The 115,343-nt window shown below is 52.9% G+C and carries 86 protein-coding genes, 3 tRNA genes and 1 pseudogene (2 of these 90 only partly in view); 76 read left to right on the top strand and 14 right to left on the bottom strand.

Annotated features, from left to right (window positions below):
- Nucleotides 1–459, bottom strand: the 5' end (the start) of a protein-coding gene (locus HP435_RS15775) for a UbiD family decarboxylase (RefSeq protein ID WP_173599502.1). 1,305 nt of this gene lie to the left of the window's left edge; only the first 459 of its 1,764 coding nucleotides appear in the window; it begins with the start codon at nt 457–459; its stop codon lies beyond the left edge, outside the window.
- A 135-nt stretch (nt 460–594) separates the two neighbouring features.
- Here HP435_RS15775 and HP435_RS15770 point away from each other — a divergent pair, with 135 nt between their 5' ends.
- The 15 genes from HP435_RS15770 (at nt 595) to HP435_RS15705 (ending at nt 13,286) form a co-directional block, all read left to right on the top strand.
- Nucleotides 595–2,184: an ATP-binding protein gene (locus tag HP435_RS15770; protein ID WP_217365764.1), complete on the top strand. Its 1,590-nt coding sequence runs from the start codon at nt 595–597 to the stop codon at nt 2,182–2,184.
- Entirely contained in the window at nt 2,181–2,882 is a 702-nt protein-coding gene (locus HP435_RS15765) for a response regulator (RefSeq protein ID WP_122965419.1), read from the top strand. The genes HP435_RS15770 and HP435_RS15765 overlap by 4 nt, the downstream gene beginning before the upstream one ends.
- A 136-nt stretch (nt 2,883–3,018) precedes the next feature.
- Nucleotides 3,019–4,056, top strand: coding sequence for a Bug family tripartite tricarboxylate transporter substrate binding protein (locus HP435_RS15760; protein WP_173596577.1), 1,038 nt, complete (start codon nt 3,019–3,021; stop codon nt 4,054–4,056).
- Nucleotides 4,057–4,089: 33 nt separating this feature from the next.
- Nucleotides 4,090–4,554, top strand: a complete 465-nt coding sequence (locus HP435_RS15755; RefSeq protein WP_173599503.1) for a tripartite tricarboxylate transporter TctB family protein — start codon at nt 4,090–4,092, stop codon at nt 4,552–4,554.
- 13 nt (nt 4,555–4,567) lie between these two features.
- Nucleotides 4,568–6,094 (top strand): tripartite tricarboxylate transporter permease, encoded by a 1,527-nt coding sequence (locus HP435_RS15750; RefSeq protein WP_122965422.1) that lies wholly within the window; start codon nt 4,568–4,570, stop codon nt 6,092–6,094.
- 123 nt (nt 6,095–6,217) lie between these two features.
- A complete protein-coding gene (locus HP435_RS15745) occupies nt 6,218–6,808 on the top strand; it encodes a GNAT family N-acetyltransferase (RefSeq protein WP_173596580.1) in 591 nt (196 codons plus the stop codon).
- 93 nt (nt 6,809–6,901) lie between these two features.
- A complete protein-coding gene (locus tag HP435_RS15740; protein ID WP_173596581.1) occupies nt 6,902–7,318 on the top strand; it encodes a DUF3054 domain-containing protein in 417 nt (138 codons plus the stop codon).
- Between the two features lie 55 nt (nt 7,319–7,373).
- On the top strand, nt 7,374–7,505 hold the full coding sequence (locus tag HP435_RS29090) for a hypothetical protein (RefSeq protein ID WP_255679059.1): 132 nt from the start codon (nt 7,374–7,376) through the stop codon (nt 7,503–7,505).
- 164 nt (nt 7,506–7,669) lie between these two features.
- Nucleotides 7,670–8,026 carry a hypothetical protein gene (locus tag HP435_RS15735; RefSeq protein ID WP_173596582.1) on the top strand — a complete coding sequence of 119 codons (357 nt, stop codon included), beginning with the start codon at nt 7,670–7,672 and terminating at the stop codon, nt 8,024–8,026.
- Entirely contained in the window at nt 8,016–8,645 is a 630-nt protein-coding gene (locus tag HP435_RS15730; protein WP_173596583.1) for a thiamine phosphate synthase, read from the top strand. Before HP435_RS15735 ends, HP435_RS15730 begins: the two co-directional genes overlap by 11 nt.
- A complete protein-coding gene (gene thiE / locus HP435_RS15725) occupies nt 8,642–9,304 on the top strand; it encodes a thiamine phosphate synthase (RefSeq protein WP_122965426.1) in 663 nt (220 codons plus the stop codon). The genes HP435_RS15730 and thiE overlap by 4 nt, the downstream gene beginning before the upstream one ends.
- 89 nt (nt 9,305–9,393) lie before the next feature.
- A complete protein-coding gene (locus HP435_RS15720) occupies nt 9,394–10,302 on the top strand; it encodes a hypothetical protein (protein WP_122965427.1) in 909 nt (302 codons plus the stop codon).
- Nucleotides 10,303–10,382: 80 nt separating this feature from the next.
- On the top strand, nt 10,383–10,673 hold the full coding sequence (locus HP435_RS15715; protein WP_122965428.1) for an antibiotic biosynthesis monooxygenase family protein: 291 nt from the start codon (nt 10,383–10,385) through the stop codon (nt 10,671–10,673).
- Between the two features lie 492 nt (nt 10,674–11,165).
- Nucleotides 11,166–12,527, top strand: coding sequence for a two-component system sensor histidine kinase NtrB (locus HP435_RS15710; RefSeq protein WP_229049692.1), 1,362 nt, complete (start codon nt 11,166–11,168; stop codon nt 12,525–12,527).
- 258 nt (nt 12,528–12,785) lie between these two features.
- Complete coding sequence (locus HP435_RS15705) at nt 12,786–13,286, top strand: hypothetical protein (protein WP_217365766.1); 501 nt, start codon at nt 12,786–12,788, stop codon at nt 13,284–13,286.
- Nucleotides 13,287–13,295: 9 nt separating this feature from the next.
- On the opposite strand, the gene HP435_RS15700 is transcribed toward HP435_RS15705, so the two are convergent.
- Nucleotides 13,296–13,973, bottom strand: coding sequence for a response regulator (locus tag HP435_RS15700; protein ID WP_122965431.1), 678 nt, complete (start codon nt 13,971–13,973; stop codon nt 13,296–13,298).
- A complete protein-coding gene (locus HP435_RS15695; protein ID WP_122965432.1) occupies nt 13,970–15,172 on the bottom strand; it encodes a sensor histidine kinase in 1,203 nt (400 codons plus the stop codon). The genes HP435_RS15700 and HP435_RS15695 overlap by 4 nt, the downstream gene beginning before the upstream one ends.
- Before the next feature lie 210 nt (nt 15,173–15,382).
- Between HP435_RS15695 and HP435_RS15690 the strand changes: the two genes are divergently transcribed.
- From HP435_RS15690 to HP435_RS15605, 19 genes are all read left to right on the top strand, one after another.
- Nucleotides 15,383–15,769, top strand: coding sequence for a MarR family winged helix-turn-helix transcriptional regulator (locus tag HP435_RS15690; protein WP_063230942.1), 387 nt, complete (start codon nt 15,383–15,385; stop codon nt 15,767–15,769).
- Nucleotides 15,770–15,845: 76 nt separating this feature from the next.
- Complete coding sequence (locus HP435_RS15685) at nt 15,846–18,980, top strand: efflux RND transporter permease subunit (RefSeq protein ID WP_173596586.1); 3,135 nt, start codon at nt 15,846–15,848, stop codon at nt 18,978–18,980.
- Between the two features lie 30 nt (nt 18,981–19,010).
- Entirely contained in the window at nt 19,011–20,243 is a 1,233-nt protein-coding gene (locus HP435_RS15680; protein WP_122965434.1) for an efflux RND transporter periplasmic adaptor subunit, read from the top strand.
- A gap of 278 nt (nt 20,244–20,521) precedes the next feature.
- Nucleotides 20,522–21,232 (top strand): cytochrome c biogenesis CcdA family protein, encoded by a 711-nt coding sequence (locus HP435_RS15675; protein WP_122965435.1) that lies wholly within the window; start codon nt 20,522–20,524, stop codon nt 21,230–21,232.
- 24 nt (nt 21,233–21,256) lie between these two features.
- A complete protein-coding gene (locus HP435_RS15670; protein WP_122965436.1) occupies nt 21,257–21,790 on the top strand; it encodes a TlpA family protein disulfide reductase in 534 nt (177 codons plus the stop codon).
- Between the two features lie 171 nt (nt 21,791–21,961).
- On the top strand, nt 21,962–22,165 hold the full coding sequence (locus HP435_RS15665) for a hypothetical protein (RefSeq protein ID WP_173596587.1): 204 nt from the start codon (nt 21,962–21,964) through the stop codon (nt 22,163–22,165).
- Between the two features lie 159 nt (nt 22,166–22,324).
- Nucleotides 22,325–22,495: a YycC family protein gene (locus tag HP435_RS15660; RefSeq protein ID WP_122965497.1), complete on the top strand. Its 171-nt coding sequence runs from the start codon at nt 22,325–22,327 to the stop codon at nt 22,493–22,495.
- Nucleotides 22,496–22,569: 74 nt separating this feature from the next.
- Nucleotides 22,570–23,136: a thioredoxin family protein gene (locus tag HP435_RS15655; RefSeq protein WP_122965438.1), complete on the top strand. Its 567-nt coding sequence runs from the start codon at nt 22,570–22,572 to the stop codon at nt 23,134–23,136.
- Between the two features lie 68 nt (nt 23,137–23,204).
- Complete coding sequence (locus HP435_RS15650) at nt 23,205–23,516, top strand: hypothetical protein (RefSeq protein ID WP_173599505.1); 312 nt, start codon at nt 23,205–23,207, stop codon at nt 23,514–23,516.
- A gap of 105 nt (nt 23,517–23,621) precedes the next feature.
- Nucleotides 23,622–23,706: transfer RNA gene (locus HP435_RS15645), tRNA-Tyr, on the top strand.
- Between the two features lie 49 nt (nt 23,707–23,755).
- Nucleotides 23,756–23,837: transfer RNA gene (locus HP435_RS15640), tRNA-Leu, on the top strand.
- A 259-nt stretch (nt 23,838–24,096) separates the two neighbouring features.
- The gene (locus tag HP435_RS15635; protein WP_173599506.1) at nt 24,097–24,483 is read left to right on the top strand and encodes a hypothetical protein; all 387 of its coding nucleotides are present in this window, start codon (nt 24,097–24,099) and stop codon (nt 24,481–24,483) included.
- A 131-nt stretch (nt 24,484–24,614) separates the two neighbouring features.
- Nucleotides 24,615–24,688 (top strand) — tRNA-Gly (locus HP435_RS15630).
- 1,832 nt (nt 24,689–26,520) lie between these two features.
- Nucleotides 26,521–28,338 carry an APC family permease gene (locus HP435_RS15625; protein WP_173599507.1) on the top strand — a complete coding sequence of 606 codons (1,818 nt, stop codon included), beginning with the start codon at nt 26,521–26,523 and terminating at the stop codon, nt 28,336–28,338.
- A 61-nt stretch (nt 28,339–28,399) separates the two neighbouring features.
- On the top strand, nt 28,400–28,525 hold the full coding sequence (locus HP435_RS29085) for a hypothetical protein (RefSeq protein ID WP_255679058.1): 126 nt from the start codon (nt 28,400–28,402) through the stop codon (nt 28,523–28,525).
- Between the two features lie 142 nt (nt 28,526–28,667).
- Nucleotides 28,668–29,654 carry a helix-turn-helix domain-containing protein gene (locus HP435_RS15620; RefSeq protein WP_122965442.1) on the top strand — a complete coding sequence of 329 codons (987 nt, stop codon included), beginning with the start codon at nt 28,668–28,670 and terminating at the stop codon, nt 29,652–29,654.
- 253 nt (nt 29,655–29,907) lie between these two features.
- Nucleotides 29,908–30,897 (top strand): ABC transporter substrate-binding protein, encoded by a 990-nt coding sequence (locus HP435_RS15615; RefSeq protein WP_173599508.1) that lies wholly within the window; start codon nt 29,908–29,910, stop codon nt 30,895–30,897.
- A gap of 178 nt (nt 30,898–31,075) precedes the next feature.
- Nucleotides 31,076–31,540, top strand: coding sequence for a Cys-tRNA(Pro) deacylase (ybaK, locus tag HP435_RS15610; RefSeq protein ID WP_122965498.1), 465 nt, complete (start codon nt 31,076–31,078; stop codon nt 31,538–31,540).
- Between the two features lie 190 nt (nt 31,541–31,730).
- Nucleotides 31,731–33,086, top strand: coding sequence for an LLM class flavin-dependent oxidoreductase (locus HP435_RS15605; protein WP_173599509.1), 1,356 nt, complete (start codon nt 31,731–31,733; stop codon nt 33,084–33,086).
- Between the two features lie 171 nt (nt 33,087–33,257).
- On the opposite strand, the gene HP435_RS15600 is transcribed toward HP435_RS15605, so the two are convergent.
- The gene (locus tag HP435_RS15600; RefSeq protein WP_173599510.1) at nt 33,258–34,271 is read right to left on the bottom strand and encodes an LLM class flavin-dependent oxidoreductase; all 1,014 of its coding nucleotides are present in this window, start codon (nt 34,269–34,271) and stop codon (nt 33,258–33,260) included.
- Between the two features lie 377 nt (nt 34,272–34,648).
- Between HP435_RS15600 and HP435_RS15595 the strand changes: the two genes are divergently transcribed.
- The 10 genes from HP435_RS15595 (at nt 34,649) to HP435_RS15550 (ending at nt 43,286) form a co-directional block, all read left to right on the top strand.
- A complete protein-coding gene (locus HP435_RS15595) occupies nt 34,649–34,909 on the top strand; it encodes a glutaredoxin family protein (protein WP_229049691.1) in 261 nt (86 codons plus the stop codon).
- A gap of 241 nt (nt 34,910–35,150) precedes the next feature.
- Nucleotides 35,151–36,173, top strand: a complete 1,023-nt coding sequence (locus tag HP435_RS15590; protein WP_141254259.1) for a methionine ABC transporter ATP-binding protein — start codon at nt 35,151–35,153, stop codon at nt 36,171–36,173.
- Nucleotides 36,173–36,823, top strand: a complete 651-nt coding sequence (locus HP435_RS15585) for a methionine ABC transporter permease (protein WP_173599519.1) — start codon at nt 36,173–36,175, stop codon at nt 36,821–36,823. The genes HP435_RS15590 and HP435_RS15585 overlap by 1 nt, the downstream gene beginning before the upstream one ends.
- Before the next feature lie 35 nt (nt 36,824–36,858).
- Nucleotides 36,859–37,701, top strand: coding sequence for a MetQ/NlpA family ABC transporter substrate-binding protein (locus HP435_RS15580; RefSeq protein ID WP_122965448.1), 843 nt, complete (start codon nt 36,859–36,861; stop codon nt 37,699–37,701).
- Nucleotides 37,702–37,757: 56 nt separating this feature from the next.
- Complete coding sequence (locus tag HP435_RS15575; RefSeq protein WP_173599512.1) at nt 37,758–39,113, top strand: LLM class flavin-dependent oxidoreductase; 1,356 nt, start codon at nt 37,758–37,760, stop codon at nt 39,111–39,113.
- A 43-nt stretch (nt 39,114–39,156) separates the two neighbouring features.
- On the top strand, nt 39,157–40,314 hold the full coding sequence (locus tag HP435_RS15570) for a M20 peptidase aminoacylase family protein (RefSeq protein ID WP_173599513.1): 1,158 nt from the start codon (nt 39,157–39,159) through the stop codon (nt 40,312–40,314).
- 9 nt (nt 40,315–40,323) lie between these two features.
- Nucleotides 40,324–41,109 carry a methionine ABC transporter ATP-binding protein gene (locus HP435_RS15565; protein WP_122965451.1) on the top strand — a complete coding sequence of 262 codons (786 nt, stop codon included), beginning with the start codon at nt 40,324–40,326 and terminating at the stop codon, nt 41,107–41,109.
- Nucleotides 41,106–41,774 (top strand): methionine ABC transporter permease, encoded by a 669-nt coding sequence (locus HP435_RS15560; protein ID WP_122965452.1) that lies wholly within the window; start codon nt 41,106–41,108, stop codon nt 41,772–41,774. Before HP435_RS15565 ends, HP435_RS15560 begins: the two co-directional genes overlap by 4 nt.
- A 52-nt stretch (nt 41,775–41,826) precedes the next feature.
- A complete protein-coding gene (locus HP435_RS15555) occupies nt 41,827–42,717 on the top strand; it encodes a MetQ/NlpA family ABC transporter substrate-binding protein (RefSeq protein WP_122965453.1) in 891 nt (296 codons plus the stop codon).
- 29 nt (nt 42,718–42,746) lie between these two features.
- A complete protein-coding gene (locus HP435_RS15550) occupies nt 42,747–43,286 on the top strand; it encodes a GNAT family N-acetyltransferase (protein ID WP_173599514.1) in 540 nt (179 codons plus the stop codon).
- 202 nt (nt 43,287–43,488) lie between these two features.
- On the opposite strand, the gene HP435_RS15545 is transcribed toward HP435_RS15550, so the two are convergent.
- Nucleotides 43,489–44,391 (bottom strand): glutamate biosynthesis transcriptional regulator GltC, encoded by a 903-nt coding sequence (locus HP435_RS15545; protein WP_122965455.1) that lies wholly within the window; start codon nt 44,389–44,391, stop codon nt 43,489–43,491.
- Between the two features lie 122 nt (nt 44,392–44,513).
- Between HP435_RS15545 and gltB the strand changes: the two genes are divergently transcribed.
- The 4 genes from gltB to HP435_RS15525 all read left to right on the top strand — a co-directional run bounded on the left by gltB (nt 44,514) and on the right by HP435_RS15525 (nt 53,516).
- The gene (gltB, locus tag HP435_RS15540; RefSeq protein ID WP_173599515.1) at nt 44,514–49,133 is read left to right on the top strand and encodes a glutamate synthase large subunit; all 4,620 of its coding nucleotides are present in this window, start codon (nt 44,514–44,516) and stop codon (nt 49,131–49,133) included.
- A gap of 207 nt (nt 49,134–49,340) precedes the next feature.
- Nucleotides 49,341–49,769: a hypothetical protein gene (locus tag HP435_RS15535; protein ID WP_173596603.1), complete on the top strand. Its 429-nt coding sequence runs from the start codon at nt 49,341–49,343 to the stop codon at nt 49,767–49,769.
- A gap of 272 nt (nt 49,770–50,041) precedes the next feature.
- Nucleotides 50,042–52,900 carry a late control protein gene (locus HP435_RS15530; RefSeq protein WP_229049690.1) on the top strand — a complete coding sequence of 953 codons (2,859 nt, stop codon included), beginning with the start codon at nt 50,042–50,044 and terminating at the stop codon, nt 52,898–52,900.
- Nucleotides 52,901–52,916: 16 nt separating this feature from the next.
- Nucleotides 52,917–53,516 (top strand): pentapeptide repeat-containing protein, encoded by a 600-nt coding sequence (locus tag HP435_RS15525; RefSeq protein WP_173599802.1) that lies wholly within the window; start codon nt 52,917–52,919, stop codon nt 53,514–53,516.
- 374 nt (nt 53,517–53,890) lie between these two features.
- On the opposite strand, the pseudogene HP435_RS29280 reads toward HP435_RS15525, so the two are convergent.
- Nucleotides 53,891–54,195 (bottom strand): annotated as a pseudogene (locus tag HP435_RS29280) (transposase); the annotation flags it as partial.
- 237 nt (nt 54,196–54,432) lie between these two features.
- On the opposite strand from HP435_RS29280, the gene HP435_RS15515 reads away from it, so the two are divergent.
- Nucleotides 54,433–55,038, top strand: a complete 606-nt coding sequence (locus tag HP435_RS15515; RefSeq protein WP_173599803.1) for a hypothetical protein — start codon at nt 54,433–54,435, stop codon at nt 55,036–55,038.
- A gap of 127 nt (nt 55,039–55,165) precedes the next feature.
- A complete protein-coding gene (locus tag HP435_RS15510; RefSeq protein ID WP_217365802.1) occupies nt 55,166–55,450 on the top strand; it encodes a ribonuclease toxin immunity protein CdiI in 285 nt (94 codons plus the stop codon).
- A 232-nt stretch (nt 55,451–55,682) separates the two neighbouring features.
- On the opposite strand, the gene HP435_RS15505 is transcribed toward HP435_RS15510, so the two are convergent.
- The 3 genes from HP435_RS15505 to HP435_RS15495 form a co-directional block, all read right to left on the bottom strand.
- Nucleotides 55,683–57,011, bottom strand: coding sequence for a GntP family permease (locus tag HP435_RS15505; protein WP_122966402.1), 1,329 nt, complete (start codon nt 57,009–57,011; stop codon nt 55,683–55,685).
- A gap of 24 nt (nt 57,012–57,035) precedes the next feature.
- Nucleotides 57,036–58,577 carry a gluconokinase gene (gntK, locus tag HP435_RS15500; protein ID WP_173599804.1) on the bottom strand — a complete coding sequence of 514 codons (1,542 nt, stop codon included), beginning with the start codon at nt 58,575–58,577 and terminating at the stop codon, nt 57,036–57,038.
- A gap of 280 nt (nt 58,578–58,857) precedes the next feature.
- Nucleotides 58,858–59,727, bottom strand: coding sequence for a MurR/RpiR family transcriptional regulator (locus tag HP435_RS15495; protein ID WP_122966404.1), 870 nt, complete (start codon nt 59,725–59,727; stop codon nt 58,858–58,860).
- 241 nt (nt 59,728–59,968) lie between these two features.
- Here HP435_RS15495 and gnd point away from each other — a divergent pair, with 241 nt between their 5' ends.
- The 3 genes from gnd to HP435_RS15480 all read left to right on the top strand — a co-directional run bounded on the left by gnd (nt 59,969) and on the right by HP435_RS15480 (nt 64,926).
- Nucleotides 59,969–60,865 carry a phosphogluconate dehydrogenase (NAD(+)-dependent, decarboxylating) gene (gnd, locus tag HP435_RS15490; protein ID WP_173599805.1) on the top strand — a complete coding sequence of 299 codons (897 nt, stop codon included), beginning with the start codon at nt 59,969–59,971 and terminating at the stop codon, nt 60,863–60,865.
- A 200-nt stretch (nt 60,866–61,065) separates the two neighbouring features.
- Nucleotides 61,066–62,331: a class I SAM-dependent methyltransferase gene (locus HP435_RS15485; protein ID WP_173599806.1), complete on the top strand. Its 1,266-nt coding sequence runs from the start codon at nt 61,066–61,068 to the stop codon at nt 62,329–62,331.
- A 3-nt stretch (nt 62,332–62,334) separates the two neighbouring features.
- Complete coding sequence (locus HP435_RS15480) at nt 62,335–64,926, top strand: metallophosphoesterase (RefSeq protein ID WP_173599807.1); 2,592 nt, start codon at nt 62,335–62,337, stop codon at nt 64,924–64,926.
- A gap of 232 nt (nt 64,927–65,158) precedes the next feature.
- On the opposite strand, the gene HP435_RS15475 is transcribed toward HP435_RS15480, so the two are convergent.
- Both HP435_RS15475 and HP435_RS15470 read right to left on the bottom strand, forming a co-directional pair.
- Nucleotides 65,159–66,586, bottom strand: a complete 1,428-nt coding sequence (locus tag HP435_RS15475; protein WP_122966408.1) for an alanine/glycine:cation symporter family protein — start codon at nt 66,584–66,586, stop codon at nt 65,159–65,161.
- Between the two features lie 26 nt (nt 66,587–66,612).
- Nucleotides 66,613–67,557, bottom strand: a complete 945-nt coding sequence (locus tag HP435_RS15470) for a glutaminase (RefSeq protein WP_173599825.1) — start codon at nt 67,555–67,557, stop codon at nt 66,613–66,615.
- A gap of 298 nt (nt 67,558–67,855) precedes the next feature.
- On the opposite strand from HP435_RS15470, the gene HP435_RS15465 reads away from it, so the two are divergent.
- Together HP435_RS15465 and HP435_RS15460 are read left to right on the top strand one after the other, a co-directional pair.
- A complete protein-coding gene (locus HP435_RS15465) occupies nt 67,856–69,184 on the top strand; it encodes a sensor histidine kinase (protein ID WP_281868091.1) in 1,329 nt (442 codons plus the stop codon).
- Entirely contained in the window at nt 69,162–70,094 is a 933-nt protein-coding gene (locus tag HP435_RS15460) for a response regulator (RefSeq protein ID WP_122966518.1), read from the top strand. Before HP435_RS15465 ends, HP435_RS15460 begins: the two co-directional genes overlap by 23 nt.
- 135 nt (nt 70,095–70,229) lie before the next feature.
- Here the strand turns inward: HP435_RS15460 and HP435_RS15455 are convergent, their stop codons facing one another.
- Nucleotides 70,230–72,104 carry a sigma-54-dependent Fis family transcriptional regulator gene (locus HP435_RS15455; protein WP_122966411.1) on the bottom strand — a complete coding sequence of 625 codons (1,875 nt, stop codon included), beginning with the start codon at nt 72,102–72,104 and terminating at the stop codon, nt 70,230–70,232.
- Nucleotides 72,105–72,333: 229 nt separating this feature from the next.
- Here HP435_RS15455 and HP435_RS15450 point away from each other — a divergent pair, with 229 nt between their 5' ends.
- The 14 genes from HP435_RS15450 to HP435_RS15385 all read left to right on the top strand — a co-directional run bounded on the left by HP435_RS15450 (nt 72,334) and on the right by HP435_RS15385 (nt 104,176).
- Nucleotides 72,334–73,836, top strand: coding sequence for an aldehyde dehydrogenase family protein (locus HP435_RS15450; protein WP_173599808.1), 1,503 nt, complete (start codon nt 72,334–72,336; stop codon nt 73,834–73,836).
- 40 nt (nt 73,837–73,876) lie between these two features.
- A complete protein-coding gene (locus HP435_RS15445; protein ID WP_173599809.1) occupies nt 73,877–74,929 on the top strand; it encodes a zinc-dependent alcohol dehydrogenase family protein in 1,053 nt (350 codons plus the stop codon).
- 168 nt (nt 74,930–75,097) lie between these two features.
- On the top strand, nt 75,098–77,980 hold the full coding sequence (locus HP435_RS15440) for a PAS domain S-box protein (protein ID WP_173599810.1): 2,883 nt from the start codon (nt 75,098–75,100) through the stop codon (nt 77,978–77,980).
- Between the two features lie 206 nt (nt 77,981–78,186).
- Nucleotides 78,187–79,203 carry a LacI family DNA-binding transcriptional regulator gene (locus tag HP435_RS15435; RefSeq protein WP_307723381.1) on the top strand — a complete coding sequence of 339 codons (1,017 nt, stop codon included), beginning with the start codon at nt 78,187–78,189 and terminating at the stop codon, nt 79,201–79,203.
- 56 nt (nt 79,204–79,259) lie between these two features.
- On the top strand, nt 79,260–80,228 hold the full coding sequence (locus HP435_RS15430; RefSeq protein WP_122966415.1) for a sugar phosphate isomerase/epimerase family protein: 969 nt from the start codon (nt 79,260–79,262) through the stop codon (nt 80,226–80,228).
- A gap of 15 nt (nt 80,229–80,243) precedes the next feature.
- Complete coding sequence (locus HP435_RS15425) at nt 80,244–81,296, top strand: Gfo/Idh/MocA family protein (RefSeq protein WP_122966416.1); 1,053 nt, start codon at nt 80,244–80,246, stop codon at nt 81,294–81,296.
- Nucleotides 81,297–81,360: 64 nt separating this feature from the next.
- Nucleotides 81,361–82,695 (top strand): ABC transporter substrate-binding protein, encoded by a 1,335-nt coding sequence (locus HP435_RS15420; protein ID WP_173598071.1) that lies wholly within the window; start codon nt 81,361–81,363, stop codon nt 82,693–82,695.
- Nucleotides 82,696–82,839: 144 nt separating this feature from the next.
- Nucleotides 82,840–84,150, top strand: coding sequence for a carbohydrate ABC transporter permease (locus HP435_RS15415; RefSeq protein WP_122966418.1), 1,311 nt, complete (start codon nt 82,840–82,842; stop codon nt 84,148–84,150).
- Nucleotides 84,151–84,163: 13 nt separating this feature from the next.
- Nucleotides 84,164–84,991 (top strand): carbohydrate ABC transporter permease, encoded by an 828-nt coding sequence (locus HP435_RS15410; RefSeq protein WP_122966419.1) that lies wholly within the window; start codon nt 84,164–84,166, stop codon nt 84,989–84,991.
- Between the two features lie 120 nt (nt 84,992–85,111).
- Nucleotides 85,112–85,480 (top strand): acyl-CoA thioesterase, encoded by a 369-nt coding sequence (locus tag HP435_RS15405; protein WP_173599811.1) that lies wholly within the window; start codon nt 85,112–85,114, stop codon nt 85,478–85,480.
- A gap of 396 nt (nt 85,481–85,876) precedes the next feature.
- Complete coding sequence (locus HP435_RS15400) at nt 85,877–93,142, top strand: SpvB/TcaC N-terminal domain-containing protein (protein ID WP_173599812.1); 7,266 nt, start codon at nt 85,877–85,879, stop codon at nt 93,140–93,142.
- Nucleotides 93,143–93,166: 24 nt separating this feature from the next.
- Nucleotides 93,167–101,389 (top strand): Tc toxin subunit A-related protein, encoded by an 8,223-nt coding sequence (locus HP435_RS15395; RefSeq protein WP_173599813.1) that lies wholly within the window; start codon nt 93,167–93,169, stop codon nt 101,387–101,389.
- A 48-nt stretch (nt 101,390–101,437) separates the two neighbouring features.
- Complete coding sequence (locus tag HP435_RS15390; RefSeq protein ID WP_173599814.1) at nt 101,438–103,588, top strand: Hint domain-containing protein; 2,151 nt, start codon at nt 101,438–101,440, stop codon at nt 103,586–103,588.
- Between the two features lie 39 nt (nt 103,589–103,627).
- Nucleotides 103,628–104,176, top strand: a complete 549-nt coding sequence (locus HP435_RS15385) for a hypothetical protein (RefSeq protein ID WP_173599815.1) — start codon at nt 103,628–103,630, stop codon at nt 104,174–104,176.
- Nucleotides 104,177–104,307: 131 nt separating this feature from the next.
- On the opposite strand, the gene HP435_RS15380 is transcribed toward HP435_RS15385, so the two are convergent.
- Together HP435_RS15380 and HP435_RS15375 are read right to left on the bottom strand one after the other, a co-directional pair.
- On the bottom strand, nt 104,308–105,234 hold the full coding sequence (locus HP435_RS15380; RefSeq protein WP_167470382.1) for an aldo/keto reductase: 927 nt from the start codon (nt 105,232–105,234) through the stop codon (nt 104,308–104,310).
- 65 nt (nt 105,235–105,299) lie between these two features.
- On the bottom strand, nt 105,300–106,709 hold the full coding sequence (locus HP435_RS15375; protein ID WP_173599816.1) for a sigma-54 interaction domain-containing protein: 1,410 nt from the start codon (nt 106,707–106,709) through the stop codon (nt 105,300–105,302).
- 194 nt (nt 106,710–106,903) lie between these two features.
- Here HP435_RS15375 and pdhA point away from each other — a divergent pair, with 194 nt between their 5' ends.
- The 7 genes from pdhA to HP435_RS15340 form a co-directional block, all read left to right on the top strand.
- Nucleotides 106,904–107,971 (top strand): pyruvate dehydrogenase (acetyl-transferring) E1 component subunit alpha, encoded by a 1,068-nt coding sequence (gene pdhA / locus HP435_RS15370; RefSeq protein ID WP_122966427.1) that lies wholly within the window; start codon nt 106,904–106,906, stop codon nt 107,969–107,971.
- Complete coding sequence (locus HP435_RS15365; RefSeq protein WP_122966428.1) at nt 107,968–108,951, top strand: alpha-ketoacid dehydrogenase subunit beta; 984 nt, start codon at nt 107,968–107,970, stop codon at nt 108,949–108,951. The genes pdhA and HP435_RS15365 overlap by 4 nt, the downstream gene beginning before the upstream one ends.
- An 18-nt stretch (nt 108,952–108,969) precedes the next feature.
- Nucleotides 108,970–110,325, top strand: coding sequence for a dihydrolipoamide acetyltransferase family protein (locus tag HP435_RS15360; protein WP_173599817.1), 1,356 nt, complete (start codon nt 108,970–108,972; stop codon nt 110,323–110,325).
- Nucleotides 110,326–111,753 (top strand): dihydrolipoyl dehydrogenase, encoded by a 1,428-nt coding sequence (lpdA, locus tag HP435_RS15355; protein WP_173599818.1) that lies wholly within the window; start codon nt 110,326–110,328, stop codon nt 111,751–111,753.
- A 220-nt stretch (nt 111,754–111,973) separates the two neighbouring features.
- Entirely contained in the window at nt 111,974–113,389 is a 1,416-nt protein-coding gene (locus tag HP435_RS15350) for an FMN-binding glutamate synthase family protein (RefSeq protein ID WP_173599819.1), read from the top strand.
- Between the two features lie 108 nt (nt 113,390–113,497).
- Complete coding sequence (locus HP435_RS15345) at nt 113,498–113,791, top strand: hypothetical protein (protein ID WP_173599820.1); 294 nt, start codon at nt 113,498–113,500, stop codon at nt 113,789–113,791.
- Between the two features lie 170 nt (nt 113,792–113,961).
- Nucleotides 113,962–115,343 carry the 5' portion of an AAA family ATPase gene (locus tag HP435_RS15340; RefSeq protein WP_173599821.1) on the top strand. The gene runs 256 nt beyond the window's last position, so the window shows 1,382 of its 1,638 coding nt (coding positions 1–1,382); the start codon lies at nt 113,962–113,964; its stop codon lies beyond the right edge, outside the window.

Genomic DNA, 115,343 nt, shown 5'->3' with positions numbered 1-115,343 from the left:
AAGCGTGACGAATGGTCCGCCATCCAGATGCCAGCTCGTCAGCGCAGGCAGTTTGGTCATATCGACATCTGTCGTCGCGATTTGGGTCACAGGCGCTTGGGAAGCCGATACGGTTTTGGTTCCGGTGCGCATCACTTCCAGCAGCGGAGCGCGCAGATCCCACAAACCGGAGAGCTTCGGCGGCAAAAGCTTGTCCATCCCGTGCACCAGTTCGCGGACGATAGCCTCGGGCTTTGGCCCAAAAGCCATATCGACCCGCTCTACAGTCCCGAACAAGTTCGTGACCACGGGAAACGATTTTCCTTTGACATTCGTGAAAAGCAGGACAGGCCCGCCTTCTTCAATAACTCTGCGATGAATCTCGGCCAGCTCCAGATTCGGATCGACTGGTGCGTCGATCTCGACGACTTGTCCGGCGCGGCGCAATTGTTCTATGAACGAACGAAGGTTCGCGTGCATCTCTAGATACCTCCACATCCCCGTAATTCCCTTTTAACTGTACACGAACGCAGGCGATGAAGCTACCTTTTTATCGGCTTGGAATGGTAAGATGAACCAAGAGGTGAGCGATTTGTGACGACTGCCCGAAAAGCGATGTCTTTGCAAACGAGAATGATTTTGCTCGTGACTGTCGGCATTATTTTGATTATTTCGTCAGTTGGCGCCGTGTTTTCTTCGATGGTCGCTTCCTCGATTGAGGACCAAATCGGGAAGAAGGCGCTGAGCGTAGCGAAGATCGTCGCCAACGATCCCGAGTTGCGCAGAGCTTTTGACACTGCCTCCCCGTCCGCGCTGATTCAGCCGATTGCGGAAAACGTCCGGATGCAGACAGGCGCGGAATTTGTCGTCGTAGGGAACCGGGAAGGCATTCGCTATGCGCATCCGCTCCCGGATCGCATTGGCAAATCGATGGTGGGCGGCGACAATGAGCCGGGACTTGCGCATGGGCAATCGTATATTTCCAAGGCGATTGGCAGCATGGGGCCGTCCTTGCGCGGAAAAGTGCCGATTCGCGACGACGATGGCGCCGTGGTCGGGATTGTGTCTGTGGGCTTTTTGCTGGAGGATATCGAGGAAGCGATTGGCGACTACCAGTTGCAAGTGCTTTTGCTCACGCTCATCGCACTCGTCTGCGGAATTGCTTTTGCGATCTGGCTCAGCCGCTATTTGAAAAGGCTGACGTTAGGGCTGGAGCCGGAGGAGATTGCGGCGCTGTACGTGGAACGCAATGCCGTGCTCGAATCTGTCAGGGAGGGGATCGTGGCGATTGACCGGAACAATCGGATCACGATGATGAACAAGGCGGCGATCCGCATTCTGGATTTGCCGGAGGAAGACATCCACCACAAGCAAATCTGGGACGTGCTGCCGGACAGCCGCATGCCCGATGTATTGAAGACGGGCGAGCAGCAGCTTGACCGCGAAACGATTACCAGCGGCAAGGAAATCATCGTCAACCGCCTTCCGATCAAGCTTGGCGGCAAAGTCGTCGGGGTCGTCAGCAGCTTTCGGCCCAAGTCGGAAATCGACAAGCTGACATCGGAGTTGTCTCAAGTCAGACGCTATGCCGATGTGCTGCGCGCACAGACCCACGAGTTTCACAATTTGCTGTATACGATTTCCGGACTGTTGCAGCTCGGCTCCGTACAGGAGGCCATCGAACTGATCACGAGCGAGACTTCCGCGCAGGAAGAGCTGATCCTCTTTGTCGCCCGGCGAATCCCTGATCCGATGATCGGCGCTCTGTTGCTCGGCATGCACAACCGCGCGAAGGAGCTGAAAATCCAGTTTGTCATCGATCAGGACAGCGAGGTAAAAGGGCTGCCGCCGCATATCAACCGCCAGCAAGTGATCGTGCTGCTCGGCAATCTGATGCAAAACGCGCTCGAAGCCGTCAATGAAGCGGGCGTCCAGCAAAAGCGCGTGGACATTTACTTGGCAGATACGGGGGAAGAGCTGTTGTTTGAAATCGCCGATTCCGGGCCAGGTGTGTCGGATGAGCTGCGCGATGCGATTTTTGCCTACGGCTTTTCCACGAAAGCAGGGGAGGAGCGCGGGCTTGGTCTGGCAAAAGTGCGCGGCATGATCGAAGAGATGGGCGGCTATATTCTCGTGGGAAAAAGTGATTGGGGCGGGGCGCTGTTTACGGTGTCGCTGCCAAAGAGAAAGGAGGAAGGACAGTGAAGCAAAAGCTGGAAGTGCTGATCGTCGAGGACGATTTGCGCATTATCGACATTAACAAAAGATTCGTCAGCAAACTGGATGGCTTTGAAGTCATCGCTACGGCGACCAATGGCAGTGACGCCAAAGAGCTGCTCGCCTGCACGCGGCCTGACCTGGTGCTTTTGGACGTCTATTTGCCTGACATGCTGGGAACCGAGCTGGTCTGGTACATCCGCCAGCACTATCGGGATGCAGATATCATCATGATTACGGCAGCCAAAGAGATGGAGATGGTTCAGGAGGCGCTGCGTGGCGGCGTTTTTGATTACATCGTCAAGCCGCTCGTCTTTGAGCGCTTCCGGGAGCGGCTGGAGAGCTATCGCGCCCATTTGCTGCGGACGCGAGAGGCAAAAGAGGTAGACCAGGACGTCATCGACCAAATCATGACCAGACGTTCCCTCAGCCCCAAAGGGCGGGAGTCAGCCATGCCAAAAGGAATCGACCTTTTGACGCTGGAAAAAGTCATGGAGGCGATCAGGCAAACCGGAGACAAAGGCGTCTCGGCAGAAGAAATCGGCCGCGAAATCGGCACGAGCCGCACGACTGCCAGACGGTATTTGGAGCATTTGGTGCAGGAGAAGCAGGCCAGGGCTGATTTGATCTACGGAAGTGTCGGCAGGCCAGAGCGGAAGTACCGTTTTTTGCCCGAGCAGGCGTGAACAATATGAACAAAAAGTTGCTAATTTTCAAAATATAACTTATGCACGAAAACTATTCCCCCCGAATCCCGCATGATACGTTAATGGCAAGCGTGACAGCGCTTACAAAAACAACGGGCTGAAGGGGGATTTTTGTTTGAAAAAGAAAAGAAGCGTGATCATCACTTTGTCGGCGTTCATCACATTGGCTCTGGCAGCATGTGGCGGTGCAGGAAGCGGCACGTCCACGCAAGGCTCCCAGCCGACACCTGCTGCATCTGCCTATCCGGAAAAACCGATCGTGTTTGTCGCTCCCTCTGGTGCAGGAGGCGGCTGGGACAAAACAGCCCGCTCACTCGGCAAAGTGTTGAACGAGAGCAAGCTGGTGACCGAAGCGATTACGGTCGAGAACAAGCCTGGCGGCGGCGGAACCGTATTTATGGCCGAGTACGTCAGCAAGGACAAAGGCAACGCCTACAAGCTGTTCGTCAGCTCACCCCCGATCCTCATCAACCACAACAAAAAAGAGGGAAACAGTCCGTTTGGCTTCCAGGATGTGACCCCGCTGGCGCAAATGACGAAAGATTTCGGCGCCCTGGTCGTCCGGGCTGACTCGCCGCACCAGGATATGAAAAGCTTTTTGGAAGAGCTGAAAAAAGACCCTGCGAAAATGACACTGGCTGGCGGTTCAGCGCCCGGATCGATGGATCATCTCGTAAGCGTCTTGCCCGCTGCCAAGTACGGAATTGACCCGAAAATCGTCAAATACGTCTCCTACGATGGCGGCGGAGAAGCGATTGCAGCGCTCCTCGGCGGGAATGCGGACATGATTGCGACAGACGCGTCCGGCGTCGGAGAATACGTGAAGGCGGGCAAAGTACGGGTGCTCGGCGTTACTTCAACAGAGCGGATGGGCGGAGAGTTAAAAGACGTTCCCACATTGAAAGAGCAAGGAATCGACGCCGTCTTCACGATTTGGCGAGGGGTGTTCGGCCCGCCAAACATGCCAGCAGATGCCAAGGCGTACTGGGACAGCAAGCTGAAAGAACTGTCAGAGAGTGAAGCGTGGAAAAAGGAGCTGGCTGCAAACGGCTGGGAGAGCGAATACAAGGATGCCGCTGCTTTTGCCACCTTCCTGGAAGAGCAGGATGGGCAAGTAAAAGAGCTGCTGACGTCGCTCGGCATGGCGAAATAAGCAGATGGCTGCTGGGGGGAGAAGGAGGTTGTCATGAATCTGAGATTTGACCGCTACGGCAGTATCGCATTTGCCCTGATCGGCGCTTTTTTTATCACACAGAGCCAGTATATCTCCACGAGCGCGTACGGCAGCCAGGTTGGCCCGAATCTGTTCCCGCTCGGCTTGGGCCTACTGCTTGTCGTGCTCAGCCTGCGCCTGTTTTGGGAAACTTTCCAGTCGAAGTACCGTTCTGACTCCAAAGCGGAAGCGGGACTAATGTACAAGCGCTTTTTCACGATACTGGCCGCGACGTTGTTGTACGTGCTGCTTCTGGAAAGGATCGGATATGTGATCGCTACGGCTTTGTTCCTTTATGCAACATTTTTGGTCATGGGCAGCAAAAGTCAGCTGAAATCGCTTGTCGTCTCCCTGGCGTTTTCCGTCGGAGTATACGTGGTGTACGTGCAACTGTTGAAAGGGACGCTGCCGGGGCTGCCTGCCTGGTTGAGCGTCTAAGGAGGGACATATAGTGAGCGCTCTGCACTATTTGGCAGATGGATTTCTCATTGCATTCCAATGGCAAAATTTGATTTATGCGTTTATCGGGGTGCTGATCGGGACGGCTGTAGGCGTGCTGCCGGGGATTGGCCCGATGAGCGGCGTGGCTTTGCTGATGCCGGTGACGGCGTCGCTTACGGCGGGCTTGCCCCCCGAGATGGCGGCGGCGAGCGCTCTGATTTTGCTTTCAGGTGTGTACTACGGGGCGATGTACGGAGGATCGACGACATCGATTTTGCTGAACACGCCCGGTGAATCGTCTTCGGTTGTCACGACGCTGGACGGGTATCAGTTGGCAAGGCAGGGGCGAGCCGGGGCGGCCCTGTCGATTGCCGCCATCGGTTCGTTTGTAGCAGGCATCGTTGCGCTGATCGCGCTTGTGTTTTTGGCCGATCCGCTTTCTGATATGGCGTTGCAGTTCGGCCCGGCGGAGTATTTTTCGCTTATGCTGCTCGGACTGTGCGCGGTAAGCGGACTCGGAGGCAAGTCGATGACCAAGGCGCTGATGATGACCGTGCTTGGCCTTTTGCTGGCAACGATCGGGATCGACAACGTGTCGGGAGTGGCGAGGTTTACGTACGATATTCCCGATCTGTACCAAGGGCTGGAGTTTTTGACGATAGCGGTCGGATTGTTCGCGCTCGGAGAAGTGTTCAAAACGATTTTGGAAAGGGATCAATCTGCGCAGGAAATCATCAAAGTCGGGCGGATTCTGCCCAGCAAGCAGGATCTCAAGGAGAGTGCTGCTCCGATTGCTCGCGGCTCCTTGCTCGGATTTTTCATCGGCGTCCTGCCTGGTGCAGGCGCTACGCTGGCCTCGTTTTTTTCCTACATTTTGGAGAAAAAGTGGAGCAAGCACCCGGAGCGCTTCGGAAAAGGCGAGATTGCCGGAGTGGCTGCTCCCGAGTCCGCCAACAACGCCGCGTCAGGCGGAGCGATGATCCCGCTTTTGACATTAGGCATCCCGGGGTCCGGGACAACCGCGATCTTGATGGGCGCTTTGCTCATGTACAATGTGCAGCCAGGGCCGCTTTTGTTCAGCGACCACCCGCAAATCGCCTGGGGTCTGATCGCCAGCATGTTTATCGGAAATTTGATGTTGCTCGTGCTGAACATGCCGCTGGTCAAGATTTTTGCCAAAATTATCGAGACACCACCGCACTTTTTGCTCCCGATGATTATCGCCATCTCGGTGTTCGGGGTGTACGCGGTACAGATCAGCACGTTTGACCTTATCTTGCTCGTCCTGTGCGGTCTGGCTGGATATTTTCTGAACAAAAACGACTTCCCGCTCGCTCCGCTTGTGCTCGGTCTTGTACTCGGCCCGATGATCGAGAACAACATGCGCCGTGCCTTGACGACTTCCAACGGGGATTTCACGATTTTTTACACCAAACCACTCTCCGCGCTCTTTCTTGTATGTGCCCTCGCCTGGCTGGTCGTGCCGCTCGTCATGAAGCGGCGGGGAAAAACCGTTGTGATTAATGAAGAAGCGTAAAGCGCAGGGCCGATTTTCACGGATTCAACCTTGACAGGTGTTGCCTCTCCCCTTATCATAGGAAAAATTTAGCGAAGCTGTTCTGTTTGGGCAAGCAGGCAGAACAGCAGAGGAGAGACGATGATGTTGACGATCGAACCCGTTACACTCGAAGGAAAACTCGTAAGACTGGAACCGTTGCGTCCCGAGCATGCGGAGGGAATTTTCGCAGCCGGAGACTTTCCGGAAATCTGGAGCAATATGTCTGTCGAGATTCGAACGCTGGCGGACGCAGAGGCTTTTATCGCGAATGCGCTGAAAATGGAGGAAACCGGAACGGAGCTGCCTTTTGCCATCCGCAATCGCGTCGACGGCACTGTTATTGGCAGCACGAGATTTTTGGCGATTTCGGCAAAAGATCGCGGGCTGGAAATCGGCTTCACCTGGTTGACCCCCAGCGTCTGGAAAACGGGCGTCAACACGGAGTGCAAGTGGCTCTTGCTGCGGCACTGCTTCGAGCAACTGGGATGTATTCGCGTCCAACTGAAAACCGATGCGCGCAATGTCAACTCACAGCGGGCTATTGCGCGGATCGGCGGCATCCGGGAAGGCGTGCTTCGCAATCACATGATCAGACGGGACGGCTTGCTCCGCGACTCGGTGTACTTCAGCATCATCGACAGCGAATGGCCGGGAGTGAAGGAACGGCTGGAATTGTTGCTGTTTGGTGAATAAAAGGGCGTAGCGATTGTAGGCGCAGATTCTCCTGTGTACAATAGGGGTGAACATTGGAGAAAACTCCACATGCGTTTAGAAAAGAGGGTATACATGAGACTCCGCATCTTGCCGACTGGCTACGTGTTGCTTGTCGGGGATCTTGTCGCCTTTTTGCTGTTTGCTTACTATGGGAAGCTGGCTCATAATCTGCCTGTCACGATTTGGGGAATAGGCGAGACATTGGCGCCATTTTTAATCGGTTGGATCGTCGCCATGTTTGTGTTTCGCACGTATGGGGAGCGGGCCTATTCATCTTGGTGGCGGCAACTGCTCACGATGCTTTTCACGTGGACGCTCGCGGCACCGATTGGCCTTTTGATCCGCGCCTGGTGGACGGGCGTGCCGATCACCCTGATTTTTGCTGCCGTCGCGTACTTTGTGACTTTGGCGTTTCTCTTAGGCTGGCGTCTTCCTTTTGCCATCGTCCATCTCCTGTGGAAAAAGACGAGACATCAGACTGTTCACTAATAAACCGTCCCAAATTGGTTACGCTATCCTGTGATGACAGCAGGAGGTGAATCATTTGGGCAAGAACAACAACAGCAAGGACCTGGGCAAAAATCGCGGGAAAACGTTGGATCATAACGATCAAAACACGAACCTGCGCCAATCCCAGCACAACGATCGGAATGAAGGTACTGCCAAAGACCGCTGAGCATTCAGCGGTTTTTTTCATGGGCGCGAAGGCTTTTTTCGGGAAATACAGGCGCCAGCATAATGGCTAGAAACTGACAGAGTCAGCCTGGGCAAATCGTTCGACAAGCAGCAAGATGTGTTATAATAGGTCTTGTTTTTCAAGCGAGTGGAGGGGAAAACCGTATGACGGAACCGATGCATGACGTACAGCCGGTGACCTTGTCGTCACAGGCATTTTTCATTTTGTGTCGACTGTACGACGGATGCTACGACGAACTGAGCAAAAACGAACAGGTTCGCGAGCTGGTAGAGTCGATCGGAGATATGCTTTTGGCCGGAGTGGAGACGCTGGAAAAGCAAGAGATAAAGCCAAAAACGATCACCTTTCCACTGACGGTGCAGCAAGCCTTTTTTTTGAGAAGACTTATCGTGGAGCTGCTCGCTTCGGCATCTGCCGGCAATGACGCAAAGACGACGCAATGGCTTCAGGAATGCTTGACGGCTTTGTCCGGGGGCGGTGCCAAAGCGGATGCGCACTAGAAAGCAGCTTCACGTCATCACAAGCGGCAAGCAGTCGCTGGAAAGCGTCATGCGAATGGCCGAGGCTGCCTATGCGGGAGGGATGGATTTCCTGCATATTCGCGAAAAGCAGCGGACAGCCAAAGAATGCATGGACTGGGTTCGGGCGCTGGCGAATGTCGTCCCGCTCTCTGCGCTTGTCGTCAATGATCGGGTCGATGTAAGTGCCGCGTCAGGCTGTGCTGGCGCTCATCTGGCTTATCACAGTCTTGCGGTCGGCGATGCCCGGCGAGTTTTGCAACCGGAACAAAAGGTGGGGCGCTCTGTCCATTCCTACGAGGAAGCGGAACAGGCGGCGGAAGCAGGGGCAGACTATCTTTTGTATGGACATATTTATCCAAGCGCTTCCAAGCCAAACCTCGCGCCGAGAGGAACGTTCGAGCTGGCGAAAATAACCGCAGCGTGGACAATCCCGGTCATTGGGCTTGGCGGGATTACGCCAGAGCGCACAGGCGAGGTGCTTGCAGCAGGCTGCGCTGGAGTTGCTGTACTATCAGGAATTACCGATGCCACAGATGCGAAGCTGGCTGCTTTGGCCTATCGGGAGGCGTTGGATCGCTGGGAGGGGAATGCGAGATGAGAGACAGGCAAACACTTCGGGACAAAATGGGCGTTTACTTTGTCATCGGCACACAAGATTGCGGCTTTTCGCGCGAGAAAACGGTGGAGATCGTTCGCGAGGCGCTTGCGGGCGGAGTGGGCACGTTGCAGCTTCGTGACAAAGGCAGCAAGCTGACTTCCGAAGAACGCTGCGAACTCGGACGGCAGCTCCAGGAGCTGTGCCGCGAGCATCAGACGTTGTTCTTCGTCAACGACGATGTAGACTTGGCCGTTCGCTTGCAAGCAGACGGTATCCACGTCGGACAGGATGACATGCACTTGGCCGAGGTGAGAGCCATGGTCGGCGAAGCGATGTACATCGGGATATCGGCAGGCACGGTAGAGGAAGCGATTGCGGCGAAAAACGGCGGAGCGGACTGCATTGGTGTGGGAGCGATGTTTGCCACTTCTTCGAAGGCAGATGCCGGGGAGCCGATCGGGCCGGCAGGACTGCGGGAAATCCGCGAGGCTGTTGGCGCTGAGCTGCCGATTGTCGGAATCGGGGGCATCACTCTCGAAAACGCGAAGCAAGTATGCCAGGCCGGGGCAGATGGCGTTGCCGTGATCAGTGCGATCAGCAGAGCCGAATCGCCGAAGCAGGCTGCGGAAGACTTGCTGCGGATTGTACGATCGATCTAGCACGGACAAAGAGACGAATACATATGGTAGGGTAACATTACTCATTCAAGAAGGAACCCGATACTGGCGACCAGAAGGAGGTGGAACCGATGAAAAATCGGATTTACCGGATCGGATACGAATGGGTCAGCAAGAGGGAGTTGCTTGAACGACTGTACATGAACGATTGCATCCTGATTGAACATAAACGGCTCCAGCCACCACCAGACGATCAGGATGCCGATGTGCCGCCGGAAAAAGAAGTCCATGCTGTCCTGATTCGCAGTCAGCGGCGTCCGGGCGAGTGGGTCACGTTTAACGGGCTGTACGAAATTCAAACCCGCGAACCGATTCCGTGGATTGATTCTCCCCTGGAGTATCACCAGTTCGGAACGGAGTTGATTCCGGGCAACATTCGCCGGGAAAAAGCGCCCCAAGCCAGGATTCCAGCCAGAACGAAGCTGCAGATTGCCGCCGTTCGTCAGGATACGGTTTTTGTCACAGTGCCTGGCCATCCTTCCAGACGATACGAAATGTCATTGGCTCACGCGCGCTTTGCCAAAGATTTTCCGACCGAGTTGGAAATGAAGCTGCAAGTGTATGCGTTTCCACCGCGGCACGACATCTTCGTCGACTGGCTATTGAAGGAAGGGCGCAAATCAGGGATCATCTCGCGACCGAATCAGGAGAGAGTGGAAAAGTCCGCTTTTCAAGTATGGGATGACTTGCGCAAGGAGTATGGACTAAGCGTCAGCGCAGCGTTGCTCGCCATCAAGCAGGCGCTGATCGTACTGGATCGGGCAGGTGTGGAGACGGACTTTCCGTACCCGGTTCAAGAGCGATCCGATTTGTCTTTGTTTAGTGAAACCGAACGCGATGCTTTTTACTCATACCAATCCGTGCGCTGCGCCATGGCGGCAGTGGCAGCCCTTTTGACCGTCGATCCAAAAGACCCTTTGCAGGACACATTGCTGATGGACATTATGCTGGAACAACAAATCAATCGCAGGCGTGACTGAAGCGTCTGCGGTTTTTTGGTTTTTGGCAAGGACGTTGTATAATGGAAGGGTAACCCATTTAGAAAAGGACGTGGACAAGCATGTACGTATCGATGAACAGGCTGAAAGTTCCTGCTGACTACCAATCCCACCTCGAACGGGCGTTTGGCGGCGGTGGCGAACGGATGAAAGAGGTTCCCGGTTTCCTTGAATTTCTTTTCCTGGCTCCAACAGAAGGAGATGAGTATATCGTCTTCACCAAATGGACAGACGAGGAATCATTCCAAAACTGGACGCAAAGCGAAGCCTTCAAGCGGGCCCATTCTGGGACAAACCAAAACAGTCCGGTAAAATCGGACTTGCGCAACTACCATGTGAAAGCTAACTCCTAGAATGTAGGCAAAAAGAAGCATTTGTCTTTGCTGGACAAATGCTTTTTTTCGTAATGATTGAACAATAAAGGTTTTTTTACCAAACTCATGCTTGATCGTGATATGATAGAAGGAGATAGGAAAGCGGTTTCATCTGCTGTGAAAATGAGCAACCGCTCATCCAAGCAAACCCGGGTGCCAGGATGGCGGAGCGCATCGCGAGAATCTATCTGTTTTGCGTGACACTTTGCTTTACATCATGTCGGTTTTGTGTCCATAATAGAATCACTATTATACATACTTGAACGATGGCCTCAATGAAGCAAGAAGAAAAGGAGTCAGAGCGTTTTGAAAAATCGAATAAGTAAGTATCTTACTCATTTGGCCCCTGCTGCGGTGGCCAAAACGTTTTCCTTTCTTTCTGATAAACACGACCACTCTGCTTCGCTTCTGGGAGACCGCGCACAAACTGAGGCTTTGCTAGTCCAACTGCTTATTCGTTGGGCGGAAGCCGTGAAATCAAACGATTCTACGGCTTTGGAACAAGAAGTTAACGAAATGGCTTACAAGTGCTTCCTGCACGGATTGAATGTTGCCACCCTGGTACAGTGCATCCGAGTATGCCGGGACAGCATCATGGAGCAGATGAACTATGATGCTGCCACATTCGTTTCGAGCGAAGCCGAGCAGTTTGAGCTTTTGCGGGAACAATTCGCTTTTTATCAGGCGATGGATCAGCTGATCGCACAAGTGGTAAGCATCTACAATGAAGAAAAACAACGAGAAAATACCGGAACATCTGTGGAAAAGGCGCAAGGGGAACAGTTTGCCGTCCTTGCCGAGCAAGAACTGGTACAACTGGTTTTGCATTCGAGCGATATCGCTGTCTTGATGATTGACCGCAGTCTGAAAATCATTGAGGCAAACCATGCGCTGTGCCACCTGTTTGGCGTCAAACGCGAGCAAATTATTGGAAAAAACATCGATGAAGCATTTTTGCCGCATGAGAGCGAGCGCTTTGTGCAATGGGTCGTAGAGCGCGGTCAGTCGGGCCATTACATGGCAGAGTACAACTCGAAGTGGACGACAGTCAGCACCAGTCCGATTTTTTACATGGGCGAAATGTGGGGCGCTATCGCTGTGCTTCGCAACATCACGGAGAACAAACGATACGAAGAAGAGCTGAACAAGCGGGAAGCACTGGCGGCGGTCGGGCAATTGGCTGCCGGGATGGCGCACGAGATCCGCAATCCGCTCACTTCGATCAAAGGCTTTATTCAACTGTTGCGCGAGCAAGGAAATTCTGCGCGCAGCGAGTCGTATTTTTCCGTCATCTTGACGGAGATCGAGCGCATTGACGGTTTGCTGAATGACGTGCTGGTTTTGGCCCGGTACAGGGATGACAAAATTGTTTCCGAGCGCTTTCTTGTGCTGGACGAGCTTTATGGGGTCATTCGTTTACTGGAGCCAGAAGCCAATCGCAGAGGCATCAAACTGGAGCTGGATATTACACCCGGTGAATGGTACGTTTTTGGCTATCGTTCCCGGATCAAGCAGGCCATCCTGAATATCATGAAAAACGCGTTTGAAGCTTTGCTGACACAAGGCAGCGTTGTGCGCGTCACCGTGTACGCCTCGATCAGCCAAGTCGTCATCGTCGTGGAGGACAACGGACCAGGTCTTAGCCCTGCTTGTCTGGAAAATTTGTTCGTGCCGTTTTACACGACCAAACAAGAGGGAACGGGGCTCGGCTTGTCCACGACACAGCGAATCATTGCCGATCACGGGGGCGAGATTTTTGCGGAGAACTCGCCGCGATTGAATGGAGCACGTTTTGAAATTCGCCTGCCGCTATCTGTTGCAGCGAGAACATAAGCAGACACGAGCAAAAGACGGATGATTCATCCGTCTTTTTTGCATGCGCGAAAACAGGGCTGGGTCGAAGCGGCCTTTCCTTGCGTCAAAAGACGGAGAGAAATCGCTTTTTTAGTTTTCAAACTGGTCATGTAGTCCTTTGTTTTGAAAAGGTTGCAAGTCTTTCGAATCAATTTTTTGTCGAGTTGTTGTCAAACCGTGTCGTTCAGTGGAATAATTTACAAAAAGACGGAACGGAGTGAACATCAAGTGATCCGCATGCTGCTGAAAAACGAAAAGAGGTGGAGCTACTGGGAAGTATGGTATGACGAAACAGACCGTTTGTATTCGGTACATTACGGTCATGTGGGAGAAATCGGCGACCATTACGCGATTGTGGCTGAACAAATCGAGGGAAAGCCGAAGCACGTCCTGAAAGTCTGGGCGGAAGAAATGAAGGAGAAGGGCTACGTCGAGCTTGCGGAAGAAGACTTGCAAAAGCTGATCGTTTGCTTCCCGCATCTGTCGGAATCAGATGTGGAGATGCGCTATTTCATTGAACAGTTGCTGGATGAATGTCTCGGCAAAACCGGAAATGGGCATTGCGATGGAGGAGATGACAGCGAGGGCAAGCTTGCTGTTTGCTGCCGCGTGATCGATCTGGAAAAAGCCGTGGTTGCCGTCCAAGAGGCCATGGCTATCGCTCGTTTGGAAGAGGGGATGTCGCTGTGGGCTTTGCAGGACGACGGCACTCGCATCGCCCTGCATGTCTCTGTCTGAAAATTTCCGTTATTTTACAATTTTGAGCCGCAGAGCCTTGGCGACTGCCTGTGTTCGATCTTCCACACCCATTTTTTGTAAAATGCGGTGGACGTGTGTTTTTACTGTGCCTTCCGATATAAACAAGTTTTGGGCGATCTGGTCATTGCGATACCCGTAGGCGATTTGCTGGAGGACATCAAGCTCGCGGTCTGTCAACTCGTCGAGCAAAGCCGAGGGGGCAACGGTCACGTCCGCGACGCTTGGCTGAGCCTTCAATGCTTCGGCGAGCGCCTTGGCGGCTGTTACCGTATGGAAGAGAGCTTCCCCCTGGGAGGCTCTGCGGATCAGATCGAGCATCTCCTGCGAATCGGCGTCTTTGAGCATATAGCCGACGGCGCCAGCGCGGATTCCTTCCACGACGTAATTGTGATTGTCAAAAGTAGTCAAAATCAACACTTTGACGGCGGGATGCATGCGCATGATCTCTCGGGTTGCTTCGATCCCTGATTTTTTCGGCATCTGGACGTCCATCAGCACGACATCCGGCGTGATTTTCCCCACCAGCTCCACGGCTTCTTCCCCGTCCGAAGCTTCCCCGACTACCTGCATATCCGGCTGCATCTGGATCACGTACCCCAGCCCTTGGCGAATCATAGTTTGATCATCTACGAGGACCACACGAATATTTTTGGTTGAATCGGTCATGTTCGCATGCTCCCTTCTTTTTCCAAATGCTCGATTGGCAATGTGACATCGAGTCTGAATCCATGCGGTTCTTTTGCGAAGTAAGACAGGCTGCCGTTCAACTGTTTAATCCGCTCGGCGATTCCCGTCAGCCCAAATCCAGGCTGGATATGATCCTCGGGCGTAATGTTGCCATCGTCCTGAATCGAGAAAAACAGCGAATTGCCCCGTTGTTCAATCATAACCAAAATTTCCTTCGCGTTGGAGTGGCGCAATGTATTCGTAATTGCTTCCTGTAAAATTCGGTAAAACGTGATCGTCAGCTCCTGGGAGAGCGGAATGTCCAGATCGGCGGAAAGCAGCTCCATTTTGATCCCGGTATGTTTTTGGGCCTGGGACAGCAACGCGCGCAGCGGAGTCAGTCCGAGCGACGTTTTATCCATGGCGAGCGTATGCACGGAGGTGCGGATTTCGTCCAGGCTTTGTTTGGCTACACCGAGCATGTTGCGCACCGCTTCTTGCGCGTGCTCCGGGCCGTCTTGCAGCATGTATTTCAAGGCGTGCAACTGGACGATCAGCGAGGTCAGACTGTGACCCAAAGCGTCGTGAATATCCCGGGCAATCCGCGTTCTTTCTTCCAGAACGGCTACCTGCAAAGAATGCAGAGCAGCTTCTTGCAGTTGGGAGTGGGCTTCCTGCAACTCCGTATGGGCCTTTTGCAGCTCTTCCAGATGGGACTGATTGGTTTTGTACGCTTCGTTTTGAATCCGGTATCCGCGCGCACCGATATAGCAGCCGATGTACGTGAGGATAAACGGAATGATATGCGGGAATTTAAGGATGCCGTCAAAATACAAAAACAACGTGGTGCACGCGCCAAAAAAAGTCGCGTAAGCCAGCGCACGCCGTCCTTCAATGTAAAAGCCGATAAACACCGCAAGCGGTAGCATCAATCCGAAGCTTTCTCCCCCGGCAACAATGCCTTTGAGCAAAGACATGATGCCGAGCATGATCGTCACTAGCTCAAATTGGTACGGCTTCCAGTTCCTTTTTGAAATCCAGAAGACCACAATGTAACAAAAGAATAGTACAATCGTAAGTGAAAACTGTAAGGGAGTCTCGCGCATGAACGAGTCAGGCAACAAGGCAAGCACAATCAAAATGGAGAACCAGATGATCAGCAAACGTTTTTGAACTGCTTTTATACTCAGTTTCAGCAAACAGATGTCCTTCTTTCTCTGGCCGGATGATCATTTACTTTCATTCTAGCATGGGGTGTCGTCTATCTCCAGATAGACGCCGTCCACCTGGAAATCAACCTGCTGATAGACTTCACTACCCATGACGAAAGGTAGAATAAATCTTGCAAATAAAGATTTAAGATTGGCTAGGATGAGTATGGGTCATGAGGGATAGTGAGGGAGGCTTTCATGAAAGAACTGATTCAGTTGGCAAAGCTCCTGAGAGAAGCGAGCGCCTTGTTTACTTCAATCTCCAAAAAAGAACTGGACTCAAGCGAGCTGAACTGGCAGCAAGTGCTGATTTTGGAACAGATCAGCAGCGGTGCTAAGACAATGGGGGAGATTTGCAAGGCTGTCGATCTTTCGTACAGTACAACTTCAGGATTGATCAACAGGATGGAGCAGGAAAATCTGGTGCGTCGTTTTCGGGATCAAACCGACCGTCGAATTGTGTGGGTATCGTTGACGGAACGCGTGTCTGAACAACAGGAAATGAAGCTGGAAGATCCTCACGCGATCTCATCTCTTCATGCGCTGCAAGAATTGTTCTCCCAAAAGAAGGAAATAACCGGCTGATTGTCACTTTGGGCAAACGACGATGCCCAAAGGAAACGATTGGCCATGTCAAGTTTTCTAGAAGAGGTGAGTGGATTTGAATCTGTCTGAACTCTCGATTAAACGCCCGGTCACGATGATTATGCTGACCGTGGCCATGCTGATTTTCGGTTTCGTCTCCTTGCCTCGTTTGGCGATCGACCTGATGCCGGAATTGAATTTCCCGGTTGCCGTGGTCGTTACGTCCGTGGATGGGGGCTCGCCTGCCGAGGTAGAAAAACTGGTGACGAAGCCGATAGAAAATGCGCTAGGTACAGTCTCGAACCTGGACAGCATTTCATCTGTTTCCATTGAAGGGGCTTCACAGGTCATTCTCATGTTTAACTGGGGAACAGACCTCGACCAAGCTACTCTCGACATGCGGGAAAAAGTCGACCAGGTGCGAGGAGCCTTGCCAGATTCGGCAAGAGCGCCGCGCGTACTGCGCATCGACCCGAACAGTCAGCCGATCATTCAGTTCGCCGTAACAGGTGAGCAGGATGTCAACAAGCTGAAAAAAGTAGCGGAAGATATGATCCAATCGCGCCTGGAGCGCATTGACGGCGTCGCGGCTGCTTCCATCAGCGGCGGTCAAGATCGCGTCGTGGATGTGATTGTAGATCCAGCCAAGCTCTCTGCGTACGGTTTGTCTCTGGAGCAAATCCAGCAGGCACTGTCAAGCGGCAATCTGTCCGGTTCCGCTGGTTCTGTACGGGAAGGCGACAGCAAAATGAACATCCGTGTTCAGGGTGAATTTGCCAACGTCGAGCAAATTGCGCTGACGCCGATTTCTGTGGGAGGCAGCTCGATTCGTCTGAGCGACGTCGCCCAAGTAAAAGATACGTTGGAAGACATCACGCAACTGAGCTACGTAAATGGCAAGCCGAGCCTTGGCATCTCCATTACGAAGGCTTCTGGCGGCAACACGATCGAGGTTGCCGACGAGGTGAAAGCAGAGCTGGAAAAGATCAAAGCCGATCTTCCGGAACATATGGAAATCATCACGACGCTTGACACTTCGACCTACATTAAAGATTCGATCTACACGACAGCAGAACACGCGCTGCTCGGTGGACTGGTCGGTATCATCCTGCTGTTCTTCTTCTTGGGCAGCCTGCAATCCATGCTGATCGCTGTCATCGTGTTGCCTGTATCGATTGTCGCGACCTTCCTGTTGATGTACATGACTGGACAGACGATCAACCTGATCTCGCTATCCGGTTTGACGCTCGGTCTCGGCTCCTTGATTGACTTTGCGGTCGTTATGCTGGAGAACATTTTCCGCCAGCGTGAACAAGGCAAAGGCATGATGGAAGCGGCGCTCACCGGTTCCAAAGAAGTAGGTACAGCCGTTATGGCGTCTGCCTTGGCGCAAATTTGCGTATTTTTGCCGATTGCCCTGACGGAAGGGATCGCATCCGAGCTGTTTGGACCGCTGGCATTGACAGTCGTGTACTCGCATATTGCGGCACTCGTCTTCTCGATCCTTTTGGTGCCGATGCTCAGCTCGCGTATTTTGAAAAAAGTACCGAATCATGCGAATCACGAAAACTATCGGGGAATCAACCCGGTTACTTGGTTCAACATCGGCTTTGGCAAAGTGGAAAAAGGCTATCAAAAACTGTTGGCATGGGCATTGGGCCACAGAAAAACCGTTTTGTTCTCCTCGGTTATCATGATGGTCGGCTCGCTGGCTCTGACTCCGCTGATCGGCGCAGAGTTCATCCCGAGCATGGACCAGGGGCAGATTTCCGTATCGATCAAAATGCCAAACGGTACAGTTCTGGCTGAGACGGAAAAAGTCGCGAAGCAAATTGAAGACATCGTAAACAAAGTGCCGGAGAAAGACATTGTGGCAACATCAATCGGCAGCAACGGTTCGCCGATTGCGAGCACACTGTCCTCCAACCAGGCGACGATCACATTGATGCTCGTCGATGTGACTGAGCGGAAACGCTCCTCCAATGAGATTGTCATGGATTTGCAGAATCAGCTGAAAACGATTCCCGGACCGGAAATCAAGGTCAGCGCTGCACAAGGCATGTCCACAGGCTCGCCGATCCAGTTGACTGTTCGCGGTGACGATTTGGCTGTCCTGAAAGACATCAGCTCGATCGTCAAAGGCGAAGTGGAGAAAGTGCCTGGCACAAGCAACGTGACCACCAGTCTGGAAGCGTCCCGTCAAGAATTTGAAGTGAAAGTGGACGCTGAAAAAGCGAGCTTGTACGGACTGACAACTGGACAGATTCTCTCCAGTGTCCGCACAGCCTTCCAAGGTCAAACGGTCACCAAATACCGTACAGGCGACAATGAGATTGACATTAACCTGAAGCTGCCGGAAAATTATCAGGAAGATATCAACTACTTGAACAACTTGCGGATTGCTGCGCCGGGTGGAGCGCAAATCGCTTTGACATCGGTTGCGTCGATTAGCAAGGTAGACGTACCGTTGACGATTAACCGCTCGAATTTGACGCGTGAAGTGCAAATTACGAGTGATCTGGCAGGGCGCGACCTGAACTCTGTTACACAAGAAATTACGGCGAAAATGAACAAGCTGAACCTCCCGGATGGCTACAAACTGGAGTTTGGCGGACAAAGCGAGGACATGGCTGAATCGTTCGGCAGTCTCGCACTGGCTATTCTGCTCTCCGTAGTGCTTCTGTACATGGTTATGGCTGCCCAGTTCGAATCGTTCTACAGTCCGTTTATCATCATGTTCTCGGTTCCGCCGACAGTGACAGGCGTTCTGCTTGGACTGCTGGTGACAGGAACGACGATCAGCGTATCCGTGTTGATCGGTTACATTCTCCTGATCGGTCTGGTCGTGAACAACGCGATCGTGTTGATCGACTACATCAACCAGTTGCGGGCAAAAGGCTGGGAGCTGCGCGAAGCGATTCTGCATGCCGGACCAATCCGTCTGCGTCCGATTTTGATGACGACACTGACGACGATTCTCGCGATTGGACCGCTGGCGTTCTCGGGCGGTTCGGGTACAGAGACACAAGCTCCGATGGCCGTCACGGTTATTTTTGGTCTGAGTTTTGCCACCTTGATTACACTGGTTCTGGTGCCGGTCGTGACTGCGTGGTTTGACGATATGGGCAAAAAGCGTCGGGAAAGACGCGAGAAACGCAAAGCAAAGAAACTGTTGAAACAAAAGAAAACCGTTCCCGCTTTGGAATCGTAAGAAGCGTTTGTGGGATGAGGAGGGACATTCATGAAACTTAGCATAAAACCCGTCATTTTGGCCGTATTGGCGATCAGCCTCGTGGCAGGTTGTTCCAGCCCGCAAGCGGAACCAGCACAGCAAGAAACGGCGGAAGCGGCGGCAACACCTGTGCAGATTGAAACGGTGACGACAGGTTCTGTGACAACCGAGTCAGGTCTGACGGCCAAACTGGCACCGAGCGAAGAGGTGCAAATCTCCCCGAAAATGGGCGGGAAAATTACTTCTTTGCCTGTCAAACTCGGTCAGTATGTGACCAAAGGCCAAGTGTTGTTCAAACTGGATGAAAAAGAACTGCTCAACAGCGTCAAGCAGGCGGAAGCTGCCTACCAGCTGGCGCAGGCAAGCTTGAATCAGGCTGGAAGCAGCTCGGATCAAGGCTTGGTGCAGGCGAAAAACGGACTGAAGCAGGCGGAAGTTGCTTTGGCCGATGCCAAGGTGAACCAGCAGCGGATGAATCAGCTTTTCACGCAAGGTGCGATCTCAGCGCAGCAAATGGAACAAGCGAACATTCAGCTGACCAACGCGCAGATGGCCTATGACAACGCCCAGCAAAGCGTGCAGGTTGCCCAGCAAAAGTCCGGTGTGCAAGTATCCGCAGCATCTGCCAAACAGTCTGCTGTCAGCTTGCAAAACGCTCGCGAGCAACTGGCTAATGCGACTGTGACTTCTCCCATCAACGGATTTGTCTCCAGCGTAAGCGGAGCAGTCGGACAAATGACAGGCCAACAGCCAGTCGTCGTCGTGGTCAATACGAATCCGCTGTTGGTGAAAGCCAACCTGTCCGAAGCAGACATCACCAAAGTCAAAGTCGGGACAGTCGTAAAAGTAAACGTACAATCGACAGGCAAGACGCTTGATGCCAAAGTAACGGCGGTCAGCCCTGTGATGGATTCCGCACTCAAGGCGTATCCAGTGGAAATCAGCATCCCGAATCCTGCCAACGAGCTGAAATCGGACATGGTCGTCAATGTAACGTTCCCGTCCGAGGGAGCGAGCGAAGCGAAAGCGCTCGTCATTTCCCGCAAAGCAGTGTTTGATCGCGACGGCAAACAGTTCGTGTTCAAACTGGAGGGCGACATTGCGAAGCAGGTGGAGGTTGTCACCGGCAAATCTTCCAGCGACAAGATCGAAGTAACAAGCGGTCTGGCTGAAGGCGACAAGCTTGTCGTAACGGGAATCACTTTGCTTCAGGACGGCGGCAAGGTAAGCGTTCAGGAGTAAAGGCGGCTGTACAGCCAGCGCTTGTGCTTGTAATTCGAGTAAGGGAAGCGCGAGTGATTAACAAAAGAACGAAAAGAGGCGGATGGAAATCCGTCTCTTTTTTTTTGCATGGAACGACGAGGAGGAGCCGTCTGGGAAAGAAATTAGATTACATAACATATATTACGTAACCTTAAATGTCACGGATTTAAGGCAAAGTGTCGGTTCCACTTTTGAAGGGAGGAAAGATTCGCTACAATAAGGAATATAGTGGATGAAACAACCTTTCGGAGGTACATATGACTGGGAATCTTACGGTGTTTTTGGCGTTTGCAGCGGGTTTTCTCTCGTTTATTTCGCCGTGCTGTCTGCCGCTTTATCCGTCCTTTTTGTCCTACATAACAGGGGTTACCGTGGATGAAGTGAAGAAGGGAAGAGCGGTTTTTCAAAAGCAGGCGTTATTACATACGCTTTTTTTCATTATTGGTTTTTCGATCATTTTTATTGCCTTGGGGCTTTCTACCTCTTGGATCGGCAGCCTGTTCGTCAATCAAAAGGATCTCATCCGGCAGCTTGGCGGCATTTTGTTGGTCGTTATCGGGCTGATCATGCTGCAAGTGTTTAAAATGGACTGGATGATGCGCTCTTTCAAGGTCGATTTAAAATCAAGACCTTTGGGGTATACTGGGTCCATACTGGTGGGAATGACCTATGCTGCTGGATGGACGCCTTGTGTGGGACCAATCCTCTCCGGCATTATCGTGCTTGGGGTAACCGATCCGTCCCGGGCGTTGACGTACACATTGGCCTATACACTCGGCTTTGCCATTCCGTTTTTCGTCATGACATTCTTCATCAGTAAAGTGAAAGCGATCGTCAAATATTCGGATCAATTCATGAAAGTCGGCGGGGGCGTCATGATTTTGTTCGGCGTGCTCTTGTACACCGACAAATTGACGGACATTACTCGCGTGCTCATTCAATTGTTCGGAGGCTTTACCGGATTTTAGATCAGGTCATGCAGAGGTGACGAAATGAAAAAGCTGTTGCTGGTTGTGCTGATTGTTGCGGGAGTTGGAGCAGCTGTGTGGGAAAAGCCCCAGGAGTCAGCGCCAGTCGTAGCCAACGTACAAAAACCGGAAGTAGGCTTTATGGCGCCGTCCTTTACTTTGACCGGGCTGGACAACCAGACGTACAAAGTAGAGGGCAAGCGAAGCAAGCCTGTCGTTCTCAACTTTTGGGCATCTTGGTGCGGGCCGTGCCGGATGGAAGCGCCTGACCTGCAAAAAATGTACGAGAAGTACGGCGGGCAGATCGACATGTACGGGGTGAATGTCACGAGCAATGACAGCCCTGAGGCAGCGCAAGCGTTTGTGCAGTCCTACAAGCTGACTTTTCCCATCCCGATGGATGTCAGTGGCTCCGTGTCGAACCGCTATCTCGTCCAGGCATTTCCCACGACCTACCTGATTGACACAGAAGGAATCGTCCGCAAAAAGATTATCGGGATGATCGACGCAGGCACATTGGAGCTGGAACTTCGCCAGCTTTTGAACGGCAAAAAATAAAGAGTGGAAACCGAACCGCGGGCGACAATTTGCCTGCGGTTTTCTTTTGCTGGGCGCGCTTGGGAGTGCCTGCCTATTTTGCACAGGGTCATTCCGTTTTGTATGTTTGCCTAAAGAGCGGGGTTGTTCTCCTTCATAGACTAGAGCACCAGGGCAAAGGGAGGGGAGCGAATGGCCAAGGGCAAAGGCAAGAAAGTAAAGAAGAAAAACAGTCGGCAGCATCCCAATCAGTTGAATCTTAAAATCGTGACGTCCAGTACATGCCTGGCGTGCAAACAGCAATGCGAGCGTGGCTTGGCGTATTTGGAGCGCATGTCCCAGCCTGGTGCGATCGGAAACGGGGTTCCCTGTATTCTTACCAAACCAAAGGCGTAGAGCGAGGCAGAGGCGCCCGACGGTCAGGAGATAATCCCAGCAGATGGAGCGGCGGGGTTATCTCTTTGTGCTTTTCGGGCGCAAGCCTCTCTCTGGCGGCACAGGACGCCATGTATTATACTGGAGAAAGCGTATTTGGCACAGAAAGGAGCTGTTTTCATGCGTCCCTTGCAAATCTCACCGGACACCGCCGTTAAGCTTGCAGAAGCCCTGAACGTTCCCCTGGAGCGGCTGATGCATATGCCGCAACACATTCTTTTGCAAAAAATGATGGAACTGGCCAAGCAGGAACAGGAAACAAACAAGCAAGAACCTGACCCATCCGAGTAAGGCGAAGAGGACTTTTCGCAACCGCCGTGGAAAAGATACAAGAACAAGTCCATACATATACTGGAGGAGAGCAAATGGCTGCAAATGTCGCACACAAGTTTCGCACAGGGTTGAAACCGCAAGCTTTCATCGAAGGCATGACCAAAAATCAGGATACGTTCCAAAACTGGTCAGAGGCGTTTGCTTGGGCAGATGAACAGGACCAGGCCTTTTTTGCCTCGTTGCAGCATCGGGATGATCTGAGATGTTTGATTTTGGCAGCAGAATGGTGCGGAGATGTGGTCAGAAACTTGCCGGTCGTTCTCCACGCTTTAAAAGAAACAGAGATGCCTGTTGAAATTTTGGTCATGGAAGACCACCTCGACCTGATGGATGAGTTTCTCACGATGGGCGGTCGCGCCATTCCAGTCGTCATTTTCGCAGATACAGGCGGACACGTGCTGGCAAAATGGGGCCCGAGACCTAGCCACGTACAGGCAATCATGACAGCGTTCAAACAGCAAAACCCAGATCGCAACGCCCCTGACTACGAAGAAAACATCAAGGTCGCTCGCGCAGAAATGCTCAAACAGTACGGAGAAGGCACGGGCTACCAGCAAGTCATTGTCAAAGAACTGAGAGAGCTGCTCTCCTCGATTTAACAAACGCGAACAACATACAGGGCGGAGTCTCGGCTCCGCCTATTTTCATGCAGAGAGGCTGAGATTGGATGCATTATTACGGAAACGAAACGATCATGTCCCTGGAGCAAGTTTTGCGTCTGGAGCCTTCCGAAGTGCGGATTTTAGAGTGGGTGCGCACCTATGAATTTTTGGAAAATCGCTTTGGTGTAGATGAGTCTGTGCCTTATTTTTTGGAGATCAAATGCGAGGCAGACCACGTCATGATTCGCAAAAACCGCATCCTGGACTTTCCGGACTACTCCTGTGAGGAGCAACTTTGGCTTGGGGAGGTGGAGCAGGCGCTTGCTGTTTTTCAACAATGGGCACAAGATATTTTAAAGCATGTCGTAAGCCCGTAAGAAAATGAGAAAAACCTATTGACGAAACTTGCGGTCCATGATAGAGTAAATAACGTCGTCTCGGACAAGCGCAAGCGGTAAGGAAGAGGCGCACGTTATTCAGCTGGGGAGATAGTGAAGTGGCTAAACACGGCAGACTGTAAATCTGCTCCCTCCGGGTTCGGCGGTTCGAATCCGTCTCTCCCCACCATTGATTTTCTAGCAGAAATGTGCTAGTATGTAAATACAGTTTTCTACATGCCGGTGTGGCGGAATGGCAGACGCGCGCGACTCAAAATCGTGAGGGAAACCGTGGGGGTTCAAGTCCCTTCACCGGCACCATATCTGAAAGACGACTCTTGGAATGTTTATTCCGAGAGTTTTTTTGTTTGCTTGTGGCGGCGGTCAGAAATTTAAGTGCATAATGCATGGCGCAATAAACGCTCAAGAAATTGCTCCAAAACGTCACAAGAACCTCGTGAAACCACAAGAAACTATAGGAATCCCACATGAACTTCGAAAATTTCGCCAGATTATGGGGAGATTTGGTACAATAGTAATCGTTTACTTTTGAGTTGCTGGCAAGGGAAGAGAGGGCCGCATGAATAAGTGGGAGTACATTGTGGGAGCTGTTCTTGGTGGTATCTTTTTAGTCATATCGTATCTGATCGCGAGGTTTGTGTTCGGCTATCTTTCCTGGGCGGCGACGGGATTAGCTTTGGTGCTGCCACTCTATGCGTTTTATGCCTATATGACAAGGGTGGATGATCGCTCGACGGAAATATCGCGGTTTGTGAAAATTTCGTTTTCTGGTTCGCTCGTTTTTCTCGTTTCTTCATGGGCGTGCATCCAATATTTCGCCCCTTTTTTGGTCGCAGACATTGGCGATGTTGTCCTTCCTTATATTTACACTCTGCGGATGGCGGGAGCCTTTCTGGTGGTGTTTTTAATCGCAGGCGCATTGATTTCCAACCGCCCGCATTCGTGAGCGGGGCAGGGGTGGACAAAAGGATGGGGAGGCGGTATACTTATTATTGTTAAATATTTGAAGTGAGTAACTTTTCTCATTGTTGCGCTTGTTGCTGCAGGATGTGTGGCTTGATGGAGAAAAGTGAACTTGCGGGTGTAGTTCAATGGTAGAACTCTAGCTTCCCAAGCTAGTAGCGTGGGTTCGATTCCCATCACCCGCTCCATAGAGGTAGTGCGTGAAAACTTTGAGAGATCAAGTTTTTTTCTTTTTGTGTTTGTGTGGGCATTGGGATGAGGGGAAAAGGCAACATGTCTTGGGGATGGTCTGGGGGCAGATTTACTGAATGTTTTTCTTGGATCCAGTTTGTCCAAATTCAAGGCAGCTTTCAGGTTAAGAGTTTTTATAGGTGCGCATATATGTCTGTAATTTTTTTATAATTAAGTCGTTCCCGGAGCACTTTGAAATCAAAACCTGCTTTCATTAACAGAGATTTACAGAGTGGTAGCTGTGTGTTGCAAATCGTATAGGCGAAGGTGTTTAAAATCTGTTTCTTTTAAGAAAGTTCCTCCATGCAGCTATTGGGGTGGTATAGTAAAGGGCATTTCATTCTCCCGGAAGAAAATATTAGGGGATCTTTAGCGGAGAGAGTGTCCATCAACAGCGCAGGCCGCTGCAATGATGGAGTTTATCCGATACACATTGGGACACCGCATGACTTTTTGTAAACAGTAACAAGCGACTTTCATCTGCTCACTTGTCTGCTGATCATGACGGGTCTGTCCGGATGAACAGTAGCGAGGGAGACAGTGATTAGAATGCTTACGACAGCAGGAATCAGGTTGACAAGCAAGACGCTGGGGAAGATTTCGCCTGCTGGTCTAGCTGGATTAAGAAAATAGTAGAGAATCGCACAGAGGGCCTTTTCCAAAAGGGAGAGGGCTTTTTTGATGGGGGCTGCTGTTACGACTCCCTGTTCATCAAAAAACTTGTCATTTCAGAAAATAAACACTAGCAAAAAGCACCTGAATGATGCTAAGATTTTTATGCCCGTTGTTAAGCTCTAACTTATCATCCGTTGACTGATCGCCGTGTGCGACGAAAGCCGCCTGCACGGTGAAGGCTCGTTATAAAACCGACAGATAGAGAAGGCATAAGACGAGAATAGCGGACCAGCAGTAATTAGTGCAGCTAATTCAACAGCTGTCATTGACTCTTCGTTTGGAGAGGATTCTGTTCCACGGACGATTACAGTTACAGCAAACGATCAAAACGGCAATCCGATTCAGGGCTATCAGTTTACATTTGATATCACTTTGACTCAAAGCGATATCAATACTCCAGAAGCGTACGGGATGTTCATTGGCGGTTCTCCATCTGGCATGCCATTCACCGCAACCACGACAAACGTGATGTTGCCAGTCACTGACGCTAACGGTGAAATCACTTTCCAACTCGGGTTATTGACACAACCGCTTGAAGTTGGGGACAGTATTTCAGTTCAGATCAAAACAAATGATAATTCCACTGACATCGGAAGTGCTTTTCTGTACAGCAAATAATCCAGGTGAGTCCTTAACAGAACAGTAGTAGGGAGCTGCAATTGCGGCTCCTTTTTCTTTTGCCAACAAGACTGACAGCGCGTCCCGATCTGACCTGGGCTTTTGTTGCCACAAAGGGGGAGAAGGCGGGGAGAAACGAGGATGAAGAGAAAGACCTACCAAACAGATTACCGATATCCTGGCAGCCATCAGCAAGATCGAAACGGAAATCAAGCAGCTGATACCAAAAAAGAGAGGTTGCCAGGTTCGCACTGTTACATGAGGTGTGTTCTGGCGCCTGTTTTACTTGGCCTGCAGACTGGGGCGTATCACGGTGAAGAATTAGAAGGAGGAGGCGACGAGGGGCCTTCCGTTTGGGTTTGGAAAAGAATCTGGAAGCAGCGAGCGGAGGGAGCTTCCAATAGGCGACAGCAAGATAACACCAACAACAAAACAAACTAATTTTAATCGTAACAATGGGAAAACTACCAAGAAAACGCTGGATAGGGGAACACGCATGATATCGGAATGTAAGCGATTTTTACTCGGTAGACCCATGAAATCAAGCGAGCTTGCCGCAGAAAAGTTAAATAAAGTCAAAGCTTTGGCTGTTCTTTCATCTGATGCCCTGTCTTCTGTCGCTTACGGGACCGAACAGATTCTCATCGTGTTGATTACGTTGGGTGCGGCAGCAATGTGGTACTCTATCCCGATATCGATTGCGGTGATCGGTCTTTTGACCATACTCATTTTGTCTTACCGCCAAACCATCTTTGCCTACACAACAGGCGGCGGGGCATACATTGTCGCAAAGGACAATTTGGGAACCACTTCTGGCCTGGTTGCGGGCGGCTCATTGCTTGTGGACTACATTTTAACGGTTGCGGTTAGTACGTCTGCTTCCACAGACGCGATTACTTCGGCATTTCCCGTGCTGCATGACCATCGTGTGCTGATTGCCCTGTTCATGATTACCATCGTAACGGTACTAAATTTACGTGGAATAACAGAATCCGCAACGGTTTTAATGTATCCTGTCTATTTGTTTGTCGTCGCTATTCTTGCGTTAATTATTGGCGGCGGGTATCAATGGATCGCGGGAAATGTCCAAGCGCATCCCCCTGAATACGGGGCCGTTGTTCCGGGTATCACGTTATTTTTGCTTTTGAGGGCATTTAGCTCAGGCTGTTCGGCATTAACAGGAGTAGAAGCCGTGTCAAATGCCATTCCTAACTTCAAGGAGCCAGCACCGAAAAATGCCGCGGCTACACTTTTGCTGATGGGACTGATCCTTGGCGTCATGTTCATGGGCATTAGCTTGCTGGCGTATTTGTACGGGATTTCGCCAAGACGAGCGGAAACGGTGGTATCTCAAATCGCTTCGGCGGTTTTTGGACGTGGAATCATGTATTACTCGATTCAAACGGTCACTGCGCTTATTTTATTTCTGGCCGCCAATACGGCTTTTGCGGCCTTTCCGTTACTCGCCTTTATGTTAGCCAAAGACAGATTTATGCCAAATATGTTCATGGTCCGGGGAGATCGTCTTGGGTTTTCAAACGGGATCATCTTTTTGGCGATCCTTTCCGCCATTTTGGTGATTGCTTTTGAAGGAGAAACGGAAAACCTCATTCCTTTGTATGCGCTAGGGGTCTTTATCCCGTTTACTTTGTCACAGGCAGGTATGATGAAACGCTGGATTTCGAAAAAGCCGCCAGGGTGGCTGACGCCTTTTCTCATTAATACGTTGGGAATGCTAACGACGTTGACGATTTGCCTGATCTTTTTGATGACGAAACTGTCGCAAGTATGGTCGATTTTTGTATTCCTTCCTATCGTTATTTTCATCTTCCGGAAAATTAACCAGCATTATCGAGAGCTGGCAGATGAGTTGCGACTTGATATCCAAACAGAAAAACCCGATCCAAAAGGGAGCGTCATCGTGATTCCGGTGGCCGGGATTTCGCAGGTGGTTAAAAATACGATTAGTTATGCTCAGTCCCTGTCAGACGACATTGTCGCTGTCTACGTCGGGTTCAGCGATGAAGACATGAAAAAAATGGAGGAGAAGTGGGCGCTGTGGAATCCCGGAGTGCGCTTGATTATCTTGCGTTCGCATTATCGCAGTATTATTAGGCCTCTGTTTAAGTTTATTGACACGGTGGAGTGGAAAAAGGCAGAGACGGATCATGTGACTGTCATGATTCCGCAGTTTATTACGAAGCGCTGGTGGCATAATTTGTTGCATAACCAGACGAGTTTATTGATCCGAGCGTATTTGTTCGCCCGCCAAGATGTAAAAATCGCTACAGTTCCGTATCGATTAAAGAAATGAAGTACAGAGTAATTGCTGCATGCATCCGATGAAAAACCTTGAGAGATCAAGGTTTTTCTTTTTGTGTTTGTGTGGCGATGAACATGGGCAGGCAAAAATCGCGCTTGGCGATATCGTGGACAAGGGCGTTGAGCTTTTGCTGCGCGACAAATCGCAGGCAAAAATTTTGCCCGATCCCCAGGCGTAATCTCTTTTTTGTGGGCGGTTGTCTTGCGAGCACCCACCCGTTCCCATGCACTTGATCGGTAGCCAAAAACAGCTTCATCCAGTATAATAATGAGAATAATTATCATTGAACTGGATGAATTTGGGCTTGAGGTGCATGCAAAATGAGTGCGGCAAACTTCCATGACAACTTTCAGTCTTATGTAGAGCGGCTCGGCGTACAAGCGCCTCACGGAAACGAGCAGGATCCAGCCACTGTGCCCGCAAGCGACGGAGAAGGCTATATCCGCCGGGTGATCCCGCGCAACGATATCGAGCTTGTGGTCGCGAAGCACGCCTTTTATCGCGAGCAGCAGCTTTCGGTGCAAACGACAGCCCCGATGGTGGAGCTGAATTTTTGCATGCAAGGCGCTCGTGCCCTGCATATCAAGGGCAGACAGCATGAGTTTACGACCGGAACGTGCTCGCTGCAATTCATGGGGCAGTTTGAGGCGGCTTTCGAATACAGGCGGGACGATCCGTTTTACATGCTGGGCATCGGGATTCCGGTGACGACCTTCCGCGAGTTCATGGCCGACGCGGAAGGGGGGACGGACGTAGAGTTCTCGCAAGTTCTCGGGCAGTCGCCTTTTCGGATTTGGCAAGAAAAAATCTCGCCGGCGGCTACGGTTGTCGCCGAGCGCTTGATTCAGGGAGCGTTGCAGCCGCGAACGAGGAATCTGGAGCTGCAATGCGGGGCTTTGGAGCTTTTCTCGATGGCTTTTCGTTCTTTTTTGACGGAATCAAACCCGGAGGCGGACAGTCTCTCCAAAAGCGATCGGGAAAAAATCCGGCTGGCGAGAGACATTGTCGTGGAAAACATGGCAGAGCCGCCGTCGCTGCTTGCCTTGTCCCGCATGATCGGCTTGAACGATTACAAGCTGAAGGTCGGCTTCAAGGCTATGTACAACAACACAGTGTTCGGCTTTTTGCGCGAAAAACGGCTGGAGAAGGCGTGGCAGCTGCTCCAGTCGGGCGACATGAACGTCACCGAGACGGCAAGCGCTGTCGGTTACTCGAATACGAGCTACTTCGCCGAAGCGTTTCGGGAGAAGTACGGAGTGAATCCGGGAGCTTTTGTCAGACAGACAGCCGCTTGGGCGAAGCAGTAAAAAGGATAGGGATGAGCAGCCGTTCGATGCCTAACATGTGGGCGTCGGGCGGTTTTTTTCGTGCAGCGAGGCTCGTCCCGGTTTTTTTGTGAAAAGGATATCCGTACAACCAGCAAAGTAGTCCGTCTGGTGGTGGAACGGACTGGCGATGTTTAGTATCTTACCTTTTAGTGATAATGATATTCATTCACATATTATCATGTGTATTTCCTGCCAGATGAAGGATCGACACAAAAAGGAGAGAGACAAGCGCATGGCAAAAAATGCCTCATTTTGGTTCAAACTTGTGTTCCTCGCGGCTTTGCTCGTGACAGGATGCAGCAGCAACGGAAGCAGCGAGAAAGCAACGCTAGGGGAGCAAAGCAACCAGACAGCCACTACTGCGGCCGCGACCACGCAGGATAACACCGCAACCGCAGTCGCCTATCCGAAAACAATCAAGCATTTGGCTGGCGAAACGGTCATTCCGCAAAAGCCGTTGAAAATCGCCACGCCGTACATTGCCTTCGTGGATTATCTCGCGGTTTTGGACGAGTATCCGATCGCCGCACAAGGCGTGGCGACGATCCAGCGCAATTTTCCCGTCCTGAGCAAGCGGTTGGAAAACAAAGACATCGCGGATCTCGGCATGGAGGTCGATCTGGAAAAGCTGCTGGCGATGGCGCCGGACGTAATTATCGCGGCGAATGACATGACAGATCAATACGAAAGCTTGTCGCGGATCGCACCGACCGTCATCCTTCCCCAGGCTGGCGATTGGCGCGAGACGTTGGAACAAATCGCACAGGTCATCGGCAAGGAAGACAAGGCGAAGAGCGTCTTGGCGGATTTCGACCGCAAATCGGCGGAATACAAGGAGAAGCTGGCGTTTCGCAGTCAGGAGTCGGTCATGTTTGTGATGTACAATGAAAAAGATACGTTCACGACATGGAACGACGGACGGTTTGACCCGTTTTACGTCGGCCTCGGTCTGAAACGCGTGGATGGCAACCAGGCACAAGGGCAGCTTTCCATTGAAAGTCTGGCCGCTTTGAACCCGGATCATCTGTTTGTGATCAACAACTGGCAAACGCCGATCGCCGGAGGAGTCAAAGCTGCTCTGAAAGATAACAAAGTGTGGAACAGCCTGAACGCGGTGAAAAACAATCATGTGTACGAGCTGAAAGACCCGTCTTTGCCTGGCCCGATGGCGCTTGCCAAAATCCAGGGGATCGAAGACATCATGCAGGCGATGGGCCAGTAATCTTTTGACCGAATCGCGTCCGCTCTCGACGTGAACCAGCGAAAGCGCTATTGCCCAGGCAGTGGCGTTTTCGTTTTTGGCTTTTGCTTTTCGCCTATATTCGGTACACTTGTTTTAATTCAACTGGACTGGAAATGGAGTGGAACGAGCCGTGGCCAAGCAAGGAAAAACGAATGCGATGCGAATCTTGGAGAAAGAAAAGATCGAATACGCCATGCTGACCTACCAGACGGACGACGGAAAAATTGACGGAATTTCCGTGGCGCAAAAAATCGGCAGGGAAGCGGGTGTCGTCTACAAAACATTGGTTTCCCAAGGGACGAGCCGTGCTTACTACGTATTCGTCATTCCCGTGGAAGCCGAGCTGGACTTGAAAAAGGCGGCAAAAGCGGTTGGCGAGAAAAAAATCGAAATGATCCCGGTGAAGGACATTACCGCTGTAACCGGGTACGTGCGCGGCGGCTGTTCGCCCGTGGGGATGAAAAAACTGTTCACGACGATCGTCGACAGCAGCGCCGAACAGATGGGGCGGATCATCGTCAGCGGCGGACAGATCGGCATGCAGATTGAGCTGGATGTGGCTGGCTTGCTCCAAGCGACAAAAGGGCGGCTGGCTGACGTTTCCGGAGCGCCAAGTGAATAAAAGGCTTTTGTCTTGTCTGGATTTCCAAAACCTCATTGACACATCGGAATAATAGTAATAATCTAAACGGAGAAAATCTGTTACCGCCGATTGGTCAACCAAAGGCTCCTGTTCGCTACAGGGGCCTTTTTGCGTCCAAAAAAAGCGGGTAACACCAATGCCGACGGTGTAGGATTGAGGAGGAGAGACGATGGGACAAAAAAGACAGCTAAAGCTCGGAGCCATGATCCACGGGATCGGCGGCCATATGGGAGCATGGAGGCACCCGGATGTGCAGGCGGATGCGAGTGTCAGCTTCGCTTTTTACAGCCAGCAAGCGCAAAAGGCAGAGGCGGGGAAGTTTGATCTCGTCTTCGTCGCGGATGGCTTGTATATTAACGAAAAATCGCTGCCGCATTTTTTGAACCGCTTTGAGCCGATTTCGATTTTGGCGGCTTTGGCCGGGGTCACGGGAAAGATCGGATTGGTGGGCACGGTGTCGACTTCCTACAGCGAGCCGTTTACGGTAGCCCGGCAATTCGCCTCGCTCGATCTGATCAGCGGCGGCCGCGCAGGCTGGAACGTAGTCACTTCTCCCTTGGAAGGGTCAGCGAAAAATTACGGCAACAAACCGCACCCGGACCACGCCTTGCGCTACCGGATCGCCGAGGAGTACTTGACGGTGGCAAAAGGACTGTGGGATTCGTGGGAGGACGACGCCTTCGTGCGGGACAAACAAACAGGCGTCTTTTTCGATCCGGCGAAAATGCATCGCTTAGATCATCAAGGGGAGTTTTTTGCTGTGCAAGGCCCGCTCAATATCGCCAGGTCCAGTCAAGGGCAACCCGTTATTTTTCAGGCAGGCTCCTCAGAAAGCGGCAAAGAGCTGGCAGCCAAGTCTGCGGACGCCGTCTTTACCGGGCAGGAAACGCTTGAGGACGCCCGGCGTTTTTATCGGGAAGTAAAAGAGCGGGCGGCAGCCTATGGCCGAAGCGAAGACGACATCCTGATTTTCCCCGGGATCAACCCGATCATCGGCAAAACGCCAGAGGAAGCCAGGCGCAAGCATGCGGAGCTTGCCAGTCTGATCGGCATTGAGCAGGCGCTGCATTATTTGGGCCGATTTTTTGACCACCATGATTTCTCCCAATATCCGCTGGACGAACCGTTTCCAGAGCTGGGCGAGGTAGGCAGCAACAGCTTCCGTAGCACGACAGACAAAATCAAGCAAAAGGCGAGGGAAGAAAACTGGACGCTGCGCCAAACCGCGCTCTACACGGCGACACCGGAAGGCGAGTTCATCGGCACTCCCGAGCATATTGCCAATCTGATTGAGCATTGGTTTTTGCAAAAAGCGGCAGACGGATTCATTGTTCAGGCGAATGTCCCGCGTGCCTTGGACGATTTCGTCGAGCTGGTCGTCCCGATTTTGCAAGAGCGAGGCTTGTTCCGCACCGAATATGAGGCGGACACGCTGCGCGGTCATCTCGGGATTTCTGTTCCCGCCAATCGCTATGCGCTGGAACAAGGCAAAAAGCCGGATGCAGCAGACGTCCATTATTCGTAAAGCACAAAGCATCTGCCGATGGAAAAGAGCTAATCAGGACATGAGTCTGCGGGAGCATTTCATTCAGCCCCGCAGGCTTTTTTCATGGCAAAAAAAGCTCCTTCTCGCGCCAAAGGCATCAGAAGGAGCTTTTCCATCGATGGAGATAAGGCAAGGCAAGGCGTATTCCTATTACTTGACCGTTAATTCAAGAAAGGCTTCCTGCAACAGTTCGTAAGACAGCAAACGCTTCTGGAATGGCTTGATCGGGGTATGGATGATCAATTCCTCTACCTGATGCTTGGAAGCGATGGCCAACAGCTTTTCGCGCACCGACTCTTTTGTGCCGGCAATGACATTCGCTTCCTTTACTTCAATCGTGTAGTCCTCGTCGGATTGCTGCCCATACTCTTCCGCCTTTTTCAAACTCGTGACCGTGACGATTTTCCCGCTTTTCAGATGAATTTTGGCCACTTTCGTATCGGCGGCAAGCTGGGCGGCTTCTTCCTCGCTTGGCGCGACAATGACGGAAACAGCCAGGATCGCAAGCGGAGTGGCCCGTTTGCCAGGGCGAAACTGCTGTCGGTACGCGGCAAAGGCGGCTTGGCAAACCGTCTCGTCCTGGTTGATAAACAGCGCGAACACATACGGGACTCCGCGCTCTGCGGCAAGCTGTGCGCTGGCTACGCTCGTGCCCAGCAAGTAGATCCCGACTGGCTCATCCGGAATCGGCACTGCTTTCAAGCCGTACAGCGGGTGTGCCGGATGAAGCTCGTCGTGCAGGAACAGCTCAAGCTCCGCCAACTTTTCTTCGAGAGAGGAGCCGGATGCTCCCGGCTGCTGCAACGCCTTGGTCGAGAGCGGCAGTCCACCCGGCGCGCGGCCGATCCCGAGATCGATCCGCCCCGGAGCGAGAGAAGCGAGGACGTGAAAATTTTCCGCTACTTTATAAGGACTGTAATGCTGGAGCATGACGCCGCCTGAGCCGATGCGGATGCGGCTTGTTTTGGCCAACAGATGAGCGATCAGCACCTCCGGCGATGAGCCGACGACATGATCGAGGTCGTGATGCTCCGCCACCCAGAACCGATGATAGCCCCACGCTTCCGCCTTTTGCACCAGTTCAATCGTGTGCTGGAAGGCTTCTGTTGCTGTTTCTCCTTCTTGAATCGGACTTTGATCGAGAATGCTCAAAGTAAGTGCCACGGTTTCTCTCCCCTAACGATGCGATTCTAAGGTCAAGCAAACACAAAAAGCCCCTTGCAAGCAAAAATCGCGAAGGGGCTTCTGGTGGTCCAGTCAGCTTATTTCCTTAGTTGTTTACTCGGATTTTAACGATAACGTATGCCGCTGTCAATGCAATCGTGAAAAATGCCTGCAGACCGTACGTTGAATTTACGCAGAAAAAATCCGTTGACGAAACAGATTGGGGATGATAATATCCCTAGTAATCCGATAAGAATTTAAAAAGTCATCGACCAGACCACTGGAGAGGCTTCCTGCTTGGCATCATACAGCAGGAAGTCTTTTTGTTTACCGGAGACGGAGAGAAAAAGCAGCGAGAAGATAGGGAGGGAATGGAAGTGTCTGATGGACAGGAGAAAAAAGTCGTCGTGTGGGGGCGAGAAGGTTGCTCCTATTGTGAAAATGTGAAAGCTATTTTGGAAACGAACAACCAGCTGTACGAATGGATCAATGTAGCAGGAAAAGACGTGTTGCGCGACGTTTTGGAAGTCAAGTACGGCACGCGCTTGATTCCGCTGGTGGAGATTGGCGGCGAGGGGAAATATGAAGCCTTGCTCTACAACCAGCTGGATCGGCTGGAGTCACTCCTGGATCGTTAGTTCGTTAGTTGCTTCCCGGCCCGAACAACCGCACAAAAGACAAAAGGCAGCGGAAGCAACTTCCCATAACCGGATCGATAAGGCGACAGACCGCTTGCGGTCACATTCCTTTTCAGGAAAAAGTCCCGACGTGTTTCCAAAGAAAAAGTCAGCTTGGCTAGGAGGAGATTGGATGGGAATCGGAGCGGCGGTTTGGAAGGAGCAGTCGCCGGCTGGCAGCCCGAGCGAGGCGAAAGAGGGCATGATCGCTTTTCAGCAAGTAAGCAAAACGTTTGAAAGCGGCGGCAAAACCGTCGAAGCGTTGAAAGACGTCACGCTCACGGTGGAAAAAGGCGACATTTTTGGCGTCATCGGCTTTAGCGGGGCAGGAAAAAGCACCTTGCTGCGCACCGTCAATTTGCTGGAGCGTCCCACAGCTGGCTCCGTCATTGTCGACGGAAAAGACTTGAGCAAGCTTTCGGTCAAAGAGCTGAGAAGCGTCAAGAAAAACATCGGCATGATTTTTCAGCAATTCAATCTGCTGGAGACCAAAACCGTGTTTGACAATGTAGCGATGCCGCTGGTGCTCGGCGACACGCCGAAAAAACAGATTCGCGAGCGAGTCGACGAGCTGCTGTCTTTCGTCGGTTTGACGGACAAAGCGGGCAGTTACCCGAACCAGCTCTCCGGCGGCCAGAAGCAGCGTGTCGGGATCGCCCGTGCCCTTGCGACCAACCCGTCGATTTTGTTGAGCGACGAGGCGACATCCGCACTCGACCCGCAGACGACCGAATCGATCTTGCAACTGTTGCAGCGCGTGAACAAAGAGTACAACATCACGATCTTGATGATCACGCATGAGATGAACGTCATCAAGGAGATTTGCAATCGCGTGGCCGTCATGGAGCACGGGGCGGTTGTCGAGCAAGGCAGCGTCCTCGATGTTTTTGCCAATCCGCAGACGGAAGTGGCACGCAATTTTGTCAAATCAGTCGTGCGCGATGATATTCCGCCAAGCGTGCACAAGCTGCTCGCAGCCAAACGGGGCAAGTCGAAAATTATCAAGATTCACTTCATCGGCGAAAGTACGGGACAGCCGATGCTCTCCCAGGTGGCGAAACGATTCAACAGCGACGTGAATGTACTGTTTGGCAGCATTACAGAGCTTGCGGGCGTGCCTTTTGGCAATCTGATCGTGGAGCTTGCCGGCAACGAAGCGGACATAGCCCGCGCGTATCACTACATTCAGCAACAAAATGTGACGGTGAAGGAGATTGTTTCGTGATGGAAGTCAGTTCTGAGCAAGTTTTTCAGGCGCTGTATGAAACGGTCTACATGGTAAGCGTGTCACTGGTGTTTGCGACCGTGATCGGTTTGCCGCTCGGCATTTTGCTCGTCGTCACCAGAAAAGGGCACATTTTGGAAAATACGGCGATCTTCTCGGCCTTGAATCCGGTGATCAACGTGCTGCGTTCTGTGCCGTTCATTATTTTGCTGGTGGCGATTATTCCGTTCACACGTCTGGTGGTGGGAACGTCCATCGGGACGACTGCGGCGATTGTTCCGCTCGTGATCTACACGGGGCCGTACATCGCCCGCTTGGTGGAAAACTCGCTGCTGGAAATCAACCCCGGCATTATTGAAGCAGCCGAGGCGATGGGAGCGACTCCGCTGCAAATCATTTTCCGCTTCCTCATTCCCGAGACGCTCGGGTCTTTGATCCTCAGCATTACGACTGCAACGATCGGACTGATTGGTGCAACGGCGATGGCCGGAGCGGTTGGCGGCGGAGGAATTGGCGACCTGGCGATTACATACGGGTACCAACGTTTCAGCACGATCACGATTGTGGCAACGGTCATCATTTTGGTCGTGCTCGTCCAGGGTATTCAATCATTGGGCAACGTGTTCGCCCGGAAAATTCGCCGAAACTAATCGAAACCTCGCAAAAGACAGGAGAGAAACCAACGATGAAAAAGCTCGCCATTTCCATACTGCTGACCCTCGTGACGATTGTCGCCGCAGGGTGCGGAAGCGCAGCAGACCAAAAAAGCTTGAAAATCGGGATTCGCGGCTCGGAATCGCGGACGTGGGAGTTTGTGAAGGAGCAGGCTGCCAAACAGGGGCTTGCCATCGAACTGGTGCAATTCAATGCCAACGTCAACCCGAATACGGTGCTGTTGGAAGGCGAGATCGACGCCAACGCTTTCCAGCACGTCGCTTTTCTCGATCAGTTCAATACGAAAAACAACTCGGAAATCGTTCCCGTCGGCTCGACGATCATCGCGCCGTTGGGCATTTACTCCGACAAGTACAAAAAAATCGAAGAAATTCCGGACGGGGCAAAAATCGCCCTGCCGAACGACGATTCCAACTGGGGCCGCTCGCTGCTTTTGCTCCAGGAAGCGGGCTTGATCAAAGTCGTTGACAACTTTGACGGCTTCGGCGGCCAAGACAAAATCAAAGAAAATCCGAAAAAGCTGGAAATAGTTCCGGTCGATCCGGCGACTACGCCGCGCGTCATGAAAGACGTGGCCGCTTCGATCATCAACAACGGGACGGCGGTCGAAGCGGGCTTTTTGCTCAAAGACTCCATTTTTCACGAAAGCAAAACCGCCAAGCCGTACATTAACGTGATCGCGACCACCAAGCAAAACGAGAACCGCGAAGAGTTGAAAAAGCTGGTCGCCGTGTACCAATCGAAAGAAGTATCGGATTTTATCACCCAGACTTACAAAGGAAACTACATTCCGACACAAGTGACGGTCGAGGAGCTGAAAAACTTCAAAGACGCGTTTAAAAGCAAGCCGTAAAGCCGTTTGAACAGCAAAGCAGCAAATTTTATTTCAGGAGGAAGGGGAGCAGTGCCATGCCGCAAAAAAGACAGATTCACTTGTCCGCCTATCTGGTAGGGACCGGGATTCACGTCGCCTCCTGGCGTCTGCCGGAAGCGCGAAAAAATGCCAGCATTGACATCGAATACTACAAATATTTGGCGCAGACAGCCGAGCGGGGCAAGTTCGACATCGCATTCATCGCGGATAGCCTGGCGGTGAACGAAGACTCGCACCCGAATATTTTGAACCGTTTCGAGCCGACGACATTGCTCGCCGCACTCGCTGGCGCGACCAGTAAAATCGGCTTGGTCGCCACGGCGTCGACGACGTATTACGAACCGTACAACCTCGCGCGCCTGTTCGCCTCCGTCGACCACATCAGCAACGGCCGCGCGGGCTGGAACATGGTGACGACCGGAGACGCTACCGGGGAGACGGGACGCAATTTCAGCCGCAATAACCACCTGGAGCACGATCACCGTTACGAGTGGGCTGAGGAGTTCATCGATGTCGTTCAAGGCTTGTGGGATTCCTGGGAAGACGACGCTTTTGTCCAGGACAAGGAAACGGGCGTCTTTTTCGACCCGAATAAGCTGCATCGACTCCATTACAAAGGGACGTACTATTCGGTCCAGGGGCCGCTGAATATCGGCCGATCGAAACAGGGGCAGCCCGTTATCGTGCAGGCAGGCGCGTCTGAGCCAGGACAAAGGCTGGCAGCGCGTACCGCCGAAGTGGTCTTCTCGCATGTCAAAGATTTTGAACGCGCCAAAGCGTTTTACCGCAGCTTGAAAAGCAAGCTGGCCGATTACGGCCGCACGCCTGACCAGCTGCATATTTTGCAAGGCATTTCGCCGATTGTCGCGGATACGAAGGAAGAAGCGGAAGCGATCCACCGCCGTCTGCACGACTTGCTTTTGCCGGAGCAAGGGCTGCGCTTTTTGTCCGGCTACTTGGGCAAGGTCGATTTCAGCAAACACTCGCTGGACACCCCGGCAAAAGAAGTGGAGTTCCCGCAAGACAACGGGATTCAAAGTCATTTTGAGTGGATGACAGATTTGATCCGCCAAAAAAATCCGACTTTGCGCGAGTTGTACGCCCTGCTCGAAGGCGGCCCCAATCGCGAGCTGATCGGCACGCCGGAACAAATTGCCGACGTGCTGGAAAAGTGGTTTACCCAAGGGGCGGCAGACGGCTTCATGTTCATCGCTCCAGTTTTGCCGCAAGGTTTGGAAGCTTTCGTGGACAAAGTCATCCCGCTGTTGCAGGAAAGAGGCTTGTATCGCCACGATTACGAGGGCGATACGCTGCGGGAGCATCTCGGGCTGGAAAAACCGTACAACCGCTTGGCCGTGCGCAGCCGGGCATTAAGCGAAGTCGAGTCCTGAACGTAGCAGCAGGTCAGGTGACAGAAGAAAGGAGAGGTTCAGGATGAGCACAGAAACGCAGGAGCTGACACGAACCGATTGGGAGCAAAAGCTGATCGCGATTCGCAGACAGTTGCATCAATACCCGGAAGTGGCCTACGAAGAATTTGAAACGACCCGTTCGATTCGGGAGTGGCTGACAGAAGCGGGGATTCGCCTGATCGAGCTGCCGCTGGCAACAGGTGTCGTGGCGGAAATCGGGGGCAAAAACGCTGGCCCTGTGATCGCCTTGCGCGCCGACATCGACGCGTTGCCGATTCAGGAGGAGACGGGGCTGCCCTATGCCTCGACCATCGTCGGAAACATGCACGCTTGCGGGCACGACTTTCACACCGCCGTCATCCTGGGCGCTGCTTTTTTGCTAAAGCAGCAGGAGGAAAAGTTGCCCGGAACGGTGCGTCTGCTGTTTCAGCCGGCAGAAGAAAAAGGTACGGGAGCGGCGCTTTTGATAGAAAAGGGCACTTTGGACGGCGTGACGGCGATCTTCGGGCTGCACAACAAGCCTGATCTGGAAGTCGGGACCGTCGGGATCAAGCCGGGAGCGTTGATGGCGAGTGTCGATGGCTTCGATATCGAGGTGGAAGGGCTTGGTACGCATGCGGCAATTCCTCACGCCGGAATCGATCCGATTGTCGCCGCATCGCAGATCGTGACCGCGCTGCAAACGATTGTCAGCCGCAACGTCAGCCCGCTGGAAAATGCGGTCGTCAGCGTGACGACGATCCACGGAGGGACGACCTGGAACGTGATCCCGGATAAGGTCGCTCTCGGCGGCACAGTCCGTACGTTTCAGGAGGAAGTCCGGCAGAAAATCCCGGGGCGCATTCGGGCGATCATCGAGGGAGTCGCCGCGGCATACGGGGCGAAAGTGAGCCTGCGCTGGTTCAAAGGCCCGCCTTCCGTGCAAAACGACGGCCCTTTGACCAAACTGGCGGCCGAAACAGCGGAGAAGCTCGGCTTGCAAGTCGTCACGCCTGAGCCGTCCGCCGCAGGGGAAGATTTCGCCTATTATCAGCAAAAAATTCCCGGCGTGTTCGTTTTCGTCGGAACATCCGGGACAAACGAATGGCATCATCCCGGATTTACCGTAGATGAACGGGCGATTGCGATCAGCGCGAACTATTTTGCCGAGCTGGCCTGGCGTGCTCTGAAAGGCGGGTGAGAGTAGCAGATGATCCACATTAGCAACTTGAGCAAATCATACAAAACCGCCAAAGGCGTCATTCCCGTTTTGCAAAACATCGATCTGTTCATCCCCAAGGGCGACATCTTCGGAATCATCGGCTTTTCCGGGGCGGGCAAATCGACCTTGATCCGTTGCTTGAATCGGCTGGAAGAGCCGGATTCGGGCACCATCGAGATCGGGGGAAAAGTGATTACCGATTTGCCGGAGAAGGAGCTGCGGCAGGCGCGGCAAAAAATCGGCATGATTTTTCAGCAATTCAACCTGCTTGACGCGCGCACCGTTTTTCAAAATGTCGCTTTTCCGCTGGAGGTGGCGGGGCATCCGAAGCCGTTCATCCGCGCCCGGGTCCGAGAAATTCTCGACCTGGTGCAGCTTGGCGACAAGGAGAACGTCTATCCGTTTCAGTTGAGCGGCGGGCAAAAGCAGCGCGTCGGCATCGCCCGCGCGCTCGTCAACCAGCCTGATCTGTTGCTCAGCGACGAAGCGACATCCGCTCTCGATCCGCAGACGACTTATTCCATCCTGGAGCTTTTGCGCGAGATCAACCGCCAGCTCAAGCTGACGATCGTGCTCATTACCCACGAGCTGGACGTACTCCAGCATGTGTGCAACAACATGGCGGTAATTGAAAATGGCCGGATCGTCGAAACCGGGACGGTGGAGAAATTTTTCCTCAACCCGGAAAGCGACACGGCGAAGCGCTTCGTCCATATTATCGATCATTACCGGGAGAAGCGGAGCGTAATGGAAGGAGTCGGGGCAGGCATATGAACAACGATCTGATTGACTTGCTCTGGGAAGGGCTATTGGAGACGCTTTACATGGTTTTTTGGTCGTCTTTGTTTGCGCTCGCGATGGGCGTCGTGCTGGGAGTCACGCTAGTTGTTACCGACAAAGGAGGCATTCTCGAAGCGCCAAAGCTGAACAAGGTCATCAGTACCGTAATTAACGGTGTCCGCTCTCTTCCATTGATCATTTTGATCGTCCTGCTGTTGCCTTTGTCGCGCCTGATCGTCGGTACGACGCTTGGGCCAACGGCGGCGATTGTCTCCTTGTCGATCGGTGCCGCTCCTTTTCTCGGACGAATTATCGAAAGCGCGTTGAAAGAAGTGAGCGCCGGGAAGATTGAGGCCGCCAAGGCGGTCGGGGCTACTCCGTTCACGATCATTTTTCGCGTGCTGATTCCCGAGGCGATGCCAGCCCTCGTGCGCGGAATTACGATCGGAATTATCGGGATCACCGAGTTTACGGCCGTAGCAGGGGCGATTGGGGCAGGCGGGCTTGGCAGCCTGGCGATCCGTTTCGGCTATCAGCGCTTTCGCGAGGATGTGCTGATCGCCACGGTCCTGCTCATTATTTTGCTCGTGCAAATCATTCAATGGTCGGGCGATTTGCTCGTCAAATCGATCAACAAGAAGCGGTACAAATTCGAATAAAGCCAGCGTGAGCGAAAAAAATCAGAGATTCATCACTAGAGGAGTGGAACGTATGAGAAAAAAAGGTCTTGGGGTCATTTTTAGTGTACTTGTCGCATTCAGCATGGTAGCAGCAGGGTGCGGCTCAGGTTCCGGTTCCGGCGCATCGGGCAGCCAGTCGTCCAGTTCGGCTCCCGCAGCACCAGCCCAGTCCGGCTCCGGGCAGGCGGCAGAACCAGCCAAAGAAGTCACCTTGAAGGTTGGCGCAGCCCCTGTCCCGCACGCGGAAATTTTGGAGTTCGTGAAGCCAAAGCTGAAAGAGCAGGGCGTGAATTTGGAAGTCGTCGTTCTCGATGACGAGGGACAGCTGAATCCGGCTTTGCAAGACAAGCAGATTGACGCGAACTTTTTCCAGCACGTCCCGTATTTGGATTCGATCAAAACCGAAAAAGGCTATGACTTTGCGGTGACGACAAAAGTTCACGTAGAACCGATCGGATTTTACTCTGACAAGCTCAAATCCAAGGACGAGATTCAGGAAGGGGCGAAGATCGGCATTCCGAACAACCCGTCCAACGAATACCGCGCGTTGATCTTGTTGCAGGAACAAGGCTGGATCAAGCTGAAAGACGGTCTGACAACCTATCAGGCGACGCCAAAGGATATCGCGGAGAATCCGAAAAAACTGGAGTTCATCGAAGCGGAAGCGTCCACATTGCCGCGAGTTTTGCCCGACCTCGCTGGCGCGGTGATCAATACAAACGTCGTGCTGGAAGCGAAAATCGATCCGAAGAGCGCTCTGTTCCGGGAAGGGGCGAACTCGCCATACGCCAACGTGATTACGGTTCGCAAAGGCGACGAAAACCGGGACGAGATCAAAAAGCTGGATGCCGTTCTTACTTCACCTGAGGTCAAAAAGTTCATCGAAGACAAATACGGTGTCGCTGTCGTTCCCGCTTTTTAACTGGTCCGGGAGAAGGGAGCAAGTCGACCATGAAGGAAAATCAGCGAGCAAAAGCCATTCGCATCCGCGATGCACGAGGCGAGGATCAGGAGCAGATCAAACAGCATTTGCTCGAAGCGTACACGCAGTACGAGCAGCTGCTGTCGGTAGAGCGATGGACGCGCTACAAGCAGGAGATCGAAGAATCCGCGCAAGGACGCCAGACGATTGCTTTTCTTGTTGCAGACTGGGGCGATGAAATCGTCGGCAGCGTCCAGTTGTTCGCTTCGGCGCAGTCGGCCTACAATCGGCCTGAGCTGGAAATTCATACGCCGATCATCCGTTTTCTGGCCGTATCGCCAAAAGCGAGAGGAAACAGAATCGCCGAACGGCTGATCGAGGAAGTCGTCCGGCGCTCCCGCGACCTGGGAGCGGCGACCTTGCACCTGCACACGACAGACATGATGGCGGCGGCCGTCAAGCTGTACGAGCGACTCGGATTCGCTCGTGCAGTCGAGAAAGACTTTTTCAACGGGGAAACACACGTCAAAAGCTACTGGCTGCGGCTGGGCGAGGCGAGGGTGGGCTGACGCAGGCAAGCTGAGCAACCAACATAGCGTGTTAGGGAGCGAGTGCTTCGTATCCGGCACCAAATAGCGTGCCAAGGAGTCTTACTCCCAGCCAACACCAAATAGCGCGAAGCTGCGATTATCCCCCATCCCGCACATATGAAAGCCCTGATGAGAGCAAGTCGTCATCAGGGTTGTTTTTTTGCCTGTCTCATTACGTGGGTCAGCTGTACTTGCTCAGCACATCGAAAAATTCCTTTAAAAAGTGGTAAAACAGCTTTTCCGAAGGGGGCAGCTCCCGGTTGTTCGGGATGATGATGCCGACCGTACGCTGGACGAGCGGCTCGCTGATCGGAATTTTGACAGTCTCGCGCGGCACGTTATCCGTCAAGGTCAGCTCAGGCAAAAGCGTGACGCCAAGCCCTGCAGCGACGAGTCCCTTGATCGCGTCAATATCCTCCCCTTCGAAGGCGACTTTGGGAGCGAAGCCCATTTGCGAACAGGCGTTGACCGCGATATTTCGCAAAATAAAACCGGGCGGGAACAGGACGAACGTATCTTCCTGAAGCTGATTCAGTCGCAAATTCGGCTGTTTGGCGAGCGGATGTCTCGCGGGCAGCAGCGCGACGATGTTTTCGGCGAAAAAAATATGGCTGCGCACGTTTTTTTCCTGGGTCGGAACCGGGCCGAGAAAAGCCAGGTCGATCTCGCCGTTGATGACGGAGTCGATCAGCCCCTGATAAGAGCCTTGCTTCAACTGAAAGCCGATATCCGGGTACCTTGCGCGAAAGCCGGAAATGACCGTTGGCAGCGGATTGGCAGCCAGACTGCTCGTAAACCCGACGCGGATCGTCCCGCGCTCCGGATCGAGAAATTCGTCAATTTTTTGCTTGGCTTTTTCGATTTCGCTCACAGCCATTTCCATGTGTTGCAAAAAGATTCTGCCTACGGCTGTCAGCTTGACGTTGCGGCCTTCGCGGATAAACAGGGAGACGCCAAGCTCTTCCTCCAGATTGGCGATCTGCCGGCTCAGCGCAGATTGGGCCACGTGCAAGTTGTGCGAAGCTTCAGTGAAATGCTCGCGTTTGGCTACTTCAATGAAGTATTGAATCTGTCGAAGCTCCATGAAGACCCCCCATTCCCGATCAATCTCGTTTTGAGATTAATATTGAGTAAATTATATATTGTTTGTATCGGTTCACTCAATCTAAAATTGAGTTAACAGAGAGAGCAAGGGAGTGGAGACAAATGACGAGAAATGGAATGCCTGCGAAGCAAGGTTTATACGATCCGATGTTCGAGCACGACGCTTGTGGAATCGGTTTTATTGCCAATTTGAAAGCAAAAGCCACGCATGAGATGGTGCAAAACGGCTTGAAAATTCTTTGCCAGCTGGAGCATCGCGGCGGGCAAGGCAGCGATCCGGAAACGGGTGACGGAGCCGGAATTTTGACGCAAATTCCGCACGCCTTTTTCAAAAAAGCCTGTAAGGAGTTGGGCTTCCAGCTTCCGGCGCAAGGCAAGTACGGCGTGGGCATGCTGTTTATGCCGATGGATGAACAGCTGCGCGAGCAATACGAAGCGAAACTGGCCGCCATTATTGCGGCAGAAGGTCAAAAGCTGCTTGGCTTCCGCACGGTGCCCGTCGATGGGACGAAGATCGGCAAAACGGCCGCAGCCAGCCAGCCTTTTGTCCGTCAGGTGTTTATCGGAGCGAGTGCTGATTTAGCTGACCAGATGGCGTTTGAACGGAAGCTGTACGTCATTCGCAAGCAGATGGAGCAAGCGGCAGGCGAAGGCTTCTACGCAGCGTCCATGTCTTCCCGCACCATCGTCTACAAAGGACTGTTGACTCCAGGACAGCTTGACGCATTTTACCTTGATTTGCAAGAAGATTCGTACACTTCTACTTTTTCCGTGGTGCACTCGCGATTCAGCACGAACACCTTTCCGACGTGGGAGAGAGCGCACCCGAACCGCTATCTGATCCACAACGGGGAAATCAACACGTTGCAGGGCAATGTGAACTGGATGATGGCCCGCGAAAAAATGTTCGAGTCGGCTCTGTTTGGACGCGATCTGGAAAAAGTGGTTCCCGTCATTGATATGCAAGGAAGCGACTCGGCTATCCTCGACAACTGCGTGGAATTTTTCTCGCTGGCTGGCAGATCGTTGCCGCACGTCGCGATGATGATGATTCCCGAACCGTGGGATCAGGATGAGCAGATGGATGAACATAAAAAAGCTTTTTACGAATACCACAGCTGCTTGATGGAACCGTGGGACGGCCCGACCGCCATTTCCTTTACCGATGGCAGACAAATCGGGGCGATCCTCGACCGGAACGGCTTGCGCCCGGCGAGATACTACGTAACGACAGATGACACGATCATTTTCTCGTCGGAAGTAGGCGTACTCGAAGTACCGGAAGAAAAAATCGTGCAAAAAGGACGCCTCAGCCCCGGCCGCATGCTGCTCGTCGATCTGGAGGAAGGCCGCATCGTCTCGGATGAAGAGATCAAGCGGCAAATCGCCAGCGAACAGCCGTACCGCGACTGGGTAAAAACGCAATTGCAGCCGTTGGAACAACTGCCGGCAGCAGGCACTCCCGACGATCTGGCAGGTCAAGAACTGCTGGCGCGCCAAAAGGCATTTGGCTACACGCAGGAAGAGCTGGACAAAATGTTGGCGCCGATGGTCGCAGAACAAAAAGACCCGATCGGCTCGATGGGCGTCGACACGCCGCTCGCTGTGCTGTCAGACCGTCCGCAGCTGCTGTATCATTACTTTAAACAATCGTTCGCGCAAGTTACGAATCCGCCAATCGATTCGCTGCGCGAGGCTTGTGTCACATCGACCCATACGGTTCTCGGGGCGGAAGGCAATCTGTTGGCACCGACCGCAGCCAATTGCCGCAGAATCCGTTTGACCAATCCGCTTTTGTCCAATCAGCAGCTGGCACAGCTTCGCGCCAATCCGTACCAAGAGTTCAAGGCGAAGACGTTGCCGATTCTTTTCAAGGCAGACGGCGGAGATCGCGCGCTGGAGGAAGCGCTGGAAGGCTTGTTTGCCGAAGCGGATGAGGCGATTGCAGCTGGATACACCTTGTTGATCTTGTCTGACCGCGGCTTGAACGCCGACTGGGCGGCGATTCCGGCTTTGCTTGCTGCAAGCGGCTTGCATCACCATCTGGTACGCCAGGGAACCCGCACGAAAGCCAGCCTGATCGTCGAATCGGGCGAACCGCGCGACGTGCATCAATTCGCCATGCTGATCGGCTACGGCGCGGATGCTGTCAACCCGTACGTTGCGATTGCCTCCGTGCTCGACCTGATCACTGCTGGCAAGCTGAAAGAAGTGACGGTCGAGGAAGCGATTGAGGCTTACTTGCAAACGGCGATCGAAGGCGTCGTCAAGGTCATGTCGAAAATGGGCATTTCCACGATCCAAAGCTATCGCGGCGCGCAAATTTTTGAAGCGGTCGGCATTCATTCCGCTGTCATCGACCGTTACTTTACCCGCACGCCTTCGCAAATCTCGGGCATCTCGCTCGATGTGATCGCCCAGGAGACGCTGCTCCGCCACGCGCAAGCCTTTTCGCCAGAACATTCCGAAGAAAAGCTCGACGCAGGCAGCGACTTCCAATTCCGGCGCGACGGCGAGTATCATCTGTTCAATCCGAAAACCGTGCACGCTTTGCAAAAAGCATGCCGCGAAGGCAGCTACGAGCAGTACAAAATTTACGCCGAAATGGCGGGGGAGCAGCCGTTTTCCGCTTTGCGCCACCTGCTCGATTTCCAATCGGATCGCAAGCCGATTCCGTTGAATGAAGTCGAATCAGTAGACTCGATTGTCCACCGCTTCAAAACGGGCGCGATGTCCTATGGCTCGCTGAGCAAGGAAGCGCACGAGACGCTGGCGATTGCCATGAACCGTCTGGGAGCGAAAAGCAACAGCGGTGAAGGGGGAGAAGACCCGACCCGTTACACGACGGATGAAAACGGAGACTTGCGCCGCAGCGCCATCAAGCAGGTCGCTTCCGGACGATTTGGCGTATCCAGCCACTATTTGGTCAATGCTTCCGAAATCCAGATCAAAATGGCGCAAGGAGCGAAGCCAGGGGAAGGCGGACAGCTTCCAGGCAGCAAGGTGTACCCGTGGATTGCCGAAGTGCGCGGCTCGACGCCAGGTGTCGGACTGATTTCGCCGCCGCCTCACCACGACATTTACTCGATTGAGGATCTCGCGCAACTGATTTTCGACTTGAAAAACGCCAATCCGCGCGCTCGCATCAGCGTGAAGCTCGTGTCCAAGGCAGGCGTCGGAACGATTGCCGCCGGGGTGGCAAAAGGCTTGGCAGACGTCATTGTCATCAGCGGTCACGACGGAGGGACGGGTGCCTCGCCGAAATCGAGCATCAAGCACGCTGGCTTGCCGTGGGAGCTGGGCTTGGCGGAAACACATCAGACGCTGTTGCTCAACCAGCTGCGAGATCGCGTCGTGCTGGAGACAGACGGCAAGCTCATGACCGGCCGCGACGTCGTCATCGCTGCCTTGCTCGGAGCGGAAGAGTTCGGTTTCGCGACGGCTCCGCTCGTCTCCATCGGTTGCGTCATGGCCCGTGTTTGCCATCTGGATACGTGCCCGGTCGGGGTTGCCACGCAAAACCCCGAGCTGCGCAAACGTTTCAAGGGCGATCCGCAGCACGCCGTCAACTTCATGCGCCTCGTCGCTCGCGAAGTGCGCGAAATCATGGCCCAGCTCGGTTTCCGCTCCATCGAGGCGATGATCGGCCAAAGCCAGATTCTCACCGTAAGCGAAAGAACGAAAGCGCACTGGAAAGCGAAACATATCGACCTGTCCGCACTTTTGTTCCAGCCAGCCGTCTCCGCCGAGGTCGGCAGATACCATCAGCGCAACCAAGATCACAAGCTGGAGGAGACGCTGGATCGCCAAAGCTTGCTCGCATTGTGCAAGCCAGCGCTGGAAAAACAAAAACACATCCAGGCAAGGCTGCCGATCAGCAACACAAACCGCGTCGTCGGGACGATCCTTGGCAGCGAAGTGACGAGAAGATACGGCCTGCACGGCTTGCCGGAAGATACGATTCGCCTGGACTTCTACGGTTCGGCTGGTCAAAGCTTCGGCGCATTCGTTCCGCGCGGCATTACGTTGCAGCTGGAAGGCGATGCGAACGACTACGTCGGCAAAGGGCTGTCTGGCGGAAAAATCGTCGTCGCGCCAGCGAAAAAGAGCCTTTTTGCCCCTGAGCGCAACATGATCATCGGAAACGTCGCCTTCTACGGCGCGACCTCTGGCGAAGCGTACATCAACGGCCTGGCAGGCGAGCGCTTCTGCGTGAGAAACAGTGGTGTCACCGCCGTTGTCGAAGGTGTCGGCGACCATGGCTGCGAGTATATGACCGGAGGACGTGTCGTGGTGCTCGGTCAGGTCGGCAAAAACTTTGCGGCGGGCATGTCGGGCGGAACCGCCTACGTGCTGGCAGAAGACAAAGCGGCTTTTGCGGCAACTTGCAATCAGGAAATGGTTCTTTTGGAAAAGCTGGACGACCAGAACGAGATTGCCGCTGTCAAAAAACTGCTGGAAAATCACGTTGCTTTCACAGGAAGTCCGCTGGCAAAAGCACTCTTGGATCAATGGCAGCAAACCGTCGCCAAGTTCGTCAAAGTAATTCCAAAGGACTACAAGCAAATCGTCTCGACGATGGAAGAGCTGGAGAAATCCGGAATGAAGCGCCAGGAAGCGATCTTGGCCGCATTCGAAATGAACCAAAAGAAGAGCGAACAAAAAGCAAAAGCACCGAAAAAAAAGGAGCCTGAGCAAGTCGGCGTGTCGGTAGGGCAATAAATTCGCTCCGGCAATAAATTCGCTCTGGCAATAAATAGGAAGGAAAGCGGCAACTCGGGAGACGGGTTGCCGTTTTTGGCTTTTCATTTTGAGAAAAAAGAACCGGAACGAGTGCACTTTTAAGGTCTAATGTCCTATGAATGTGGTTTCTATATTTGTCGATTTTTATAGAGTGTGTAAAAATATCCAAAGAAAGGGAATTGATTGATGAAAGCACCACTCTCGATTAAAATCATCCAGGGATTTATGCTCTTGCAAATTTTTGTCCTGGTAAGCCTGTACGTAATCGTGGAACTGGCCGATCCGATGAACCTCAGCCATTGGGCGAGCAAAATCGTCTTTCGAATGGTCGATATGCCACAGGACATGCTGGAGCAAAGCTATGTATTGGGCAGGTTAAAAGGCATGTTGATGTTTCCGTTATTTTTCACGTCTCTGCTCGCGCTTTTTATCAAACTGCGAATGTTGAAAACGTCAATCGGGTGCATCATTTTGATCATGTTGCTGGATGTAAGTAAAGGAACGTTTTTGGTTGCCATCGTCTATTTGGTTATTTTATTGGTGCTGCTCAACAACAAGCAAGCGAAAGTGTATTTTCAGCAGAAGCGAAAAACCAAGGCGGCCGAAGCTGCATAAATGCGCATAAAAACAGGACATTCTTCCAAGAGCTGCTGGAGGGAATGTCCTGTTTCATTATATATGCGATATCTCTTGCTACACCCTGAGCAAATCCCTCCTCCCTCCCTGGTAGAAAAGGTGGAAAAGCAAAGGATGAGACCCGGAAAAGAGGGACTTTAGCATCATGGAATATTTTAACATATATGTCGATTTAAAAATGAAGTTACAAAAACGTGCATCTGTTAAACATAGTCGTTTGGGAATAGGAGAGAAAGGAGGGAGCATAGCAAATGCAGGCAACAGATGGCGTCATGACCTATCACGATTTGCAAGTCGTCTGGCCGTATGGGCCGATCCGGCTGGACAGCCTGACATTTTTGCATCAGACGGGCACGCATGCGACTTTGCGCCTGACCGGAATCGTCCCGGAAGACAAAGAAGAGGAAATCATCCATCTGGCCAGCAATCACGACGGCATCGGGCTGTACGGGAAACAGGGCGCGGCGAAAAAGCCGATTTTCATGGGTTGCTTGCAGCATGTGGAGATCAAAGTCGTCCGGGATATTCATTACGTGACGATTCAAGCGATTTCCCATACATACGCGATGGACTTGAGTCCGAAAACGCGCTCTTTTCAACAGGTAGACCGCCTGTACCGGGATGTCGTCGAGGAAGCTTTGTCCGTCTATCCGGGCGGGGATTTCATCGACCAAGCTTTTGACGAAAAAAAGCAGGGCAAGTTCATCATGCAGTACGAGGAGACGGACTGGACGTTTGTCAGGCGCATCGCTTCGCATGTGGGAGCCGTCCTCGTCCCGGATGTCAGTGACCACAAGGTGCGTTTCTGGATCGGAATGCCCGAGGGACGCAAGCAAATCAAGCTGGAAGCGGCTCCGTACGAGGTCAACCGGGCGATTGCACCATATATGAAAAAAGCGGCGAACGGCGCATCCTCGCTGTCCGAATACCAGTACACGACGTATACCTTCGACCACGACGAATGGCTGCACATCGGCGATGAGGTGCAGCGTGACGGCCGAACGTTTGTCATCACGAAGGTTGTGGGAACGCTGGAGCAGGGACTGTTGAAGTGGACTTACGTGTGCGCTGTGCCTGAATCGGTCAAACAGACGAAGCTGTACAACTCCGCGATCATCGGCGCAGCCATCGACGGCAAAATCATTCAGGTTGGCCGCAACCAGGTCAAAATTCACTTGAATATGGACCAAAAACAAGACGCAAGCAAAGCCCAATGGTTCCCGTACGCCGCAGAAGGCAACCAGATTTTATACCTCATGCCAGAGCTCGGTTCCAAGGTCAAGCTGTACTTCCCTGGTGCCGAAGAGGACGACGGCATGGTCATGAACTCCGTGCGCCACGCCCCGCAAGGCGAAGCCGTCCAGAAGCAAGCGAAAAAAATGCAGGACCCGGGAGTCAAATCGTTCGGCAACCCCCAAGGCAAAGAGTTCACGCTGGGCGACAAAGAGCTGACGATGACGGCGCAGGAGGGCATGCTGTACATCTCCATGAATCAGGATGCGGGCGTCAGTTTCAATAGTGCGTCGCAGGTGCGGATTCAGGCAAGCGGAGGACTGAGCTTGCATGGGGCTGCGGTTACCTTGACCGGATCGGAAGGTCTGTCCATAAAGACGATCGTAGACCATATGGAACTGCAAGAAGAGATTAGCGCCAGCAGTGAGGAAATCAAGCTGGACGCCACCACGCGCAGAAGCTTTCCCCACCTGTGGAGCGCCTTTGAAGAAAAAGTGCAGTCCATAGGAGTGGACGGGATCATAAAAGAGCGAATCCAGGCAAACATGGACGCGGAAGTGCGAGTCACGAAAGAGTTTTGGTCGGAAAACATGTCGGCATTTTGGGCGGCCACTGTCGATACAGCGGACATCGTTTTTTCCACGTTATCCTTCGGGTATTCCGAGAACGTGTATGAATGGGCCAGTGGGAAAGAGGTAGGCTCATTAACGGAGCGCAATCTCATGGTACAAGGACTCCAGAAAACCGCAGAGGATGCCTTTACGTACGCAGAAAAGGTGATTACGGGGGAAAAGTCAAAACTGGAAGTGGCAGGAGATGCGCTCGATGCAGGGCGGGGGATTCTAAAGGAAGCAGTCGAACCTTTTATAGAAGAAGCGCAGTACTTGATCGAGGATGCCAAAGGCGGCAAGTGGACCCGTTCGATTGAAGAGAGCTACGAAAAAGGACGAAACAGTGCCAAAAAAGACCTGATTATCTTGGAACTGGTCGGCAGTCGTGGCCTTTTCGGGGCTTACAGGAAAGCCGTCAAAAAAGTAAGAGACCAGGGAGGAAGTGATTCGAAGGCAAGCCATACTTCAGACAGGTCGGATCACGAGCAAGGCCAACAAAAGGATGGAAACGGTGCGGCACTGCCCCTCCAAGGAGCAAACGACCACCACCGAAACAGCACTGGGCAAAAGGACGGGAAGCTGAAAACCAAAGCCGAAATCCCGCTAGATGAAATCCAAAATTTGCAAGATGTGATTGATTTGCTTATCCTAAAAATGAACAGGAAGCTTGATGGTCGAATTGTAATTGGGCAGACCAGCGCAGACGGGATAGGCGGAGTTGGAGGGTACCATGTTTTCTTTGAGGCGGATCAAAGAGGGCGTGGGGGTAGTAAAGATAAGGGAGGGGAGACGAGGAGGACTGAGGGGACGGGTAAAGAGAATAAATCTGACCTTTATGATAAGAACGGAAAATATACTGGAGGGAGAACTCAAGAAGAGTTGGATGACTTGGCTACAGATCCAGATAGAGGACATGTTTTAGATGATCAAGGAAAAAAGGAAAGAGAAGTAGGTTTAGCTGTAGAAGAAAGAGGAGATCTAGGCAGAATAAAGAGAGATTCTGGTGGCGCTGAATTTTATGACGAATTATCACCTAATAAGCAACGTTGGGATGTCAAGAGCTATGAGTCTTACCCTAATGGTCACACCGATCCTAAAAAGGGAGCATTTAGCGTGAAAACTACACTGAAGAACATGTATAAAAAATTGAATAAAGGCATCAATATAATAATTGATACCAGACAACTAATTCCAGAACATATCGAGCAGCTAAAAGAGGCTATTGTTAAGGAAGGGTTAGTTGATAGAGTAATTTGGTATCCTTAAATTAAGGGGGGATAGAATGGAAAATGAAAAAAATATAATCACACAGTTAGAGTTGCATCAAATGTGGTTAGAATCAGCAGGTGAAAACGGAAAGAAGTTAATACTTGACGAAATTAACTTAGAGTATATTGATCTGTCGAAATTCTCCTTGAAGGAAGCTAGATTGATCAGTTGTTCATTTGATAGTGTGAACTTAGAAGCGGGCAATTTTATTTTAACATGGGTTTGTTCTTCAACATTTAGAAATGCTTGGTTAAAGCATGCTAACTTCTACAAAGCAAATGTATCTTATGCTGATTTTAGTAACAGCAATCTTAAAAATACAAAATTTACAGATTGTGAGAGCGAAGAGACGGTCTTTTTAGGGGCTGATCTATCGAATGCTGAATTAAATATTTGTTATTTTAGTAGTGTAGACTTTAGAGATTCAGTACTAGATAATGCTAATATTGAAGATTCTTTTTTTGAAGATGTTTTGGTTAAGGGAGCAAGTTTTAGAAATGTTAAGGGGATTGAGAAGGCTAATATTATTAGTATAAATATTGGAACTCCCGAGCATCCTATAGTCTTAAATAAAGAACAAGCCAAAAGATGGATTTTTGAAAATTGTATGTGATGGGGTCTGTCAAGAATTTCGTGTAAACTCAATCAACCCATATATGAAAAGGTTTCATCCCCCGATTGAGACATCTTTTTCGAAACCAACTGAGTCAAGGACGTAAGGCCAAGCGAACTCTTGACACCTTGGTGGAGAAAAAGAGAATCTCTTTGGGGATGAAGCCTTTCATTTGTTAGCGGATGTATGGCTGTACTCGGTCCGCAAAGAAAACAGATAGCTGCAAGAGAATCTGGCCTCAGTTCTGGACTCGTCCCGTCCACTTTCGTAGGACATCCATGGTTACGAGATATAACATCTTCAGAAGGGCATCGTCTGTAGGAAACATGGCCTTCCCCTTTGTAACTTTTCGTAGCTGTCGATGATAACTCTCAAGATACGCCTTTAGCATAGAGGGCTAGAATTTGATCTTCGATCCCTGTCACATTGGACTGATGTTTCTTTACAATGTTCGGTTCAAAATCACCCTCCCGATCCCGAGGTACTTGGATGTCAACATCCCCATACTCAGAGCGAACGGTTTTTTGCTATACCCATTGCGGCTGTTGGTTGTCCGCTTGTTTTTCATGTCATGCTTGGCGTATCCAAGAGAGGACTCCATTTCAGCTTCCAGCGTTTCTTGAATCGTGTCTGCAAATAGACTCTTTAACGCCGACTGTACATCGTCCACTGACTTCATGTTTTTCTCTTTGATCCACTGCTTGATCTGCTCTTTAGACATCATAAAAATCTCCCAACCTTTCTAATCCTAATTGTAGTTTAGAGGTTGAGAGTTTACACAGAATATTTTACAGACTCGAATTACGAGTAGGAATGAGCTTTTTGTCATGTAGAAAATGAACAATGTAGCAATCATATATTACAACTCATGCCAGAACTTAATCTGTACTTCCAAGGCGTGGAAGAGGACGACGGCATGGTCATGAACTCCGTGCGCCACGCCCCGCAAGGCGAAGCCGTCCAGAAACAAGCGAAAAAAATGCAGGACCCGGGGGTCAAATCGTTCGGCAATCCTCAAGGCAAAGAGTTTACGCTGGGCGACAAAGAACTGACGATGACGGCGCAGGAGGGCATGCTGTACATTTCCATGAATAAGGATGCGGGCGTCAGTTTCAATAGTGCTTCGCAGGTGCGGATTCAAGGAAAAGGCGCCGCGAACCTGAGCGGTGCGACTGTTCATTTGTCCGGCACAGAAGGATTGACGGTCAAAACGGCAGGAGATGCCTTGGAGCTAATCGAAGAAGCAAATGCGAGCAGTGAAAACATTCAGCTGGAAGCGAGTGCCCGGCATTCTTGTCCGCAACTGTTAAGTGCGTTTGAGCAGGATGTAGCGGCCAACGGGATTCTTGCGGTCATGGCGAAACGAACCTTGAATAAACAGATCGCCGAGGTGGAAGGGAAGTTTTCGGCTTTTGGGGATACGCTGGCTGGTTTGTGGGGCGCGGCGGTAGACGCGGGCGACCTGGTTGCAACGGGTGTTTTGGGAGGCGATGACGTCAAAAGCTTGTATAAGTTTGTTTGAAGGATGGAAAAATCCAACTACTGGAGAAATAGAAAGAGTACACTCTGTATTAGAGGGAAGAAATTATGGTAATTAGGAGGGTTACGTTAATAGATAACAGCCAGTCATTCAAGGTTTTTTTTCCTTTTTGAAGAGCGATTTACTTGATGTGCCAGAGTGTTTATCCAATGGAGAGCCGTGGCAAGATCATATGATGGGATATGAACTTCCAGAGCATTCTGAGGAGATTGAATTTAAAGAAGGCATAATGATCTTCATTAACACTTCTTCGTATAACGAAATCATTATGAAAAATATAGATTTCTATGATTGCTTGAAAGAAACATGTGTGGAATTTATTAGGGATAACCCGGAACAAAAAGACCAAGTGAATCTACATATTGACAAGATAAAGGTTGTTTTAAATTTGTAAAAACTCCATCCAGTGCTAAATAAACCAACAAAAAAGCCAAGAAAAATAGGCGGGGTTGACATATTACACATAATATCGAGCAAGAACTAATAAATCCGTTCATAAACCAAACCATAAACACAAAACCAAACAACCAACACAAACAAAAACAAAAACAAAAACAAAAACAGGACACTCCCCCAATCCCACCAGAAAGAGTGCCCTGCTCCATTACATCTGTACTACCTCCACCCTATACAACCAAACTCAATGCCATAATCAAAATAATCGCCACCACCGACAAAATCGTCTCCATCACCGTCCACGACTTCAGCGTATCTTGCACCGACATGTTGAAATATTCCTTGATCAGCCAGAAGCCGGAATCGTTCACATGGGACAGGATCAGCGAGCCGGAGCCTGTTGCCAGTACCAACAGTTCCGGGCTGGTTCCGGGAACTTGCAGGGCGATAGGCCCGACAATTCCTGCTGCCGTCATCATGGAGACGGTAGCGGAGCCGGTAGCCACGCGGATCAGGGCAGCGATCAGCCAGCCCAACAGGATGGGCGAAATCGCGGAGGCTTTGGCCAATTCGGCGATGTAATCGCCGACGCCGCTGTTCAGCAGAACTTTGTTGAACGCGCCACCCGCACCGATGACCAACAGGATTGTCGCGGTAGGAGCGAGGCAGTCGTTTGTGAATTTGAGAATGTCGTCTTTGGTAAAGCCGCGATTGAAGCCGAGTGTCCAGAACGAAATGATGACGGCAATCAACAGGGACGTGATTGGGCTGCCGATAAAATCAGCCCATTGGCGCAAGGCGTCTTCCTTCGGCAATGTTACATCGGCGACAGTCGCGAGCAACATCAAAAACACAGGCAAAAGCACGGTAAAGACAGTGATTCCGAAGCCAGGCAATTCGCGCTCGTCCTTTGGCTCCGCCATTTGCGCTGCAAGCTCAGGCGAGATGCTCGTCTGGATGCGCTTGCCAATCCAGCTGCCGTAGAGCGGCCCGGCGATGATTGCAGCAGGCAGGGCTACGATGATGGACAGCAAAATCGTCTTGCCGACATCGGCCTGGAACAGATCGACCGCTGCCATGGCAGCAGGGTGCGGAGGCACGATGCCATGCACGATGGACAATCCGGCGATGAGCGGAATCCCGATTTTCAGCAAAGAGACGCCCGTTTGTCTGGCAATCGTAATGACGAGCGGAATCAACAGAACGAAGCCTACTTGAAAGAAGACCGGAATCCCTACGATAAAGGCGACGAACATCATGGCCCAGTGCACGTTTTTTTCACCGAACAGCCGGATCAGGGTGCGGGCGATTCGCTCTGCGCCGCCGGATTCCGCCATCATTTTTCCGAGCATGGTGCCAAGCGCGAGCACGATCGCAATAAAGCCGAGCGTTCCGCCCATCCCGTCTTTGATCGAGTCGACGACTTTGACGAGCGGCATCCCGGAAGCGATTCCGACAAACCCGGCCGCGAGCAACAGCGCGACAAACGGGTTGACTTTGAACCGCGTGATGAGAACGAGGAGGAAGAGAATCGAGATCAACGTAATGAGAAGTGGCATGATAGAACCCTCCGTTTGATGTGTCTAGTTGTTCAACTGTTTTTGGAACTTGGCGATTAGCTTGTACTCCTCCAGGAGGTTGTAGTAAACGCGCTCGTAAATGTAAAACAACTCCAGATACATGCTGGATCGCTCCAGGTCCGGCTCATGCCTGTGCGAAATGTGAATCATCTTTTTCACATCATGCAAATTGTCCAATGCTCCAAGCGCGTGCATCGCTAAAAGGGCGGCGCCAAAGCTGGAGCTTTCGTGACTCTCAGGAATCAGCACCTCGTAGCCGAACATATCGGACATGATTTGCCGCCATTCCTTGGAACGGGCGAAGCCGCCGGATGCGCGAATTTCCTTGGCGCCTCCAGCCAGATCGCGGAGCGCGATGCCAATGCTGTATACGCTGAACAAAATGCCTTCGAGGACGGCGCGGATGAAATGCTCCCGTTTGTGGTGCAGGCCGATGCCGAAAAAAGAACCTCTCGCCTGCGCATTCCAGTAGGGCGCGCGTTCGCCGGACAAGAAGGGGAGGAACAGCAACCCATCTGCGCCGGGGCGTACATGCTCAGCTGCCTGAATCATGACGTCGTAAGGATCGACGCCCAGCTGCTTCGCCTTTTCGACTTCCGGCCAGCTGAACTCGTCGCGGAACCAGCGGAGCATGATCCCGCCATTGTTGGACGGGCCGCCGATGACCCAATGATTCTCCGTCAGCAAGTAGCAGAACGTGCGGCCTTTCGGATCGGTGATCGGCTCGGGCACGACCGTCCGAACAGCTCCGCTCGTCCCGATCGTAATGGCTACCTGACCGTTGTCGATGGCACCGATGCCGAGATTGGCCAGCACGCCATCACTTGCTCCGACCACAAAAGGCGTGTCGGGATCAAGCCCGATCTCTTCCGCATAGCGTACCTTCATTCCCCGCAGGATATGGGTAGTCGGCACTGGCTCGCTCAGGTGTTGCTTCGTGATGCCGGCAACCTGCAGCGCGTTGTCGTCCCAGTCCAGTTTGCGCAAGTTGAACAGTCCCGTAGCCGAAGCGATGGAGTAATCAACCACGTACTGACCGAACAGTCGATAGATCACATATTCCTTGATGGAAATGTACTTCGCTGTCTTCTGGGAAATATCGGGCTGATTCTCTTTGAGCCACATGATTTTGGGAAGCGGCGACATGGGGTGGATCGGCGTTCCGGTCGCCAGGTAGATCGAATGGCCGACACCTTCCTCCTTGAGCCGCTCTGCCTGTGCCGCGCTGCGGTTATCCGCCCAGATGATGCTGTTCGTCAGGGGATTTCCGTGCGCATCTACGGCAATCAGGCTGTGCATCGCGGTGGAGAAGCCGATGCCGCCGATTTCGTTCTGCCCGATGTCCGCTTGTTCAATCGCCTGTTTCAATGCGGCAACGACAGCGGCGAAGATCGTTTCCGGGTCTTGCTCAGCCCACGATGCTTTCGGCACCAGCAGGGGATAGTCGATATTGCCAGTCCCGCGAACGGCTCCAGATGCTGTGAAGACAATCGCTTTCGTACTGGTTGTCCCGATATCAAGACCGATAAAGTAGCTTTGCTTCATGTGCTTTCACCCTTTTTTCGCGAAAAACGTCTCGATGTTTTCCTAAAAGTAAGATCGGACCGCTTGCCGCCTGTTCTTTTGGCTCCGAAGAGAATGGAAACAGTCACGATCATTTGTATACGCTTTCAACCGAGTGGCGTGTTGATAACGAGATTATAGCGAAATTTTTTTCATTTGTTAATATAAAAGAAAAAAATTATTTCATTTTTCATATTCACATCGATAGTATTACCAAAAATAGCCGTTTGATGGTTTGGGAGGGAAAAAGAAAAACGCCTGATCACAGGCGTTTGAGCGAGATAGCTTCTCGGATATGCTGAATGTTGGAGATCGTATCGTCCTGTCTGCGCAAGGAAACCGCCACGTACAGCAAATCGATCAGGCTGAGCTGGGCGAGGCGGGAAGACAAAGCTTCCGTGCGAAAAACGGTTTCCCGCGAAGTCGTGTATAAGCACATGTCAGCGAGACGGACGAGGGGAGACTTGCCGTAGCTCGTAATGCCAATCGTTTTGGCGCCGCGCTCCTTGGCTACGCGCAGGGCTGCCAAAATATCTTTGTTGGAGCCGGAGTGGGAGAAACCTACGGCTACCGCGCCTTCCGTCAGCAGCGAAGCGGACATGACCTGATAGTGGGCATCCGAGTGATGAATACAGGGAATGCCTGTCCGCATGAATTTGTGGTAGGCGTCTTGGGCGATCGCAGCCGAGCCGCCAGAGCCGTAAAATTCAATACGAGTCGCTTTTTCCAGGCAGGAGACGATTTTGAGCAGCTCATCCTTGTTGATGATTTGCAGGGTGTCCCGCAATGTTTCCAGATTCGCGGTGAAAATTTTTTCGGCAATCGCGCCGATGTCGTCGTCATCCAGATTGATCTCCTGGTAGATCGTTTGCTTTGGATTGGTCACTTCGCTGGCCAGCGCGATTTTAAACGCCTGGTACCCGCGAAAACCGAGCCGCCGACAAAGCCGAAAGACCGTCGCGTCCGCGCACTGGCACTGATCGGCCAGCTCGGTAATGGAGAAATGAACGATTTGATTGGCATGCTGCAAAATGTAATCGGCAATCTGCTGTTCTTTGCCGCTTAACTGTGTGTAAATGGCGCGCAGCTGCGCAAGCACACTGACAGGCGTGTGTGACGTTGTATCTGGCATGAAATGCGACCTCCTGAATTGAATTGAATCGTACTGGAATGCCATCTATATTTCAGCAAAAGATATTGCCAAAAAGGCTCGTGCAGGGCAAATGCAATGATTTCCTACTTGCTAGTATAGGAGAAACAGACGGTCGTTTCCTAGTTTCAAAAAAATTTTCTTCATTTCTGATGAAAGATGAAAATTTTTGTCTTATAATACAAACTAACAGAGTTCATCCCAAAAGGAGTGACGTACGCGAATGAAACTTGCGATTCTCGGTCTAGGTAAAATGGGGTACAATCTGACACTCAATTTGCTTTCTCATCAACATGAGGTTGTCGCTTACGACGTAGATAAAAGCCGTGCGGAAGAACTGAGCCGCGAAGGAGCGATTCCGGCTGCTTCTGTCGAGGATGCGGTAGCGAAGCTGGACACGCCGCGCGTCATCTGGCTGATGGTTCCGGCAGGGGAGATTGTCGACCAGCTGGTTGATCAGCTGTCTATGATTCTCGCTCCCGGCGATATCGTCATCGACGGCGGTAACTCGCATTACAAGCAATCTGTAGAGCGCTACGAACGGTTGAAAGCCAATGGCATTCATTTTCTCGATGCAGGCACAAGCGGCGGAATGGAAGGCGCTCGCCACGGGGCATGTATGATGATCGGCGGGGATCGGGAAGCGTTCGCCCACATCGAACCGATGATTCGCGACATCAACGTGGACAAGGGCTACTTGTACACGGGCGATGCGGGCAGCGGTCACTTTTTGAAAATGATTCACAACGGGATCGAGTACGGAATGATGCAAGCGATCGGGGAAGGCTTCGAGGTGCTGGAAAAAAGCCAGTACAACTACGATTTCGCCGAAGTGGCCCGCGTGTGGGCGAACGGCTCTGTCATCCGCGGCTGGCTGATGGACTTGACGGAGCGCGCCTTCCGCAAAGACGCCAAGCTCGATGACATTCGCGGCGTCATGCACTCTTCCGGCGAAGGAAAATGGACGCTGGAAACGGCGCTCGACCTGCAAGCAGCCACTCCTGTGATCGCGATGTCGCTGCTCATGCGCTATCGCTCGCTGGACGAGGATGCCTTCCACGGCAAAGTTGTCGCTGCGCTGCGCAACGAATTTGGCGGACATGCGGTAGAAAAGAAATAACAACACCAAAAAGGATGACGATGTCGTCAACGCCTTGACGAAGAAATAACGACGCAAGAACCTGTGCAAGCAGGTTCTTTTTTTGTGCCTATCGCTAAAAGGAAAGGTGAATCGTAATACTTCTGCCCTGTTCACGTCCAGTCAAATAGAAGAAGATGGAAATACAACAAAGCAAGCTTGGCTGGAAGGAGAGAGAACAGATGGCTATCGTATCATTGCAATCCACCAATCCGGATTTTTCGTTTCTGATCAAAAAAAATCCGGCGACCGGACTATCGCTGCGGTCGGTGCGCAAAGGAATCGCCTACGGGTGGTACTCGGATGCTTCCCGCTACCACGTTTATTTTAAAGATGCCGACAACGAAATATCCTATAAACAGTATGAACACGAGCATTTCGAATACTTGAACCTGTCGCGTTACAACACGCCTTTGTTTCCGCTTCATGCGATTGGCGAATACTTTTCGGCACCGTTAAAATCGCGGGATGAACGGGACGTTGCAGGCTACACGCATACTTTTTTCATCAACATGGTTCATATCGAGCTGGTGCGCTACATTGCCTTTTTTCAAAATCACGTCAAAGACTTTTCCTTCGAAATCGAGCACAGGGCCGACAAAAGCTACGCGTTGACCATTCGGACGCAAAAAAGCTTGCACGACCTGCTGCAAGTGACCAGCGTACTCTGCCTGTTTTTGGCGACGTTCGGCAAAGAGCACCTCGATATTTCCGACAGCTTGCTCGACAAATACATCAAGAGCATCCAGGCGATGGACGCGCCTTTCTATATTCGCAGCCTGTTCTCGCGAAACTTTTTGCCCAAGCGGGAGCATTATCGCAAATACAAGGCTGCTCTCGAACAGACGGATCGTTACGAGATGCATCTGGAGTATGGCAGCACGGGCATGCAGCGCAGAAACTTTATTGCGGGACAGCTGCCCTTTTCGCGCCCGATTTTGGATGTCGGCTGCGGCGAAGGATTTTACGCCCTGGCTTTTGCCGGGAAGCTGGCGCATTGCTATTACGCGGTCGACATTGACGAAGAGCGGCTGGAACTGGTCAACCGGAAAGCCGTGGCGAAAGAGGTCGACAATATCGTCCTGTTTCCTTCCGTCGATTCGTTTTTGCTCGAATACAATGGCGAGCAGGTCGACATCATCTTGACCGAAGTGATCGAGCACATGAGCACGAAAGAGGCGAGAGCGCTGATTTTGCAGCTTTGCCGCGAGGTCGATTTTGCAAGCTTTATCATCACGACACCGAATGCGGATTTCAATCCGTACTACGAATTGTCCGGTTTTCGGCACGACGACCACAAATGGGAGATGGGCGAGCAAGCTTTCCAGACGTGGATGAACGAGATCATGCAAACGGCTGGTGTCGAGGGCGAGTTTGTCAAAATCGGCGATCAGGTCAACGGAATGCCGACGACACAAGGTGTCATTCTCAGAAAAAGGAGGGCGTAACCGATGCGTATATCGACGAACGTCCATACGATTTTCATGCTCGTCGGCCCGACCGAATGCGGGAAGACGACATTTGCCCAGCAAGTGCTGATCCCGCAGCTTGGAATCGCGGATGCGGGGAAACGGCTGCAAGCCAATGTGGCGTACATCTCTTCGGATCAATTGCGCCAGGAACTGCTCGGGTATGCGTACGACAAGTACGATCAGGTCATGCTGGAAGCGAGTGAACAAGCGTTTCGCCTCCTGTTCGAAAAGCTGCGGCTGGTCACGTCTTTCCCGATTAACGCGCCTTTCGTGGTCGTCGACACGACGGGCCTGGCCGAAGATTTTCGCGCGCGTGTCCGGGAGATCGCGAAGGAAAATCATTACAACGTGGAAGTCATCTTATTCGATTACCACAAGCGCGAGGATTATTACGCCTCCGAGCGGTCGAAAAAGCTGATTTCGAGCCACATCCTGCGGCTGAAAAAAGAAGTGCTGCGCGCCTTGTCCAAAGAAGGGTATGCCAAAATACACCGAATCCGGGCCAAAGATTTTGCTGCGGCAGAGCGCGGGACAAATGGCGCGACTTCCTATGAGGTGCACATCGAAAACAAGGCAGACTATTTGGCTACGATTCTTGCCCCAGACAAAAAGTACATCATCGTTGGCGATGTGCATGAGTGTGTCCAAGAACTGAAAAGGCTGCTTGTCGCCTACGGATACGAGCTGGAGGACAATCGGCTTGTTCCGACAGACAAAGTCCGCGACACGCAGGTGATACTCGCTGGCGACTGGATTGATAAAGGCAAGCAAACTCGCGAGATCATCGAATTTTTGTACGACAATCAGGAGCATTTTCTGTTCGTGCTGGGCAATCACGAGCATTTTGTCTACCACTTTTTGCAAGGAAAAATCAAGGGCGCGGAGCCGACGTTGTTGGAGACGTACTTCGACTCTGTCGCCGTATTGCGCGCCGATCCGCGATTGCACGAAAAGTTCAACCAGTTGTACGCGATTTCGCAGCCGTTTTACCGCGTCCAGTCGCTTGCAGGTCCGTCCTATTACGTGACACATGCGCCATGCGCAAACAAATACATCGGCAAGCTCGACACAATTGCCGCTCGCAATCAGCGCAACATCCGGATTGACCGGACGGATGCGCTCGAACAACAACTGACCTTTTTGGCCGAAGAAGCGGTGAGCAACCATCCGTATCACTTGTTCGGACACGTAGCGGCGAAGCAGGCGTTTCGTTTGAAAAACAAAATTCATCTCGACACGGGATGCGTGCACGGAAATGCGCTGACCTCCGTCATGATCACACACAGACCGCAGTACAAAACAGAGCGCTCCACACATGCGGCGATTACCGAAGCATTGCCGACCTTGTTCCAGGCGAAGCGGGAGGTGTCACTTGCCGAGCTTGCCAGCGAAGAAGTTCGTCGACTCGAATACTGCCTGCAACATAAAATCAATTTCATTTCCGGGACGATGCCCCCGGCAGACAAGGACGAAGCGACAGGCGAGCTGGAGTCGCTGCAAGCGGGACTGCGCTATTTTGCCGAGCGCGGGGTAAAAGAAGTGGTGCTTCAGCCTAAATACATGGGCTCGCGCTGCAATGTGTATTTGCATCGGACGATGGAGCATTGCTTCGCGGTCAGCCGCAACGGCTACAAGATCAAGCAGGTGGATTTAACCCCGATTTATGAACAGTTGCTTGCCAAATTCGCAGCGTATATGGAAGAAAATCAGGTAGAGATGCTGCTGCTTGACGGCGAATTGCTGCCATGGAGGGCAATCGGTGAAGGGCTGATCGAAAAGCAGTTCAAACCGATCGGTGCCGCTCTGCAAAGCGAGCTGACTTACTTGCAGGAGCACGGTTTTGAACAGGCGCTCCACAAGCTGATCGGGGAATACGACGCCAGCGGATTTGCAAAAGAACAGTTTCATCTCCCGAAAAACGCGTTGGCAGCCCAGTACGGCCCGACGTTGTACCAAAACTACAAGCATGTCCGCGAAATCAAAGACAGCTTGGTTCCGCTCGATCAGCACCTGGCTGCCTATGCGACTTATGAAAAGCAGCTTGTCCTGTACGGAGAGTCTGGCGAGCTTGCCTTCAAGCCGTTTGCTGTGCTCAAGCTGATTGATGCCAACGGAGAAGAGCGGCTTCCCGATGGCCGAACTTCTGAGTGGTACCGCTTTGTCAGTGAAGATGCGTGCGCCGTGATTGATCTGGACGACGCAGACAGGGCGTATGAACAAGCCGCCCGTTTTTTCCAAACGACGACACTGGAGCAGCAAATGGAAGGGATCGTCATCAAGCCCGAACTGCCGAACGGCAAGACAGTTCCGGCGATGAAGGTGCGAAATCCCGAATATTTGTCGATCATTTACGGCTACGATTACCGTTTCCCGCACAAATATCGCAAGTTGGTGAAACAGAAGCACATCGGGCAAAAACTGCGCACCGCCCAAAAAGAGCACGAGCTGGGCCAAAGCATGCTGCGCGTCAAGCTGGCGGATATTTCACCAGAGAACAAAGCGTACCAGCAAACCGTGGCGACGATGCTGTTTGAAGTCGCGCAGGAAAAAGAGATCGACCCTCGTCTGTAGGGGGAGGGCGCATACGAAAAGAAGCAAGTCCGCCTTCGAGCAACGAAGGAGCGGCGCCTCATTTTGTGGCAACGACATGGCATGCGGACGAATCAGAGGGAGAGTTGGTTGTCCCCGTTTGGTGGATTTGCCTGAGCGGATACAAAGCTTGAACGAGAAAGAGCCGGACACATGAAAAAGAAGCCTGTCACATGATCAGGCTTCTTTTTGTTAGTGGAAAACGGAAAAGTGGTTAGCTCGCGTGCTCGTTTTTCTTAGCAACAGGAGCGGCTTCCCATGCGTCCGCATTTTCCAGACCAGGGATGCTGTCTTTGTAGAACACAGGGTCTTTGCCTGCTTTTTTCTGTTCCTGATAATCGCGCAAAGCGGCAAAGGCGACTTTGGAGAGCATGAAAATCGCAATCAGGTTGACCACGACCATCAGCCCCATGAACAAGTCAGCCAAGTCCCAAACGAGTTGCACTTTGGCGACCGCTCCGAACAAAACCATTGCCAATACGCTGACACGATAGAGCATGAGCCACAATTTGCTCGTTTTCAAAAACTCGATGTTCGTTTCACCGTAGTAGTAGTTCCCGATCAACGTACTGAAAGCGAACAGGAAGACCATGACAGCGAGAGTAGCCGACGCCCAATCGCCGAGGTGGATGGACAGAGCCGCTTGGGAAAGCTCGATGCCGCTCAGATCGGACTGCTTGTACGCGCCGGAAAGCAAGATGATGAAAGCCGTGCTTGTGCAAATGATCAGCGTGTCTGTCAGAACGCCGAACGCCTGAATCAGACCTTGCTTGACAGGGTGGCTCGTCGTAGCCGTAGCTGCGGCGTTCGGTGCGCTACCCATACCTGCTTCGTTGGAGAACAAACCGCGTTTGACCCCGTGCATGAGCGCAGCTCCCAGCGTACCGCCAGCAACCTGCTCCAGGCCAAAGGCACTTTTCACAATCAGGGCAATCATTTCCGGCATTTTCGTAATGTTCATCATGACGATAAACAGGGCAACGCCAATGTACAAAATCGCAAGCACGATGACGATATACTCGGACATTTTCGCGATGCGCTTCACTCCGCCGAAAATGATCGCAGCAAAGGCGATGGTCATGATCAGGCCGATCGTCAGCCGATCTGTTCCGAACGAGTTTTCAAAAGCGAGCGTAATCGTGTTGGACTGCACCGCGTTGAACACCAGACCGAAAGACAAGGTGATCAATACCGCAAACAGGGCACCCATCCACCGCTTGTTCAGTCCTTTTTCCATGTAGTAGGCAGGACCGCCGCGGAAACCGTCTTTGTCTTTGATTTTATACACTTGCGCCAGCGTGCTTTCCACGAAGGCAGAGGCAGAACCGATGATCGCAATGACCCACATCCAGAAAACCGCGCCAGGACCGCCGAGCGCTACAGCGATGGCGATTCCCGTAATGTTTCCGGTACCGACACGCGCGGCCATACTGATACAGAAAGCTTGGAAAGGAGAGATGCTGTCGGCAGACCCTTTTTTCCCTTCGCGAATCGCTTGGAGCATGTCTTTGATCATGCGGACTTGCAGGAAACGGCCTTTGAACGAGAAGAACAGACCGAGCACAACCAGCATGACGATCAGAACATAAGACCAGAAAAAATCGTTGATGGACGCTGTTACATCTAACAGAAATTGTTGCATGTTGTCACCTCGATTGGATAGATGGATTAAAAAATGCTGATATCCCACTCATGCACGATCTGCTTCAACAGGGATACACCTGCCACGCTGTTTCCGCATGAGTCGATGGCCGGGCCAAAAATGCCGATGCCGCAGCCGCCGGGAAAAGGGGATTGTGATCTCAGGTTGGGAGGAACGAGTGTCATAATTCCGCCAGACACGCCGCTTTTGGCCGGAAGTCCCACATAGGCAGCAAATTTGCCGGAAGCGTCGTACATGCCGCAAGTGAGCATCAACGCTTTTGCCAAGCGCACGACTTCTTTGGGCAAAACTTGCTCGCCGCGCAACGGGTGATAGCCGTCCAGCGCCAAAACCAGGCCGATCAGCGCGATCTGCTCCGTATTGACCTGAATGGAGCACTGTTTTAAATACACTTCCAGCGCTTCCTCGACTTCGCAATCCAGATACCCTGTGTCTTTCAGGTAATGCGCCAGCGCACGGTTTCGGTGTGAATGCATCCACTCCGAGACGAACACTTCCTCGTTAATGACAGGAGCCGAATCTGTAATATTTTGGAAAATTGCGTATAAATAGTGCAGTTTTTGTTCCGGCGTACTTCCTGGCAAAAGCGAGGAGACGGTAATGGCGCCCGCATTGATCATCGGGTTGAACGGCTTGCCTGGCTTGTGCATCTCCAGACGGATAATCGAGTTGAACGCATCTCCCGTCGGCTCCACGTCCACGCGATCGAGCACGTAAGTCATGCCGTGGTGACAGCAAGCTGCGATAAAGCTGACGACCTTGGAAATGCTCTGCATGGTGAAAGGAACTTCCCAGTCACCAGCCGTCACTTTGTTTCCGGAAGGGCCGACCATGCAAATGCCGAGCTGTGTCGGGTCTGCTCGCCGCAAAGCGGGAATGTAACTGGCGCATGCACCCTCTGAAGCTTGCTCGCGATGGTAGGCGACCCACCGTTGCAGATGTTCTGTCACCTGCTGTGCTTCCCATTTGTTTGTCGATGTTGCTGTTTGAAACAAACCCCGTTCCCCCCAAATCCTGTACTGTAAGCCTGTTTGTCAAGGAGCGAAAGCGCTTCCACGCCACGCAAAAATCGTATATTGAACACTTTAAAACCAACCTACAAAATCAAACAAAAACCAACAAAAGCTTTCACGCATTTATATAAATATTTTTTCTATACTTGTCGTTTACGTGTTTTATGGATAAGAATAGTAAGGGGAAAAAAGTGACAAACCCTACAGCAATCCAACAGGGAGGGGGAAGTGGCGCATGCATTCCCCATTAAAAAAGGATGGCTACATCCTGGCACTCATGCTGATCACGGTTCCGCTGGCAGGCGAACTGAAATTTTATCCGGTCAACGAGACGTTTCGGATCAGCTTCGGCGCGCCGACCTTTTTCTTCTTCTTGCTTTTGTTCCAGCGGCTTCCGGCGGTGTTGCCCGGGTTTTTGACCGGACTGTCTGTCGTCGGCTTTCGCTTGCTGCTCGACTCGTACACGCACAGCCCGTTTCATTTGGCTACTTCGATGCAAGAGCACTATTCGAGCTTTTTTTTCTACTTTTCGTATTCGCTGCTTTTTTATGTGATCCGAATGGAGCGGTTCCGCGAGCGGACATTGATCATCGGCGGAATCGGGATGGTCATTGAGGTCGTAGCCGATCTGGTCGAGCTGCTATCGCAGTATGTGCTGTTTCACATCGTCGTGACCTGGAGTTCGCTGCAAGAGATGTTCGTGATTGCGCTCTCGCACAGCTTCGTCGTGCTCAGCTTTCTGAATATGATCCGACTGTACGAGACGCAAGCCCGGGAAAAACAGACCCGCGCGCAGCACGAGCATATGCTGATGCTCATTTCCAATCTGTACGAAGAGTCGATTCATCTGAAAAAGACGCTGCAAAATGCGGAGAACATCACGGTCAAGTCGTTCGAGCTGTACCAGCGCCTGCAAGCGCAAAAAGACGGGCTTGAACAAGCTTCCGTCGACTCGTTTGCGCGACAGGCGCTGATTATTGCAGGAGAAGTGCATGAAATCAAAAAAGACAACCAGCGAATTTTTGCCGGGCTGCAAAAACTGATTACCCACGAAAATCGGACGGATTTTATGGATATTCATCAGTTGGCAGACATCATCGTGCGCTCCCAGCGGAAGTACGCGAGCCTGCTCGGGAAAAACATCGAGTTTACTTGCCTGATTTCTGGAGAACACCCGCCCTATCACGTGTTTACCTTGATGTCGTTGATCAACAACATCGTCGCCAATGCCGTCGAGGCGATCCAGAAGACGGGGAGCATCTTGATCCAGGTGAACCGGGACAAAGAGTTTGTCGAGATCAAAATTGCCGACGACGGCCCGGGTGTTCCGCCCAGGCGCAAAAAGCTCCTGTTCAAGCCTGGATTCACGACCAAATACGACGACAAAGGAGCACCTTCTACGGGAATCGGTCTTTCTTATGTAAAAGAGATGGTGGACGAGCTGCAAGGAGAGCTGGTTGTCGGAGACGGCGCGGCGGGAAAAGGAACGGAATTTGTCATCCGCTTGCCGATCAATCTTGTGAGGGAGAAAGAGGGAGACGATGCACTTTTACTTAATCGATGACGATGAAGCTGTGCGCCTGATGCTGACAGAAATTATCGAGGATGAGAACTTGGGGGAAGTGGTCGGCGAGGCCGAGGACGGAGCGCTCGTTGACGGTCATATGCTGACGATGAAACATGTCGACATCGTCCTGATTGATCTGCTCATGCCCGAGCGCGACGGGATTGAAACGATTCGCCAAATTCGGCCTGTCTTCAAAGGCAAGATCGTGATGATCTCGCAGATGGAGTCAAAAGATTTGATCGCCCAGGCTTACTCGCTCGGCAGCGAATACTACATTATTAAGCCAGTCAACCGGATCGAAGTGGTGACGATATTGCAAAAAGTCATCGAAAAAATCCGGCTGGAAAAATCGATTCAGGATATCCAAAAATCGCTGCATTCGGTCTTGCAACTGGATCAAGGGCTTGGCAGCCAGAACCGGGCGAGCAAAAGCGGCAAACAGTTGCGCGAGGCGGGGCAATTCCTTTTGTCCGAGCTGGGGATTGCCGGAGAGAACGGCAGCAACGATTTGCTTGACATTCTCGACTACTTGAACGAATGGGAGCAGAAGCATACGCTGAAAAGCGGCTTTCCAGCGCTCAAAGAAATTTTTGTCGCGGTTGCCCAAGCCAGACTGGGAACTGCCGCGGATGAAACACAAGTCATGAAAGTCGTCAAAGCGTCCGAGCAGCGGGTCAGAAGAGCGATCTATCAGTCCTTGAATCATTTGGCATCGCTAGGCTTGTCCGATCTGTCGAACTGGAAATTTGAAAATTACGCTTCCCAGTTTTTCGATTTTACGTTTGTGTGGAAAAAAATGGCCGAGCTGAAAAATAAAACGGCCACTGCTTCGGACATTCGCATCAACATGAAAAAATTTATTCAAGTTCTTTATGCCGAAGCCAAACGAATCCAGGCAGAAGCATAGCAAGCGTAAAGACGCAAAGCGACGGCACAAGAAGCCGTACTTGCCGTGACATGTCACGCAAAAAGCCCTGACCACTCGATCAGGGCTTTTTGCTGTCGGACAACCGGACACGCGGACTCCCGTCTCGACTGACTCTTACGTCCCGTCCTTTTCCATCAGCTTTTTCAGCTTGCGGTAGACGGTATTTCTGCCAATTCCGAGAATGCGCGCCGTCTCGGAGATGTTGCCGCCCGTCTGCAAAAATACGTCGACCATGTCGCTCTTGCCAGATTGGGTTCGTTCTTTTTGAGCATCGCTTATTTGTCCCTCGGCGGGCTTGGCAGAAAAGCTGGACAAAATGTAGGCAGGGAAGCGCTCCCGCTCAATTTTGCCTCCCTCCGACAGAAAAGCCGCTTCGCGCAGGGCGGCCGCAAGCTGACGCACGTTTCCCGGCCAACTGTAGCTCTCGATCAGCTTTTTGGCACTGGTTCCAAGCGCAAGCGGCCCTGTGCCCAACTGGGCTTCGATGCCGTGCAGCAGCAACTGGGCGAGCTGTAGCCGATCTGCACGCTCCCGCAACGGCGGCAGTGTGACCTGAACGCCTTGCAGTCGGTAAAACAAGTCAGCGCGGAAGCTGCCTTCCTGCACTTTTTGCCACAAATCGGTGTGCGTAGCCGTAATGATCCGCACATCGACGTGAATCGGCTTCGTTCCGCCTACCCGATAGACGGTGAAATCTTGCAGCACGCGCAAAAGCGCCACTTGCATCTCGGACGGCATCTCGGCTATTTCGTCGAGGAACAGTGTCCCTTGGTGAGCTTGTTCGAATTTTCCCGGCTGTCCGGTCTGTTTGGCTCCGGTAAACGCTCCCGGCTCGTAGCCGAACAGCTCGCTTTCTAGCAAACTTTTCGGAATCGCCCCGCAGTTGATCGCGACAAAAGGCTTGTCCGCACGCTCGCTTGCCAGATGAATCGCCTGGCTGACGACGTCTTTGCCTGAGCCGCTTTCGCCAAACAGCATAACCGTATATTCCGTTTTGGCTGCCCGCTTGGCAAGCCGAATGGCCGCGAGAAAGGCATCGTCTGTGCCGTATAAGTCATCAAAAGAGGTGAGACCTGTCCGATTTGCCCGGAGCGGCCTCGCCTTCGGTTTGGAGGATGGAGGGCTTGCGGCGATCTGCGGTGGACGCGTATCAAGCAGAACGGAAGCCTGCCAGTGATGTTCTCCGCCCCCTTTTGTGAGCAAGGGGAGGGAACGGGGAGTGGAAATGTCTTTTTGCCTGCCTAGCAAAGACTCGATGTCTGCTACTAGCTCTGTCACATGCACCTGTCCCAGCCGCTGTCTGTTTCCGCGCAGCAGTTGGTGCGCTTCGCGGTTGCCGCCCGTGACGATTCCGTCCTGATTGACGGCCAGCAGCGCGTGGTGCTTGGCGTTTTTCTCCGGATAGAGCGAGATGACCATCTGCCGATCGGGACGATGGATAAGCAGCCAATCTTCCACTTTGCGCGCCATCACATCGACCATGCCTAGTAAGGAAGGGTGGTACATCGCCGCATGTCCGCTAATATCGAGCACAGCTACCAGCTCGCCCTGCGGTCCGAAAATCGGGGAGGCGGCGCAATACAACATATGGTTGGAGTCAAGATAGTGGTCTTTTCCGACGACAGCCAGCGGTTTTTGTTCCACAATGACTGTCCCCGCCGAGTTGGTTCCGCGCACCTGCTCAGACCAGCAGGCGCCGTGATGGACCTGGATTTTTTCCGTGTCCTTGAGGAAGACAGGATCGCCTTTGCTCTCCAGGATGTAGCCCGACGTATCGCAGAGGGCGACGATCGAGTAGGAGCTTTTCAGCCAATAAGCCAATCGCTCCATGGTTGGGTCCATCGTTCTCATAAACTCTTCTTTTTGTTCCCTGTATTGCCGAAACTGGGTTTCTTCCAGTATGGCATCCTTTGCTGTCAACGCATTAACCCCATTGATCCGGCTTCGCTCCCACGACTTTTTCAGCAACGCATTGGTGGGTTCCAGCAAACGATTTCCCCCTCTAGCAGAGAAAATAAGACCTTCCTTTCTATATTACCACAATTTTCAAACTACAATGGGCAATGGAGCAATTGTATCGCAAAAATGGAGCAACTGTTCCAACGCAAGATTGCTAGATTCATAGAAAAGCCGCTGTTTGTAAGCGTTTTCTATTTGGCACAAAACATGCTTCTAGTAAGGGACGAATGCACATAAGCGAAAATGAGGAGGGGCTTACGTGGCGCAAACGGCAAAAATCACATTGGACCCGCGTGTCGAAGCTTTCTTGGCAGGCGGTCCGAAAAAGCTGTTCATTGGTGGGGAGTTTGTAGCGTCAGCATCGGGAAAAACGTTTGACACGATTGATCCGGCTACTGGTGAAGCGATTACGTCTGTTTATGAAGCCGATGCGATCGATGTCGATCTCGCGGTGCAAGCCGCAGAAAAAGCTTTTGCGACAGATTGGGCCAAGGTGACGCCTAGCGAACGCGGGCGGATGCTCTGGAAGCTGGCTGATTTGATGGAAGAGCATGCAGAGGCGCTCGCGCAGCTGGAGACGATCGACAACGGCAAGCCGATCACCCACGCCCGTTTCGCTGACGTAGCATTGGCGATTGATCACTTCCGCTACTATGCAGGCTGGTCGACGAAGCTGGCTGGCGAAGTGATCAACAATTCTGCCGGGCGCAACATGCTGACTTACACGCGCCGCGAGCCGATTGGCGTGGTCGGGCAGATCATTCCGTGGAACTTCCCGCTCTTGTTGGCTGCGTGGAAGCTGGGCGCGGCACTCGCTACAGGCAACGTCGTGATTTTGAAAAGCGCCGAGCAAACGCCACTGTCCGCGATCTATTTGGCGGAATTGATCCAGCAAGCGGGATTCCCCGATGGCGTCGTCAACATTATTACAGGCTACGGGCCGACAGCAGGCGCGGCGATTACGAACCATCCGCGCATTCGCAAAGTGGCTTTTACCGGATCGACGGAGGTCGGCAAGCTGATCATGCAGCAAGCGGCGGGCAATTTGAAGCGCGTGTCGCTGGAGCTGGGCGGCAAATCGCCGAACATTATTTTCCCGGACGCCGACTTTTCCAGAGCGATTCCTGGCGCGTTGATGGGTATTTTCTTCAATCAAGGCCAAGTGTGCTGCGCAGGCTCGCGCTTGTTTGTTCATAAAAAAGTGTACGACAACGTCCTGGCTGACATGACGAGCTATGCGGCCAAAATGAAGCAAGGCAACGGCCTGGACGAGTCGACAGAGATCGGGCCGCTCGTATCGAGCGAGCAATTTGAGCGGGTGACAGGCTACTTGCAAAAAGGGCATGAGGAAGGCGCGACTTCATTGACAGGCGGCGTACCGTTGGAAGGGCCGGGCTATTTCGTTCCGCCTACGATTTTTGCCGATGTCAATGAGCGCATGACGATTGCCCGGGAAGAAATTTTTGGCCCGGTTGTCGCAGCGATGCCTTTTGACGACGAGGAGCAAGTCGCAGATGTCATCCGGCGGGCGAATGATACGGAATACGGGCTGGCAGCAGGGGTGTGGACGACCGATCTGCGCAAAGCGCACAAAGTCGCGCACGCCTTGGAAGCAGGCACTGTCTGGGTCAACTGCTACAATGCGCTCGACGCTGCCGTGCCGTTTGGCGGCTACAAGCAATCCGGATACGGCCGGGAGATGGGTTCGTACGCCCTGGACTTGTATACGCAGGTGAAGGCGGTCTGGGTCAACCTCGATTAGGGCAAGGGCAAAAAACAGAGAAAACAAGGGGGAATCAAGCATGAGAGCGGCGCAAATTTTGGAGCAGCGTAAACCTTTGCGTATTGGAGAGGTGCCCGATCCGACACCAGGTTCGAAAGACGTGATCGTCCGGGTCGAAGCGTGTGGGGTTTGCCGAAGCGACTGGCACGCCTGGATGGGAGATTGGGACTGGATCGGACTCAGCCCGCAGCTGCCGATCATTCCGGGACATGAACTGGGAGGTGTCGTCGAGGCAGTCGGCAAAGAGGTGAAAAATTTCCGTCCGGGCGATCGCGTGACCACGCCTTTTCATGAAGGGTGCTCACATTGCGCCAATTGCCTCTCCGGCCATTCCAACCGTTGCGACAACCTGGCGATTTTCGGCTTTAGCTACGATGGCGCCTACGCCGAATACGTCCGCGTGCCAAACGGCGACTTCAATCTGATTCGCCTGCCAGACGAGGTAGACTCGCTGACAGCAGCCGCGATCGGTTGCCGTTACATGACGGGTTATCACGGTGTGATCCGTGGAAACGTTCAGCCGGGCAGCTGGCTGGCCGTGCACGGCGCGGGAGGAGTCGGACTGTCATCGGTTCAGGTGGCGAGCGCAGTCGGGGCGATGGTCATCGCTGTAGACGTCGATGACGCCAAGCTGGCCAAGGCAAAGGAAGAAGGCGCCGTTGCCGTCATCAATGCCAGAAAAGAAAATGTCGTGGAAGCGGTCAAGGAAATTACGAAGGGCGGGGCGCACGCCTCCATCGATGCGCTCGGCATTCGCGATACGATTCTCAATTCGGTTTTGAGTCTGAGAAAAGGCGGCAGGCACGTCCAGATCGGATTGACTACCAAGGAAGAGGGCGGCATGGTCGGATTGCCGATCGATGCGATCACCGCGATGGAACTGGAGATCGTCGGCAGCATCGGCAATCCGCATGCGGCTTACGAAGGATTGCTTACGCTGATCGCCCAAGGCAAGCTGAACCCGTCTTCGCTCGTGTCCAAGGAAGTCGCTCTCGATGACGTGTCGGGCATTTTGGAAGACATGACGAACTACAACACATTCGGCTTTAATGTGATTACGAAATTCAGATAGAACAGATGAACCAGTGCGTCTCTGAGTAGGACGAGAGACACACTGGTTCATTTTTTCTGGGGGCCAGTGTGCTTAAAAAATGTTTCATAAAAAGGAAAATTGGGGTAATTGTCGAAATATTTATCCGAATTGTTGTTCCCTCACTTTTATATCTGGAGGATGGAGATCATGAGTCAGCGGATAGCTCTGGATAGATATGCGAATCTTTCACAAGAAAGAGTCAAACTTGAACAGGAGTGGGAACGATTTGTTTCTGGAGTGAACGAAAGACCGGCCATTCGACCGCTGATGTACGAATCCTGGCAGCGCTGTCAGGAGCAAAATATCCATCCTCTGCGCACGAGAACGACGGTCAGCCTGTCCCGGGCGCAGATCGAGGCGTACTGGGAAGAAGATACGCTCCAGCATATTCTCAAGCCGCTTTTGCTGAAAATGAAAGACGCTTCGCTCGACTCGGGCCATTTGGTCACCTTCTGCAATGCCGCAGGAGACATCGTGCATTTGGACGGTGACTTGTCGCTGATGCTGAAAGCAGAAGACATGAATTTTGTCGTCGGCTCCTCCTGGGCGGAGCATCGGGCAGGGACGAACGCCATCGGAACTTCGCTCGTGACGGGGCGACCAGTACAGGTGTTTGCTGGCGAACATTTTTGCCAGGAGGTGCAAAAATGGACGTGCTCCGCCGCGCCTGTTCGCGATCCTGTCACACAGCAAATGATTGGCGTGTTCAATTTGACAGGCTTGTGGAGGGTCAACCACCCGCACTCTTTGTCAGCTGTTACCTCGGCAAAGCAAATCGTGGAAAAATATTTGCGCGGTCAACTGGAACAGGAACGTTTCCGCTTGACAGAGCGTTTCTCGCATCTCGTCTCTTCGGCTGTGACGAGTCCTTTTCTGGTACTCGATCGCGGCGGGAAGGTCATTAATGCGTCCAGTATCCTGTACGAGCAAGGGTGGGTTGATCGCCAGCAAAATTTGATCGGGGCGCCTCCTTCCGCTTTTGCCATTATCTCGAAAATGCAATGGGAGGCCGAACATGTGAGGGGAATATGGCGCTTTGAACTTATTCCGTATATATATGGCGGCAGGCCGATCGGCTCTGTCGTGTACGCAATTCCCCCGAACGACGAGTACGGCGTGCGGGAAGCGACGGCGGCGCAGCCTGTTTTTGCAGGGAGCGGAGGGGCAGATGGCTCCGCACGCGAGCCGTTGGCACCCGACTTTGCCGAAACGGCGAAACCGTTTATCCGCAGCGAGCGATTTTACCGTTCGCTGTTCGAAGACAACCCTTCGGCGATCATCTGTTACGACTTGCAAGGGAACATACTGGAGGCCAATCCGGCCGCCGAGAGATTGATCGGCTATACCGTAGAAGAACTGCAAGCGAGCAACATTATCCAACTAATCTTGCTGGATTGCGCCGAAAAAAAGCTCCATCCGTTCAGCCTGGAAGGAATGGGACGACCGCAGGAGTTTGAAATCGCTGTCAAACATAAAAATGGACACAGCATCGACGTCAGCATCAACAACTTCCCGATGTATGTAGACAACGAGATCAGCGGCTTCTACGCCATCGCCAAAGACATGACTCGCCACAAGCAGATCGAGGCGGATTTGCGTTCGACGAAGGAACAGCTTGATGTGTACCTGCGCAATACGGACGATTCGGTCGTTGTGCTCGACGTCGGCTTCCATATCGTTAAAGTCAACCGGGCGTTCGAGCAGATGTTTGGCTGGAGTGAACAGGAAGTCATCGGGGCCGAGCTGCCGACGATCCCTGACTTTTTGCAAGCGGATTTCCAGCTGCTGCAACAGGAAATTGTCCGAAATCGCCACGTGACATCGTATGAGGCGCTGCGTCAGCGAAAAGACGGGACGCTGCTCGATGTCAGCACCTTCATTTCGCCGCTGTCTGATTCAGAAGGGAACCTCATCGCCTTCGTGGCGATTCAACGGGACATAACCGAGCATAAGCGGATGGAAGCGGCCTTGATTGAAAACGAAAAGCAACTGCGAACGCTGATCAACGCCATGCCGGATTCCGTCTGCTTCAAAGACAGCGAAGGCCGCTGGATCGAGGCGAACGATTGCTGCTTGCGCGTGTTCCGCCTGGAGAACGTGCCGTATCAGGGAAAAACGGACGGGGAGCTGGCTCTGCTTTCCCCGGATTATCGCGAGGCATTGCTGCAATGCGCCGAATCGGACAAGCGGGCATGGGAAGAAGGCAAGCCCGTCCGGCTGGAAGAAGTCGTTTACCTGGACTACGGCGATGTGCGAATTTTTGATGTGAGTAAAATTCCGTTATTCGACCCGGAGGGCAAACGCACGGGCTTGGTCGTGATCAGCCGGGACATTACGGAGCTGAAAAAGACAGAAGAGCTGCTGCGCAAGTCGGAAAAGCTGTCTGTCGTCGGTCAATTGGCTGCGGGAGTCGCGCACGAAATCCGCAATCCGCTGACTTCCATTCGCGGTTTCATTCAATTTATTCAGGAAGGCCATTACAAGCAGGAGTATTTTCAAACGATCTTGTCAGAGCTGGATCGGATTCAATCGGTTGTCAACGAGTTTTTGGTGCTCGCCAAGCCGCAGGTCATCCATTTTACGCCGCGCAATCTGCCGCCTTTGCTGCATCAGGTGGTAGAGCTTTTGCAGACCGAAGCGATTTTAAACAATGTCCAGATTGTGCTGGAGATTGATCCGGTCGCCACGATGGTCAATTGCGAGGAAAATCAGTTAAAACAGGTCTTTATTAATATTTTAAAAAATGCGATCGAGGCCATGCCGTATGGCGGGCAGATCACTATTCAGCTCAAGCAGCAGGGAGAAGCTCTGTCGATTCGGATTTTGGATCAGGGAGAGGGAATAGCCGAGGAGCGAATACCGAAGCTTGGGGAACCTTTTTATACGACCAAGGAAAAGGGCACAGGTCTTGGCCTGATGATTAGCTACAAAATTATTCAAGCCCACCAAGGAACGATGAAAATTAATAGCCAGCGAAACAAGGGGACGACGGTGGAGATTCATTTGCCTGTGTGTGAACCTCTTGAATGAGCGTTTGTGTAAAGCCCGGGGGAGAAGAGATGCCTCTGGGTTTTTTGGTGCGGGCAGCGGCGTGAATAGAACCGTTTTTTCGACAAAAACCAGCAGAAAACATGCGAAAAAAGTAAAAAGACAGAATATTGACAAAGATGATACGGGATGTTAATTTTTGTTTAGGAAAACGTTTACCCGAAATGAGAGAAAGTGAGTGAGAAACCATTTCTGTCACGATAAAAGACATCGCCCAACTCGCCAACGTTTCTATCGCCACTGTCTCGCGTGTCCTGAACAACTCCAAGCCAGTCAGACCGGAGCTGCGGGAAAGAGTCCTGCGGATCGTCCAGGAGACGGGCTTTCAACCGAATGCGATAGCCAGAAGTCTCGTCAGCAAGGAAACCCGCATCATTGGAGTTATGATCCCCGACATCAACAACAACTTTTACTCCAACCTCACCTACGGCATCGACAGCGTGCTTAGCGAGGACGACTACAGCATGTTTTTGGCTATTTCCGACGAGATCGTGGACAAAGAGCTGAAGTATTTGCGGCTGTTCAAGGAAAAGCAGCTGGATGGCGTCATCATCGCGAGCGTGCATTTTTTGGAGAGCAACTTCCAGACGCTGCTCGACATGCAAGTGCCGACGGTCGTAACCGGCCATGATTTGCCCGGCTACCAAATTCCCACGGTCAACGTCAACAACGTACAGGCTGCGTACGATGCGACCGCTTACCTCATCTCGCAGGGCCATCAAAAAATTGCCTGTGTCTCCGGGCCTTTGTGGGACCCGCCGTGCGGACTGGATCGCATGGGAGGGTACCGCAAAGCGATGCGCGCACACGATTTGCCGATTCATGAAGGTTTTGTCGTCGAAGGGGATTTCACTGCCAAAAGCGGCTATGAAGCGATGCGCCGCATCTGCGAGGAGAAGGTGCGTCCCACGGCGGTGTTTGTAGCGACAGACCTGATGGCCGTCGGGGTGCTCAATTACTTGCACGATCACGGGATTCGCGTCCCGGAAGACATTTCGGTCATGGGCTTTGACAATCTGGAGCTGGCCTCCTTTACCAGACCGATGCTGACTACCGTTCACAACGACCCGTTTATGTACGGGAAGGCTGCCGCGGAGCAATTGCTCAAGCAAATCAGAAACGAGCCGGTGGAGAGGATGAGCATCGTTCCACACCACCTCGTCGTCCGGCAAAGTGTAAGCGTGATTTACGAGCGTACACCATGAATGGCCCATAGATGTGATCCAAACAGAGAGCTTGGCTCGAAAAAGGAGGGAAACGCATGAAGCTCGGCGTGTTTACTGTGTTGTTCAGCGACAAATCGTTCGAGGAAATGCTCGACCATGTGAAAGAGGCAGGATTGGAGGCAGTCGAAATCGGAACAGGTTGCTATCCAGGCAATGCGCACTGCCAGCTGGATGAGCTTTTGGAAAGTGCAGGGAAGCGCGAGGCGTATCGCAAAGCCGTAGAAGAACGCGGGCTGGTCATCAGCGCATTGAGCTGCCACGGCAACCCGCTGTCGCCAGACAAAGAATTTGCCCAGCAATCGCATGAGACGTTCGTCAAAACGGTGCAACTGGCCGAACAGCTCGAAGTCCCTGTCGTCAACTGCTTTTCCGGCACAGCAGGCGATCATGAGGGCGCGAAGTATCCGAACTGGCCTGTTGCCCCCTGGCCGAACGAATATCGGGATGTGCTGAACTGGCAGTGGAACGAAAAGCTGGTGCCGTACTGGAAGGAATGGGGCCAATACGCCCACGATCACCAGGTAAAGGTCGCGCTGGAGCTGCACGGAGGCTTTCTCGTCCACACGCCCGGGACGCTGCTGAAGCTGCGCGAACAGGTGGGAGAGGCGATTGGAGCCAATTTTGATCCGAGCCATATGTGGTGGCAAGGCATCGATCCGGTGGCGGCGATCAAAATATTGGGCAAAGAACAAGCGATTTACCATTTCCATGCCAAAGACACTTTTATCGATCAGGAAAAAGTGAACATGTACGGCCTGTTGGACATGAACTCCTATGCGAATCTGAATGAGCGGGCCTGGTACTTCCGCACAGTCGGCTACGGACACGACCAGAAGACGTGGGCAGACATGATGAGCGCCTTGCGCATGAGCGGATACGATTACGTCATCAGCATCGAGCACGAGGATGCCATCATGTCGATCGAGGAAGGCTTCCAGCGCGCCGTACAAAATTTGCAGCAGGTGATTTTGCGCGAGCCGCTCAAAAATATGTGGTGGGTGTAAAAGGAGGGAGCTTGTATGAGCACATGCAAGATCGGATTGATAGGAGCAGGCGGTATTGCCCTGGCGCATCTGGAAGCAGCCAAAGGCGAGCCGAGAGCTGAGATCGTTGCCATTGCAGATGTGTCGAAAGAAACAGCCGCAGAAAAGGCTGAGCAGTACGAAATCCCGCACGTCTTTTCCGATTACCGCCAGATGCTGTCCGAAGCGGCACTGGACGCTGTCATCGTCTGCGTGCCCAACTATTTGCACGCGCAAGCTGCGCTGGATGCATTGGCTGCGGGAAAGCACCTGCTGTGCGAAAAGCCGATGGCGATGAACAGCGGTCAGGCAGAAGCCATGATCGAAGCAGCGAAGCGAGCGGACAAAATTTTGATGGTCGCGCAAAACAACCGCTTCCGCAGCCAGGCCAAGCAGATCAAAAGCTGGCTGGATGAAGGGAAGTTCGGCAACGTGTACCACGCGAAAACAGGCTGGGTGCGCCGCAACGGAATCCCCGGCTGGGGAAGCTGGTTTACGCAAAAAGAATTGGCAGGCGGAGGTCCGCTGATTGACATCGGGGTACATATGCTCGATTTGACCTTGTGGCTGCTTGGTCATCCCAAGCCAGTGTCGGTACTCGGCCAGACGTACGCAGAGTTCGGTCCGAAAAAGCGCGGGCTGTCCGAGTGGGGCCGGATCGATGAGAACGGCGTGTTTGACGTGGAAGACATGGCGGTTGCGATGATTACGTTTGAAAACGGCTTTTCGCTCACGCTTGATGCAAGCTGGGCGTCGCACATCGAAAAAGAAAACGTTTTCCTGCAACTGTACGGGCAAGAAGGGGGCGTATCGCTTGGCTTGCTGGATGAGCAGCTCGCTCTTTACCACGAATGGGGCGGCGTCATGGCAACGACTGAGCTATCGCCCAAACCGTGTCAGGAACGGGTCGCGCTCTTGTCCAACTTCCTCGATGCCATCGAAGGGAAAGCCGAGGCGCTGTGCACGCCGGAGCAAGCTTTGTACATTACCCGTCTGATTGAAGCGATCTATCAGTCGGCTCGCACCGGGGAGGCTGTCCGCTTTTCGTAAACGGTTGAAGTGCCTGCGAAAGCAGGCTTCAGCATTCACCAAAAGAGCATAGGGGGTTAATGGCATGAAAGTTATGAAAAGGCTTACATCAATGGGACTTACCTTGACCGTGGCACTCTCGCTGGCAGCATGCTCCTCCACTCCGCAGCAATCCGCACCCGCACAAGGACAACCTGCATCACCAGAAGCGCCGAAAACAGAACCAGCTCCGCAGCCAGCCGCCGAAAAAGTCAAGCTCGTCTACGCTCGCGGCAAAGACGCCACCGATTCCACGAAAAAGCTCGTGGAAGCTTTTCAGAACGCTCACCCGAACATCGAGGTAGAAATCCGCGAGATGCCATCCGACACCGGACAAAGCCACGATCAGTACGTCACCATGTTCAGCGCGCAATCGTCCGAGATCGACGTGTTCGACCTGGATGTAATCTGGCCGGCTGAATTTGCCCAGGCAGGCTATCTGCTTCCGCTCGACCGCTTGATGGAACAAGACGGAATCGAGACGGGCAAATATATCAAAGGCGCGATGGACGCCGGAAATTTTGGCGGTCAGCAATGGACGATGCCCAAATTCATCGATGCCGGACTGCTCTTTTACCGCAAAGATTTGGTCAAAGAACCGCCAAAAACATGGGATGACTTGATTGCGCAAGCAAAAGCCACAAAAGGTCAGGGCGGCACGAAGTTCGGCTACTTGATGCAAGCCAAGCAGTACGAGGGACTGGTGTGCAACTTCGTTGAATTTAGCGCTGCCTACGGCGGAAAAATTCTCGACGAGCAAGGCAACGTGGCGATCAACAACCCTGCGACGATCAAAGGATTGCAAAAAATGATCGAGATCGTCAAATCCGACATCGTCCCAAGCAACATCACTACCTTTATGGAAACCGAATCGCATACCGCATTCCTCGAAGGACAATCGGCCTTCATCCGCAACTGGCCGTATCAGTTCGCCCTCGCGCAAGATCAGGCGCAATCGAAAATCGTCGACAAAGTGGCGATCGCTCCGCTCCCGGCAGGGGATGCAGGCTCTGCCGCAGCACTCGGCGGCTGGATGGGCGGCATCAACAAATTCAGCAAGCATCCGAAAGAATCGTGGGAGTTCCTCAAGTTCATGACCGGAGCCGAAGGACAAAAAATTTCGGCCGTGCACGGCGGTTTGGCTCCAACCTTGCTGCCTGTGTATGAAGACGCCGATGTGCAAAAAGCAAGCCCGCTGTTCGCGAACAAAGACTTCGTCGATGGCGTGAGCGCTGCCGTGTCCCGTCCGACTACGCCGATCTATCCGAAAATCTCCGAAGTCATCCAGATTGAAGTGTCCAAAGCGCTGGCCGGACAACAATCCGCAGAGCAAGCCGTACAAAACATGGAAGCAAAAATGAACGAACTGATGAAAAAGTAACGCGGGTCCAGCGACATAGCGACACGCGCCAACAGGTCCAGGCGGCTTCCGGGAGAGGGGGACTGTCTCTTCCGGAAGCGAATGGGCCGCGGCAAACAGAAGATGCTCTTGTGATTTTCAATCAGGAAAGAAGGTGGTGAACGGATGAATCGACAAAACAAAGGCTCTCTTTCGGAAAAGCAAATGGGCTATTTGCTGATTTTACCCGCACTGCTGATTATCCTCATCATCGCGATTTGGCCTGTCATGCGCTCATTCTGGATCAGTCTGCACGATATTCGGCTGAATGACCCGACAAAGACCGAAGTTCATTCCTCGTATGGGCTGGATATGGAGCGCTACGTCAGTACCTTTCCCAACCTGCTGCGCTATGTGAAAAAAGAAGCGGAGGCCGCCCAGGGACCTGCAAAAGACAAACTGGAGGCGATTCGGCAAGAGATCGAGCAAATGAATCAAGCGCTCCAGCAATCAGGCGAGATCGCGAGCCGTTACGAAGCCATCGACCAGTTGCTGCTGGAGTTCAAGCCGATTCCGAACGAACTCAAATACGTGACGTTGACAGGGGAAGCGACAGACGCGATCCGGACAACCTTGGCGCAGACGGAATCTACCCTGCTGGAAATGGGGGCAAACAAACAACTGGCGAAGCCGGAAGGAGCCGTCGGGGTGATGGCCGGGATCACGTCCGCGATCATCGAGCCGAACTATGTAGGTTTTGCTTATTACCAGCATTTTTTGACCGACAGCCGCATGTGGGCCGCCTTGTATAATACATTCTTTTTTACGGTCGTCTCCGTGGTCATCGAGCTTGTGCTTGGCATAGCCATCGCCCTGCTGATCAACCGTCCGTTTCGCGGCCGGGGGCTGGTGCGGGCAACGGTGCTGATTCCATGGGCGATCCCGACCGTTATTTCCGCGATGATGTGGAAATTTTTGTACGACGGCCAAAACGGGATCGTGGCTCATCTGTTCGAAGTGACGGGGCTGGTATCGGATATGGGCGTGCTGCTTTCGACAAAGGCTGGCGCGATGTTTTCCGTCATTTTGGCGGACGTCTGGAAAACGACTCCGTTTATGGCTCTGCTGCTTTTCGCTGGCTTGCAGACCATCCCGCACAGCTTGTACGAAGCGGCTTCCGTCGATGGAGCGAACCGCATGCAGCAATTTTTCCGCATTACGCTGCCGATGCTCAAGTCGACGATTCTCGTGGCGCTGTTGTTCCGTACGCTCGATGCGTTTCGCGTATTCGATCTGATCTACGCGCTGACTGGCGGCGGACCTGCCAACTCCACGGAAACGATCTCGATTTACGCCTATAAAACGATGTTTGCGCAGATGAGCTTTGGTGAAGGCTCGGCGCTCGCAGTCCTTGTGTTCTTGTGCGTCGCGCTCATCTCGATCGGCTACATCAAAATTTTGGGGGCTGACCTCCTCGGTGAGGGAAACGGAAAATAAGGAGGAAAATGTCATGCAAAAAAAGGCGGGTCCTTTGTTTTACATCGGATTGCTGCTGTTTGTCTTCGTCGTGATGTTCCCGTTCTTATGGATTCTCCTCGCCGCGCTGAAGCCGCCAGGGGAGCTGTTCGGGGAGAGGGCCTTTCAGTTCATCATTCAAAATCCGACCTTGGACAACTTCGTCCGGGTATTCACGGAGCGTCCGTTTGCCAGATATTTATGGAACTCCACCGTGGTTGCGACGCTGACGACTCTGTACTCCATCACGATTGCGTCTTTTGCTGCCTATGCGATCGCCTGGCTGTCTTTTCGCGGCAAAACGATCATTCTCGGCATCGTGCTGGCCGTTTCGATGTTTCCGCAGATCGCCACGATTTCTCCGATCTTCATGTTCATGCAATCGATGGGGCTGACCAACAGCTATCTCGGCCTGATCATTCCGTACACGACTTTCGCCTTGCCGCTTGCCATCTGGAATTTGACGATCTTCTTCCGCAAAATCCCGAGCGATTTGGGCGAAGCTGCCAAAGTGGACGGAGCGAGCATTTGGCAGACGATGACGCGAGTGTTTTTTCCGCTGGCCATGCCGGGAGTATTCACGACCGCGATTCTCGTTTTTATCGCCGCCTGGAACGAATTTTTGTTCGCGCTGACGCTCAATACGCAGGAAGCGATGAAGACTGTGCCTGTAGGGATCGTCATGTTTCAAGGGATGTTCACGATTCCGTGGGGAGAGATATCGGCCGCCTCGATTATCGTTACCGTGCCGCTCGTCGTCATGGTGCTGATTTTCCAGCGACGAATTATTTCCGGTTTGACCTCCGGGGCGGTGAAAGAATAAGCGCTGCGAAAATACGCCGCCAAAAGCCAAGCGAGCGCCCTTCGTACACGTTGCTGGCAGGATATCTCCCGCGCCGGGGCGAAATCAAACGCCTGACAGCAAGGAATGAGGGGGAGTCCGATGAATTTGTCGCCAGTTGAAATTCGCGTGCAAGCGGAAGCGATCCGCGAGGGGCATGTGAACAACGTCAAGTACATGGAGTTTTTGGAGCAAGCCCGCCAGCCGTGGTATGACTATTTTTTGCACCTGGGCTTCCGCTCTTTTGTCGCCAAGCTGCAAGCGGACTACAAGCAGGAAGCGTTTTTCGGCGACGTCCTCGTCATTCATACGGAGGTAGAGCGAGTGGGAAACACGAGCTTTGTCCTTTCCCAACGGATGTACAACCAGCGGGAAGAGCAGGTGCTGGATGCCGAGGTGACGTTTGTCGCTATCTGCGCCAAAACAGGCGAGAAAATCCGCGTGCCGGATGAGCTGCGGACAAAAGCGTAAGCAGGACGGCAGAGCAGCACAGGAAGGGGTCCGATCCGAAAAGAATCGGGCTTTTTTGGCGTGGAAAAGGGGTTCCCACGAAGCGGCAGGCGAGAAGTGGAGCCAAAAATGAAGCAGTCCGTGACAGGAAGACATGACAAGTTAGTACAAAAGTAGCTGATACGGAAAAAAGAATGTTGAAATTTGTGGAAAATTTGACTAAAATACACTTTGCGTACAAACTTTCCTCACGATTCGCTGTTGGTTTTGCCTCGTTTCGACGAAAATCAAATCTGACGGGAAGGGAGCGCGGCGCCACCACATCATCCAATCGATGCAGCCGCGATACAAGCTATGTCGAGCACCATCAAAACGAATCAAATATCGCTTCCGAAAGGGGGAGGCGCCATTTCGGGAATGGGCGAAAAATTTCAGCAAAATGAGTTTACCGGAACCTTTTCGTTCAGCATCCCGCTCAGGCTTACTCCCAGCCGGGATTGTTCGCCCGAACTGCATCTTTCCTACAGTTCAGGGGAAGGCAACGGCATTTTTGGCCTTGGTTTCCATCTTTCCCTCCCCACAATATCACGAAAGACAGCAAAAGGCATCCCGCGCTATGACGATTCAGACATTTTTCAGCTCTCCCATGCAGATGACCTGGTTCGCCAGCCTGAACAAGGCGAGCGGCACACGGTCCGCGCAGGAGAAGACACGTATCAAGTTACGAAGTACCGCCCCCGCGTGGTCGACGCCTATGACAAAATCGAGCGCTGGGTAAATATAGCGACAGGAAGCACGCATTGGCGAGTGACCGATCGCGAACAGTTCGTCCAGCTGTTTGGAAAAACCGAACAAGCAAGAATCAGTGATCCCGATGACCCTGCCCGCATTTACCAGTGGCTGCTGGAAGAAGCATTCGACCCAAAAGGCAACCACATTTCCTATGACTACGAGTCCGACATCGTCTCCTCCAAAACCCCCGCGCACCAAGACGAGAAACGTATCCCATCAGCCAACAAGTATATCAGCCGCATACGTTACGGAAACAAAGTCCCTTATCAGGAAGGGGAGTCGCTACCTGACGTCTATCATTTCGAAGTTGTCTTTGACTACAGCTCTTCCGCAGATGCACGCCCTCTGACTTCGTTTGCAAACAGACCGCCCGTTGCGTACCGAAGCGATTCCTTTTCCCAGTACCACGCCGGATTTGAAGTTCGGACAAGCCGCCTGTGCCGCAAAATGTGGCTGTTCCATCATTTCGAAGCCTTGGACCGCAGTCCGCTTCCCGTTCAATCCTACACCTTTTCGTATGAGCAAGCATCGACTGTATCGCTGTTGTCCAGTGTCGAGCTGACGGGTTTTCGCTGGGCGAATGGCGAGTATGCGCAAGAAAGCTTGCCGCCGCTTCTGTTGAACTATTCCCGCTTTGAGCCGACAGCGCAAACGTTCCAGTCGCTGCACGCGCTCGATCTGGCTGCTCTTCCCGCAATGGGACACGATTCTTCCGCAGAGCTGATCGATCTGTACGGCGAAGGAATCCCCGGTATTTTGTATCAGGATGAGGTTTCCGCCCTCTACCTGGAGCCGATATTGGCGCAGGACGAACAGGGAAGCGATATCGTCGCGTATGCGCGTCCGAAAGAACTGCCGACTTTCCCTGCGGCGAATCATGTACCGTCGTCCAGTCAGCAGCTGATGGATTTGGCTGGAAACGGGGAGTTGGCACTGGTCGTTGCGACACTTTCGGAAGCTGGGTACTTTGCCAGCGGGCCAAGCAAAACGTGGCGTCCATGGAAGCCGTTTGCTTCGTTTACGAACGCTTTTTTTCAGGATGGACACGCGCTCGTTGATTTGACCGGAGACGGACTGGCTGACTTGGTGCACATCGATCAGGAGACGATTACGTACTATCCGAGCAAGGGAACGGAAGGCTTTGGCGAGCCGATGCGCGTGTGGCGAAGAAGCGATTTGCCTCTGCCCCGACAGGAAACGAAGACAGAGGCAGTCAAGTTTGCCGACATGTTCGGCAGCGGGATGCAGCATCTTGTCAAGGTTGCCAACGGCAGTGTCCAATGCTGGCCGAATTTGGGCTACGGACGCTTCGGTGAGCCTGTAAGCATGGAAAATGCTCCGTATTTTGCCGACGGACTGGACGAATCCCGGTTGTTTCTCGTCGATGTGGACGGTTCAGGTACAGCGGATTTGATCTACGCCTATCCCGATCGGATTGATGTTTACTTGAACCAGAGCGGCCATTCCTTTCGCGAACCGTTCAGTGTCCCGTTGCCAGCCAGCTGGGACAGAATCAATCAGCTACAGTTTGCAGATGTGCATGGAAACGGCACGACTTCGCTCGTTTTCAGCGAAGAATACCCCACGACCAGACACTGGTGCTACGATTTTTGCTCTCGCCAAAAGCCGTACCTTTTGACCCGCATTGAAAACCAGTGCGGAGCAGAGACGCGCATTTCCTACCGCTCCTCCACTTATTTTTACATGAAAGACAAAGAGAATGAGTTTTTCTGGCAGCAGCATTTGCCTTTTCCCGTTCAGGTCGTCGAGAAGGTGGAGAGCATCGACTGGATATCCCAGGCGACGATGTGCACGCGGTACGCGTATCACCACGGCTACTACGACAGCGTGGAGCGGGAGTTTCGCGGCTTTGGCATGGTGGAACGGACAGACGCCGAGACACTTTCGGCAGAGGCGGAACCAACGGATGTGCCCCCTGTCTGGAGCAAAAGCTGGTATCACACGGGAGCGGTTGCCGAATCCGGCGAATTGTCCCGGCAGTTTGCCCGCGAATACTACCAGGGCGACCTGCAAGCTTATCCGCTTCCGGACAGCACACTCGTACAGGCAACAGCAGCAGGACAGCCCCCTCGCGATGTGATTGATGGCGAGACATTCCGGCAAGCCAGCCGCTCGTTGAAAGGCCAGCTTCTGCGCAGGGAAGTGTACGCGCCTGCTGCTGCGGTCGCCTTTGACGATCAGGACCCGGCTGCGCCGTACACCGTGGAGGAGATGAACTACTGCGTCCGTATGCTTCAAGTGCCTGAGCGAAGCGAGTATGGCGTGTTTGCGATCGAACCGCAAGAATCGATCTCGTACCATTACGAGCGCAAGTGTGCCGATCCGCGCATCGAGCACAGCTTCGTTCTGGAAGTCGATGCGTATGGAAATGTCCTCAAGTCGTGCGCGGTTTCGTATGGACGAAGACAGGGCGCCCACACTTTTCCCGAGCAATTGACGGGAAAAGTCGTGTACGAGGAAGCGACGGTGCTAAACAGCATCGGACAAAACGTGTACCTGCCGGGAGTTCCCGTCGAGCATAAAGTGTTCCACCTGAAAAATGTGACGCTCTCCCAAGAGCGGCCCTATGTTGCCAAAAACGAGCTGCTCAGCGCGATTGCCTCCATTCGTCCGTCTGAGGCTACGCCGCTCATCGGATGGGAACGGCATTATTACTGGGACCCGATTCGCCAGGAACGCTATCCGCTGGGGGAAGTATCCGCGCAAAAGCTGCTTTGCCAAACAGAGACAGCCGTTGTAACGGAACAGCAGATCGTGGAGCGATTTGCCGAGGTACTGCCAGCGTCGCAACTGAACGAGTTGCTGCAACAAGAGGGCGGCCTTTTCTCGGACGGTGATTTTTGGTGGAATCCCGGTTTGCTGGAAGTTCATTTGGAGGCGGCAGGATTTTATTTGCCGCAATTCGCCGTAGACCCGTTCGGCAATCGGACGACATATCGCTACGACTCGTCCTACTTGTTCATCGAGCAGACGACAGATGCGCTCGGAAACGCGACGAGCGTGCAAAAGCTGGATTATCAGACGATGAAGCCTGCGCAAGTCCTCGATCCAAACGGCAACTGCACAGAAGTGTTGTTCGACCCGTTCGGACGTGTGATCGCGATGTCGTACTACGGGACTGAAGGGGGAGTGGCGACAGGCTTCCAGCCGCTGTCCGCCTATGTGGAGCGCGGACGTCCCGATCTGGATCGCCTTTTGCACAGCCCGGATGGCGGTCGCTTTTATGTGCAGGGAGCGGCGTGCTTCTTTGCTTACGACGACTTCGCCTGGGCAGAGCGCAAACAACCGATCGTTTCGATCCAGCTCAACGCGCAAGATTATGCATCGAGCGAATCTCGACCTGCTTTTACCCAGTTGACGTACCTCGACGGATTTGGCCGCGAGCACCAGCAGATGGTGAAGGTCGAGCCGGGAGCGGCGTACGGCCCGGACGGAAAACTTTTGCCTGACCCGGTAGAGCCGCGATGGCTGGCGACGGGACGTACTCTCTACAACAACAAGGGCAAGCCGGTAAAAGAGTACGAGCCTTACTATTCGTCCTCGTACGTCTACGTCGACGATCCGGTGCTGCGGACGTTCGGAGTTTCTTCCACGCTCACCTACGATCCGCTCGGGCGCGTCATCCGGGTCGATACGGCCAAAGGCTTTTTTACGCGGGTTCGCTTTACCGCATGGTCCGAATGGCACGAAGACGAAAACGATACGATCCTCGAATCCCGCTATTACCAACAGCATGTGGACGACGAGGACCCTGCTTTTCAACAGGACAGGCTGGCGCTGCAAAAAGCAAGCCTGTTCGCCGGGACTCCAGTCGAAAAACAGCTCAACTGCGACGGCAAAACGATCCGCTTGATTCAAAAAGCAGAAGGAATAGTTGCTCCTGACGATTTTACTGCGCTGGGCTTGTCGATCAGCCAGGCAAAAGAATTGTTCCAGGAGCTGCAAACAAAGCAATTCGTCGATTTTCGCGGGGCTTTGACTTATTTGTTCCAACCTGAACGGGCAGGCTTCACCCTCGGACTCAGCGCTCCATACGCTTCACAGGAAGCGGCTGTGATCAGCAAGCTGTCGTCCGTTCAAAAGACAGGCGCAGAGCTTGCGGCTTGCTACGAATGGGACGTCCGGGGGAACCAGATCAGCGGCGCTGACCCGCGCCTGGCCAAGTCCGGCGAGCGCAACTTCTTCACGCAATACGACCTGGCGGGCAACATTTTGTACAAAAAGAGCGCAGACGCCGGGGAACGCTGGCAGCTTTCAAACATGTTCGGGCACGTCATTTTGACGCGAGATGCGAACAATCAGCTTTTGCGCTACAAATACGATGCGCTAGGGCGGCTGAGCGAAACGATTCGCCAGGATGAAGGGAAGTCTTTTGTCCTGGAACGGATCGTGTACGGAGACAGCCCAGCAGCCCAGCAGGCTTTAGCAGGGGAAGATCCGGCGAAGTTCAACCTGCGCGGGCAAATTTACCAGCAGTACGACCAGGCAGGATTGGTTACGCATCACGTGTACGATCTGGGCGGCTCCATGCTTCGGGCAAGCAGACAGCTGTGCACCAGCTATCGCGAGCAGACCGACTGGGGAAGCGGGCAGGAGCCGAGCACGCTTTTGGAACCAACGGTGTACACGACTTCCTACGAGTACGATGCGTTGGCGCGTTTGACTGTCGCTACCGCTCCCAACGGGCTTGCGCAGCAATACGAATACCATTTGTCGGGGCTGTTGGACAAGCTGCTGGTCAAACAAACTCCAGAATCGCCAGCCGAGCCGTATGTGGCAGGCATTTCCTACGACGCAAAAGGCCAGCGCACCCGCATTCAATACGGAAACGATGTAGTGACCAAATACGAGTACGAGCCTGCGACATTCCGCTTGCTTCGCGCGATCAGCACGCGGCAGGCGGACCGCAAGCTGATGCAGGACATTGTCTACACGTATGATCCCGTTGGCAATATCGCATGCGTAACGGATCAGGCGCTGTCCACTGTTTTTGCCAATCAGCAAGTGGTAAAACCGCAGTCTGTCTACACGTACGATGCTCTCTACCGCTTGATCGAAGGGACAGGCCGTGAGCATCCGGGCATGTCGCCGCAAGCGGAGTCTGCCGGGGCTTTTGCCGATAGCGGCTTTGTCCCGCTGTCAAACGTACCGCTTAACGACCAGCAGCAACTGCGCAACTACACTCGCCGCTTCACGTACGACGCTGCCGGAAACTTGTTCTTGACCAAGCATCTGACCGGGACTGATTCCGGCTCGTGGACACGGCAAATGACCGTTTCGGAACGCTCCAATCGGGCAGTCGAAACCGAACTGTTGTCCGCCAGTGCGACTGGGCTTCCGCTGACAGCCGGGCAAATCGATGACTTTTTCGACCGAAACGGCAATGCCATCCGCATGGTCGGGATCGACGAGATCGCCTGGAACGAACGGAACAACATTCGCCAGGTGACGGTCATCGCGCGGGAATCCGGCTTTTCGGACAGCGAGTATTACGTGTATGACAGCGGCGGAACCCGCATTCGCAAAGTGACAGAGCGCTATGCGAACAACAACACAGTCGTGCACAGAGAAGAAACGATATACATGGGAACTTTTGAAATCAGGCGCACGCTGCAAGGAAGCCAGCTCAAAGAGGAAAAGCACACGCAAAAAATCATGGACGGGCAGCATTGCATCGCCGTCTGCCTCTCCTGGACAGAAGGTCTTCCATCCGACGTGACCAGCAATCCGCAAATCCGCTTCCAACTGGAAAATCATTTAGGCTCGGCCGTGCTGGAGACGGATGCATCCGGCAAAATCATCAGCCTGGAAGAATATTACCCGTACGGCGGCACGTCACTCATCGCAGGCACCAGCCTGCAAGAAGTAAAGCGGAAGCTGTATCGCTACGGCGGAAAAGAAAGAGATTCGCTCACTGGCTTTTATTACTACGGCGCCCGCTACTTTGCGCCGTGGCTGGGCAGGTGGATCAATCCCGATCCGGCGGGGGAAGTCGACGGCTTGAATTTGTTCGTATTCGCCCAAAACAACCCGTTGGTCTTCCGCGATGCAGGGGGCTACGTGTCGATCAAACAGGCCAAAAAGAATGCAAACGGCGGCAAATCGAAACCGAAAAAGAAAAAGCTTTCGGTCAAACGGGACACCGACAAATACTTCCGCTTTTCCGGGCGGCCCGATTTCGACTCGGCGGGGAAAAAGATCAAGCTGAAAAAGGAACAGGATCGCCGCCACGTCATTGGCTACGACGATGTGATCAGACCGTCCTACGAGCGCATCATCAACCTGGTGATCAAAAATGCAGGGAAAGAGAAGTTCATCAAGTGGCAGATGAAACGCTATCAAAAATATAAAATCACCCGCGCTCCCAAAGAATCCGCACCAGTGGAGAAGCATTTGACTTTTGGTTTAACCAAGCTGAACAGTACGCCAGGCAACCTGAATCCAGAAAACGCTCACGAAAACCAGGCGATCGAAAAAGTGCGGGAACAGGCGCTTCTCGTAGAGGAAAGACTGGGGAAAGCTTTTTCGGAGTCCATCCCGACTTTGGACGAAGTGAAAACGATCATGAAGACGGGCTTCAAGCTCAGCGACGGCGGCACGCCAATCAAGGACTATGCCGATTCGGTGCGCAAGTTCGTGCACAAGCGGATTGACGAAGCGACAGATGTGATTCAACTGAGCAGAATCTTGCATGAGACCAAAGTATCGACGGGCGTTGATTTGAATAAAGGAAGCGGCACCAAAGAACAAACTTCCTTCGCCTTGAGCTATATCGAGAAGGTGACGGAAGCGAGCGATCCGAACAGCACGATGACCGATGAGGAACGTCTGGATGTGGTCTGGTCATTGCGGGCTATTCCGAAGAATTAAAAAACAGGGAATGAGGAGAATCGTATGAATGACCAATCGTTTTCCCCCATTGACAGTCCTTCTCTCGCACGCTTTTTTGCACAAAACCCGGATATACACGCAGCGACTTTTCCCTTTCATAAAGAAGAGGCTGTCGCACAGCTGAACTGGGAGGGGATCGACCGGCAGGAAGCCATTCCGGAACTCCGTGCCTATCAGCGGCTGCTGCAAATTTACCCAGATCCACAGGTGGCGAAACTGTTGCTGCAAACAGATGTCACGGATGCGCCGCCACCCGCCCTGCTAAAAAGCGCCGCGGCTGCTTCGGCCCGTTCCGAGCGATTTGATTCTGCGCACAAGATCACTTCGCTCAGCCGGGAGCATTTTCTCGCCAAAGTCGGGCCGCAACTGGGCGAGTCTGGCCCGCAAAAAGCGGGAGAAATCTACGATAACGCAGCGCATATCCGCAATCAGACGATGCACGTGTGGGCGAATCTTGTTCAGCTGCAAGCGCCGCACTATCAGGCGCTTTCCGTGAACGCGACCTCTCCCGATATTTTGGACCATTACACCTCCTTGCCGAGTTACGACGAGCTGTTCGGCAGCTTGAACTATTGCGAGTGCCAGGATTGCCAATCGATTTTTGGGCCTGCCGCCTACTTCGTCGATTTGATGCGGGTGATCGAACAGTACGTGACCAAGCCGAATGCAAAAGAGATCGACAAGGGGATGTCCCTGCTGGAACGTCGAGCCGATTTGGCAAAGATCGAGCTGACGTGCGAGAACACGAACAAGACGATGCCGTACTTGACGATCGTCAACGAGCGTCTGGAGGAAGCGGTACAAGAGGCGTGGGGAGGTCAGGACAAACTGTACCCGTCACTGGCGAAGGCGAGCTATCCGTCCGCGCTGCCTTTCCATTTGCCGCTGGCGAAAATCCGGATTTACTTGCAGCGATTGTCCGTTCAACTGGAAGCTGTGTATCGCACTTTGCCTTCCCAGCCAAAAGATGTCGCAGCCCATACGCTGGGCTTGTCGCCAGAAGAGTGGCAGCTGATTGCTACAAGCGAAAGCGACGTGCAAAAGCTCCAGACGTACTTTGGTGTCAGCGATTTGGCTCAGTTGACAGACGCTTCGGTTTTTTGCAAAAAGACCGGATTGAAAGTGACCGACCTGCGGCAGTTGCTGGAACAAGACCTCTCGGCAGACGAACAGAAAGCCGGGATTGCCAATAACTTTTTTATTAACCGCGATCTCGCAGCACCTGTTGCCCTGGTGCTCGCCGAAGATTCCTCGCAACTGCAAAACCTCGTTCCAAAGGCGCTGGACCGCATTCATCGCTTTTTGCGCCTGACCCGCAAGCTGGGGTGGAGCTACGCCGAGCTGGATTGGGTTTTGCATGTGCTCAACCCGGATACGGTGGCGCTCGATGAGGCGGCCTTGATCGGGATCGCTGCCATCGAGAAGCTGAGAAGAGACACGGGCTTGTCTGTCCTGGCAGCATGCGCTCTGCTCTACGACTTGAAGACATACGGCGATGCTTTATTTGATCAGGTTTACAACGGGAGCGGAATGAGCGTCTACCATCCAAAAGATGCAGGCAGTGAAAACTATCGCTGGAACCAACTGTACAAACAAGACGCAGCGGTATGGAAAATCGGGGCGACGGACGAAGCAAATCGCAAGCAGGCGGGGCGGATTGCGGGCGGTTTGGGGCTTCAGCAGGACGATCTCAGCGCACTGGCAGAAGCTTTGTTTGGAGCAAGCGCGGAAGTAAGCCTGACCGTCGCCAATCTGTCCAAGCTGTACCAGCACGTCAAGCTCGCGGCGCTGCTGAAGCTGCCTGTAGCCCAGTACATCAAGTTCCGCCAGCTGACAGGCACTTCTTTCGCGGAACGGCAATCAGCCGCACAAATTTCTGATTTGCTTGGTCAAGCCAACCAGCTGCGCCGGATGAATCTGCAAGTGTACGAGCTGGACTACGTTATGAACGGGGTCACAAGCCCGTTTGTGCAAGTTGCGTATCAGGACAAAGATGTCGACCCGTGGCTGAAAAATCTGCCTGCTCTGACGGCGAGCACGGCGGAAGATGCCGACCAGCAAAAGAAAGAGCAGGAAGAAAAAATCAGGCAGCAAATCGCTTCTTTCCTCGGTGCGCGAACGGAGCAGATCGATCACTTGCTGCATCTGGCCGGGCGCCAAGAGGTAGCCGATCTTTTCCTGAGCGAGAAAAACAAAAAGGAAGCTGTGCAACTGTTGCAGCTGCTGTCTCGCTGGCTGTTGCTGACGCGAAAACTGCGACTGACCAACGACGAGCTGGACAATCTCGGTGACGCCAAAGCGGCGTATGGCATTGCCGATGTCAGCGCATTAACGCTGAAAAACATACTCGATCTGGGCAGATGGAAAGAGCTTCGAGCAAGCTTTGCGGATACGACTGGCAATCTGTTTGCCTTCATGAGCGCTGCGAGTGATGAACAACGGGCAAGCGCGCTGGCTGATCTGACGGGACGGCCGTTGGGACAGATTTCCCGCCTTCTCGGTTTGTTTGCTGCGGCAGGCAACCGGGTTGACCAATTGGTAGCAACGAGCCGCGCCATCGACCTTTTGGGAGCAACAGGCGCAGACCCTGAGTTTCTTTTGCACCTGCAAAGTGTTTGCACAAAAGGTGTGGACGAAGCATGGGACGATTATGAAAAGACAGCAGATGACCTGCTTGCGCTGGTGCGAGCGCGACTGGCGGTTGCCAACTGGGACGAATGCTTCGCCCAGATCGACGGGGAAATCCAGGAGCAGAAACGCACCGTGCTGATCGCAACGGCATTGGTGGAGCTTCCGAAAACGCCGGAGCGTGCCTGGATTACCAATTCGCGCAGGCTGTACGAGTATTTGCTGATCGACGTGGAGATGGGCGGGACGACACGCATCTCCTACATCAAAGAGGCGCTGAATGCAGCGCAGCTGTATTTGAGTCGTTGCCGCGAGCTGCTGGAGCCGGGCATTGTCCACTGGAACATCCCCGACCCGTGGTGGGAGTGGCTGCTGAACTATCGGACATGGGAAGCGAACCGCAAAATTTTCCTCTATCCCGAAAATTACCTCGATCCGGCTTATCGCAAAAGCAAAACGAGCCTGTTTGAAGAGCTGGAAAATACGCTCAAGCAGGGCGAGGTGAACGCGCAAACCGTCGAGCAGGCTTTTACGAAATACTTGGATCGCTTTGCCGAACTGGCCAAGCTGAAGTACGTCGATGCGTATTACGGACATATCGTCGGGGCAGACAAGACCGAGTCGAACCAACTGTTCCTCGTGGCGCGAACCGAAACGCAGCCGTACAAGTATTACTACCTTATTCGCAATCAGGATACGACCTGGTCAGAGTGGCAGGAGATGGATGTCACGATCAGCGCAGAGACGGTCACGCTCGTCCACGCGTTCAACCGACTGTTCGTCTTTTGGGTCGAGCAGAAGAAGTTTGACAAAAACAACGGCAATGAATCGGCGAAAAAAGCGACAAAGGCCGCAATCAAGTACAGTTTTTACAACTTCAGCGGCAAATGGGTCCAACCCCAGACGCTCGCCGACGACATCATCATCAACGTAGAAGGCAGCGCCTATCAGAAAAAGTATGAGAGCTTGCTGCCCGGATCGTTGTTTGCGCCCAACCAGATCGCCTGGCAAAAAGTGTACCCGCTCACGATTCAGAAGGATCAGTTCTGGGTACCGGGCGCGGGGACAAATTCGTTTGAAAAAGTCATCCTGCTTTACGGGCCGATGCTCGATTTGGAAGCCAGTCCTGCTCTGAACAAGGTCGATGCACCTGACCGTTCCGATGAAACGACCCAGCAGTTTGAGAGTGAACTGTACCAGACGCTGCGCTACTTCTCTCAGGCAAAATCGCTCTCTTACGACGGCTTGCTTCCGTTGCAGAAGCCGATCGTGATCAACGACGACTTGCAGGTCGGCTTTTTGGCCAATCCGAACGAGTTCCTGCTGTTTGCCAAAGATTCGGACCAAAGCACGCCACAAGTGCGGACCGAAATTGATCGCAGCGCGGGACGGCTCAATCTGATCCAGACGAACCAGCTTGTGTATGACAACGATTTGGCCGAGCAAATAACCGTTCCTTCGCCTGTGCTTCGTCCTGTGCGCCTGACGGCAAATTCGTTCGTGTCCAGCGAGGTCGGTATTGAAAGCGCAGGCTCCACCGCGATTTTCAACCAGTTGGTGGCAGAGGGTTACGTGACAAAAGACGGCTCGATCGATCTGTCGATTCCGTTTGATGACGTCGCTTCGTCACTGGAGCAAATACTGGACGGGCAGCCTGGCAAAGAAGACAAGCTGTCGGCTTGCATCAAAGTCGTCGGCAGGGCAGTGGGCACGCCATGGCTGTCTACCGCGATGCGAAACAAAGATTACGGCTTGTTCCCGGTCAAAAATCACCCGTCTGCCTTTGTGTTCCGCGGAGACAAAGAATTTATCCTGCTGTTGGACGGCGAGCAGCAAACGAGTGCCATCAATCGCTCTCTCTTGAACAACGATACGCTGTTTACGCCTGATTCCTTTGTCTCGGCAGCAGTGGGCATTGAGAAAACAGGGGCACAAGCGATCTATCAAGCATTGATTACATCCGGTTTCCTGGATGCGCGCGGTCGCCTGGATGAACAGACAGAGCTTGAGGACTTGACCGAATTTTTGCAGACGCAATTGGCTATTGAAGATCAGATGTACGCCGTGCGCAACATCCTGATGCACCGCCCGGTTTTCAGCAAAGACGACTTCATCGCCGCTGCTCCCATCGATATCCAGCAAAGCGGTTCAGAGCTGATTTTCCAGCAGCTGATCGCCGCCGGGTATTTGGACAAGACAGGCCGCCTGGATGCCGATACGGATTTTTACGAGCTGGAAGAGAGCGTCGCAGATATTTTTCAAGGCCAGCTCAATCCGGACAAAAAAACCCGCTATGTGGTCGATACGCTGTATCAGCGTTCTTTTCCGACGACGGTCGGGTATCTCAATACCGATCCGGCTATCGGCGGCATATACCGCTTCCGGTTCGAAGCGATCCGCCTGACGACAGCTGCCGTGCATCGGTTGAGCAGCAGGCTGTTTACGGGAGGAGTCGACGCCTTGTTGAGTCTGTCTTCCCAGCAAATTCCGCTGGAGCAAGAGCTGCCTTTTGAACGCTTCCAGTTTTCGGAAAGCTGGGTCGCGGCACCGGAAGCGCTCGACGGCGCGCAAGTGGACTTTTCCGGGGCATACGGTCCGTATTATTGGGAGCTGTTCTTCCACGCGCCTTTGTACATCGCCAATTTGCTGAAGACGAACCAGCAGTTCCAGGAAGCGGCGAAATGGTATCAATTCATTTTCAATCCGACCGTTCCCGTGCAGCCGCTGCAAACCGACTCGTTCCAAAGCTCTACGTTGGGATTGCGCGATTCGCAGCGCATTTACCGGGTGTTAGTCGATCAAAAAATCATTACGGCAGATGGGCAAGTCAGTGCGACGTACAACCGCAAGACCAATCTCGCCAAAATTTTGCCGTTTTTAAAAGACAGCCAGGTGACGACGGTCAAAAACATCTTGTGCAACCACCAGTTGAGCAGTCTCGTCGCCCGCTTCTGGCAGTTCCAGCCGTTCCGCAACCGCACGCTGGAAGCTTTGCGCGAGCAGCTCGGCAATCCGAACGAAATCAAGGCGTACAATGATGATCCGTTTGATCCGCATGCGATTGCCCGACTGCGCAACGGCGCCTATGAAAAAGCGGTGGTCATGCAATACATCGACAACTTGTTGCAGTGGGGAGACTCGCAGTTTGCCCAGTACACGTGGGAATCGATCATTGCAGCTACGATGCATTACGTGTACGCCTACAACCTGCTCGGAGAAAGACCGCAAAATCTCGGGAAATGCCCGGATGCCGCGCCGCTTACCTTTGCGGAAATCTACAGCCGTTACCAGGAAAACATTCCGCAGTTTTTGATTGAGCTGGAGCACGATCAGGACAAGACGGATTCGCTGTTTGCTTTTGCGCCGATCAATGCGCTGGACACGTATTTCTGCGTGCCGGAAAACAAGCAATTCAGCGGATATTGGGACTTGGTGGAGGATCGTTTGTACAAAATTCGCCACGGGCTTAATCTGCAAGGCATTCCGCAGCCGCTCGCCCTGTTTGAACCGCCGCTTGATCCGATGCAGCTCGTGCGTGCGGCCAGTGCCGGACAGGATGTGCTCAGCGCTTTGACGCAGTCCCGGGCGGAAATTCCGTTTTACCGCTTCAGCTATCTGCTAGAGAGAGCGAAAAGCATGACTTCCACGCTGATTCAGCTGGGGAGTACCTTGCTGTCGACGCTGGAGAAAAAAGACGCCGAATCGCTCGCGCTGTTGCGCTCTGCCCAGGAAAAGCAACTGCTCAATCTGACCACGATGATCAAAGAGAAGCAGATCGAGGAGCTGGGCGAAATCATCGCTTCGCTTGAACAGAGCAAAGAAGGAGCGAAAACCCGGTTCGATCATTACTCGCGACTGTTTAATGAAAACCTGAACGCCCTGGAAGTAACCGACCTGACACTGCGCAGCACAGCGATTTACCAGCAAATCGCCGGAGTTGCCCTGAAAGGCTTGAGTATTCCCGGCTTCCTCGCTCCGAAAATTTTCGGACTGGCGAACGGCAACATGCAGTTTGGGGATGCGATCAATGCGGGGGCGCAGGTGGCGGACGGAACGGCGCAAATTCTCGACCATATGGCAGGCTTGATGAGCACGGGCGCGCAATACATGCGGCGCAGGGAAGAGTGGGCGTTGCAGCGCGATGTGGCATCCTACGAAATCGCCCAGATGGACAAGCAAATCGCAGGCTCGAAAATTCGCCAGGACATGCTCCGCCGGGAACTGGAGATCCACCAAAAAGGAATCGAGCAGGCCAAAGATTACGAGGATTACTTGAAGTCGAAATTCACCAACGAAGAGCTGTACCAATGGATGGTGGGACGTCTGTCCTCGGTCTATTTCCAAACGTATCGCATCGCGCTCGATATGGCGATCTCTGCCCAAAAGTCGTTCCAGTACGAATTGAATCGCAACGACCAGTTTTTGCAGTTTGATTATTGGGACAGCCTGCACCGGGGCTTGACCGCAGGCGAAGGCTTGCAGCTCTCGCTTGCGCAAATGGAAAAGGCGTATATGGAGCAAAACTCGCGCGATTACGAGATCGAAAAGACGATTTCGTTGCTCCATCTCGATCCGGAAGCGTTTTTGGCCTTCAAGGATGGCTCGAAAGGCGGCAAGAAAGGCGAGCTGACTTTTACGCTGTCGGAAAAGCTGTTTGATTTCGACTTCCCCGGCCACTACAGCCGCAAAATCAAATCGATTTCCGTGACGATTCCGGCAATTGTCGGTCCGTACCAAAATGTGAACGCCACTTTGACTCAAAACAGCTACCAAATTGTCCGCGATGCGAAGCCAGGTGCCGTCCAGCACTTGATCGATCCGAACCAGCCTGCGCCAACCGACGGCTCGCTTATTTTCGGCACGTCGCCTTACCAGCGAATCGCCCTGTCGCGGGGGATGAACGATCCAGGCTTGTTCATGCTTGACTGGCGGGATGAGCGGTACTTGCCTTTCGAAGGCACCGGAGCCGTATCCAACTGGACGCTGAGCTTGCCGCCCGAGACGAACCGGATTGATTTCGGCAGCATTTCCGACATTTTGCTGAAAATCCAATACACAGCCAAGGACGGCGGTCAAGACTTTGCCAACCAGGTGAAGAGCATGCTTGCGAGCCAACAGCCGCCTTACCCGTATACGCCAGCCAAGATTATCGATTTGAAGCAAGCTTTCCCGGGTGACTGGTCGCGTTTTTGGACAAGTCCGCCGCAAGCGGGCGTCAAGAGCATCCGTTTTGCGCTCGCCGATGCCGTCATTTTGCCGAACTTGAAAGATGTGCGCTTTTTATCGGCGGCTGTCTTTTTGCAAACGCCAGACGGCAAGCTGATCGCGGACAAGGATAGTTCGACGCATTTCTTGCAATTGCAAATCGGCGACGAAGCTGCGAAGCCGATTCCAATCGCGAACAATTACGGTTCAGTCGATCTGTCCGATGTTCCGCTGTCGGCGTCTTCTGCCCAACTTCAATTCCACCTCGCTGAGCTGCCGGATGGCCTTGTTACTACCGATGCGGCGAGCGGAGAAAGGGAGGTGGATCGAAACAGCTTGCTCGGCATCGTCGTGATTTTTACGTACCAGTCCAATGTTTTTGCAACGAAGTAAGCGAGCGTAACAAGATGTTTTTGCGATGAAAAAGGAGGAAACAAACAGATGGCATGGGAAAATTGTCTGGAAAATTTGCGCGTATCACTGGCTCCGAAACAAGTTTTGGACATGGATACGATCGATTGGAAACAGGTCAATCAAGATGCTTTGGACAACGACGGCTTTAAAAAAGGCGATCCGTACTATCTCGCCTGCCAGGGCCGCCATTGCACGGAGAACGTCAACCAGACTCCTCAGGAGCACGCTTTGTGCCAGTGCAAGGACATCAATGGCAAGCCGTTGCCGGATTGCAAACCGCCAAGCTTTTTGTATCCGTTCAACGCGTCCGTGTGCGTGAACATCGAGACAAAAGAATTTAACTCCAAAAGCGGACGTTCTTGCACGAAGCAAGGAGATAGCTGGTATCAGCTGACGTGCTATTGCTGCTGCTCGTGCTTTGCGTACGGCACACAAATCGGCATCCCGGAAGGCTCCAAGGCAATCGAGCAGTTCAGCATCGGCGATCAGGTGCTGACGGCAAACGTAACGGCTCATGGTGACGGTGTGAATCTGAGCTGGACTCCGGCAACGGTGTCGTTCAGCAGCGGAACCGGGCCGGACGGCTATCAGCCGACGATGGTATTCATCCGCCACGGCGGCGCAGGCTCGATCATCGTGACGCCTGACCATCTGTTCTTGATGCCAAACGGAAAGCTGAAACGCGCGAACCGACTGGTGCCGGGAGTTGATTTCCTCGTTTCCGCGGAAGGCGTGCCTGTGGAAATCAACGAAGTCAGCCTGGGAGAGTACCGCGGAGGCGTCCACCACATCGCGACAGACAAGGAGTTTAGCGGAGAAATCAGCGGTCACCTGCTGATCTCGGAAGGTATCGTTTCCGGCGATTTCAACTTGCAAATTCACGCGGCCGCCTTGAAAGAAGCCTTTTTCGTGGACGATCACGACGAGCTTCCAACGATTGGCCAACCAGAATACGAGCAAACGAACACAGAGCTGTTGAGCGACGAGTACACGAGCTTCCTGCTCATGGCTGGTGACGATGACGAGAAAAAAATCGTTCCGCATACCCGCAAGTTTTATGTACACGGCAAACATACGACAGTCATCCCGAATGACGCGGCATCGTATTTGAGCCAGGCGCAAGCAGTAGACGTCGGCAATCATGCACCGAAGTACGACTTCTCGGAAGTGGGCATTGGCTATGCGACTGTCTCCTATGCCTTGAAGCTGTTCCAAGGCTTCTATCCGGACATCGTCTTCCATCACGATGTGGGCCGCATGGAAACAAACGCGTATGCTTTCGAACAGTACGGCAAACAAGTGGTTGTCATCACAGGCGGAATGACGAGAATCAAGGGGTTTGGGCTGGAAGGAATCGTTACGATTCTCGCGCACATGATCGCCCGTCTGCAAAAAATCCAGCCGCAAGACGAGCTGGGCTACACGTCTGTCGCGATGGCGGATTACTACAGCACCAGCGTGCTGCGCAACGTCTTCTTCGGCAACATGTACGTGACGACTTTCGAGAGCGGAATCAAGCAAATCGCCGAGCTGGTGCTCGATAGCATCGATGAAGAAAATGACGCATACGAGGGAGATCCGTTCGCGCCTACCCGCGAAGTGCGGATCGATTCCATCACAGCCGGAAATACGATGAATTTCCCGCCGGAAGAAGCAGGCGGCCCTGTTCTCGAAGGACTGGAAGTCACGGCGGCAACTGCGGTACTGCCTGTTTTGACACCGCGTCACTTCGTTACGGATGACATCTCCGAGGAGATGGCCGAAGAGGCGTATCAGTCGCTTGTTGCGGCCAAGGTGCTCAGCGAAGAGGGCGAGCTGACAGCCGAAGTATCGGTCGACACGGATTTGTCCGCTTTGTTCAGCGAGCAGTCGGAAGGTTTGAAACGATTGTTGACGGAAGAAGTCCGCTACATTTTGCTGCATGCGACGTCGACGGTTTCCGTTACGTTCAACTTGCCGCTGTCTACCGGAACGGCATTCGATCCGAAGGCGTTTTTGATCAGCCCGGAAGCCAAAGTGAAATTCGTCCGTTTGGGCGAGGATACAAACACACTGCTGATCTCCGCTTCCTTGCAAAAAGAGGTGGAGTACACGATTACGGTTCCACGGATTCTCAAATCGGATAATGGCTCTACGCTGAACCCAGACAAGAAAACGGCGACATTCACTCTGGCTTAACCCGGCATCGAGAATGAAAGAAGACGGAGGAGAGGAATTATGGGAGCAATCGAGGAACTCCGTGAGCACCAGGGAACAGTAGCGGACAAGTGCCGGGAAATGGGCGAACTGCTCGGACTGTCCGAGCCGGTTTCCGAGCAAGTTTTGCAAGCTGCGCTACACGACTCATCGTACGCCCACAACTTGCTGGCGACTCGACGGAACGCTGCCTTTTTGCAATACTTACTAGCCAATCCTCCTGCTGTGCCCAAGCAGCAGGAGGTGGAAGCGAAGACTTCGCTGCAACTGGTCAAGAAAGCATCGGAGGCTATGTGGAAATGGGCCAAGACCGGCTTTTCCACGGTCGATGAAGCTGTGTTGCAAAAGCGGTACAACACCTGCATGCAATGCCCGAACCTCCAGGATCAAACGGAGCAAATCGTCTACAAAGTCTTTTCCGGCACCAAGCAAGCAGAAGAAAAAATATGCCGTTTATGCGGATGCGTGGTAGCAAACAAAGTGCGCTTGCCCACCGAAGCTTGTCCGGATCGTCATCCGCATTTGCCTGGCGTCAACCGCTGGGAAGAACCGATCGAACAAAGAGGTTAGTTGTTGAAAAAGCGAACAGCGGTAGTCCATTTTGTTGCGATAGCAAGGCGAAAGGAAGCGAAAAGGCACTCTATGCGGAGTGCCTTTTTGATCGTGCGGTTTTCATGCTTTTCTTGTGTTTTTCTCGTGCTTTACGGAATGAGATTGCCCGCTGCTTTGTAGATGCGGTACCATTCTTCTCTGGTCAAGGTCAAGTCTGCGCCTTTGCACGCATCTTTCAGCCTTTGGACATTGGTCGTTCCGAGCACTACCTGAATCTTGGCCGGATGGCGCGTAATCCACGCTACGGCGACAGCGGTATTTGTCACCTCGTATTTTTCTGCAATGTTGTCGATTACTTTGTTCAGTTCAGGGAACCGGATCAGATCGCCGAGAAACGGACCGTCGAACATCCCGTGCTGGAACGGCGACCACGCTTGCATCGTCATGTCGTGCAAGCGGCAGTATTCAAGAATGCTGCTGTCGCGGTTAAGCGATTGGTCTGTCTTCATATTCAGGGAGATGCCCGAATCAATCAAAGGCGTGTGCACGATGCTGAACTGAATCTGGTTGACGACCAGCTTTTGCGGTATGTACTTCTGCAACAGTTGAATTTGCGCGGGATTGTGGTTGGACACCCCGAAATGTCTTACTTTTCCCTGGGTTTGCAACTGCTCAAACGCTTCTGCGACTTCTTCTGGCTCCATGAGCGGATCAGGACGATGGAGGAGGAGGATATCCAAATATTCCGTTTTCAATCGACGCAAAATGCCGTCGACGGACGCAAGAATATGCTCTTTGGAAAAATCGTAGTAATTTTCTTTGGAACGGATGCCGCATTTGCTCTGCAAAATCATGTTCTCGCGGATCGACGGGTTCATCTGGATCGCTTCGGCAAAATGCTCCTCGCAGCGGCCTTGTCCGTAAATATCTGCGTGGTCAAAAATATTGATGCCTTCTTCAAGCGCTGTGTGGATCAACTTTTCCGCATCGGGGAGGGAAAGCTGCGTCAGCCGCATGTTGCCCATGATCATGCTGGATGCGTGCAGTTCGGTATGTTTGATCGGATAAACCTTCACTCGGATTCCTCCATCCATGTTGTGTTCTTTACTCATTTCGGCAAAGTGCCCTGTTGTACCTACCGCTATTTGATTCCCAGCCCGCGTTTTTTGCGGACAAGCGTAGAGATGTTCACGCCCAGCTTATCGGCACATTCTTGCATCGTACTGGATTCATGCAAAATTCGCTGGATGTACTCCCGCTCAAACCGTTCGACCGCTTCTTTGAGCGGAAGAGCTTCTTCCATTTTGGCGAGATGCAAGGGGAGCGCGCTATGCTGCGAGCTGCGGATCGAGGCGGGAAGCTGGTCGTACGTAATCCGTCCGTTTTCACACATATGGTAGGAACGCTCGACTACGTTTTTCAGCTCCCGGACGTTTCCTGGCCAGTCGTAATCGACCAGCGCTTCGAGCGCATCTGTTTCCAGACGAATTTCCAGTTGGTATTTCCACTCCAGCTTTTTTAAATAGTAGAAAATGAGGGCGGGAATATCCTCTCGCCGTTCCCGCAGGGGAGGGATGGTCAGCGACAGCACGTTCAGCCGGTAATACAAATCTTGGCGAAACGTCTTCTGCTCGACCATCGCCTCCAGATCGCTGTTGGTCGCCGCGATGATCCGCATATTGACTTGCCGCTGCGTTTTTCCTCCAAGCCGTCTGATTTTGCCGTCCTGCAACACGTTGAGCAGCTTGACTTGCAAGGGAAACGGCAAGTCTCCGACCTCGTCGAGAAAAATCGTGCCGCTGTGCGCCAGTTCGAACAAACCTTCCTTCGCTTGGCTCGCCCCGGTGAACGCTCCTTTTTCATATCCAAACAACTCTGATTCCAGCAAATGATCGGGAATGGCTCCGCAGTTGATCTTGATAAACTCTCCCGGACGTCCGCTCTCCATATGAATGTAATTTGCCAGCACATCTTTGCCGACGCCAGACTCGCCGAGCAACAGAACAGGCGAATCGTTCGCCGCAAACCGATTGGCGAGCGAGACAATCCGATGCATCATGCTGCTGCGGTAAATGATTTGCCCGCCAGAGTCGAGATCGCTCTGAATCTGCTCCAGGGCGCGCTGAAAGGAAGAGTTGATTTGCCGCGTTTCCTCCAGCTCCTGTTGCAGCATGTTCAACTCGGTAATATCGCGGACATTGCCGACGACGAACAGCAGCTCCTGATTTTGATCGAGCAGCGGCGTCGCCGTGTTGATGGCGGTGCGCCCATTTCCGTAGTGGATGACGACGCTGTGCGTCTGCTTGGTTGAGATCGCTCTGGCGGCTGAAGAGTCCGGCACCATGTGCATTTCTTTTTGCTCGATATAGCTGAAGTTGTTCAGGATGTCAGCGGGAATGCCGGTGATGTTCAAATACGCGTCATTGTACAGCAGCACGTAGCCGTTGCGGTCGCATATCGCCAAGCCGTCATGAGACGTTTTGAAAATCGTGGTGATCAGCTGGACAAGCTCTGTGTTGTCGCTTCCCTGAAAAAATTTGGTCTGATACATGGTGATGGTGTTCCCCCTTGGGCGGTGCTTACGGCTTGTATACGAAATAATCAGAATTGATCATCTTTGCGCAAAAATGCATATGCAAAAATGATCATCGGCATCTTTCGGTCTGATGAAACCGCTTTCAGTCACTTGGCACGCAACTTGCTTATACATGATGGTGAACGATGCAGAAAGTGAGGGATGTTTGCATGACTTCATTATATCAGGTATTGGCTCCTACGGGAGAGTTGACGCAAGACATCGAAGGGCGACTGGATGAATCCGTGATGATAAAGATGTATGAAAATATGGTGCTGGTGCGCTTGTTTGACCGCAAGTCGATCAATTTGCAGCGCCAGGGCCGGATGGGGACGTACGCCCCTTTTGAAGGACAAGAAGCTTCGCAGGTCGGAAGCGCGTTGGCACTTACACCGGGCGACTGGCTGTTTCCTACTTATCGCGATCATGCCGCCGCAATCGTGCACGGGCAATCGATGGCGCGCGTGTTTTTGTACTGGATGGGTCATATGGAAGGCAGCATCAGTCCACAAGGCTTGAACGTCATGCCGCCCTGTGTCCCAATCGCCACGCAAATGATTCATGCGGTCGGAACGGCGTGGGCGAGCAAGCTGCAAAACGAGCAGCATGTCAGCCTCGCTTACTTTGGCGATGGAGCGACTTCGGAAGGCGACTTCCATGAGGCGTTGAACTTCGCGGGTGTTTTCAAAACGCCGACGATCTTTTTCTGCCAAAACAACGGCTATGCGATCAGCGTGCCTTTTTCCCAGCAATCGGCTTCGAAAACGATCGCCCAGCGTGCCGCCGCTTACGATATTCCCGGCGTGCGCATCGACGGCAACGATGTGTTCGCCGTCTGGCTGACGATGAAAGAAGCGATGGAACGCGCCCTGAACGGCGAAGGACCGACGTTGATCGAAGCGATCACGTACCGTTACGGCGCTCACACGACTGCAGACGATCCGAAAAAATACCGCGATCAGGAAAAATTGGCGGAGGAGTGGCGCACGGAGCGCGATCCGATCCAGCGTTTGCGTACGTTCCTCGTCCAGCGCGGACTGTGGAGCGATGCACAGGAGGCACAGCTGGTCGCCCGGGCGAATGAGCAGATCGATGCAGCATTGGTGGAAGCAGAGAGCTACCCGAAATCGCGGCCGGAAGACATGTTCAAGCACGTGTACGCAGAGCCGACATGGATGGCGGAAGAGCAGGAGGGCGAGCTTGTGAAGCCAGCGAAAAAGGAGGACATCCCGGCATGATTCGCAAATTGACGATGATTCAAGCGATTACCGAAGCGATGGACCAAAAGCTCGCGGAAGACTCACGCGTCATGCTGCTTGGCGAGGATGTCGGCGTGAATGGCGGCGTTTTTCGCGCGACGGAAGATTTGATTCACAAGTATGGAGCCAATCGGGTCGTGGACACGCCGCTGTCGGAAGCTGGCATTATCGGGGCGGCGATCGGGATGGCGATGAACGGATTGATTCCGATTGTCGAGATTCAGTTTTTGGCTTTTATTTATCCGGGTTTTGAGCAAATCGTCTCCCACGCTGCCCGCATGCGTTACCGGACGCGCGGACAGTATCATGTGCCGATGGTGATTCGCACCCCGTACGGAGCAGGCATTCGCGGCCCCGAGCTGCACTCGGAAAGCGTCGAGACTTTTTTTGCCCACGTACCGGGTCTGAAAGTCGTTGCGCCGAGCACGCCGTATGATGCAAAAGGGCTTTTGATCGCTGCCATCGAAGATCCCGACCCGGTTATTTTTTTGGAGCCGACCAAGCTGTACCGGGCGTTTAAAGAAGAAGTGCCGGAAGAAATGTACCGCGTGCCAATCGGCAAGGCGAAAGTGGTGCGCGAAGGGACAGATATCTCGATTTTTGCCTGGGGAGCCATGCTGCGCGTAGCGGAGGAAGCAGCCAAACAGCTCGAACGGGAGCAAGGAGCGAGCTGTGAAGTCGTCGACCTGCGAACCATTTACCCGCTGGATCGGGATGCGATCGTCGCCTCGCTGAAAAAGACCGGGCGTGCCGTCGTCGTCCATGAGGCGCACAAGACAGCGGGCATGGGGGCAGAGATCATTTCGATCATCAACGATGAAGCGCTGATTTATTTGAAAGCGCCTGTGAAGCGGATTACCGGCTTTGACGTGCCTGTTCCGCAGTTCAGCATCGAGGACGATTATTTGCCGACGCCAGCGCGCGTCAAGAGCGGTATTGTGGAAACGCTTACGTTTTAGCGTAAAGGAGCGAGGGACATGGTGGAGTTTAAGCTCCCGGATGTGGGAGAAGGCATGCATGAAGGCGAAATTTTGAAAGTGCTGGTGCGCGCTGGCGACTCTGTGGTGCAGGATCAGCCTGTCATTGAAGTGCAAACGGATAAAGTCAACGCAGAGCTGTCCGCTCCGGCAACCGGAGTCGTCCAGGAAATTCGCATTGCGGAGGGCGATACGGTTGAGGTGGGAACGGTGCTCCTCGTCATCGATACAGGCATTGCTGCGGGGGAAGTGAAGCAGGAATCGACCGGAAATGCGCCAGCCGCGCCGGAACAAGCTGCAACCCCGGTCGTACCATCCCGGCATAGCGCACGTCGTTCTTTGGCTACGCCATATGTGCGGCAGCTGGCGCGAGAAATGAAAATCGACATCGAACAAGTAGTCGGCACAGGTCCGGCGGGGCGCGTAACGGAAGAAGATTTGCGCTTGTTCGCCAGTGCCGGGCAAAAGCGTGCCTTGCAGGAAGTGTCTGCGACGTCGTTTGCAGTGGCGCCTCCCAAGGGAACAACAGCTCGCGAGGCGGAAGTTGTGGCGACTGCCAGCACTAGCACTACCGATACAGCACCAGCAGCGGAAAAAGGGACTGCACTGGGGAACAAGGAAGCTTTTGCCGCGATGCCGGGAGAAAGCGCAAACAGCATCGAGCGAATCCCGCTCAAAGGCATTCGCAAAAAAATTGCCGAGCACATGGTCAAATCGGTCACGATCATTCCACACGTCACTTCCGTCGATGAACTGGAAATGGATCAGTTGCTGGCTCTGCGGGAAAAGCTGAAACCGCACGCGGAGAAAAAAGAAGTCAAGCTGACGTTCCTGCCGTTTTTTATCAAGGCACTGGTCATTGCGCTCAAAGAATATCCGGTGATGAATGCTTCCATCGACGATGCCACGAACGAAATTTTGCTGAAGCGCTTTTACCATATCGGCATCGCTACCGATACGCCGGACGGATTGATCGTGCCTGTGATCAAGGACGCGGACAAGAAGTCGATTTTTCAACTGGCAAAAGAAATCAAACACCTCGCCGAACTCGCCCGGGAAGGCAAACTGACGCTTGCGCAAATTACAGGCGGAACGTTTACGATCAGCAATGTCGGACCTGTAGGCGGGCTGCAGGCAACGCCGATTATCAATCATCCGGAAGTGGCGATTTTGGCCTTGCACAAAATGGAGAAGCGCTGGGTCGTGCGCGAGGATGAAGGCGTGATTCGCCAGATGATGAACATGTCGCTGTCTTTTGACCATCGCCTGATCGATGGAGTGACAGCCGTTCGCTTCACGAACCGGATCAAGGAGTTGCTCGAAGACCCAAATTTGTTGTTTGCGGAGATGGTCTAGATGGTAGTCGGAGAAATCGCAATCGAAACAGACGTAGTCGTGATCGGAGGCGGACCGGGCGGGTATGCAGCGGCAATTCGCCTGGGTCAGTTGGGGCAATCGGTCGTGTTGATTGAAAAAGAAGCGTTGGGCGGGGTGTGCCTGAACCGGGGCTGCATTCCCTCGAAAGCACTGATTCACGCCGCAAGCGAATTTCATAAGCTGGCTGGGTTGGGAAAGCTGGGCATCAGGCTGCCGGAAGGAAACGCTTCGTTTCAGTTGGCTGACTGGCATACATGGAAAGAGTCTGTCGTTTCTCAATTGAGCCAGGGTGTGGAGCAGCTGTGCAAAGCAAATGGAGTGACCGTCGTCAAAGGCTCCGCGACTTTTCTCTCAGCGGATCGGATCGGCGTCGAGACGGGGGGAGACTTCGAGACGTACAAATTCCGGCAGGCGATCATCGCGACAGGATCACGGCCGTTTGTACCGCAGTCTTTGGCCACGGATCACGAGTCGATCCTCGATTCCACCGACCTGTTGAACTTGCAGGAATTGCCCGGGACGCTTGCGATCATCGGCGGCGGCTACATCGGGATGGAGCTGGGCATGGCGTATGCCAAACTGGGAACAAAAGTAACAGTCGTGGAAGCCGCCAACAGCATTTTGCCACAAACGGCTTCGCATCTGACCCAGGAAGTGCGCAAACAAGCGAAACAGTTGGGAATCACCTTGAAAACGGCGACAAAAGTCGAGAGCATGTCGCGCGGAGATGGTGGTGTGACCGTAGCGCTTTTCTCGGAAGCAAACGGCCGCGAAGAACTGACCGTCGACAAAGCAGGCGTCACCATCGGACGAGTGCCTAATACAGGCGAAATCGGGCTTGGACAGGCAGGCGTCAACGTCGACGAAAGAGGCCATATTCCCGTCGATGCTTTTTGCCGGACGAACCAGCCGCACATTTTTGCCATCGGCGATGTAACTCCTGGGCCTGCTTTGGCGCATCGCGCGTCCAAACAGGGCATCGTCGCTGCCGAGGTGATCGCGGACTTGCCAAGCAGCATGGATTCGCCGTACGTCCCGTATGTCATTTTTACAGACCCGCCGATTGCAGGCGTAGGCTTGACGCGAGCAGAGGCGGAAGGATTGGGCCATCGTGTCAAGGCTGCTTCCTTCCCGTATCGGGCAAACGGCAAGGCGCTGACTTTGGGGGAACGGGAAGGTTTCGCAGAGGTGATCGTCGAGGAAGACACGCATTTGCTGTTGGGGATGCACGTAGTAGGGGCCGATGCGCCCAATCTGATCGGGGAAGGCGTCCTGGCGCTAGAGCTGGCAGCGCGAGTCGAGGATTTGGCTTTAACGATTCACCCGCATCCGACTTTGAGCGAGGTGTGGCTGGAAGCAGCAGAAGCCGTCCTCGGGCACGCCATCCATATGGTCAACAAAAAATAGGGGAAGACAACCTCCTTCGCTCAGCAACGGGCGGGGAGGTTTTTTGCTGCTATTCATGGGTTTCCCCCGCTTGGAACAGCTCAACAACAAGCCAGTTGCCAGGCTGAGAGTGACACTCCCGTCTACTTTTGCGAGGGTCAAAAGTATATGTTTTCCAATCCTAAAGCAGACTAAGGAAGAAACGGTTTTTTCGACTAGCGGAACAGAGGGGGTGACCACAATGGAGAAATGGATGACGATTGGCATCGGCGCAAGCATGGGAGCGTTCCTCGCCCTCGTTTTGTTGGCGGTGGTCGCGTTTGCCTGTTCGAGAACGGTGATCAGCTGGGTAGTCGGCCGCTTTACGAAAAGGCTGATGAACGATCGCTACCCGGAAAACATTTGGGAGATCGTTTCCGCGCTGACCAAAATCTCTCCCGCGAAAGTGCTGGAAAACAGTTTGCGCGCATCGGAAGGAATCGCCATCGAAAGGCCGTTCGGCAGCCCGCGAAAGTTTCTGAATTACGACGGTCTTGTTTTTTCTCCGGCGCAATTGGCTGTCCTGCCTGCTCACGAGGATGCACAAGTCGATACGCAGCTTACGATCGGCCCGATGGCAAAGAAGCCGCTGACCTTGCAAATCCCGCTTTTGTCTGGCGGTTTGGGATACGGGGTTGGCGTCTCGGAAAAGGCGAAAATCGCCATCGCCAAGGGCACGGCTGCGGTAGGGACGGTGACCAATACGGGAGAAGGCGGATTCTTACCCGAAGAAAGAGAAAACGCAAAATATTTGATCTATCAATATCACTCGGCGACGTGGTCGAAAAGCCCGGAGATTCTTCGGCAAGCGGATGCCATTGAAATTCGGATGGGCCAAGGCGCTACGGCTGGAGCGGCTACGTTTATCCCCAGTTGGGAGCTGAAAGGCAAGGCCAGTCAAATCATGGAGCTTCCGGATGTAGAATATGCCGTCATTCCGTCCAAGCATAAGGAGGTTCAGCAGCCACAAGACTTGCGCAAACTCGTCGACCAGCTGCGTTCCTTGACGGAAGGCGTACCGATCGGGGTGAAGATGTGTGCCAGCGCCAAAATGGAAGCCGACCTGGAAGTCGCGATTTCCGCCGGGGTGGATTTTATCAGTCTCGACGGAGGACAAGCCGGATACAAGGGAAATGCGCCGATCCTTCAGGATGATGTTGGCTTGCCGACGATTTATGCCGTGACGCGTGCGGTTCGCTACTTGCAACAGCGCAAGGTCAAGGACAAAATCACGCTATTGAGCGGAGGCGGTTACGCTACGCCGGGGGAGTGCCTCAAAGCGATGGCATTGGGGGTCGACGGGGTTTACTTCGGAACCGCGCTGCTCTGGGCGATGACGCACGATCAAGTGATAAAAGTCGTTCCGTGGGAGCCGCCTACCCAGCTGCTCTTTTATTCCGGCCGCTTTCAAAAGGAGTTCAACGTGCAAGAAGGAGCCAAGTATTTGGAGAACTTTTTCCGTTCTTTTATCGATGAAATGTGGATCGCGACCCTCGCCCTCGGCAAAACGTCGTTTCGTCAGGTGAGCATCGAGGATTTGGCCGCTCTGGACAGCATGACCAGCAAAGTCACACGCATTCCGCTCGCTTGCTACCCGCGTGTCCACCGCAGCCGTTAAATGAGACAAAAATAGTGGCTGAATCCAGTCAACAAGGCTGCAAATTTATGGCAGAGGCCCCCTCACCCGAGCGTAACCAAGGCATAGTATGTAGCAAGGAGGTGAGGCATGATGACCTTTACATTTGCTGACTGGATGATTTATACGATATGGGCCATTTTTGGACTCATGATGATCGATTTTCTCATCGTCCTGTTCCGTTCGTTCTGGGCAGGCTCGGTCAACCCGTCCTTTGTCTTGGGCTATTTGAAGGACATTCTTTATTATGTATTGCCATTAAACATTATCGTTTCCATGATTGTCATCGACCCGACCGGGTATATTCTTGTCGTTTGGTACTTCATCTGCGGCTTGGCTGTCATTGTGAAGTACCTGCTTGACATTATCAAACGATTTGCATAAGCAACAGGTTGGCCTTCCATCCCGGTGGGCTGTTCGTTCTTTTTGAAACACGACCTTGATAGTGAGAGAAGAGGAGCGTCAAAGAGTACGATCGGTTTCCTTCTGGCTGGATAGACCTCCTTGCGACTTTCTAACAAAAATTCAAAATTTTCCGTAAAGGAAGTAGGTCCATGAGAAACTATCAATGGATCAAGTGGCGGAAAGTCCTCCTCTGGGTAGCAGCCATCGCCTTTTTAACGATCGTGTTGTACACAGGAGGGCCGACTTACTGGTCAATCGCATTGGGCATCCTTGGCTTGCTGTTTCAATTGCTGTTTGCCGTTATGTTCATCATCATCCAGTTCGTTGCCCTGTTCTGGTTTTTGGCGCGTGGGCGGACGTATTGGATTTTGCCAGGGGAAACAGGAGCGACGTGGAATGACTATCGCGGCAATCCGGAAATTGTGGAAAATGCTGAGCGAATCGTTACCTTGCTAAAGGGTGTGAAGGAATTTAAGGAAATGGGGGGCGAAGCGATCCGCGGTCTTTTGCTGTGCGGCCCACCGGGTACGGGCAAATCGTATCTCGCGCAGGTCATTGCCAACGAGGCCCAGGTTCCGTTTGCCTACGCCTCGGCCCCCAGTTTTCAAAACATGTTTTTCGGTGTCGGCAACCTGAAAGTCATGGGATTGTACAGAAAAGCGCGCAAACGCGCCAGGGAGTACGGCGCCTGCATCATCTTCATCGACGAGATCGACGCGATCGGCATGCAGCGCCAAGGGGGAATGGGCGGAGGCGGGATGCTGGGGATGGGCGGCACAGGCTTGTTGAATGAGCTGCTTTTGCAAATGGACCCGCCCAACCTCGACAGCTCGAAAATCGCCAAATTTTTGCGCTCCCTCGGTCTGCGCCGCAAAAAGGCTGAGCGCCCCGCCGTCATGACGATTGCCGCCACAAACTTGCCGGACGTGCTCGATTCCGCGCTGTTGCGGCCCGGCCGTTTTGACAGACAACTGTGGGTCGACACTCCGGACTACAATGGACGGATCGATATTTTCGAATATTATTTGGAAAAGGTGAAGCACGACGAATCTCTCAGCCCGGAACGTGCTGCATTGGATACAATTGGCTACAGTCCTGCCCAGATCAAGCATATCGTCAATGAATCGGTCGTCATCGCCCACCAGCGTGGAGCGCAAAGCGCCAGCTACGACGACTTCCGGGTCGCCATGGAAACGTACGAGTGGGGATTGAAACAGCCGCTGCGCTCCATGAGTGAGGACGAAAAACGAAACGTAGCGTACCACGAGGCAGGTCATGCCGTCGCGCAATATTTGCTCAAGCCGCACGAACGGGTCTGGAAGGTGACGATCATTCGCCGCGGCGGCGCTCTTGGCCTTGCCGCCACCAAACCGACGCATGAGCGGTACAATCGCAGCGACAGCGAAATTTTGGCCGCGATTCAGGTGTGCCTCGCTGCCAGAGCCGTCGAAGAAGAGTTTCTCGGCAAAAAATTGAACGGAGTCATCTCTGATTTGCAGCAAGCGACCGAGCTGGCAGGCGCTTATCTCGG

The sequence above is a fragment of the Brevibacillus sp. HD3.3A genome (assembly GCF_013284375.2).
Lineage (GTDB): Bacteria > Bacillota > Bacilli > Brevibacillales > Brevibacillaceae > Brevibacillus > Brevibacillus parabrevis.
This window is presented reverse-complemented; position numbering and strand designations above follow the sequence as displayed.

Excerpts from the sequence above, each read along its gene's own strand:
- HP435_RS15770 (WP_217365764.1), top strand. The coding sequence starts at position 595 with ATGTCTTTGCAAACGAGAATGATTTTGCTCGTGACTGTCGGCATTATT.
- HP435_RS15755 (WP_173599503.1), top strand. The coding sequence starts at position 4,090 with ATGAATCTGAGATTTGACCGCTACGGCAGTATCGCATTTGCCCTGATC.
- HP435_RS15745 (WP_173596580.1), top strand. The coding sequence starts at position 6,218 with ATGTTGACGATCGAACCCGTTACACTCGAAGGAAAACTCGTAAGACTG.
- HP435_RS15740 (WP_173596581.1), top strand. The coding sequence starts at position 6,902 with ATGAGACTCCGCATCTTGCCGACTGGCTACGTGTTGCTTGTCGGGGAT.
- HP435_RS15735 (WP_173596582.1), top strand. The coding sequence starts at position 7,670 with ATGACGGAACCGATGCATGACGTACAGCCGGTGACCTTGTCGTCACAG.
- HP435_RS15730 (WP_173596583.1), top strand. The coding sequence starts at position 8,016 with ATGCGCACTAGAAAGCAGCTTCACGTCATCACAAGCGGCAAGCAGTCG.
- thiE (WP_122965426.1), top strand. The coding sequence starts at position 8,642 with ATGAGAGACAGGCAAACACTTCGGGACAAAATGGGCGTTTACTTTGTC.
- HP435_RS15720 (WP_122965427.1), top strand. The coding sequence starts at position 9,394 with ATGAAAAATCGGATTTACCGGATCGGATACGAATGGGTCAGCAAGAGG.
- HP435_RS15715 (WP_122965428.1), top strand. The coding sequence starts at position 10,383 with ATGTACGTATCGATGAACAGGCTGAAAGTTCCTGCTGACTACCAATCC.
- HP435_RS15705 (WP_217365766.1), top strand. The coding sequence starts at position 12,786 with ATGCTGCTGAAAAACGAAAAGAGGTGGAGCTACTGGGAAGTATGGTAT.
- HP435_RS15700 (WP_122965431.1), bottom strand. The coding sequence starts at position 13,973 with ATGACCGATTCAACCAAAAATATTCGTGTGGTCCTCGTAGATGATCAA.
- HP435_RS15690 (WP_063230942.1), top strand. The coding sequence starts at position 15,383 with ATGAAAGAACTGATTCAGTTGGCAAAGCTCCTGAGAGAAGCGAGCGCC.
- HP435_RS15680 (WP_122965434.1), top strand. The coding sequence starts at position 19,011 with ATGAAACTTAGCATAAAACCCGTCATTTTGGCCGTATTGGCGATCAGC.
- HP435_RS15675 (WP_122965435.1), top strand. The coding sequence starts at position 20,522 with ATGACTGGGAATCTTACGGTGTTTTTGGCGTTTGCAGCGGGTTTTCTC.
- HP435_RS15670 (WP_122965436.1), top strand. The coding sequence starts at position 21,257 with ATGAAAAAGCTGTTGCTGGTTGTGCTGATTGTTGCGGGAGTTGGAGCA.
- HP435_RS15665 (WP_173596587.1), top strand. The coding sequence starts at position 21,962 with ATGGCCAAGGGCAAAGGCAAGAAAGTAAAGAAGAAAAACAGTCGGCAG.
- HP435_RS15660 (WP_122965497.1), top strand. The coding sequence starts at position 22,325 with ATGCGTCCCTTGCAAATCTCACCGGACACCGCCGTTAAGCTTGCAGAA.
- HP435_RS15655 (WP_122965438.1), top strand. The coding sequence starts at position 22,570 with ATGGCTGCAAATGTCGCACACAAGTTTCGCACAGGGTTGAAACCGCAA.
- HP435_RS15650 (WP_173599505.1), top strand. The coding sequence starts at position 23,205 with ATGCATTATTACGGAAACGAAACGATCATGTCCCTGGAGCAAGTTTTG.
- HP435_RS15635 (WP_173599506.1), top strand. The coding sequence starts at position 24,097 with ATGAATAAGTGGGAGTACATTGTGGGAGCTGTTCTTGGTGGTATCTTT.
- HP435_RS15625 (WP_173599507.1), top strand. The coding sequence starts at position 26,521 with ATGATATCGGAATGTAAGCGATTTTTACTCGGTAGACCCATGAAATCA.
- HP435_RS15620 (WP_122965442.1), top strand. The coding sequence starts at position 28,668 with ATGAGTGCGGCAAACTTCCATGACAACTTTCAGTCTTATGTAGAGCGG.
- HP435_RS15615 (WP_173599508.1), top strand. The coding sequence starts at position 29,908 with ATGGCAAAAAATGCCTCATTTTGGTTCAAACTTGTGTTCCTCGCGGCT.
- ybaK (WP_122965498.1), top strand. The coding sequence starts at position 31,076 with ATGCGAATCTTGGAGAAAGAAAAGATCGAATACGCCATGCTGACCTAC.
- HP435_RS15605 (WP_173599509.1), top strand. The coding sequence starts at position 31,731 with ATGGGACAAAAAAGACAGCTAAAGCTCGGAGCCATGATCCACGGGATC.
- HP435_RS15590 (WP_141254259.1), top strand. The coding sequence starts at position 35,151 with ATGATCGCTTTTCAGCAAGTAAGCAAAACGTTTGAAAGCGGCGGCAAA.
- HP435_RS15585 (WP_173599519.1), top strand. The coding sequence starts at position 36,173 with ATGGAAGTCAGTTCTGAGCAAGTTTTTCAGGCGCTGTATGAAACGGTC.
- HP435_RS15580 (WP_122965448.1), top strand. The coding sequence starts at position 36,859 with ATGAAAAAGCTCGCCATTTCCATACTGCTGACCCTCGTGACGATTGTC.
- HP435_RS15575 (WP_173599512.1), top strand. The coding sequence starts at position 37,758 with ATGCCGCAAAAAAGACAGATTCACTTGTCCGCCTATCTGGTAGGGACC.
- HP435_RS15570 (WP_173599513.1), top strand. The coding sequence starts at position 39,157 with ATGAGCACAGAAACGCAGGAGCTGACACGAACCGATTGGGAGCAAAAG.
- HP435_RS15565 (WP_122965451.1), top strand. The coding sequence starts at position 40,324 with ATGATCCACATTAGCAACTTGAGCAAATCATACAAAACCGCCAAAGGC.
- HP435_RS15560 (WP_122965452.1), top strand. The coding sequence starts at position 41,106 with ATGAACAACGATCTGATTGACTTGCTCTGGGAAGGGCTATTGGAGACG.
- HP435_RS15555 (WP_122965453.1), top strand. The coding sequence starts at position 41,827 with ATGAGAAAAAAAGGTCTTGGGGTCATTTTTAGTGTACTTGTCGCATTC.
- HP435_RS15550 (WP_173599514.1), top strand. The coding sequence starts at position 42,747 with ATGAAGGAAAATCAGCGAGCAAAAGCCATTCGCATCCGCGATGCACGA.
- HP435_RS15545 (WP_122965455.1), bottom strand. The coding sequence starts at position 44,391 with ATGGAGCTTCGACAGATTCAATACTTCATTGAAGTAGCCAAACGCGAG.
- gltB (WP_173599515.1), top strand. The coding sequence starts at position 44,514 with ATGACGAGAAATGGAATGCCTGCGAAGCAAGGTTTATACGATCCGATG.
- HP435_RS15535 (WP_173596603.1), top strand. The coding sequence starts at position 49,341 with ATGAAAGCACCACTCTCGATTAAAATCATCCAGGGATTTATGCTCTTG.
- HP435_RS15530 (WP_229049690.1), top strand. The coding sequence starts at position 50,042 with ATGCAGGCAACAGATGGCGTCATGACCTATCACGATTTGCAAGTCGTC.
- HP435_RS15525 (WP_173599802.1), top strand. The coding sequence starts at position 52,917 with ATGGAAAATGAAAAAAATATAATCACACAGTTAGAGTTGCATCAAATG.
- HP435_RS15515 (WP_173599803.1), top strand. The coding sequence starts at position 54,433 with ATGGTCATGAACTCCGTGCGCCACGCCCCGCAAGGCGAAGCCGTCCAG.
- HP435_RS15505 (WP_122966402.1), bottom strand. The coding sequence starts at position 57,011 with ATGCCACTTCTCATTACGTTGATCTCGATTCTCTTCCTCCTCGTTCTC.
- gntK (WP_173599804.1), bottom strand. The coding sequence starts at position 58,577 with ATGAAGCAAAGCTACTTTATCGGTCTTGATATCGGGACAACCAGTACG.
- HP435_RS15495 (WP_122966404.1), bottom strand. The coding sequence starts at position 59,727 with ATGCCAGATACAACGTCACACACGCCTGTCAGTGTGCTTGCGCAGCTG.
- gnd (WP_173599805.1), top strand. The coding sequence starts at position 59,969 with ATGAAACTTGCGATTCTCGGTCTAGGTAAAATGGGGTACAATCTGACA.
- HP435_RS15485 (WP_173599806.1), top strand. The coding sequence starts at position 61,066 with ATGGCTATCGTATCATTGCAATCCACCAATCCGGATTTTTCGTTTCTG.
- HP435_RS15480 (WP_173599807.1), top strand. The coding sequence starts at position 62,335 with ATGCGTATATCGACGAACGTCCATACGATTTTCATGCTCGTCGGCCCG.
- HP435_RS15475 (WP_122966408.1), bottom strand. The coding sequence starts at position 66,586 with ATGCAACAATTTCTGTTAGATGTAACAGCGTCCATCAACGATTTTTTC.
- HP435_RS15465 (WP_281868091.1), top strand. The coding sequence starts at position 67,856 with ATGCATTCCCCATTAAAAAAGGATGGCTACATCCTGGCACTCATGCTG.
- HP435_RS15460 (WP_122966518.1), top strand. The coding sequence starts at position 69,162 with ATGCACTTTTACTTAATCGATGACGATGAAGCTGTGCGCCTGATGCTG.
- HP435_RS15445 (WP_173599809.1), top strand. The coding sequence starts at position 73,877 with ATGAGAGCGGCGCAAATTTTGGAGCAGCGTAAACCTTTGCGTATTGGA.
- HP435_RS15440 (WP_173599810.1), top strand. The coding sequence starts at position 75,098 with ATGAGTCAGCGGATAGCTCTGGATAGATATGCGAATCTTTCACAAGAA.
- HP435_RS15430 (WP_122966415.1), top strand. The coding sequence starts at position 79,260 with ATGAAGCTCGGCGTGTTTACTGTGTTGTTCAGCGACAAATCGTTCGAG.
- HP435_RS15425 (WP_122966416.1), top strand. The coding sequence starts at position 80,244 with ATGAGCACATGCAAGATCGGATTGATAGGAGCAGGCGGTATTGCCCTG.
- HP435_RS15420 (WP_173598071.1), top strand. The coding sequence starts at position 81,361 with ATGAAAGTTATGAAAAGGCTTACATCAATGGGACTTACCTTGACCGTG.
- HP435_RS15415 (WP_122966418.1), top strand. The coding sequence starts at position 82,840 with ATGAATCGACAAAACAAAGGCTCTCTTTCGGAAAAGCAAATGGGCTAT.
- HP435_RS15410 (WP_122966419.1), top strand. The coding sequence starts at position 84,164 with ATGCAAAAAAAGGCGGGTCCTTTGTTTTACATCGGATTGCTGCTGTTT.
- HP435_RS15405 (WP_173599811.1), top strand. The coding sequence starts at position 85,112 with ATGAATTTGTCGCCAGTTGAAATTCGCGTGCAAGCGGAAGCGATCCGC.
- HP435_RS15400 (WP_173599812.1), top strand. The coding sequence starts at position 85,877 with ATGGGCGAAAAATTTCAGCAAAATGAGTTTACCGGAACCTTTTCGTTC.
- HP435_RS15395 (WP_173599813.1), top strand. The coding sequence starts at position 93,167 with ATGAATGACCAATCGTTTTCCCCCATTGACAGTCCTTCTCTCGCACGC.
- HP435_RS15390 (WP_173599814.1), top strand. The coding sequence starts at position 101,438 with ATGGCATGGGAAAATTGTCTGGAAAATTTGCGCGTATCACTGGCTCCG.
- HP435_RS15385 (WP_173599815.1), top strand. The coding sequence starts at position 103,628 with ATGGGAGCAATCGAGGAACTCCGTGAGCACCAGGGAACAGTAGCGGAC.
- HP435_RS15375 (WP_173599816.1), bottom strand. The coding sequence starts at position 106,709 with ATGTATCAGACCAAATTTTTTCAGGGAAGCGACAACACAGAGCTTGTC.
- pdhA (WP_122966427.1), top strand. The coding sequence starts at position 106,904 with ATGACTTCATTATATCAGGTATTGGCTCCTACGGGAGAGTTGACGCAA.
- HP435_RS15365 (WP_122966428.1), top strand. The coding sequence starts at position 107,968 with ATGATTCGCAAATTGACGATGATTCAAGCGATTACCGAAGCGATGGAC.
- HP435_RS15360 (WP_173599817.1), top strand. The coding sequence starts at position 108,970 with ATGGTGGAGTTTAAGCTCCCGGATGTGGGAGAAGGCATGCATGAAGGC.
- lpdA (WP_173599818.1), top strand. The coding sequence starts at position 110,326 with ATGGTAGTCGGAGAAATCGCAATCGAAACAGACGTAGTCGTGATCGGA.
- HP435_RS15350 (WP_173599819.1), top strand. The coding sequence starts at position 111,974 with ATGGAGAAATGGATGACGATTGGCATCGGCGCAAGCATGGGAGCGTTC.
- HP435_RS15345 (WP_173599820.1), top strand. The coding sequence starts at position 113,498 with ATGATGACCTTTACATTTGCTGACTGGATGATTTATACGATATGGGCC.